The 110,695-nt window shown below is 64.7% G+C and carries 112 protein-coding genes, 2 tRNA genes and 1 pseudogene (2 of these 115 running past the window's edge); 61 read left to right on the top strand and 54 right to left on the bottom strand.

What is annotated here, in order from left to right; genetic code table 11:
- Positions 1 to 229 carry the 5' portion of a DUF1476 domain-containing protein gene (locus GGD65_RS07450; protein WP_018316600.1) on the bottom strand. It extends 95 nt beyond the left edge of the window, so the window shows 229 of its 324 coding nt (coding positions 1–229); the start codon lies at positions 227 to 229; the stop codon falls past the left edge of the window.
- A 320-nt stretch (positions 230 to 549) separates the two neighbouring features.
- Between GGD65_RS07450 and purC the strand changes: the two genes are divergently transcribed.
- Together purC and purS are read left to right on the top strand one after the other, a co-directional pair.
- On the top strand, positions 550 to 1,317 hold the full coding sequence (gene purC / locus GGD65_RS07445; RefSeq protein WP_173015815.1) for a phosphoribosylaminoimidazolesuccinocarboxamide synthase: 768 nt from the start codon (positions 550 to 552) through the stop codon (positions 1,315 to 1,317).
- Between the two features lie 13 nt (positions 1,318 to 1,330).
- Positions 1,331 to 1,573 (top strand): phosphoribosylformylglycinamidine synthase subunit PurS, encoded by a 243-nt coding sequence (purS, locus tag GGD65_RS07440; RefSeq protein WP_179734149.1) that lies wholly within the window; start codon positions 1,331 to 1,333, stop codon positions 1,571 to 1,573.
- 104 nt (positions 1,574 to 1,677) lie between these two features.
- Here the strand turns inward: purS and GGD65_RS07435 are convergent, their stop codons facing one another.
- Positions 1,678 to 2,694 (bottom strand): magnesium and cobalt transport protein CorA, encoded by a 1,017-nt coding sequence (locus GGD65_RS07435; RefSeq protein ID WP_018316597.1) that lies wholly within the window; start codon positions 2,692 to 2,694, stop codon positions 1,678 to 1,680.
- 165 nt (positions 2,695 to 2,859) lie between these two features.
- On the opposite strand from GGD65_RS07435, the gene purQ reads away from it, so the two are divergent.
- A complete protein-coding gene (purQ, locus tag GGD65_RS07430; RefSeq protein ID WP_183234773.1) occupies positions 2,860 to 3,561 on the top strand; it encodes a phosphoribosylformylglycinamidine synthase subunit PurQ in 702 nt (233 codons plus the stop codon).
- A complete protein-coding gene (locus GGD65_RS07425) occupies positions 3,558 to 4,544 on the top strand; it encodes a tripartite tricarboxylate transporter substrate binding protein BugD (RefSeq protein ID WP_183234772.1) in 987 nt (328 codons plus the stop codon). The genes purQ and GGD65_RS07425 overlap by 4 nt, the downstream gene beginning before the upstream one ends.
- Before the next feature lie 50 nt (positions 4,545 to 4,594).
- On the opposite strand, the gene GGD65_RS07420 is transcribed toward GGD65_RS07425, so the two are convergent.
- On the bottom strand, positions 4,595 to 4,984 hold the full coding sequence (locus GGD65_RS07420) for a RidA family protein (RefSeq protein WP_018316594.1): 390 nt from the start codon (positions 4,982 to 4,984) through the stop codon (positions 4,595 to 4,597).
- 127 nt (positions 4,985 to 5,111) lie between these two features.
- On the opposite strand from GGD65_RS07420, the gene GGD65_RS07415 reads away from it, so the two are divergent.
- On the top strand, positions 5,112 to 5,708 hold the full coding sequence (locus tag GGD65_RS07415) for a TetR/AcrR family transcriptional regulator (protein WP_049814785.1): 597 nt from the start codon (positions 5,112 to 5,114) through the stop codon (positions 5,706 to 5,708).
- A gap of 237 nt (positions 5,709 to 5,945) precedes the next feature.
- Positions 5,946 to 6,683: a tetratricopeptide repeat protein gene (locus tag GGD65_RS07410; RefSeq protein ID WP_183234771.1), complete on the top strand. Its 738-nt coding sequence runs from the start codon at positions 5,946 to 5,948 to the stop codon at positions 6,681 to 6,683.
- Between the two features lie 195 nt (positions 6,684 to 6,878).
- Here the strand turns inward: GGD65_RS07410 and GGD65_RS07405 are convergent.
- Positions 6,879 to 7,838, bottom strand: a pseudogene (locus GGD65_RS07405) (DMT family transporter).
- Between the two features lie 76 nt (positions 7,839 to 7,914).
- Complete coding sequence (locus GGD65_RS07400) at positions 7,915 to 8,394, bottom strand: PaaI family thioesterase (RefSeq protein ID WP_165637740.1); 480 nt, start codon at positions 8,392 to 8,394, stop codon at positions 7,915 to 7,917.
- A gap of 184 nt (positions 8,395 to 8,578) precedes the next feature.
- On the opposite strand from GGD65_RS07400, the gene purL reads away from it, so the two are divergent.
- A complete protein-coding gene (gene purL / locus GGD65_RS07395) occupies positions 8,579 to 10,789 on the top strand; it encodes a phosphoribosylformylglycinamidine synthase subunit PurL (protein ID WP_018316589.1) in 2,211 nt (736 codons plus the stop codon).
- Positions 10,790 to 10,941: 152 nt separating this feature from the next.
- On the opposite strand, the gene GGD65_RS07390 is transcribed toward purL, so the two are convergent.
- Positions 10,942 to 12,129 carry an acyltransferase gene (locus GGD65_RS07390; RefSeq protein ID WP_183234770.1) on the bottom strand — a complete coding sequence of 396 codons (1,188 nt, stop codon included), beginning with the start codon at positions 12,127 to 12,129 and terminating at the stop codon, positions 10,942 to 10,944.
- Between the two features lie 206 nt (positions 12,130 to 12,335).
- Here GGD65_RS07390 and GGD65_RS07385 point away from each other — a divergent pair, with 206 nt between their 5' ends.
- Entirely contained in the window at positions 12,336 to 12,509 is a 174-nt protein-coding gene (locus GGD65_RS07385; RefSeq protein WP_018316587.1) for a DUF1328 domain-containing protein, read from the top strand.
- Between the two features lie 49 nt (positions 12,510 to 12,558).
- On the opposite strand, the gene GGD65_RS07380 is transcribed toward GGD65_RS07385, so the two are convergent.
- Entirely contained in the window at positions 12,559 to 13,653 is a 1,095-nt protein-coding gene (locus GGD65_RS07380; RefSeq protein ID WP_183234769.1) for an alpha/beta fold hydrolase, read from the bottom strand.
- A 64-nt stretch (positions 13,654 to 13,717) separates the two neighbouring features.
- Positions 13,718 to 14,077, bottom strand: coding sequence for a DUF427 domain-containing protein (locus GGD65_RS07375; RefSeq protein WP_018316585.1), 360 nt, complete (start codon positions 14,075 to 14,077; stop codon positions 13,718 to 13,720).
- A gap of 176 nt (positions 14,078 to 14,253) precedes the next feature.
- Between GGD65_RS07375 and GGD65_RS07370 the strand changes: the two genes are divergently transcribed.
- Together GGD65_RS07370 and GGD65_RS07365 are read left to right on the top strand one after the other, a co-directional pair.
- Positions 14,254 to 14,490 (top strand): BolA family protein, encoded by a 237-nt coding sequence (locus tag GGD65_RS07370; RefSeq protein ID WP_018316584.1) that lies wholly within the window; start codon positions 14,254 to 14,256, stop codon positions 14,488 to 14,490.
- 25 nt (positions 14,491 to 14,515) lie between these two features.
- Positions 14,516 to 15,709 carry a low temperature requirement protein A gene (locus GGD65_RS07365; RefSeq protein WP_183234768.1) on the top strand — a complete coding sequence of 398 codons (1,194 nt, stop codon included), beginning with the start codon at positions 14,516 to 14,518 and terminating at the stop codon, positions 15,707 to 15,709.
- A gap of 76 nt (positions 15,710 to 15,785) precedes the next feature.
- Here GGD65_RS07365 and egtD read toward each other — a convergent pair whose 3' ends face one another.
- Both egtD and egtB read right to left on the bottom strand, forming a co-directional pair.
- The gene (gene egtD / locus GGD65_RS07360; RefSeq protein WP_026201693.1) at positions 15,786 to 16,757 is read right to left on the bottom strand and encodes an L-histidine N(alpha)-methyltransferase; all 972 of its coding nucleotides are present in this window, start codon (positions 16,755 to 16,757) and stop codon (positions 15,786 to 15,788) included.
- A 50-nt stretch (positions 16,758 to 16,807) separates the two neighbouring features.
- The gene (gene egtB, locus GGD65_RS07355) at positions 16,808 to 18,103 is read right to left on the bottom strand and encodes an ergothioneine biosynthesis protein EgtB (protein WP_183234767.1); all 1,296 of its coding nucleotides are present in this window, start codon (positions 18,101 to 18,103) and stop codon (positions 16,808 to 16,810) included.
- Positions 18,104 to 18,343: 240 nt separating this feature from the next.
- Between egtB and grxD the strand changes: the two genes are divergently transcribed.
- The 4 genes from grxD to GGD65_RS07335 are packed head-to-tail and all read left to right on the top strand — an operon-like array spanning position 18,344 to position 21,822.
- The gene (gene grxD / locus GGD65_RS07350) at positions 18,344 to 18,670 is read left to right on the top strand and encodes a Grx4 family monothiol glutaredoxin (protein ID WP_018316580.1); all 327 of its coding nucleotides are present in this window, start codon (positions 18,344 to 18,346) and stop codon (positions 18,668 to 18,670) included.
- A gap of 3 nt (positions 18,671 to 18,673) precedes the next feature.
- The gene (locus tag GGD65_RS07345) at positions 18,674 to 19,225 is read left to right on the top strand and encodes an O-acetyl-ADP-ribose deacetylase (protein ID WP_183234766.1); all 552 of its coding nucleotides are present in this window, start codon (positions 18,674 to 18,676) and stop codon (positions 19,223 to 19,225) included.
- A 46-nt stretch (positions 19,226 to 19,271) separates the two neighbouring features.
- A complete protein-coding gene (locus GGD65_RS07340; protein WP_183234765.1) occupies positions 19,272 to 20,558 on the top strand; it encodes a serine hydrolase in 1,287 nt (428 codons plus the stop codon).
- A 1-nt stretch (position 20,559) separates the two neighbouring features.
- Positions 20,560 to 21,822 (top strand): serine hydrolase, encoded by a 1,263-nt coding sequence (locus GGD65_RS07335; protein ID WP_183234764.1) that lies wholly within the window; start codon positions 20,560 to 20,562, stop codon positions 21,820 to 21,822.
- 63 nt (positions 21,823 to 21,885) lie between these two features.
- On the opposite strand, the gene GGD65_RS07330 is transcribed toward GGD65_RS07335, so the two are convergent.
- The 6 genes from GGD65_RS07330 to murI all read right to left on the bottom strand — a co-directional run bounded on the left by GGD65_RS07330 (position 21,886) and on the right by murI (position 26,888).
- Positions 21,886 to 22,953, bottom strand: coding sequence for a low specificity L-threonine aldolase (locus GGD65_RS07330; protein WP_183234763.1), 1,068 nt, complete (start codon positions 22,951 to 22,953; stop codon positions 21,886 to 21,888).
- Between the two features lie 89 nt (positions 22,954 to 23,042).
- Positions 23,043 to 23,660, bottom strand: coding sequence for a 30S ribosomal protein S4 (gene rpsD, locus GGD65_RS07325; protein ID WP_018316575.1), 618 nt, complete (start codon positions 23,658 to 23,660; stop codon positions 23,043 to 23,045).
- Between the two features lie 278 nt (positions 23,661 to 23,938).
- A complete protein-coding gene (locus GGD65_RS07320; RefSeq protein ID WP_092259068.1) occupies positions 23,939 to 24,706 on the bottom strand; it encodes an acyltransferase in 768 nt (255 codons plus the stop codon).
- A gap of 103 nt (positions 24,707 to 24,809) precedes the next feature.
- Positions 24,810 to 25,193 carry a cupin domain-containing protein gene (locus GGD65_RS07315; protein WP_018316573.1) on the bottom strand — a complete coding sequence of 128 codons (384 nt, stop codon included), beginning with the start codon at positions 25,191 to 25,193 and terminating at the stop codon, positions 24,810 to 24,812.
- A 68-nt stretch (positions 25,194 to 25,261) separates the two neighbouring features.
- Entirely contained in the window at positions 25,262 to 26,035 is a 774-nt protein-coding gene (locus GGD65_RS07310) for an HpcH/HpaI aldolase/citrate lyase family protein (RefSeq protein ID WP_183234762.1), read from the bottom strand.
- 61 nt (positions 26,036 to 26,096) lie between these two features.
- Positions 26,097 to 26,888: a glutamate racemase gene (murI, locus tag GGD65_RS07305; protein ID WP_183234761.1), complete on the bottom strand. Its 792-nt coding sequence runs from the start codon at positions 26,886 to 26,888 to the stop codon at positions 26,097 to 26,099.
- Between the two features lie 243 nt (positions 26,889 to 27,131).
- Here murI and GGD65_RS07300 point away from each other — a divergent pair, with 243 nt between their 5' ends.
- The gene (locus GGD65_RS07300) at positions 27,132 to 27,773 is read left to right on the top strand and encodes a glutathione S-transferase family protein (RefSeq protein ID WP_183234760.1); all 642 of its coding nucleotides are present in this window, start codon (positions 27,132 to 27,134) and stop codon (positions 27,771 to 27,773) included.
- A 10-nt stretch (positions 27,774 to 27,783) separates the two neighbouring features.
- Here GGD65_RS07300 and GGD65_RS07295 read toward each other — a convergent pair whose 3' ends face one another.
- Together GGD65_RS07295 and GGD65_RS07290 are read right to left on the bottom strand one after the other, a co-directional pair.
- Entirely contained in the window at positions 27,784 to 28,590 is an 807-nt protein-coding gene (locus tag GGD65_RS07295) for a Crp/Fnr family transcriptional regulator (RefSeq protein WP_018316569.1), read from the bottom strand.
- Positions 28,591 to 28,842: 252 nt separating this feature from the next.
- Positions 28,843 to 29,922: a SecDF P1 head subdomain-containing protein gene (locus tag GGD65_RS07290; protein WP_183234759.1), complete on the bottom strand. Its 1,080-nt coding sequence runs from the start codon at positions 29,920 to 29,922 to the stop codon at positions 28,843 to 28,845.
- A 249-nt stretch (positions 29,923 to 30,171) separates the two neighbouring features.
- Here GGD65_RS07290 and GGD65_RS07285 point away from each other — a divergent pair, with 249 nt between their 5' ends.
- The 5 genes from GGD65_RS07285 (at position 30,172) to GGD65_RS07265 (ending at position 38,030) form a co-directional block, all read left to right on the top strand.
- Positions 30,172 to 32,079 (top strand): acyl-CoA synthetase, encoded by a 1,908-nt coding sequence (locus tag GGD65_RS07285; protein ID WP_183234758.1) that lies wholly within the window; start codon positions 30,172 to 30,174, stop codon positions 32,077 to 32,079.
- Between the two features lie 196 nt (positions 32,080 to 32,275).
- The gene (locus GGD65_RS07280; RefSeq protein ID WP_183234757.1) at positions 32,276 to 34,093 is read left to right on the top strand and encodes a caspase domain-containing protein; all 1,818 of its coding nucleotides are present in this window, start codon (positions 32,276 to 32,278) and stop codon (positions 34,091 to 34,093) included.
- A complete protein-coding gene (locus tag GGD65_RS07275; protein ID WP_210316856.1) occupies positions 34,090 to 35,925 on the top strand; it encodes a caspase family protein in 1,836 nt (611 codons plus the stop codon). The genes GGD65_RS07280 and GGD65_RS07275 overlap by 4 nt, the downstream gene beginning before the upstream one ends.
- Positions 35,922 to 37,778: a caspase family protein gene (locus tag GGD65_RS07270; RefSeq protein WP_183234756.1), complete on the top strand. Its 1,857-nt coding sequence runs from the start codon at positions 35,922 to 35,924 to the stop codon at positions 37,776 to 37,778. The genes GGD65_RS07275 and GGD65_RS07270 overlap by 4 nt, the downstream gene beginning before the upstream one ends.
- 105 nt (positions 37,779 to 37,883) lie before the next feature.
- Complete coding sequence (locus tag GGD65_RS07265) at positions 37,884 to 38,030, top strand: hypothetical protein (RefSeq protein WP_018316563.1); 147 nt, start codon at positions 37,884 to 37,886, stop codon at positions 38,028 to 38,030.
- A 128-nt stretch (positions 38,031 to 38,158) separates the two neighbouring features.
- Here the strand turns inward: GGD65_RS07265 and GGD65_RS07260 are convergent, their stop codons facing one another.
- On the bottom strand, positions 38,159 to 39,331 hold the full coding sequence (locus tag GGD65_RS07260) for a M20 aminoacylase family protein (protein WP_183234755.1): 1,173 nt from the start codon (positions 39,329 to 39,331) through the stop codon (positions 38,159 to 38,161).
- Between the two features lie 106 nt (positions 39,332 to 39,437).
- Positions 39,438 to 40,745, bottom strand: coding sequence for an adenylosuccinate lyase (gene purB, locus GGD65_RS07255; RefSeq protein ID WP_018316561.1), 1,308 nt, complete (start codon positions 40,743 to 40,745; stop codon positions 39,438 to 39,440).
- A 558-nt stretch (positions 40,746 to 41,303) separates the two neighbouring features.
- On the opposite strand from purB, the gene GGD65_RS07250 reads away from it, so the two are divergent.
- Positions 41,304 to 41,891: a TetR family transcriptional regulator gene (locus tag GGD65_RS07250; protein ID WP_018316559.1), complete on the top strand. Its 588-nt coding sequence runs from the start codon at positions 41,304 to 41,306 to the stop codon at positions 41,889 to 41,891.
- Positions 41,892 to 42,322: 431 nt separating this feature from the next.
- Here the strand turns inward: GGD65_RS07250 and GGD65_RS07245 are convergent, their stop codons facing one another.
- Entirely contained in the window at positions 42,323 to 42,973 is a 651-nt protein-coding gene (locus GGD65_RS07245; protein ID WP_183234754.1) for a response regulator transcription factor, read from the bottom strand.
- 7 nt (positions 42,974 to 42,980) lie between these two features.
- Positions 42,981 to 44,351: a sensor histidine kinase gene (locus tag GGD65_RS07240; RefSeq protein WP_183234753.1), complete on the bottom strand. Its 1,371-nt coding sequence runs from the start codon at positions 44,349 to 44,351 to the stop codon at positions 42,981 to 42,983.
- Between the two features lie 199 nt (positions 44,352 to 44,550).
- On the opposite strand from GGD65_RS07240, the gene GGD65_RS07235 reads away from it, so the two are divergent.
- The 5 genes from GGD65_RS07235 (at position 44,551) to GGD65_RS07215 (ending at position 48,947) form a co-directional block, all read left to right on the top strand.
- Entirely contained in the window at positions 44,551 to 45,348 is a 798-nt protein-coding gene (locus GGD65_RS07235; RefSeq protein WP_179734190.1) for a MotA/TolQ/ExbB proton channel family protein, read from the top strand.
- Complete coding sequence (locus GGD65_RS07230) at positions 45,345 to 46,031, top strand: hypothetical protein (protein ID WP_183234752.1); 687 nt, start codon at positions 45,345 to 45,347, stop codon at positions 46,029 to 46,031. Before GGD65_RS07235 ends, GGD65_RS07230 begins: the two co-directional genes overlap by 4 nt.
- Positions 46,024 to 46,629 carry a hypothetical protein gene (locus tag GGD65_RS07225; RefSeq protein ID WP_018316553.1) on the top strand — a complete coding sequence of 202 codons (606 nt, stop codon included), beginning with the start codon at positions 46,024 to 46,026 and terminating at the stop codon, positions 46,627 to 46,629. Before GGD65_RS07230 ends, GGD65_RS07225 begins: the two co-directional genes overlap by 8 nt.
- A 131-nt stretch (positions 46,630 to 46,760) precedes the next feature.
- On the top strand, positions 46,761 to 47,501 hold the full coding sequence (locus GGD65_RS07220) for a metallophosphoesterase (protein WP_183234751.1): 741 nt from the start codon (positions 46,761 to 46,763) through the stop codon (positions 47,499 to 47,501).
- 6 nt (positions 47,502 to 47,507) lie between these two features.
- On the top strand, positions 47,508 to 48,947 hold the full coding sequence (locus GGD65_RS07215) for a bifunctional serine/threonine-protein kinase/universal stress protein (RefSeq protein WP_183234750.1): 1,440 nt from the start codon (positions 47,508 to 47,510) through the stop codon (positions 48,945 to 48,947).
- A gap of 24 nt (positions 48,948 to 48,971) precedes the next feature.
- On the opposite strand, the gene GGD65_RS07210 is transcribed toward GGD65_RS07215, so the two are convergent.
- The 4 genes from GGD65_RS07210 to rpe form a co-directional block, all read right to left on the bottom strand.
- Positions 48,972 to 49,163: a hypothetical protein gene (locus tag GGD65_RS07210; RefSeq protein ID WP_018316550.1), complete on the bottom strand. Its 192-nt coding sequence runs from the start codon at positions 49,161 to 49,163 to the stop codon at positions 48,972 to 48,974.
- Positions 49,164 to 49,373: 210 nt separating this feature from the next.
- Complete coding sequence (locus GGD65_RS07205) at positions 49,374 to 49,514, bottom strand: hypothetical protein (protein WP_177237224.1); 141 nt, start codon at positions 49,512 to 49,514, stop codon at positions 49,374 to 49,376.
- Between the two features lie 90 nt (positions 49,515 to 49,604).
- On the bottom strand, positions 49,605 to 50,192 hold the full coding sequence (locus GGD65_RS07200) for a hypothetical protein (protein ID WP_183234749.1): 588 nt from the start codon (positions 50,190 to 50,192) through the stop codon (positions 49,605 to 49,607).
- Positions 50,193 to 50,239: 47 nt separating this feature from the next.
- The gene (gene rpe, locus GGD65_RS07195; protein ID WP_018316546.1) at positions 50,240 to 50,941 is read right to left on the bottom strand and encodes a ribulose-phosphate 3-epimerase; all 702 of its coding nucleotides are present in this window, start codon (positions 50,939 to 50,941) and stop codon (positions 50,240 to 50,242) included.
- A gap of 254 nt (positions 50,942 to 51,195) precedes the next feature.
- On the opposite strand from rpe, the gene GGD65_RS07190 reads away from it, so the two are divergent.
- Positions 51,196 to 51,960: an EF-hand domain-containing protein gene (locus tag GGD65_RS07190; protein WP_183234748.1), complete on the top strand. Its 765-nt coding sequence runs from the start codon at positions 51,196 to 51,198 to the stop codon at positions 51,958 to 51,960.
- Positions 51,961 to 51,972: 12 nt separating this feature from the next.
- Here the strand turns inward: GGD65_RS07190 and GGD65_RS07185 are convergent, their stop codons facing one another.
- The 3 genes from GGD65_RS07185 to GGD65_RS07175 are packed head-to-tail and all read right to left on the bottom strand — an operon-like array spanning position 51,973 to position 56,098.
- Complete coding sequence (locus GGD65_RS07185) at positions 51,973 to 52,185, bottom strand: KTSC domain-containing protein (protein WP_092259112.1); 213 nt, start codon at positions 52,183 to 52,185, stop codon at positions 51,973 to 51,975.
- Positions 52,186 to 52,236: 51 nt separating this feature from the next.
- Positions 52,237 to 53,232: a P1 family peptidase gene (locus tag GGD65_RS07180; protein WP_179734198.1), complete on the bottom strand. Its 996-nt coding sequence runs from the start codon at positions 53,230 to 53,232 to the stop codon at positions 52,237 to 52,239.
- A gap of 58 nt (positions 53,233 to 53,290) precedes the next feature.
- Positions 53,291 to 56,098 carry a PAS domain S-box protein gene (locus tag GGD65_RS07175; RefSeq protein WP_183234747.1) on the bottom strand — a complete coding sequence of 936 codons (2,808 nt, stop codon included), beginning with the start codon at positions 56,096 to 56,098 and terminating at the stop codon, positions 53,291 to 53,293.
- A gap of 245 nt (positions 56,099 to 56,343) precedes the next feature.
- Here GGD65_RS07175 and GGD65_RS07170 point away from each other — a divergent pair, with 245 nt between their 5' ends.
- Positions 56,344 to 56,730, top strand: coding sequence for a response regulator (locus GGD65_RS07170; protein ID WP_179734200.1), 387 nt, complete (start codon positions 56,344 to 56,346; stop codon positions 56,728 to 56,730).
- A gap of 81 nt (positions 56,731 to 56,811) precedes the next feature.
- Here the strand turns inward: GGD65_RS07170 and GGD65_RS07165 are convergent, their stop codons facing one another.
- The 5 genes from GGD65_RS07165 to GGD65_RS07145 form a co-directional block, all read right to left on the bottom strand.
- Positions 56,812 to 57,930, bottom strand: a complete 1,119-nt coding sequence (locus GGD65_RS07165) for a branched-chain amino acid ABC transporter substrate-binding protein (RefSeq protein ID WP_018316540.1) — start codon at positions 57,928 to 57,930, stop codon at positions 56,812 to 56,814.
- A 161-nt stretch (positions 57,931 to 58,091) separates the two neighbouring features.
- On the bottom strand, positions 58,092 to 58,835 hold the full coding sequence (locus tag GGD65_RS07160; RefSeq protein WP_183234746.1) for an ABC transporter ATP-binding protein: 744 nt from the start codon (positions 58,833 to 58,835) through the stop codon (positions 58,092 to 58,094).
- A complete protein-coding gene (locus GGD65_RS07155) occupies positions 58,832 to 59,665 on the bottom strand; it encodes an ABC transporter ATP-binding protein (protein ID WP_183234745.1) in 834 nt (277 codons plus the stop codon). Before GGD65_RS07155 ends, GGD65_RS07160 begins: the two co-directional genes overlap by 4 nt.
- Positions 59,662 to 60,981 (bottom strand): high-affinity branched-chain amino acid ABC transporter permease LivM, encoded by a 1,320-nt coding sequence (gene livM, locus GGD65_RS07150; RefSeq protein ID WP_179734204.1) that lies wholly within the window; start codon positions 60,979 to 60,981, stop codon positions 59,662 to 59,664. Before livM ends, GGD65_RS07155 begins: the two co-directional genes overlap by 4 nt.
- Positions 60,982 to 60,990: 9 nt before the next feature.
- On the bottom strand, positions 60,991 to 61,908 hold the full coding sequence (locus GGD65_RS07145; protein WP_018316536.1) for an ABC transporter permease subunit: 918 nt from the start codon (positions 61,906 to 61,908) through the stop codon (positions 60,991 to 60,993).
- A gap of 275 nt (positions 61,909 to 62,183) precedes the next feature.
- Between GGD65_RS07145 and GGD65_RS07140 the strand changes: the two genes are divergently transcribed.
- Both GGD65_RS07140 and GGD65_RS07135 read left to right on the top strand, forming a co-directional pair.
- On the top strand, positions 62,184 to 62,366 hold the full coding sequence (locus GGD65_RS07140) for a hypothetical protein (RefSeq protein ID WP_018316535.1): 183 nt from the start codon (positions 62,184 to 62,186) through the stop codon (positions 62,364 to 62,366).
- Between the two features lie 303 nt (positions 62,367 to 62,669).
- Positions 62,670 to 63,206, top strand: coding sequence for a hypothetical protein (locus tag GGD65_RS07135; protein ID WP_026201688.1), 537 nt, complete (start codon positions 62,670 to 62,672; stop codon positions 63,204 to 63,206).
- Here the strand turns inward: GGD65_RS07135 and GGD65_RS07130 are convergent.
- From GGD65_RS07130 to GGD65_RS07120, 3 genes are read right to left on the bottom strand one after another with little or no spacing between them, the layout of a single operon-like run.
- Positions 63,168 to 63,560, bottom strand: a complete 393-nt coding sequence (locus GGD65_RS07130; RefSeq protein ID WP_018316533.1) for a carboxymuconolactone decarboxylase family protein — start codon at positions 63,558 to 63,560, stop codon at positions 63,168 to 63,170. The genes GGD65_RS07135 and GGD65_RS07130 overlap by 39 nt on opposite strands.
- Before the next feature lie 20 nt (positions 63,561 to 63,580).
- A complete protein-coding gene (pcaD, locus tag GGD65_RS07125; protein WP_018316532.1) occupies positions 63,581 to 64,363 on the bottom strand; it encodes a 3-oxoadipate enol-lactonase in 783 nt (260 codons plus the stop codon).
- 28 nt (positions 64,364 to 64,391) lie between these two features.
- The gene (locus GGD65_RS07120) at positions 64,392 to 65,747 is read right to left on the bottom strand and encodes a 3-carboxy-cis,cis-muconate cycloisomerase (RefSeq protein ID WP_183234744.1); all 1,356 of its coding nucleotides are present in this window, start codon (positions 65,745 to 65,747) and stop codon (positions 64,392 to 64,394) included.
- Between the two features lie 172 nt (positions 65,748 to 65,919).
- Between GGD65_RS07120 and GGD65_RS07115 the strand changes: the two genes are divergently transcribed.
- The 11 genes from GGD65_RS07115 (at position 65,920) to adhP (ending at position 75,088) form a co-directional block, all read left to right on the top strand.
- Positions 65,920 to 66,366 (top strand): carbon monoxide dehydrogenase subunit G, encoded by a 447-nt coding sequence (locus GGD65_RS07115; protein ID WP_092259130.1) that lies wholly within the window; start codon positions 65,920 to 65,922, stop codon positions 66,364 to 66,366.
- 134 nt (positions 66,367 to 66,500) lie between these two features.
- Positions 66,501 to 66,986, top strand: a complete 486-nt coding sequence (locus GGD65_RS07110) for a (2Fe-2S)-binding protein (RefSeq protein ID WP_183234743.1) — start codon at positions 66,501 to 66,503, stop codon at positions 66,984 to 66,986.
- Between the two features lie 27 nt (positions 66,987 to 67,013).
- On the top strand, positions 67,014 to 67,820 hold the full coding sequence (locus GGD65_RS07105) for a xanthine dehydrogenase family protein subunit M (protein WP_018316528.1): 807 nt from the start codon (positions 67,014 to 67,016) through the stop codon (positions 67,818 to 67,820).
- Positions 67,821 to 67,880: 60 nt separating this feature from the next.
- Positions 67,881 to 68,804, top strand: coding sequence for a MoxR family ATPase (locus GGD65_RS07100; protein ID WP_183234742.1), 924 nt, complete (start codon positions 67,881 to 67,883; stop codon positions 68,802 to 68,804).
- 147 nt (positions 68,805 to 68,951) lie between these two features.
- On the top strand, positions 68,952 to 70,154 hold the full coding sequence (locus GGD65_RS07095) for a VWA domain-containing protein (protein WP_183234741.1): 1,203 nt from the start codon (positions 68,952 to 68,954) through the stop codon (positions 70,152 to 70,154).
- A gap of 10 nt (positions 70,155 to 70,164) precedes the next feature.
- Positions 70,165 to 70,488: an XdhC family protein gene (locus tag GGD65_RS07090; RefSeq protein WP_007602422.1), complete on the top strand. Its 324-nt coding sequence runs from the start codon at positions 70,165 to 70,167 to the stop codon at positions 70,486 to 70,488.
- Positions 70,489 to 70,490: 2 nt separating this feature from the next.
- A complete protein-coding gene (locus tag GGD65_RS07085; RefSeq protein WP_028142905.1) occupies positions 70,491 to 71,192 on the top strand; it encodes an XdhC family protein in 702 nt (233 codons plus the stop codon).
- On the top strand, positions 71,189 to 72,793 hold the full coding sequence (locus GGD65_RS07080) for an NTP transferase domain-containing protein (protein ID WP_183234740.1): 1,605 nt from the start codon (positions 71,189 to 71,191) through the stop codon (positions 72,791 to 72,793). The genes GGD65_RS07085 and GGD65_RS07080 overlap by 4 nt, the downstream gene beginning before the upstream one ends.
- Positions 72,794 to 73,041: 248 nt before the next feature.
- Positions 73,042 to 73,431 carry a DUF4189 domain-containing protein gene (locus tag GGD65_RS07075; protein ID WP_018316523.1) on the top strand — a complete coding sequence of 130 codons (390 nt, stop codon included), beginning with the start codon at positions 73,042 to 73,044 and terminating at the stop codon, positions 73,429 to 73,431.
- Between the two features lie 82 nt (positions 73,432 to 73,513).
- Positions 73,514 to 73,924 carry a DUF2000 family protein gene (locus GGD65_RS07070; RefSeq protein WP_092259142.1) on the top strand — a complete coding sequence of 137 codons (411 nt, stop codon included), beginning with the start codon at positions 73,514 to 73,516 and terminating at the stop codon, positions 73,922 to 73,924.
- A 138-nt stretch (positions 73,925 to 74,062) separates the two neighbouring features.
- Complete coding sequence (adhP, locus tag GGD65_RS07065) at positions 74,063 to 75,088, top strand: alcohol dehydrogenase AdhP (protein WP_183234739.1); 1,026 nt, start codon at positions 74,063 to 74,065, stop codon at positions 75,086 to 75,088.
- Between the two features lie 4 nt (positions 75,089 to 75,092).
- Here adhP and GGD65_RS07060 read toward each other — a convergent pair whose 3' ends face one another.
- From GGD65_RS07060 to GGD65_RS07050, 3 genes are read right to left on the bottom strand one after another with little or no spacing between them, the layout of a single operon-like run.
- A complete protein-coding gene (locus GGD65_RS07060) occupies positions 75,093 to 75,506 on the bottom strand; it encodes a GFA family protein (RefSeq protein WP_018316520.1) in 414 nt (137 codons plus the stop codon).
- A gap of 12 nt (positions 75,507 to 75,518) precedes the next feature.
- Complete coding sequence (locus tag GGD65_RS07055; RefSeq protein ID WP_183234738.1) at positions 75,519 to 75,992, bottom strand: SRPBCC domain-containing protein; 474 nt, start codon at positions 75,990 to 75,992, stop codon at positions 75,519 to 75,521.
- Positions 75,989 to 76,324: a helix-turn-helix transcriptional regulator gene (locus tag GGD65_RS07050; protein WP_092259151.1), complete on the bottom strand. Its 336-nt coding sequence runs from the start codon at positions 76,322 to 76,324 to the stop codon at positions 75,989 to 75,991. The genes GGD65_RS07055 and GGD65_RS07050 overlap by 4 nt, the downstream gene beginning before the upstream one ends.
- Before the next feature lie 96 nt (positions 76,325 to 76,420).
- Here GGD65_RS07050 and GGD65_RS07045 point away from each other — a divergent pair, with 96 nt between their 5' ends.
- From GGD65_RS07045 to GGD65_RS07020, 6 genes are all read left to right on the top strand, one after another.
- Entirely contained in the window at positions 76,421 to 77,104 is a 684-nt protein-coding gene (locus tag GGD65_RS07045; protein ID WP_246783204.1) for a TetR/AcrR family transcriptional regulator, read from the top strand.
- Positions 77,101 to 77,889, top strand: a complete 789-nt coding sequence (locus tag GGD65_RS07040; protein WP_183234737.1) for an HlyD family secretion protein — start codon at positions 77,101 to 77,103, stop codon at positions 77,887 to 77,889. The genes GGD65_RS07045 and GGD65_RS07040 overlap by 4 nt, the downstream gene beginning before the upstream one ends.
- Positions 77,886 to 78,818, top strand: a complete 933-nt coding sequence (locus GGD65_RS07035) for an ABC transporter ATP-binding protein (protein ID WP_018316515.1) — start codon at positions 77,886 to 77,888, stop codon at positions 78,816 to 78,818. The genes GGD65_RS07040 and GGD65_RS07035 overlap by 4 nt, the downstream gene beginning before the upstream one ends.
- A complete protein-coding gene (locus GGD65_RS07030; RefSeq protein ID WP_018316514.1) occupies positions 78,815 to 79,978 on the top strand; it encodes an ABC transporter permease in 1,164 nt (387 codons plus the stop codon). Before GGD65_RS07035 ends, GGD65_RS07030 begins: the two co-directional genes overlap by 4 nt.
- 30 nt (positions 79,979 to 80,008) lie before the next feature.
- Positions 80,009 to 81,316 (top strand): adenylate/guanylate cyclase domain-containing protein, encoded by a 1,308-nt coding sequence (locus tag GGD65_RS07025; RefSeq protein WP_183234736.1) that lies wholly within the window; start codon positions 80,009 to 80,011, stop codon positions 81,314 to 81,316.
- A gap of 556 nt (positions 81,317 to 81,872) precedes the next feature.
- A complete protein-coding gene (locus tag GGD65_RS07020; protein WP_018316511.1) occupies positions 81,873 to 82,787 on the top strand; it encodes a PhzF family phenazine biosynthesis protein in 915 nt (304 codons plus the stop codon).
- A 208-nt stretch (positions 82,788 to 82,995) separates the two neighbouring features.
- Here the strand turns inward: GGD65_RS07020 and GGD65_RS07015 are convergent, their stop codons facing one another.
- Genes GGD65_RS07015 through GGD65_RS40720 form a run of 3 tightly spaced genes read right to left on the bottom strand, consistent with a single transcriptional unit; the run spans position 82,996 to position 84,458 of the window.
- Complete coding sequence (locus tag GGD65_RS07015; protein WP_183234735.1) at positions 82,996 to 83,457, bottom strand: DUF488 family protein; 462 nt, start codon at positions 83,455 to 83,457, stop codon at positions 82,996 to 82,998.
- An 8-nt stretch (positions 83,458 to 83,465) separates the two neighbouring features.
- On the bottom strand, positions 83,466 to 84,302 hold the full coding sequence (locus GGD65_RS07010; RefSeq protein ID WP_183234734.1) for a DUF72 domain-containing protein: 837 nt from the start codon (positions 84,300 to 84,302) through the stop codon (positions 83,466 to 83,468).
- Between the two features lie 24 nt (positions 84,303 to 84,326).
- Positions 84,327 to 84,458, bottom strand: coding sequence for a hypothetical protein (locus tag GGD65_RS40720; RefSeq protein WP_256375077.1), 132 nt, complete (start codon positions 84,456 to 84,458; stop codon positions 84,327 to 84,329).
- On the opposite strand from GGD65_RS40720, the gene GGD65_RS07005 reads away from it, so the two are divergent.
- From GGD65_RS07005 to GGD65_RS06990, 4 genes are all read left to right on the top strand, one after another.
- The gene (locus tag GGD65_RS07005) at positions 84,406 to 84,786 is read left to right on the top strand and encodes a hypothetical protein (RefSeq protein ID WP_018316508.1); all 381 of its coding nucleotides are present in this window, start codon (positions 84,406 to 84,408) and stop codon (positions 84,784 to 84,786) included. The two genes, GGD65_RS40720 and GGD65_RS07005, sit on opposite strands and share 53 nt — an antisense overlap.
- 138 nt (positions 84,787 to 84,924) lie before the next feature.
- Positions 84,925 to 85,128 (top strand): hypothetical protein, encoded by a 204-nt coding sequence (locus tag GGD65_RS07000; RefSeq protein WP_092259169.1) that lies wholly within the window; start codon positions 84,925 to 84,927, stop codon positions 85,126 to 85,128.
- A 269-nt stretch (positions 85,129 to 85,397) separates the two neighbouring features.
- On the top strand, positions 85,398 to 86,531 hold the full coding sequence (locus GGD65_RS06995) for a glycosyltransferase family 2 protein (protein ID WP_018316506.1): 1,134 nt from the start codon (positions 85,398 to 85,400) through the stop codon (positions 86,529 to 86,531).
- Positions 86,532 to 86,537: 6 nt separating this feature from the next.
- Complete coding sequence (locus GGD65_RS06990; RefSeq protein ID WP_018316505.1) at positions 86,538 to 88,040, top strand: glycosyltransferase family 39 protein; 1,503 nt, start codon at positions 86,538 to 86,540, stop codon at positions 88,038 to 88,040.
- Between the two features lie 174 nt (positions 88,041 to 88,214).
- Here GGD65_RS06990 and GGD65_RS06985 read toward each other — a convergent pair whose 3' ends face one another.
- Positions 88,215 to 90,101, bottom strand: a complete 1,887-nt coding sequence (locus tag GGD65_RS06985; protein ID WP_183234733.1) for a CHASE2 domain-containing protein — start codon at positions 90,099 to 90,101, stop codon at positions 88,215 to 88,217.
- Positions 90,102 to 90,177: 76 nt separating this feature from the next.
- Complete coding sequence (locus GGD65_RS06980) at positions 90,178 to 90,696, bottom strand: FecR domain-containing protein (protein WP_183234732.1); 519 nt, start codon at positions 90,694 to 90,696, stop codon at positions 90,178 to 90,180.
- A gap of 663 nt (positions 90,697 to 91,359) precedes the next feature.
- Here GGD65_RS06980 and GGD65_RS06975 point away from each other — a divergent pair.
- A complete protein-coding gene (locus GGD65_RS06975; protein ID WP_183234731.1) occupies positions 91,360 to 92,451 on the top strand; it encodes a DUF2778 domain-containing protein in 1,092 nt (363 codons plus the stop codon).
- 30 nt (positions 92,452 to 92,481) lie between these two features.
- Here the strand turns inward: GGD65_RS06975 and GGD65_RS06970 are convergent, their stop codons facing one another.
- The 3 genes from GGD65_RS06970 to GGD65_RS06960 form a co-directional block, all read right to left on the bottom strand.
- Positions 92,482 to 93,831 carry a caspase family protein gene (locus tag GGD65_RS06970; protein ID WP_179734234.1) on the bottom strand — a complete coding sequence of 450 codons (1,350 nt, stop codon included), beginning with the start codon at positions 93,829 to 93,831 and terminating at the stop codon, positions 92,482 to 92,484.
- Positions 93,832 to 93,941: 110 nt separating this feature from the next.
- A complete protein-coding gene (locus GGD65_RS06965) occupies positions 93,942 to 94,571 on the bottom strand; it encodes a glutathione S-transferase N-terminal domain-containing protein (RefSeq protein WP_183234730.1) in 630 nt (209 codons plus the stop codon).
- An 11-nt stretch (positions 94,572 to 94,582) separates the two neighbouring features.
- A complete protein-coding gene (locus GGD65_RS06960) occupies positions 94,583 to 95,176 on the bottom strand; it encodes a cysteine hydrolase family protein (RefSeq protein ID WP_018316499.1) in 594 nt (197 codons plus the stop codon).
- A 130-nt stretch (positions 95,177 to 95,306) separates the two neighbouring features.
- On the opposite strand from GGD65_RS06960, the gene GGD65_RS06955 reads away from it, so the two are divergent.
- The 5 genes from GGD65_RS06955 (at position 95,307) to lepB (ending at position 98,887) form a co-directional block, all read left to right on the top strand.
- On the top strand, positions 95,307 to 96,146 hold the full coding sequence (locus GGD65_RS06955; RefSeq protein WP_183234729.1) for a LysR family transcriptional regulator: 840 nt from the start codon (positions 95,307 to 95,309) through the stop codon (positions 96,144 to 96,146).
- 188 nt (positions 96,147 to 96,334) lie between these two features.
- Positions 96,335 to 96,406, top strand: a tRNA-OTHER gene (locus GGD65_RS06950).
- A 7-nt stretch (positions 96,407 to 96,413) separates the two neighbouring features.
- A tRNA-Lys gene (locus GGD65_RS06945) sits at positions 96,414 to 96,479 on the top strand.
- A gap of 333 nt (positions 96,480 to 96,812) precedes the next feature.
- The gene (locus GGD65_RS06940; RefSeq protein ID WP_183234728.1) at positions 96,813 to 97,976 is read left to right on the top strand and encodes a slipin family protein; all 1,164 of its coding nucleotides are present in this window, start codon (positions 96,813 to 96,815) and stop codon (positions 97,974 to 97,976) included.
- Positions 97,977 to 98,137: 161 nt separating this feature from the next.
- The gene (gene lepB / locus GGD65_RS06935) at positions 98,138 to 98,887 is read left to right on the top strand and encodes a signal peptidase I (RefSeq protein ID WP_183234727.1); all 750 of its coding nucleotides are present in this window, start codon (positions 98,138 to 98,140) and stop codon (positions 98,885 to 98,887) included.
- 196 nt (positions 98,888 to 99,083) lie between these two features.
- On the opposite strand, the gene groL is transcribed toward lepB, so the two are convergent.
- Together groL and GGD65_RS06925 are read right to left on the bottom strand one after the other, a co-directional pair.
- Complete coding sequence (gene groL, locus GGD65_RS06930; protein ID WP_092259181.1) at positions 99,084 to 100,724, bottom strand: chaperonin GroEL; 1,641 nt, start codon at positions 100,722 to 100,724, stop codon at positions 99,084 to 99,086.
- Positions 100,725 to 100,771: 47 nt separating this feature from the next.
- Positions 100,772 to 101,086, bottom strand: a complete 315-nt coding sequence (locus GGD65_RS06925) for a co-chaperone GroES (RefSeq protein ID WP_018322058.1) — start codon at positions 101,084 to 101,086, stop codon at positions 100,772 to 100,774.
- Positions 101,087 to 101,464: 378 nt separating this feature from the next.
- Here GGD65_RS06925 and GGD65_RS06920 point away from each other — a divergent pair, with 378 nt between their 5' ends.
- Positions 101,465 to 101,752 (top strand): usg protein, encoded by a 288-nt coding sequence (locus GGD65_RS06920; RefSeq protein ID WP_028141201.1) that lies wholly within the window; start codon positions 101,465 to 101,467, stop codon positions 101,750 to 101,752.
- A gap of 201 nt (positions 101,753 to 101,953) precedes the next feature.
- Here the strand turns inward: GGD65_RS06920 and GGD65_RS06915 are convergent, their stop codons facing one another.
- Positions 101,954 to 104,083, bottom strand: a complete 2,130-nt coding sequence (locus tag GGD65_RS06915) for a tetratricopeptide repeat protein (RefSeq protein ID WP_183234726.1) — start codon at positions 104,081 to 104,083, stop codon at positions 101,954 to 101,956.
- A 219-nt stretch (positions 104,084 to 104,302) separates the two neighbouring features.
- Here GGD65_RS06915 and GGD65_RS06910 point away from each other — a divergent pair, with 219 nt between their 5' ends.
- Positions 104,303 to 104,818 (top strand): cupin domain-containing protein, encoded by a 516-nt coding sequence (locus tag GGD65_RS06910; RefSeq protein WP_183234725.1) that lies wholly within the window; start codon positions 104,303 to 104,305, stop codon positions 104,816 to 104,818.
- A gap of 420 nt (positions 104,819 to 105,238) precedes the next feature.
- Positions 105,239 to 106,363 carry a rhomboid family intramembrane serine protease gene (locus tag GGD65_RS06905; protein WP_312017687.1) on the top strand — a complete coding sequence of 375 codons (1,125 nt, stop codon included), beginning with the start codon at positions 105,239 to 105,241 and terminating at the stop codon, positions 106,361 to 106,363.
- Positions 106,364 to 106,470: 107 nt separating this feature from the next.
- Here GGD65_RS06905 and GGD65_RS06900 read toward each other — a convergent pair whose 3' ends face one another.
- Positions 106,471 to 107,721, bottom strand: a complete 1,251-nt coding sequence (locus tag GGD65_RS06900; RefSeq protein WP_018322063.1) for a NupC/NupG family nucleoside CNT transporter — start codon at positions 107,719 to 107,721, stop codon at positions 106,471 to 106,473.
- A 160-nt stretch (positions 107,722 to 107,881) separates the two neighbouring features.
- Between GGD65_RS06900 and GGD65_RS06895 the strand changes: the two genes are divergently transcribed.
- Positions 107,882 to 109,120, top strand: coding sequence for an MFS transporter (locus GGD65_RS06895; RefSeq protein WP_183234724.1), 1,239 nt, complete (start codon positions 107,882 to 107,884; stop codon positions 109,118 to 109,120).
- A 209-nt stretch (positions 109,121 to 109,329) separates the two neighbouring features.
- Here the strand turns inward: GGD65_RS06895 and GGD65_RS06890 are convergent, their stop codons facing one another.
- Entirely contained in the window at positions 109,330 to 110,088 is a 759-nt protein-coding gene (locus GGD65_RS06890; RefSeq protein WP_018322065.1) for an SDR family oxidoreductase, read from the bottom strand.
- A gap of 24 nt (positions 110,089 to 110,112) precedes the next feature.
- Positions 110,113 to 110,695, bottom strand: partial view of a proteasome-type protease gene (locus GGD65_RS06885; protein ID WP_092259186.1) — the 3' portion only. Its footprint extends 176 nt past the window's final position; only the last 583 of its 759 coding nucleotides appear in the window; its start codon lies off the right edge, out of view — the gene reads right to left on this strand; it ends in the stop codon at positions 110,113 to 110,115.

Here is a 110,695-nt window from a genome sequence, read left to right as displayed (position 1 = left end):
CGAAATCGGTTGTCAGCTTGCGCAGGACGTCGGCATCGCCGGCCTCCTCGAAGTCGGCCGCGACCACTTCCTTGGCATAGGCTGTGGCGGCATCGCCGGACATGCCGAGCTTTTCGGCCGCCCACAGCCCGAGCAACCGGTTGCGGCGGGCCTCCGCCTTGAATTTCTGCTCCTCGTCGAGGGCGTATTTCTTCTCGAAACCTTCCTGGCGCTTGTCGAACTCGCTCATACCTGTTCCAAATCCCCTGCTGAATGGAGCGGGAGCCTTCCGTTGCGGCGACCCGACTGCATGCCTACATAGATAGCACGAATCGGCAAAACAACGGGCCGTTAAGCCGCAGGCAAGACGGTATAAGTTGGCGCCGGACGGCCGGATCGATTGTGCTCGGTCAGCCAATCGGATAGGTTGCCTGAAGGCATGGTTCCCGTTCTGTTTCCAAGGGTTATGGACGGGTTCCGAGCTGTTCACGGCAGCTCCGCTGTGGGTCGTAATCCTAGTAACCGGAGCACACCAAATACATGGATTTCAACAAAACACGGTACATCCCCATGAGCCGTCGGCGTCGCATTTATGAAGGCAAGGCAAAGGTTCTGTATGAAGGCCCGGAGCCCGGTACCCTGATCCAGCACTTCAAGGACGACGCGACCGCGTTCAATGCGAAAAAGCATCAGGTGATCGAGGGCAAGGGCGTCCTCAACAACCGGATCTCGGAGTACCTGTTTCAGCACCTCAACGACATCGGGGTGCCGACCCACTTCATCCGCCGTCTCAACATGCGCGAGCAGCTGATTCGCGAGGTCGAGATCGTGCCGCTCGAGGTAGTGGTGCGGAACGTCGCTGCCGGCTCGCTGTCACAGCGCCTCGGCATCGAGGAGGGCACCCAGCTGCCCCGTTCGATCATCGAATTTTACTACAAGAACGACCAGCTCAACGACCCCATGGTGTCCGAAGAGCACATCACGGCCTTCGGCTGGGCGACGCCGCAGGAGATCGACGACATCATGGCGCTTGCCATCCGTGTCAACGACTTCCTCACCGGCCTCTTCCTCGGCATCGGCATCCGCCTCGTCGACTTCAAGATGGAATGCGGACGCCTGTTCGAGAACGAGATGATGCGCATCATCGTCGCCGACGAGATCTCGCCGGACAGCTGCCGTCTGTGGGACATCAAGTCGAACGAGAAGCTCGACAAGGATCGTTTCCGCAGGGATCTCGGCGGCTTGCTCGAGGCCTATACTGAAGTTGCAAAACGCCTCGGCATCCTCATGGAGAACGAGCGTCCGCAGGGCTCCGGCCCGGTGCTGGTGAAGAGCTGAGGGGATTTTTGACGTGAAGGCACGTGTCACCGTTACCTTGAAGACGGGCATCCTCGATCCGCAAGGCAAGGCCATCGAAGGCGCGCTGAAGTCGCTCGGCGTCGACGGCGTCGCCAGCGTCCGCCAGGGCAAGGTGTTCGACATCGAGCTCGCCGGCGCCGACAAGACCAAGGCGGAAGCCGCGCTGAAGGAAGCCGCCGACAAGCTGCTGGCGAATACCGTGATCGAGAATTATCGGGTGGAGCTGCTTAGCTAGGCCCGCCTTTGTAGCCCGGATGGAGCGAAGCGAAATCCGGGGCTATCCGCTATGGCACTTTCCCGGATTGCGCTTCGCTCCATCCGGGCTACGGGGTGGTTCGCTCACAACCACCCGGCGCGGCGAAACCGCCAATACAGCGAGCCGCATGCCGTCAGCATCACGCCGAGCAGCATGAAATAACCGTACTCCCATTCCAGCTCCGGCATGTGCTTGAAGTTCATGCCGTAGATGCCGGCCAGCGCGGTCGGGATCGCGATGATCGCAAGCCACGAGGCGAGCTTCTTCGACACCGCCGTCTCCTGCGCCTGGCCGACCAGCAGGCTGGCCTCGAAGGCGAAGGCCAGCACCTCACGCATGGAATCGATGCGCTCCTGGATGTTGCGGACGTGGTCGGTGACGTCGCGGAACAGCGGCTGCATGGCCTGCCGCACCATCGACAGCTCGTCATGCTCCAGCCGGCGGCAGACCTCCACCAGTGGCCCGATCGCGTTGCGCAGCCGCAACAGGTCGCGGCGCAGCATATAGAGCCGCTCGATCTGGGCCTTGCTGATCGGCTTGGACAGCACGTCGTCCTCGATGCCCTCGACCTCGTCGTGAATGCTCTCGAGCACGGGCGAGTAATTGTCGACGATGAAATCGAGGATCGCATAGAGGATGTAATCCTCGCCGCGCGCGAGTGCCCGCGGGCAGCTTTCGCAGCGTTCGCGCACCGGCGTGTAGGACGTCGAGGCGCCGTGGCGCACCGAGACCAGATAACCTTCGCCGACGAAGATGTGGGTCTCGCCGAAGGCGATGCGGCCCTCGACCAGCTGCGCCGTCCGCGCCACGATGAACAGGGCCTCGCCATATTGCTCGATCTTGGGTCGCTGATGGGCGTGGTTGGCGTCCTCGATCGCCAGTTCGTGCAGGTCGAATTGCTTCTGCACCGCGCCGAGCAGCGCCATGTCGGGCTCGTGCAGGCCGATCCAGACCACGTGGCCGGGCTTGGCCCGCCAACTCGAGGCCTCGCTGATGGCGATATTGGCGATACGGCGTCCATCGACATAGGCGCCGGCGGCGACGACGCCCTCGGTGGACACGGGCTCGGAGTGGGATGTGGGCAGCGACGGGACGTTCATGGCTTCAATCCCGGGCAAGATCGCGGGCAAAAGTGCCTCGGCTATGGCCTGTGCACAAGGCCGTCCGGCAAGGCTAGCACTGGTAAAATCCCCGTCAAATGGCTATGTCTCTTCACGAATTGGCCCTTTGGCCAGCCCGATTCCCATCACCGTCGGAACCCGAACATGAAAGCCGCCATCCTCGTCTTTCCCGGAATCAACCGCGAACGCGACATGGCGCGTGCACTGAGGATGATCTCGGGCAGCGAGCCGGCGATGGTCTGGCACGCCGAGACGGCGTTGCCTGCGGGCACGGATCTCGTGGTGGTGCCGGGTGGCTTCTCCTACGGCGACTATTTGCGCTGCGGCGCCATTGCCGCGCGCGCGCCGGTGATGGACGCGGTGCGCGACTATGCGGCCAAGGGCGGCCTCGTGCTCGGCGTCTGCAACGGGTTTCAGATCCTGTGCGAGTCCGGCCTGTTGCCGGGCGTCTTGATGCGCAACGAGCGGCTGAAATTCATCTGTCACGACGTGCATCTGCGCGTCGAGCGGTCCGACACGCCGTTCACCCGCGGCTATAATGCCGGACAGGTGATCCGCGTGCCGGTCGCCCATGGCGAAGGCAATTACGAGGCGGACGAAGAGACCATCAAGCGGCTCGAAGGCGAGGGGCGGGTGCTCTATCGCTACTGCTCCGCCGCCGGCGTGGTCGACGATGACAGCAACATCAACGGCGCGGCGCATTCGATCGCCGGCATCGTCAGCGACAAGGGCAACGTGCTCGGCATGATGCCGCATCCGGAAAACCATGTCGAAGACATCATGGGCTGCACCGACGGCCGCGGCCTGTTCGCCGGCCTGACCGCGCATCTGGAAAAGGCCGCGTGATTTCGTTCGGGCTGAAGCGGTCACTCGCCGCGATCGCGGCGCTGTCGCTCGCGTCATTTTCGTTCGCAACTGGCGCGTTCGCGCAGGATTATCCCAAGCGTCCTGTTACCATGATCGTGCCGTTCGCGGCCGGCGGCACCTCGGACGTGATCGCACGCGCCGTGGCCGAGCAGATGGGCATCGCGCTCGGCCAGACCATCGTGATCGAGAACGTTGCGGGGGCCGGCGGCTCGACCGCGCTGGCGCGCGCCTCCCGCGCCGAGCCCGACGGCTACACCATCGCGATCGGCAATGCCGGCACCAACGCCGCGACCTACACGATCTATCCAAAACTGCCGTTCACGCCTGACTCTTTCGTGCCGATCGCCATGGTCGCGAAGACGTTTGGCATCATCGCGCTGCGCAAGGACTTTCCGGCGAAGGACCTCAAGGAGTTCATCGCCTACGCCAAGGCCAATCCCGGCAAGATCAATCTCGGCCATGCCGGCGTCGGCTCCTCGAACTATCTGATCTGCAAGAGCTTCGTCACCGCCGCGGGCATCGACGCGACGCTGGTCGGCTATCGCGGCGCCGCGCCCGCGCTCACCGACGCCGTCGGCAGCCAGATCGATGGCGTCTGCGATGCCGCCGCCTCGGTCTCGCAATCGATCAACGAGAAGCTGGTGAAGGGGCTCGTGGTCGGCTCGACCGTGCGGCTCGCCACGCTGCCCGACCTGCCGACGTCGGTGGAGGCGGGCCTGCCCGAATTCGAGGCACAGGGCTGGAACGGCCTGTTCGCGCCGAAGGGCACGCCAGCGGCCGTGATTGCCAAGCTGAACGCCGCAGCGCGCACGGCCGTGGAGACCGACGCGGTGAAGAAGCGCTTTGCCGACCTTTCGACCGTTGCGCCCGATGCAGGCGAACATACGCCGGAGCTGCTGCAGCAGCTCGTGACGCGAGACGTCGAGAAATACCGGAAGATGCTGGCGGACGACGCCAAGTAGCAGGCGGCTTCTGCCGGCTCCCCCGTTGGCGGGAGACGGCTTTGCACGACTCAAGGAATCCGCGCGACGACCTTGATCTCGAAGTCGAACCCGGCAAGCCAATTCACGCCAACAGCCGTCCAATTCGGATAGGGCGCGTCGCCGATCTCAGTGCTGCGGACAGCCATCACGGTATCGATCTGTTGGGCAGGATCGGTGTGAAACGTGGTGACATCCACTACATCGTCCAGCGTGCATCCGGCAGCTGCGAGCACCGCGCGCAAATTGGCAAACGCACGCCGGACCTGGTCCTCGAACACGGGCTCGGGTGAGCCGTCCTCGCGGCTGCCGACCTGTCCCGATACGAACAGCAAGTCGCCGGACCGGATCGCGGCAGAATACCGATGGGCTTCATAAAGTGCGTGACGGTGAGCGGGGAAGATGGCCTCGCGCTGGAGCATGTGGCTGTACCTTTCAAAGGGATCGCGAATTGCCTCGCGGCGCCGGTCGTGACATTGTTCATATACGGTTCGTATGTGAGTGTATCGCTCACATACGGGGCGTATGTCAACAGGAAATGGGTCGCGCATGATCGAGGGAAAACGTGCCGCAGCCATGGCGGAAAATCGGGCCAAGCTCATCCGCGCTGCGCGCAAAGCCTTCGCCACGCAGGGTTATGCAGAAGCGTCGATGGATGAGCTGACAGCCTCGGTTGGGCTGACGCGGGGCGCGCTCTATCACAATTTCGAAGACAAGAAGGGACTGCTCTGGGCCGTCGTCGCGCAGATCGATGGCGAAATGGCGGAACGGCTGCGCGCGATCCGGGAGCAGGCGCCAACCTTGTGGCAGGGCCTGCTCGCAGAGGGCAGTGCCTATATCGAAATGGCGCTCGATCCCGAAATTCAGCGCATCATGCTTCTGGATGGACCTGCCGTACTCGGTGATCCATCCAAATGGCCCGGCGAGAACGCCTGCCTGGATATCACCATGCGAACGATCCGGTCACTGATCGACGAGAAGGTGGTGAAGCCTTTGGATGTTGAAGCAGCCGGGCGACTGCTGAACGGCGCCGCGCTCGGTGCCGCATTATGGGTCGCCGCAGCCGAGGATCCGGAAGTCGTGCTGAACAAGGCCGTGGACGCGTTTCGAGCGCTGGCAAGCGGATTGTTGCTCAAGCCGGCTTGACTGCGCATGATGCAAATGTTCGTGCCCCGCCCTGCGCAGCTCGCGGCCCGACATTAGGCGCGCTGCCGCTGATTCATGAACCTCCATCGCGTTCAAGACGACTGACTCCTCGTCGCCATCAAGGCGCATGCGTTCGATATCGTGGATTTTCGCGAGAAGCAGCAACTCAAAGTTGTTTCATCGTATGAGTTGCGATATCAGGAGGCTTGCGCTGCCGTTGTGCTGTCCGGATGTCACATGCCCGTCGCTTTGGTCGTTCTGCTGCTCGATATCACCCTGATCTATCACGCCTCGCGAACCGGACGGTTGCGGCCCTGGGCCTTCATCATCCTGATGGTGCCGCTGATGGGCGCGATCGCCTATATCGCGGTCGAGCTCATTCCCGAATGGTTTTCCAGCCCCGGCGCGCGGCAGGCGCGCCAGCGTGTTGCCAACCGGCTCGATCCCGAGAAGCGCTATCGCGAGCTGTCCGACCGGCTGGCCGGCACCGACACCATCTCCAACCGTGCGGCGCTGGCGGAAGAGTGCGCAAATATCGGCCGGTTCGCCGAAGCGGAATCGCATTACGATCACATCCTGAAGCTGTCGATGGGCCACGATCCCGCCTATGCGCTGCGCAAGGCGCAGGCGCAGTTTGCCGCCAGCCGCCCGGCCGATGCGCTCGCCACGCTGGACAATCTGCAGAAGCAATGGCCGGACTTCGATTCCGCCGACGCGCATCTGCTCTATGCCCGCGCGCTCGCCGAGGTCGGCCGGCTCGACGAGGCGCTCGAGGAATATCACGCGCTCGCCGGCTACTTCCCCGGCGCCGAGGCGCGGGTGCGCTACGGCATGCTGCTGCAAACGGTCGGCCGCAGCGCCGAGGCACGCATGGTCTTCAACGAGCTCCTGATCCAGATGCGGCGCGCGCCGAAATATCTGCGCAAGGCGCAGGCCGAATGGCTGTCGATCGCGGAGAAGCAGATTTCGGCTTGAGCGGTGGCGGTGGGACTCGGCTCCCTCTCCCGCTTGCGGGAGAGGGGTGGGGAGAGGGTATCTCCGCGGTGGGACTCCCCAAGAGGATAGAGCCCTCACCCGTATCGCATCTTCGATGCGATACGACCTCTCCCGCAAGCGGGAGAGGTGATCCCGTGCTGGCCCAGCATCGATTCAAGCCAAGCTCATTGTGCTTCAGCGCAGCTTCAGACGCTCCGCCGGCACCGTCATGGCCGCAACACCCGCCATCACCAGCAGCAGGCCGAGCGCGAGGTTGGACGGCACGCTCTCGCCGAGCAGCAGCACGGAGAGGCCGACGCCGATCGGGATGCGCAAATAGCCTTGCGCGTTCGTGGTCAGCGTGCCGAGCCGGCCGAGGCAGACGTAGAACAGCATCAAGCCCAGCGCGCTCGAGACGATTCCCATGACGATGGTGGCGACGATTGCGGTCGAGGTCGGCTGCAGCGTCCAGGGCTGATCGATGATCAGCGAGGGCGGCAGCAGGATGAGGCCGCCGAACAACAGCGAGCCGGCCGCCACCACCATCGGGTCGTATTCGGACAGGCGAAGGCCGAAGATCGTGGCGCAGGCAAAGGAGATGGTCGCGAGCAAAATCGCGATTTCCGCCACGATCTCGCTCCCGAAGCCGCGCAGCGCGTCGAGGCCGACGATGAGAACCGTGCCGGCGAGTCCCAAAATCGCGCCGGCGAGCTTGAGCAGCGTTGCCGGCTCATGCCGGGTGATCAGCGAGGTGATCAGGAACGCGAAGATCGGTGTCGTCGAGGCCAGCACCACCGTGTTCGACGCCGGCACATATTGCTGCGATCAGGTGATGATCAGGAACGGAAAGGTCGAGTTGATCAATTGCTGGGTCGCGAACAGCTTCCACGCCTTCGCGTCGGTCGGGACCCTGATGCCGCGCATCCACAGGATCGCGAACAGGAAGGCAGCCGCGATCAGCGAGCGTGCCGAGATGAAGGTGATGGGCGGGATGGTGGGAAGCGCCAGCTTGGCCAGCGGGTAGGTCGAACTCCAGCAGCAGGCGAGCGCGAGCAGCAGCGCATAGTCGCGCCAGTTGCGTGCGCCGGTTGCGGCGATGGGCGACAGTGGTGCGGCGGCCGTCGCGCGACTCGCCTCCGATGTGCTCTGCGGCACCTTGTTCCTGCTCCCCGGCGCGATAGCGCTTGCCGGGAAGTCTGGGCGAGGGGACCTGAAAAGGGAAGCCGGCGAGCTATGCGTTTGGCTGAGGTAGCGCCTTCCGCTTCATCCGCTTGATCGTGCCCGAAAAGGTCAGCAGCACCCGTGTCCCGGACATCATCTTGCCGCGCAGGAAGATCAGCGAGCCGCCGGCGCGGGTGACCTCGCCGGTGCATTCGATCAGCTCGCCCTCGCGTGCCGCGTCGAGGAATTCGCAGGCGAAGTTGGTCGTCACCGCCCGGCTGTCCAGGACATGGGTGGCGATCGCAAACAGGGAATAGTCGGCAAAGGCCATGTAGCAGCCGCCATGGACGTTCCCGGAGCCGTTGAGGTGCTTTTTCTCGACCCGGAAGGCGCTGCGGACGCTGCCGTCCGCCTCGATCCGGTGCCAGAAGGGGCCGACATGGGACTCAAAACTGTCGCGAATCCAGGTCCGCCAGCCCACAAATTCGCCCTCGGTGGCGACGTGGAGGTCGGGGCGGCGGGGCGGGGGCGCTTTGGTCAATTCGTGCAAGGAAATGGGCCTTCAATTGCGGGTCTTTAGCCCTTAAATCCGATCCGTCCGCGCCGTGCAATTCCTGTTCCCGCCGTCCCCGCCTGCAAAACGTGGGACAGCGGGAAAATGCGCCAGAAAGGGCTTTCCGGAAGCCCCCGATGTTCCTAAGAACGGCCAAACCGCCGCCGAAAGCCTCGAATCCATGAAGAACGAACCCAAGATCACCCCCGAACTGGTTGCCGCCCACGGGCTCAAGCCCGACGAATACGAGCGCATCCTGAAGCTGATCGGGCGGGAACCGACCTTCACCGAGCTCGGCATCTTCTCGGCGATGTGGAACGAGCACTGCTCGTACAAGTCGTCCCGCATCCATCTCAAGGGCCTGCCGACCAAGGCGCCCTGGGTGATCCAGGGCCCCGGCGAGAATGCCGGCGTGATCGACATCGGCGACGGCCAGGCCGTGGTCTTCAAGATGGAGAGCCACAACCACCCGAGCTACATCGAGCCCTATCAGGGTGCGACCACCGGCGTCGGCGGCATCTTGCGCGACGTGTTCACGATGGGGGCGCGGCCGATTGCCTGCCTGAATGCGCTCAGCTTCGGCGCGCCCGAGCATGCCAGGACCCGGCATCTCGTCTCCGGCGTCGTTGCCGGCGTCGGCGGCTACGGCAATTCCTTCGGCGTGCCGACGGTCGGCGGCCAGGTGCGCTTCCACACCCGCTATGACGGCAACATCCTCGTCAACGCGATGGCGGTAGGCCTCGCCGATGCCGACAAGATCTTCTATGCGGCGGCCTCCGGCGTGAACATGCCGATCGTCTATCTCGGCTCCAAGACGGGGCGCGACGGCATTCACGGCGCCTCGATGGCGTCGGCCGAGTTCGACGACAAGTCCGAGGAGAAGCGCCCGACGGTGCAGGTCGGCGATCCCTTCGCCGAGAAGCTGCTGCTCGAAGCCTGCCTCGAGATCATGGAGAAGGGCTGCGTCATCGCGATCCAGGACATGGGCGCGGCGGGCCTGACCTGCTCGGCCGTCGAGATGGGCGCCAAGGGCGACCTCGGCGTCGACCTCGATCTCGATGCGGTGCCGACCCGCGAGACCGGCATGAGCGCCTACGAGATGATGCTCTCGGAAAGCCAGGAGCGCATGCTCATGGTGCTCAAGCCCGAGAAGGAAAAGGAAGCCGAGGCGATCTTCAAGAAGTGGGGCCTCGACTTTGCCGTGGTCGGCTACACCACGCCGAGCAAGCGCTTCGTCGTCAAGCATGGCGGTGACGTCATGGCCGATCTGCCGATCAAGGAACTCGGCGACGAGGCGCCGCTCTACGACCGTCCGCATGTCCCCTCCGCCGCGTTGCCGGTCGTGCATGCGCGCGACGTGCCGGCGCCGATGGGCCTCGGGCCTGCGCTGGAGAAGCTGATCGGCTCGCCTGACATGTGCTCTAAGCGCTGGGTCTGGGAGCAGTACGACCACGTCATTCTCGGCAACACCATGCAGCGTCCCGGCGGCGATGCAGCGGTCGTGCGCGTCGAGGACGGGCCGAAGGGCCTCGCGCTCACCGTCGACGTCACGCCGCGCTATTGCGAGGCGGATCCGTTTGAGGGTGGCAAGCAGGCGGTGGCGGAAGCCTGGCGCAACATCACCGCGGTCGGTGGCAAGCCGCTCGCGATCACCGACAATCTCAATTTCGGCAATCCTGAGCGGCCCGAGATCATGGGCCAGTTCGTCGGCTGCCTGAAGGGCATCTCGGAAGCCTGCCGCACGCTGGACTTTCCGGTCGTCTCGGGCAACGTCTCGCTCTACAACGAGACCAACGGCCGCGCGATCCTGCCGACGCCCTCGATCGGCGGCGTCGGCCTGCTCGACGATTTCACCAAATCTGCCTCGCTCGCCTTCAAGGCCGAGGGCGAAGCGATCCTCCTGGTGGGCGAGACCCATGGCTGGCTCGGCCAGTCCGTTTACCTGCGCGATATCTGCGGTCGCGAGGAGGGCGCGCCGCCGCCGGTCGATCTCGCCGCCGAGAAGCGCAACGGCGATTGCGTGCGCGGCATGATCCATGGCGGTACCGCAACCGCCGTGCACGACCTCTCCGACGGCGGTCTGTTGATCGCGCTGGCCGAGATGGCGATGGCGGGCGGCATCGGGGCCAAGCTGCTGGCGGCGCCGACCTCGCTGATCTCGCAGGCCTATTGGTTCGGTGAGGACCAGGCGCGCTATCTCGTCACCGTGCCGGAAACCGAAGCCGGCCGCGTGCTCGCCAAGATGCGCGGCTGCGAAGTGCCCTGCGTGCGGATCGGCACCACCGGCGGCGATGCGATCGCGATCGCGGGCGAAGCGCCCGTGGCGATCGATGCGCTCCGTAAGTCGTTCGAGCGCTGGCTGCCGGAATATATGGGTGGGAAGGCGGCGTAGCGACGCCATCCGTCATTGCGAGGAGCCACCGGGTCCCGCCTTTGGCGGGCCCGATGACAGGCTCCGCGACGACGCAATCCACACTGCTGCCTGCGGTGAGATGGATTGCTTCGCTGCGCTCGCAACGACGATAGGAGGCCGGTGCCGCTTCCTCAAAGCACCTTCGTCGCGCCCGGCATCTGCCGCAACGCTCGCGTCAGCGCCCAGCTCGCCATGACTGTCAGTACAAATCCGATCGTGGCCTTGACGATCGCCGGCAGGCCATAGTCGAACAGCCAATATTGCAGCCACAGTGCGATCGGATAGTGCACCAGGAACATGCCGAACGCGTCGCTCTGCATTGGATCGAGCAGCTTGGCTGAGCCTGATTGCCTGAACCTCTGGAAAAAGGCCAGGATCAGAAACATGATGGCCACGCTGAAGACAGTGAAGCAGATGGCATAGAGCGCTTCATACCAGTCCGGCAACGGCGACGGGTTGCCCAGTATTTCGCGCTTGATAAAGATCAGCACCCACAAGAGGCAATACGGAACGATCGCCAGCACCATCCAGTCCCAGCTGACCTTTGCCATCCGGCCGTCGACAGCGAGCAGCCCGCGATCCATTTGCGCAACGCCGATGCCTGCACCGAAAAAGAAGTAGGTCGCGTAGAGCATCACGCGCCCGTGCTGGACCGAGAACGGCCCGAACTCGAACCAACTGCTTGGTCCGAAGTGAACCCTCCCGGGAATGTAGAACGCCGCGGTGACGGCAAGCATGACCGCGAAGAACACGGCGGGCCGACGGCGACCGTATAGCGAGAGGCGATTGATCGGATCGAGCAGATTGGGCGACAGCCGGTGCAGCAGGCAGGCAACCAGGTCGAAAGCGAACAAGACCCAAAGGAACCAAATCGGCCCGCTCGGCCACGGGCCCTTCGTGACCATATTCCACCAGAATTCCGAAAAGCCGATCTCGGGATGCTGCCGCAGGGAGATCGCGTAGTAGGCGAGCGGAATGACCGTAAGGGCGCAGATCGCGAAGGGTAAGCCAAGCCGAAGCAGGCGATCTGCCAAATAGCTCCGTGCTCCCTTCCGGGCGATGCCAGACCAGGCGAACAGCCCCGACAGGAAGAAGAACATCGCCATGAAGAAACTGTCGGTGGCGAGCACGATCATGTCGAAGCCGAAGAAGTACTTCGGATCGGTATGACCGAAATAGGTATAGGGGATCACCGCGTGATGCAGCAGCACCACCAGAGTCAGGAAGGTGCGGGCGCGATCAATCGCCAAATTGCGCGCCTTGCTCTTCGGCGCGGCATGCACCTCCGCGCCGATCGTCGCTGAATCTGCCATCGTCATCTTGGTCGCCCCCGCACTCCTGCCCCGGGCTGGACTGTGCCGCCGCGAGCCGGATTCAGCAAGGCTCGTTTGCGCGGTAGTTGAGCCCCACTTGAGCCCGACTTGGGTCCTGACACCCGTAGGAACCAGTTCCGCGCAGCGAAGTTAGCGTCCGCCGAAGGGAAGGGGCTGACGTCCGCGACAAGCGGCACAATTCGGAGCTGGCAATGACGATCCTGAAATGGGCGCTGATCTTCCTACTCGTCTCGATCGTAGCCGGCGTGCTCGGTTTCACCGGCATCTCGACCGTCTCCGCCGATATCGCCCGCTTCCTGTTCTACGTCTTCGTCGTGATCTTCCTGGTGCTGCTGATATTGGGGCTCACGATCTTCAGGGCGTAGCGGGCAGTAGGTCGGACCGGAACGGGCGCCGGCCCCCAGGCGCAGGCCGTCAATGGCTTGCGAACGGTCTTATGCGAGCCACCAGCTCCGCCAAGAACTCATCGGGGCGATCGAACGGAATGAAATGGTCTCCGCCGCGAATCCAGACGAATTCCTTATGCGGGGCCGTGATCAGGTTGAAAAATTGCTCGGCGGGTCCTCCCGGCGTCACGGCGTCTGCATCGCCCTCGATGAAGAACATGGGTATTGAAAACTCGAACCCCATTGAGGCCATGTCGCTCTGAAACATCGGCCCGTTCCGTCCCGTCAGGTACTTTGCCGAGAAGGCGGCGCCCTTCCGCCAATTGTACAGGTCAAGCAGCGACACGTCCGGCATGAAGAGCGGGGGGATGGGACCGGCCAGCTGGAAGCCGTCGGCGAGCGGCAGACCCAGCACATTGCTCCATTTGTCCGCAATCAGGCGATTCTCCGGGGTGAGGACCGGCTGCGAAGCGATCGGCGCCAACTCGGCCAGAGCCTCCTTGTTGTTGGCCGCTGCCGCAAGCCGCTGCAGGCGCGCGATCGTGAGCTCGAAGGCCTTCTCAAAGGTTGCCCTGCCGACCACCTGGCCCGTGCCGACATAGGCCGAGAACAGATCCGGACGTTGCTTCGCCATCCGAATTCCCAGGAATGAGCCCCAGGAATGCCCGACCAGGACGATCTTGTCCTTGTGCAAATGCGTGCGCAGGTACTTGGCCAATTCGATGCCGTCTTGCGTCATCCGCTCCAGTGTCATCGTGGGGCCGAGCGCGTCTCCAGCCGCGCCAAAGGTGCGTCCAGTGCCGCGCTGGTCCCACTGCACGACGGTGAAATGCTTCTCCCAGGCGCGCCAACCCGAGGAGATCGGCAGGGTGGAGCCGCCGGGGACGAACAGGAGAACCGGGTTATCCCGATCCTCGCCGCGGATTTGAATCCATTGCTTGATGCCGCCGATCTCGATGAACTCTCCCTCCTGCACGCCGGCAGGAGAGCGGATCGCGAGAGTTTGGGCAGCAAGGTGCTGACGATAGGCACGAAAACCCAGCCCGGCAGCAGCGAGCACAACAAGGATGCCGGACAATCCCAGCAACGAGACCCCAATCAGTCTTGCGGCCCGGCGCGGCATCTCGTGCCTTGTGTCGACTGGAAGGAGGCGATCCAGGATCGCCCCGGCGTCACAGCGCGTGCGCCTACCCCACTTCCTCGATCTTCACCTTATCCGGATAGAAGGCGAGATGGCCGGAAATCTCGCTCATCGCGGGAAAGGGCGTCTCGTAGGTCCAGATCGCATTATCGAGCACCTTGCCGTCGGCCTTGACGCTGTAATAGCTCGCATCCCCCTTGTAGGGGCAGTGGGTGACGCGGTCGGTACGCGCCAGCAGGGCCATGTTGGTGTCCTCCCGCGGCACATATTGCACCGCCGGATATCTGGCCTCCTTCAGCGTCAGCGCCTTGCTGGTTTCGGCGATCACGATGTCGCCCGCGGTGACACGGACGCGGCGGGGATTTGGGGTGATGGTGATGGGATGGTCGGGCCCTGGAAGCTTCATGATTTCACACCTTTTCGATCAATCTGCCGCGCGCGGCACTTTGTCGTGCCTTTATCCTGATGGGATCATGGATATAGTGCCGGAAAGCGTGACGCAGAAGTCCGTTCACGCTAAGTTTGGCCCTGCCGGAGAGGGGACCCCGGCAGCGATTCGAGACCAGAAGGAGCAAGACCCGAATGCCCATGGACGCCCACGATATCGAGGCGATGATCAAGGCAGCGATCCCCGATGCCGAGGTGACCATCCGTGACCTCGCCGGCGACGGCGACCACTATGCCGCGACCGTGATCTCGGAATCTTTCCGCGGCAAATCCCGCGTCCAGCAGCACCAGATCGTCTATCAGTCCCTGCGCGGCCAGATGGGCGGCGTGCTGCACGCGCTGGCGCTGCAAACTGGCGTGCCGGGCGCTTGATCTGATCGCGCGACGGGGGACGACGATGGCTGCGGACAATTCTCGCGGCGCGATGTTTCGCGTCATCGTGCCGAACCAGCACAGCCGCGTCACCAATGTCGAGCTGTTCTTCGACCTCGTCTTCGTCTTCGCCGTCACGCAGGTGTCGCATACGCTGCTGCACCATTTCACGCCGCTCGGCGCAGTGCACGTCACGGTGCTGTTTCTCGCGGTGTGGTGGGTGTGGGTCTATACCGCCTGGGTCACCAACTGGCTCAATCCGGAGCTGACGCCGGTCCGCGTCATGCTCTTTTTGATGATGCTGGGCGGGCTGGTGCTGTCGACGACGATCCCGACCGCCTTCGACGGGCGGGGTCTGTGGTTTGCGATCGCCTACGCGGCGATGCAAATCGGGCGCACGGCCTTCTGGCTGTTCGCAACGCCGCGGCATCGGACCGCGGTCCGCCACAACGCGATCCGCATTCTGACCTGGCTCGCGATCTCCGCGGTGTTGTGGATCGCAGGCGGCCTGTCCGAAGGCGAGACGCGGCTATGGCTGTGGATTGCGGCAGTCGCCTGGGAGTACGTCTCGCCGGCGGTGCGCTTCTGGGTTCCGAAACTGGGCTTCTCGTCGGTCGAGGCCTGGGCCGTCGAGGGCGGCCACATGGCCGAGCGTTGCTCGCTCTTCGTCATCATCGCGCTCGGCGAAGCCGTCGTCGTCAACGGCGCGACCTTCGCCGAGCTGGACTGGACCGCGGACAACATCATGGCCTTCGTCTCCGCACTGGTCGGCGCCATCGCGATGTGGTGGGTCTATTTCCACAAGGGCGCCGAGGCCGGCTCGGAGCGGATCTCGAAGTCCACCGAATCCGGCCGGCTGGCGCGGCTCGCCTATACCTATCTGCACACGCCGATCATCGCCGGCATCATCCTGACCGCGGTCTCGGACGAGCTGGTGCTGAAGCACCCGACCGGCCATTCCGACGTGCGCACCATCGTGAGCACGATCGGCGGGCCGCTGGTGTTCCTGATCGGCACCATCCTGTTCAAGCATGCGATCCGCGGCTTCCTCCAGCTCTCGCACGGCATCGGCATCATGCTGCTGCTGTTGCTGTGGTGGTTCGCCGCCGGCCTCCCGCCGCTCTGGCTCTCGGTCGCGACGACGGTGATCATGATCGTCGTCGCGGTGTGGGAATCGGTGTCCCTGGGATCTGCTCCGGAAGAGGCCGAGGAGCACTGACCCTGGAGCGGTCTGAGCAAGCGTCTCGAAGGATGCGCTGCGGGGAAAGCGCTCTCGCGGAGAGCGGCCGCAGCGTTTACTCCGCCACTTCCAGCGCATGCACCGAGAACATCTTCGCCGCATCCGTCCAGCTCTCGCGGACGCGCCAACCCGCGCCCTGTGCCAGCGCGGCAAAACGCTCGATGCTGTATTTGTAGCTGTTCTCGGTGTGAATGCTTTCGCCCGGGCGGAACGAAAAGCTGGTGCCGAGCAGGCGCACGGTCTGGCTCTTCTTGCTGAACAGGTGCATCTCGATGCGGTGCCGCTCGCGATTGTAGATCGCGCGATGGGTGAAGGCGGAGAGGTCGAAATTGCCGCCAAGCTCGCGGTTGATCCGCACGAGAACATTGAGGTTGAAGCGCGCGGTGACGCCGGCGGCGTCGTTATAGGCATCGAACAGCACGCGCTCATCCTTCTCGAGGTCGGCGCCAATGATCATCTGCGCGCCCCGGCCCAGGATCGCGCGTGCGCTCTTCAGGAAGGCCTGGGCTTCATGCGGCTCGAAATTGCCGATGGTCGAGCCCGGAAAGAAGCCGACCTTGGGCATCGAGGCGACCGCCCTCGGCAGCTCGAACGGCGTGGTGAAATCGGCGGTCACAGGATAGATGCCGAGCGACGGGAAGTCGCGCTTCAGGCCGTTCGCCTGCGCTTTGAGGAAGTCACCGGAGATGTCGACGGGGACATAGGCCGCGAACCTGCACTGGTTGAGCAGCAGGCGGACCTTCGTGGTCGCGCCGGCGCCGAACTCGACCAGCGCGGCGTGCTCCGGAATGATCTTCGCGATCTCGCTGCCACGATCCTTCAGGATCGAGAGCTCGGTCCGCGTCGGATAATATTCCGGCAGGCGCGTGATCGCCTCGAACAGCTCCGATCCCGTCGCGTCGTAGAAATATTTCGGCGACAGTGTTTTGGGCTGCTGCGAGAGGTCCTTGATGGCCTCGCGGGCGAAGGCGGTGGTCTGTTCGTCGGGAAGATGGGCTTCGGCCAAAGCGCTGGCGTGCACATTCATGATACTCTCCTGAACGCGCTGTCCGGCGCGCATCTGTCGTCGGATGAGAACTAGTCGTAATCGGCGAGCCGCAGTCCCGTGAACTGCCAGCGGTGGTGCGGATAAAAGAAGTTCCGATAGGTGATACGGCTGTGGCCTTCCGGAGTTGCAAGCGAGGAGCCTCGCAACACCAGCTGGTTGACCATGAACTTGCCGTTGTACTCGCCGAGCGCGCCTTCGATGGCGCGGTAGCCGGGATAGGGCGCGTACGAGCTGCGGGTCCACTGCCAGACGATGCCGAAGGCGTCGTTGAGTTGGCCGGCGCGGGCCGCGACCTCCCACTCCATCTCGGTCGGCAGATGTTTGCCAGCCCAGCGCGCGAAGGCGTCGGCTTCGTAGTAGCTGATATGGCAGACCGGCGCGGTGGGATCGACCGGCTTCACACCGGCCAGCGTCATCACGTTCCACTGGCCATCGATCTCGCGCCAGTAACCCGGGGCCTGCCAGTCTTCCTTGCTGGCTGCGGCAAAGCCGTCCATCAGCCACAGCGTCGCACGCCGGTATCCGCCGTCCCGCATGAAGGCCAGCCACTCGGCATTGGTGACCAGATTGCGCGCGACGCTGACCGGGCCGACGAGGGCGCGATGCGCCGGCTTCTCGTTGTCGAAATGAAAGCTGTCGTCGACATGGCCGACGGTGTGGATGCCCTCGTTCAGCGTCAGCCAGTCGTCGCCAGCGCGCGTCGCGGCCGGGAAGCGCCAGTCGGGGTCATAGGCCGGATAGACCGGGTTCTGCGCGAAGGCGTGCAGGATGTCGGTGAACATCAATTCCTGGTGTTGCTGCTCGTGGTTGAGCCCGACCTCGACCAGCGGTGCAATCGCGCGAAGCTTGTCCTCCCCCGCCTCGCGGAAGAATTTCACGACGGCCGCATCGACATAGTTGCGATAGGCGCCGACCTCGTTTGCGCTGGGACGGGTGATGTCGCCGCGATGATTGCGGGCATGACGCGGGCCGGCGCTGACGTAATAGGAATTGAACAGGAACGCGAAATCGGGGTGGAAGGGCCGGTAGCCAGCCGCATGCTCGCCGAGCAAAAATTGCTCCCAGAACCAGGTGGTATGGGCGCGGTGCCATTTCGTCGGGCTCGCATCCGGCATGGACTGGATCTGCTGGTCCTCCGGCGAGAGCGGCGCGGCCCGGCGCTCGGTCTCGTTGCGGACGGCGAGAAAGGCGTCTTCCAGCCGCTGGGCGAGGTTACCGGCAGAGGACAGTGACGAAAGCGAGGGGGCGGCCGTAGCGGAGGCTTGTTTCGTCACGTTTTTCTCCAGACAGGACAAGAGAACGTCGTTGGCGTTGCCCGGTTCCAAAACCGAGGTTTGTCCTAGATAGGGGCTCCGTTACGGTATGAAAGTCCTCCCCGGCGATGATATTGATGTCATCAGCCTATGGATCCGGCTTGGGGGGCAAGCCGGCCAGCGGGGCATGTCGCCGCCATTTTACTTTGGATGCACAACGGTTTGGGCTACATATATAGGCAGGTATCGGGTTAGATCGGCGGAGCCAGCCCGAATTGATTGGTGGGGGCTCCGCCCCAGAAGGATACGGAAATGAGCATCGAGGAATTCATCGCCAACGAAGTGAAGTCGAACGACGTGGTTCTGTTCATGAAGGGCACGCCGCAATTTCCGCAGTGCGGTTTCTCCGGCCAGGTCGTCCAGATCCTCGACCATATCGGCGTCGGCTATAAGGGCCTCAACGTTCTCGAATCCGCCGAACTGCGCAACGGCATCAAGACCTTCTCCAACTGGCCGACCATCCCGCAGCTCTATGTGAAGGGCGAGTTCGTCGGCGGCTGCGACATCGTCCGCGAGATGTTCCAGGCCGGTGAATTGCAGCAGCTTTTCACCGAGAAGGGCGTCGTCGTCGCGGCCTGATAGGTGACCCAGCTGACGCGCCGGATTGGCGGCGCCGAGCTCGAGGTCATTGTCGCAGACATCACCACACTGAGCGTTGATGCCATCGTCAACGCGGCCAACACGTCGCTCCTTGGTGGGGGCGGCGTGGATGGTGCGATCCATCGGGCGGCGGGGCCCGATCTGGTCGCCGAATGCCGCATGCTCCACGGCTGCAAGACGGGTGATGCCAAGGTCACCAAAGGCTACCGGCTCAAGGCTGCCCATGTGATCCACACCGTCGGACCGGTCTGGAATGGCGGCACGCTCGGAGAGGACGATCTGCTCGCGTCCTGTTATCGCCGCTCGATGGAGCTGTGCGGGAAGCACAAGCTGACCTCGGTGGCATTTCCCGCGATTTCGACCGGCATTTTCCGCTTTCCAGCCGACCGGGCCGCCGATATCGCCGTTCGTACCACAATCGAAGGGCTCGCTTTGGCGCCGTCCGTGGCCCGCGTGGTGTTCTGCTGCTTCGCCGAGCCGAGCGCCAAGCTCCACGCCGAGGCGCTTGCGCGACACGCCGGCCCTTGTGCCTGATGGCGCGCTCAGTACACTCCGCGGGGCCATGTTCCGGGGAGGGGATATGATTTCACAGTCTGGACTGCGTGCGCTGGTCTGCGGCGCGCTGGTGTCGCTCGGCGCGATGTCGCTGGCGCGAGCGGAGGGCACCTACGAGATTCCGGCCGGCGCGCATTTCAATCAGGACAAGCTCGGCAAGATCAGCGAATTCTTCAAGAACGAGGTTGCGACCGGCAAGATCGCCGGCGCGACCGTACTGATCCGGCAGCACGGCAAACCGGTCTATCACGAAGCCTTCGGCGTGCAGGACGTGGTCAGCAAGGCGCCGATCACGGACAAGACGATCTTCCGCCTGTTCTCGATGTCCAAGGCGATCACTTCGGTGGTCGCGATGCAATTGGTCGAGGACGGCAAGATCAAGTTGGATGATCCCGTCTCGAAGTACATTCCGTCCTTCGCCAATGTGAAAGTCGGCGTCGAGAAGAAGGCGGAGGACGGCACCAAGTCGCTCGAGCTGGTGTCGCCGAACCGGCCGATGACGGTGCATGATTTGATGACGCACACATCGGGCATCACCTATGGCTTCTATGGCGACAGCCTGGTCCGCAAGGCCTATCGCGATGCCAACCTCTACGCAGGCGATTTCGACCTCGCCGAGTTCGCCGAGCGCATCGCCAAGCTGCCGCTGCACAACCAGCCGGGCGCGCTCTGGCAATACGGCCATTCCACCGACGTGCTGGCACGCGTGATGGAGATCGCGGCCGGCAAGCCGCTGATCGACATCATGCGCGAGAAGCTGCTCGATCCGCTCGGCATGGTCGACACCGGCTTTTTCGTCACCGCTCCCGAGAAGCAGAAGCTGCTGGCGCAGCCGGTACCGAACGACAGCGACTTCCGCGTTGGCCGGATCAATGATCCGACCGTGGTCAAGAAGATGCAGTTCGCCAGCGGTGGCATGGTGACGACCATGGCCGATTATGAGCGCTTCGCGCAGATGCTGCTCAACGGCGGCAGCCTCGACGGCAAGACCATTCTCAAGCCTGAGACGTTCAAGCTGATGACGACCGATCAGCTCGGCCCCAAATCAGGCGTCGATCGCGATTATTTCTACTTCCCCGGCGACGGTTTCGGCTTCGGCCTCGGGCTCGCGGTGCGCACCGATCCCGGCAACGCAAAACCGCCGCCGCCCGGCAATCTCGGCGAGTTGAAATGGGACGGCGCCTCCGGCTGCTATTTCGTCATCGATCCCAAGCAGAACATGTTCTTCGTGCTGCTGGAGCAGACCCCGACCGAGCGCCAGCGCGTGCAGCGGACATTGAAGCTGTTGGTCTATGAAGCCATGGAAAAGTGACATGTTCGGGCGCCGCGCTTTCATCGCGGCGCTCGTGCTTCTGGTCGGAGCGGTCGGTGCGAAGGCCGGCTCCGAAGCACGCAGCGCTCGCACGCTCTCGGCCCAAGGGCTGGCGAAGGTCTCCGACTACATCCGCAACGAGATCGTGACCGGCAAGATTCCCGGCGCCATTCTGCTGCTCCAGCAGCATGGCAAGCCGGTCTATTACGAGAATTTCGGCGTTCGCGATGTCGCGACCGAGAGTTCGATGAGCGCGGACACGATCTTCCGTCTCTATTCGATGTCGAAGCCGATCACCTCGGTCCTGGCGATGATGCTGGTCGAGGAAGGCAAGCTCGCGCTCGAGGATGCCGTCGCAAAGTATATTCCGGCCCTTGCCGATATGAAGGTCGGCGTCGAGAAGAAGGCGGAGGACGGCAAGGTCTCGCTGGCACTGGAGCCGCTGCAGCGTCCCGTCACGATCAAGGATCTGCTGCGCCACACCGCGGGGCTGCCTTACGGTTCTTCTGGCGGCGGCGCGGTGCGCGAGCTCTATGCGGCCGCCAACCTCTTCAATGGCGATGTTTCCAACGCCGATTTCGTCGCGAAGCTCGCGGCGCTGCCGCTCGCCGAGCAGCCGGGCACGCTGTGGGACTACGGCTTTGCCACCGACGTGCTCGGCCGGGTTGTCGAGGTCATCTCGGGCAAGACGCTGCTGCAGTTCGAGAAGGAGCGGCTGCTCGACCCGCTCGGCATGACGGAGACGGCGTTCTACGTCACCGACCCCGCCAAATTCCTACGCATCGCCGAACCGATGCCGGATGATCGCAACATCAATGCAACGACACCGGTTCGCGACATCAGGCGCCCGGCGATCTGGCAATCGGGCGGTGCCGGCCTCGTCGGCACAGTCGGCGACTACGCCCGCTTCGCGCAGATGCTGCTGAATGGCGGCAGCTATGAAGGCCGGCGCTATCTCAAGCCCGAGACCATCGCGCTGATGGCGTCGGATCACATCGGGCCGGAAACGAAGATCGCGCGCGATCAGAACTATTATCCGGGCGGCAGCTCCGGGTTCGGCCTCGGCTTCGCGGTGCGCACCTCGGTGCCGCCGGGGACGTCATGGCCGCTCGGCGAATATCGCTGGGACGGCGTCGGCGGCACCTTCTTCTTCATCGATCCCGAAGACGATCTGTTCGGGATCTTCATGGTGCAGACCCCGTCGCAACGCGGCCGGATTCAGCTGGCCTTGAAGACGCTGATCTATCAGGCGATGGGGCGGTAGACTCTCGTTTTGACGCGTTTTCTTTACGCGAACCGGTATCCACCTCGCGCGAAAACGCTCTGACTACGCCCCGCGCACGATCTCGCGCACGTACCCGATGGTCTCCTCGATCTGGCTCGCATCGACGTCGAGATGGGTGCAGGCGCGGATGCGGCCGTCCATCATCGCAAGTGTCACGCCGCGCTGGCGCAGTGCCGCGACCATCTTGTCGCCGGCAATGCCGGCGCCGTCGGGCTTGAAGAACACGAGATTGGTCTCGGGCTCCTGCACCTCGATGCCGGGGATCTGCGACAGCCCGCGGGCGAGCGCGCGCGCATTGGCGTGGTCGTCGGCGAGGCGATCGACATGGTGGTCGAGCGCGTAGATGCAGGCGGCGGCGCAAATGCCAGCCTGCCGCATCGAGCCGCCGAGGCGCTGCTTCCACTGCCAGACCGCATCGATGAAGGCGCGCGAGCCCGCGAGCACGCCGCCGATCGGCGCGCCCAGGCCTTTGGAGAAATCGATCCAGGCCGAATCCCAGCCCGCCGTCATGTCACGCGGGGAGATGCCGCTGGCGACGGTGGCGTTGAGCAGGCGCGCGCCGTCCATGTGGGTGACGAGGCCGTGCTGTTTCGCGATCGCGACGATCTCGTCGAGCGCGGCCTTCTTCCAGATCGTGCCGCCGCCGATATTGGCGGTCTGCTCGACGCTGACGACGGTCTGCGGCGGCTGGTAGCGCGTGCGTGGATGCAGTGCTTTCCGGAACGTCTCCGGCGTGAACTGGCCGTCGGGACCCCTAAGCTGGGTGACCTGGAAGCCGCCGATCGCGGCATGCGCGCCGCCTTCGCGGGCGATGATGTGCGCGGTCTCATGCGCCAGGATCTCGTCGCCGGGGCGGCAATGCACCAGCGTCGCGGTGACGTTGCACATGGTGCCCGAGGGCATGTAGACCGCGGCTTCCTTGCCGAGCAGATCAGCCACGCGCTCGCACAGCGCGTTCACGGTCGGATCGTCACCGACCTGCTCGTCGCCGACCTCGGCGCGCGCCATCGCTTCGCGCATCGCCGCCGTCGGCTTGGTCTGCGTGTCCGAGAGCAGATTGATGCGCACCGGCGGCGCCTTGGGATCGATCGGGGGAGGGGTGTAGAGCATGCGACGGCTCCTAACGCATTCGCGGCCACTGAATTGTGGCTCTTAAGCAAAAAGGCCCCGGCGAACCGGGGCCTTTCGATATTCAGATCTTAGCGCGAATAGAATTCGACGACCAGATGCGGCTCCATCTGCACCGGGAACGGCACGTCGGAGAGGCCGGGGATGCGCACGTATTTCGCGGTCATCTTGCCGTGGTCGACTTCGAGATAGTCGGGAGTGTCGCGCTCGGGGAGCTGGCTGGCTTCCAGCACGTGGGCGAGCTGCTTGGAGGCTTCCTTGACCTCGATCACGTCGCCGACCTTGAGCTGATAGCTCGAGATGTTGACCTTGCGGCCGTTCACCTTGATGTGGCCGTGGTTGATGAACTGGCGAGCGGCGAAGATCGTGGAAACGAACTTGGCGCGGTACACGACCGCGTCGAGACGACGCTCCAGCAGGCCGATCAGGTTCTCGCCGGTGTCACCCTTGAGGCGGCTCGCCTCGACATAGATGCCGTGGAACTGACGCTCGGAGATGTTGGCGTAGTAGCCCTTCAGCTTCTGCTTGGCGCGCAGCTGCACGCCGAAGTCCGAGAGCTTGCCCTTGCGGCGCTGGCCATGCTGGCCGGGGCCGTATTCGCGGCGATTCACGGGGCTCTTCGGGCGACCCCAGATGTTCTGGCCCATACGGCGATCGAGTTTGTACTTCGCCTCACTGCGCTTAGTCATCGCGTCCTCTTCAGGTACATGGTTTGAGGAAACGCGCCCTCCTGTGTGACGGGCTAGCCCGGCACTGACAGGTCCGATCCCCAAAGCTTCAAGGGAGAGGACCACGGGTCGCGAAACGCTTCGCGGGCCGAAATCGGCCCGCGAGCAGGCGGCTTTTAGGGGAGTTTGGGGTTCGCTGTCAATTGTTTAGCCCGTCATTCCGGGCGATGCGCCAGCATCGACCCGGAAATCTCGAGGTTCCGGGTTCGGCTCTGCGAGCTGCCCCGGAACGACGGTGCTTATGTCCCGACCACTCTTATCGGCTTTGACCCCGCCGCCCGCAATTCGGCAGCGATTTCAGTGTTCAGGACCTGTTCCAGCCGGGTCAGGACGCGGGCGATCGGGGCGGCGTCGGTGACCCGGTGATCCCAGCGGATCACGACATGAATGGTCTGGTCGGGCTCGACCAGGCCGTAGCTGACGATGAAGGGGCCCGGCGTGATCGGATGGAGCTCTCCGCCGCCATAGGCGGCCACCGAGCTCACCGCAAAGCTGCCGAACCAGTTGCCGCGCTGGCGGCCGAAATTGAGGCCGATCGCCCAGGACAGGCGCCGCAGCGGCAGCGGCAGGCGGGTTGCCCGCATGATCTTGCGGAACATCGGAACGTCTGCGATCGGCGCCGTCTTGCCGCGCCGGATCTCGGCATCGACCGCGGCCAGCGCCATGGCCTCGGGAGCCGCGATTCGCTGCGGCATCACGCATTCCTCGCCGTCCTCGACCCGGGCGATCGCCACCGACGCCACGCTGTTCGGCAATTCGTAGAACGTCGGCCAGGGCCATTTGGCGTAGACGGTGCGCAGGATCGGCTCGTCCCTGGCGACCAGGGCGAACGCCTTGACGAAGGTCGCAGCCCAGCCGGCCGGCGCGGCGGCTCCGGCGCGTGCCTCGATCAGGGGGCGGATATTGAGCGAACGGGAGAGCGAAACGAACGGCACGTCCATCGACGCGCGCATGAGGTCGCAAATCAGACGGCGCGGCAGCGAAATGGGCTTTGGCGTCCCCCGCATCGGTCTTCGGTTCCTACAGATGAAAAAATGTGCAGCGAGCGGGTCCCGCCCGCCGTTTCCTTTAGCACGAACCAACCCGCCAGGGGTTGAACGGTTCGACCAATCAGGGAGCCGGCGAAGCCAGCGGCTTGGTCTTGTCGACGACGTAAACTCCAAGCACTTTCATGGCTTTATCGCCATGAGCCTTGGCGTCATGCACGACGCCTGCCGGGATCTGGTAGGAATCGCCGGCTTTCAAGGTCTTCTCCGGCTGCCCGTCGACGAGGAGATTGAGCTCGCCTTCCAGCACATAACCGGTCTCAATTCCGGGATGGGTATGGCGTCCGGCCGCGCCGCCCGCCGGGACCTCCGCAATGGCGGTGACGGTATTATAGCCCTCCGGAAATTCGACTTTCTGGAGCGGGGTGCGCTTGATGCCAGGCTGCTGGGCGAAGGCGGCGACGGCGAGGCCGGTAAAGGTCAGAGCGAGCAAAGTCTTCTTGAGCATGGTTTTTCCTCCCTATTCGGCCGACCCTAGCAGGGCCGCAGTTCCCAGCAAGCTGGCAGTCGGCCTGCTCAGCGCCTGATGCCCTCGAACGCCGCCATGATGCCGCGCTGGAGCAGCGACCAGTCGAAGCCCAGCGCGATCGCGCGGTAGCCGCGGTCGACCAGGGCGTTGGCCTGGTCGGCGGAGCGGGCCACGCCGCCGATCGGCACGCCGCTTCTAAGGATGCCGGCCTCGGCGCGCGCGACCAGCTCCAGCAGTTCCGGATCGTCCATCTGGCCGCGCTTGTTGATGGATGTCGCGAGATCGCCGGGCCCGATCACCGCGACGTCGATGCCCGGCGTCGCCATGATCTCGTCGATGCGGTTGACGGCATCGACATGCTCGATGGTGATCATGCAGATCATCTCGTCGTCGGCGCTCGCCATGTAGTCCGGCATCGACTGGCCCCAGCGGAACGGCGCGTGGAAGGGCCCCCACAGACGGTCGCCGCGCGGCGGGTAGCGCACGCTGCGGACCGCCTTCTCAGCATCGTTGCGGTTCGTGATCATCGGAAAGTTGATGCCGAAGGCGCCGATGTCCATCGGGGCTTTCGCAAGCCACGGCTCATTCGCCGCGATCCGCACCAGGGGAGTGCACGGCGTGCCTGTGGTCGCGGCGATCATCGCATGCGCTTCGGTCAGCCCGATGGGACCATGCTCGAGATCGACGATGATCCAGTCGAGCGAGCGCGCCATGATCTGCACCATCTGCACGCTCGGGATGGTCGCGATCGCGCCGAAAGCGGGGCGGCCATCGCGCCACAATTGGCGAAGGCGGTTGAGCGGCGGAGTCTGGACCGACATGGAAAGGCCTGCAGTGAGGTGACGACGGCAAAACCTAGCAGCGCGGCGCCGATGCGCAAAGTCAGGCCAGCGCGCGGCCGCCGAAGAACGGCGTCAGCGTAGCCGAAAGGCCGTGCACGCGGTTCGAGGTGAAGATCATTTCGGCGCCGGCCTGTGCGATGCCGCCGATGCGCGGGCCGAGCAGATCCGAGACGCGGCGGGCGATCGCCGGCGCGGGATCGATCCAGTCGACCGGCCAGGGTGCCAGCCGCTTCAGCCGGTCGAGCAGCAGCGGATAATGTGTGCAGGCGAGCACGACGGTGTCGGTGCGCGAGGTCGCGTCTTCGCCGACGAAGCAGGGGGCGAGTTCGGCCAGGATGTCGCCGTCGCTGACGGAAGCGCCGCTGAGTTCAGCTTCAGCCAGCGAGGCAAGCTCGGGCGAGCCGACCAGCGTCACCTCGCAGCCCTGCGCGAAATCGCGGATCAGGGCCTTGGTGTATTCGCGCTTCACCGTGCCCTTGGTGCCGAGCACCGAGACGCGGCGGGTCCTCGATTGCGCGCAGGCCGGCTTGATCGCCGGCACCGTACCGACGAAGGGCACCGAATAAGCGGCGCGCAAGTGGGACAGGACCAGGGTGGACGCCGTGTTGCAGGCGATGACGACGATATCAGGGTCATGCGCGCCGATCAGCTCACCCATCAGCGGCACGACGCGGGCGATGATCTCGTCCTCGCTGTGGTGGCCGTAGGGAAAGAAGGCGTCGTCGGCGACGTAGGCGAAATGGGCGTCCGGACGCGCGGCCACGACCTCGCGGAGCACCGTGAGCCCGCCAAGGCCGGAATCGAACACCAGGATCGTCGGAGGATTGGTCACGTCATTACCCTAGCCCGTCATGGTTACCATTCGGTTTTTAGGGCGATTTTGCGGCGGGGCCGTTTTGGAGGGAGGCTGGAGGCGCCGCGGACAGGACATACCCGGTGGGCTGGGCCCCGGCTCTGCAGCGCCGTCGAAGCCGCACCGCGCTGCATCCGGGACACAAGACCGAGATGCGTCCCCGGCAATGGCAGGCTATACGCGTCTTCACGACGTGCCCAACTTACCGCTGCAGGAGGCCGCATGCTCACCGTCCATCATCTCGGCAAGTCTCAGTCCGAGCGCATCGTCTGGCTGTGCGAGGAGCTGGGGCTTGACTACGAGCTGAAGCGCTACGCCCGCGATCCCGTCACCATGCTGGCGCCCCCGGAGTACAAGGCGCTGCACCCGAGCGGGGCGGCGCCCGTCGTGACCGACGGCGATCTCGTGCTCGCGGAGTCCGGCGCCATCGTCGACTACATCGTCGCAAAGTACGGCAACGGCCGTCTGGTGCTCGGCCCCAATGATCCCGCCTTCCCGCAGTTCCTGTACTGGCTTCACTTCGCCAATGGCACGTTGCAACCCGGCATGGGGCGGATGATGATTCTGAATCGACTCGATCTTGCAAAGGATAACCCGACCCTGCTTGCCATGAGGGGACGGCTCGATCGCTCCTACGATCTCCTCGACGCCCGCCTTCGCGATGCCGAATATCTGGCGGGCAATGCCTTCACCACCGCCGACATCATGATGGGCTTTTCGCTGACGACGATGCGCTACTTCCAGCCCTACGATGTCCAACGCTGCCCGAACGTGGTCAAATATCTCGGCCGTGTCAGTGCACGTCCGGCCTATCGGCGCGCGATGGAGAAGGGCGACCCCGGCATGGCGCTGCTGCTAGGCTGAGCAGCGGCGATCACGCGATCCTGTTCGTCGTGGCCGCCCGCTCCGTGGCGAGCTGCTTCTGCAAACGATCGATGTTCTGCAGCAGGCGCTGGCTGGTCAGCACCAGGAAGTAATAGCCGAACTGCGGGTCCTGGAAGTAGATCTCGAGCAGCCGGTCGTAGGTGATCGTCAGCACCTGGCCGTCCTCGATGCATTCGATCGTTCCAGTGCGCCGGTTGTCGGGCGTCAGGAAGCCGAGCTCTCCCATCAGCGCTCCGGGCCCGATCTCGACATTGATCTCCTTGACCAGGAACTTGCCGGTGACCGTGAGGAGCATCTCCTTGGCAGGATCGCCCAGTTTGAACAGCGTGTCGCCGCTTCGATATTTGCGCTCGGTCATGAATGGCTTGAGCCATTCGATCGACATGTCGCCTTCGGCGGCATGGCGCGCCTTCTTGACCAGCTTGAGCATCTGCCGCAGGCGCAGGGCGTTGATCGGAAGCAGCAGCAGATAGAGCAGGAACGTCGCGACGTTGGCGGAGAGCGCGCCGAAAACGGCGAAGAACGCGCAGCCGATCATGTTGGCGACGCGCAGCGGCACCATGGTCCGCATCAAGAGGGTGGCGACGAAGAAACCGGCGCCGACCGCGGCGAACAGATTGGCAAACGTGATGTTGTGGACGAAGATCTCAAGGAGCCTATTGAAGATCGCGTCATAGGTGACGTTGTTCGGATCCAGGCCCATCTGGACCAGGATCTTCGCGATCCTGAGGTTGTCCGTTGCCGCATCGAGAATGCGGTCGAGGATCGAGGAAATGTCTGCGCTGCCGGACGGCATGGTACTAACCCCGCGTAAGGCTTTCAGTCCTGGTCGGTATGCTCGACACGTATAGCCGAAATCGAATGACGGCCGCCTGAAATGAAGCCTTTGGCCGTCACGCCGCAAGAGGCAAATTTTAGCCTGATCGGGCGTTTCGGCAATTGCCCGTTGGTTGTGCGTCCGGCCGCAACGCGGCCGTGATTCGGGGCGGGCTTCGGCGTCGCGGAACGGCCGAATGCCCCTGGTGGGGCGCGTCTGACGATCTTCGCCTTATGGCTTGGCGGCGGGTTGGATGACCTGCTGCTCGACGAGGCCAAGACGTCCGGGCAGCGAGCCGGCGCGCAGCAGCATGGCGACGCTGTTCGCCTCTTCCAGGGTGAAGTTGCCGGAAATCTGGACGGAGCCGCCGGTGATGGGCTCGCGGATCACCGGGGAGGAGATCACCTTGTCGTCGAGCGCGATGGCGAAGGGCATTCCAACGTTCTCTGCGGTGATGTGAGCGAAGCGCCGCGTACCGCGGCCGTTGAAGCGGAACGAGGCGATCGGCTCCTTAGTGCCGCTCGAGAATCCCGGCCCCGCGTAGCTGATGTCGTCGCCGTCGAGCGCGCTGGCCTTGACGAGATAGGGAAGCTTGTCCTTGAAGCCGAACATGACTTCCGTGCCCGCCGGAGGCGTGCCGGATTGCGCCTGCTCCGCCGACATCGTGACATCGATCAGGCGGAAGCTGACCTTGACCTTCCTGGCGAAGATCGCGGTGATGCGCTCGGGCTCCATCGTGCCCGGCAGGAAGATGCGGATGCGGTCTGTTCCCTCAGGCTGGACGCTGGCCAGTGTGACGCCGGCGTCCTTAAGGCGCTGCTCGATCATGGCGATGGAATCCTCGACGAGATCGCGCAGCCGTGCGGCGGATGCGGCATCGGTCGGCGCGAGCCTGATCAGCCCGTCTCCGGCGTCGGTCACGGCGAGCGCGTGCGTGGGCAATCCCTCTGCCGCCGAGGCGAGCTTGCGCGTCAGCAGCTCGCGGCCCTTGGCGTCCGCGATCTTGACCTCAACGCCACCGTCACGAATCGCAAGGCCGGAGAAGGCGATCCGGCCCTCGCGCAGGGTCTTGTAGACGTCGTCGCGCAGATCCGTGGTGACCGCCTCCCGCAAGGCGTCACTGTCCACCTTGTAGATGATGCGCGATCCGCCCAGCTTCTCCATCTTGTCGGTGATGAATGCCGCGATCTTGGCCCGCATCTTGTCAAGCTGGCCGTCCGCGGCGAATGTTGCGGAGGGCAGCGCGATGGCTGTTGAGATAGCGCACGCGGCGATCAGCCGTGTGATGCGGTTCCGCAGGGACGTCGTCATGGTGACCTCAAGTCTTGCGGCAGGGCGCTGGCGAGCGAATTCAGTGCCAGTTCTTGGTCCCCGGATCGGCCGCAGAGGTTCAAGCGCCTTAGGTTCGCGTTCGAGCGCCGCAGCCCGTTGGCAATGGACGAACGCCAAATCATCCATCATTCTGTCGGCGCCCGGCCGGCCATCGGTCGGGGCCTCGCCGACCCAAAAATGTCAAAAGACAGGGGGCGTGGACATACATCTGAGGGAGGACGGAATTCCATGGCGGGCATCCACGCGCTCGATCGGCTCATTGGCAATGACTATCCGGATCTTTTGACCGACGAGGAGGTCCGGGCGTTCGAGCGGGTCCCCTATGCGGACCGCATCGCTGCCGAGAGCACGCTTGACGCCATCAAATTGGGTGCGGCGCGCAATCCCGACGGCGCGGCGATCCAGTTTCTGCAAAATGCTGATCCCGCCGACACGCCAGTGGTGGTCACCTACCGCGATTTCATTGCGCGCGTCACGCAGGCTGCCAACATGTTTCACGCGCTCGGCGCGGAGAAAGACGACGTCATCAGCTTCATGCTGCCGCTGGTGCCGGATGCCTTCGTGACGCTGTTCGGCGCGGAGGCCGCCGGCATCGCCAATCCCGTCAATCCGCTGCTCGAGCCGCACCAGATCGCGGAGATCCTGGAAGCTGCGAACACCAAAATCCTGGTGGCGCTCGGGCCGATGCCGGGCACCGATATCTGGCAGAAGGTCGAGCAGATCCGCCCGCAACTCAAGCACCTCAAGGCGATCGTGCAGGTGTTCGGCGGCGGCGATCCGGCGAATGGCATCTTTGCTTTCAGCGACCTGATCAAGCAGCAGCCGTCGGATCAGCTTGTCAGCGGGCGCAAGATTTCGGGTGCCGACATCGCGGCCTATTTCCACACCGGCGGCACCACCGGCACGCCCAAGCTGGTGCGGCACACGCATACCAACCAGGTCTACCAGGCCTGGGCGCTCAACCTGCTGCTAAGGGCGAAGCCCGGTGCCAATTTGCTGTTCGGCATGCCGCTGTTTCACGTCGGGGGATCGCTGACCCAGGTGCTGACGATGCTGTCGGGCGGCGGCTCGCTGGTCGTGCTGTCGCCGAGCGGCTGGCGCAATCCGAATGCGGTGAAGAATATCTGGAAATTGGTCGAGCGCTTCAAGCCGGAAGCGCTGTCGAGCGTGCCGACGGTGCTCGCCGCAACGCTCGCGGTGCCACCTGATCAAGCCGACATCTCAAGCCTCAAATATGCCGCCGGAGGCGGCTCGGCGATCCCCGTCGCGGTCGGCTCGGCGATCCAGGACAAGCTGAGGCTGCCCGTGGTCGAGGTCTACGGCATGACCGAGACCTCGAGCGTGCACACGCTGGCCTATCCATCACGGCCGATCCGGCTCGGCTCGGTCGGCTTGCCCATGCCTTATGCGCGCGTGCGCATCGTGCAACTCGATGCCGATGGTCGCCTGATCCGCGACTGCGCTCCGGATGAGATCGGGGTCGTCATCATGGCAGGGCCCGGCGTGTTCGGCGGCTATCTCAACGACGAGCACAACAAGGGCGCGTTCGTCGACGAGGTCTGGGTCAATTCCGGCGATCTCGGCCGGCTCGACGCCGACGGCTATCTCTGGATCACCGGTCGCGCCAAGGACCTCGTGATCCGTGGTGGCCATAACATCGATCCCGCGCCGGTCGAGGAGATCATGTTCCGGCATCCCGCGGTCGGCTTCGCCGCCGTCGTCGGCCAGCCCGACGCCTATGCCGGCGAACTGCCGGTGGGCTACGTGCAGTTGAAGCCCGGCGCGACCGTGGAGCCCGGCGAACTGGAATCCTGGGTTCGCGAGCGCACGCCGGAGCGGGCCGCCGTCCCGGTGCAGGTCATTCCGATCGACCCGATGCCCGTGACCGGTGTCGGCAAGGTATTCAAGCCTCAATTGCGCTGGGACGCGGCTGAGCGCGTGTTCACCAAGGTGCTCACGCCGCTGGTCGAGCGCGGCATCGATTGCAGGGTCAAAGTCGGTGCCCATGGCAGTCACGGATCGATCACCACCGTGACCCTTGCCGGCCTGCCATCGGACCAGCGCGAGGCGGTTGCGAGCGAGGTACACGCGCTGCTTGCACCCTTCGTCATGCGCCACGAGGTGGTGCAAATGTAAGCGGCCGGGACAGACGGCGGCGTCACCTGGAAAAACCAGGGTGACGCTTCGCCGCATTATCCTTACCCCCGTTAGACCGGCTTGTGTGACAAGAATCACATAGGAAGAATTAGCAATCGGCGACGCTAGCGAATAGTCTCAGGGAATTGCATCCGGGGGGACGCAAGTGATTCCGTTTCGGCTATTTGCTTTGTTGATGTTTGCGATTGGCCTTGCCTGCGGACCGGCGCATGCCGACCGGCGGGTCGCGCTCGTGATCGGCAATTCCGCTTACAAGAGCGCGCCCAAGCTCGGCAATCCCGTGAACGATGCCACGCTGGTCGGCGGCATGTTCAAGAAGGCGGGCTTTGATTCCGTCGACGTCCGGCTGGATCTCAGTGCCAGCGAGATGCGGCGCATGCTGCGCGAGTTCGCCGGCAGGTCGCGCGACGCTGACATGGCGGTGATCTATTACGCCGGCCACGGCATCGAGCTCGATGGAGCCAACTATCTCATTCCGACCGACGCGACACTGGAGACGGATGGCGACGTTCTCGACGAGACCATTCCGGTCGAACGCGCACTTTTCGCGGTCGAGCCGGCCAAGCAGCTGCGCCTGATCATCCTGGATGCCTGCCGCGACAATCCCTTCGCCAAGTCGATGAAGCGCACGCTGGCTTCACGCGCCGTCGGGCGCGGGCTCGCCAAGGTCGAGCCGACCAGCCCGAACACGATGATTGCGTTCGCGGCCAAGGCGGGATCGACGGCGTCCGATGGCGATGCGCGAAACAGTCCGTTCGCCGCTGCGCTGGTCGAGCATCTGCCAAAGCCGGGCCTTGATCTGCGCAAGGCCTTCGGCTTCGTGCGCGACGACGTGCTCAAGAGCACGAACTACAAGCAGGAGCCCTATGTCTACGGCTCGCTCGGGGGCGACGACGTGCCCCTCGTCGTGCGGCCGGCCGCGACCGGTCCGCAGGCCAACCCGCAGGATGCCATTCGCAGGGATTACGAGCTCGCGCTTCAGCTTGCGACGCGCGACGGCTGGGAAGCGTTTCTGGCGGCGTATCCGGACGGTTTCTACGCCAACCTGGCCAAGGGCCAGTTGAACAAGATCGCCGCCGAAGAGACGCGCGCTTCGGCTGAACAAAAGGCGAAGGCCGCCGAGCAGGAAAAGACCAGGCTTATTGCCGAGCGCGCCCAGAAGGCCGAGCAGGAGAAGGCAGCAGCTGCTGCCAAGGCGGCGGAAGAGGCGCGGATCGCCGCAGAGAAGCAAAAGCAGATCGAGCAAGCGAAAGCGGAAGCGGCCGAGCACCAGCGCAAGGTGGCTGAGGCGGCGGCTGCGAAGGCGCTTGCCGAGAAGCAGGCCGTGGAGAAGGCCAAGGCCGAGCTTGCCGCGAAGCAGGCGGCGGAGAGGGCTGAGCAGGCAGCGAAGCCGGCTGCCGACCGGCAGCTGCCCGAAGTCGAGAACCAGAAAGTGGCCGCGCTCTCGCCGGGGCCGACACCCACATTGTCAGCGGCTGACCTCGCCAAATCCGTACAGAGCGAATTGCGCCGCGTCGGGTGCCTGACGTCGGCCGCTGAGGGCGAGTGGAGTTCGGCTGCGCAGCGCTCACTGACGCTGTTCAACAAATATGCCGGCACCCAGCTCGACGTGAAGATCGCGAGCGTGGACGCGCTCGATGCGCTGAAGGCGAAACCGGGGCGGGTCTGCCCGCTGGTGTGCAATTTCGGCTTCAAGGCCGACGGCGATCAATGCGTCAAGATCACCTGCCGCGCCGGCTATCGCGTCGGCGACGATAACGAGTGCGAGAAGGTGCCGGAGAAGAAGCCGGTCGCGACGCGCGAGGACACGCGGAAGCGCGACGCAGACCGCAGGGCAAGCGAAACCGCGCCGTCGGCACCGCAGGCATCCGGCCAGATATTCTGCAATGCTGCCGGCTGCCGCCCCGTCGGCAAGGGATGCAGAATAGAGCGCGCCAGCACCGCTGATGCGAGCGCAGTGATGGCCGGCCGAACGAGAGAGGTCTGCAATTGAGAGCGTATCGCTTCATTGCTGCCATCATCTTCGGGACCTGGCTCGTTTGCGGGCCAGCGCAGGCCCAGAAGCGCGTCGCGCTCGTCATCGGGAATTCCGCCTACAAGAGCGCTCCGAAGCTGGGCAATCCGGTGAACGATGCCGGCTTGATCGGAGGTATGCTCAAGAAAGCCGGATTCGACACGGTCGACGTCAGGCAGGACCTGAGCGCACCTGAAATGCGCAAGGCGCTGCGGGAGTTCGGTACCCGGACACGGGATGCCGACATCGCGGTCATTTACTACGCTGGCCACGGCATGGAGGTGGATGGCACCAACTATCTGATCCCGACCGATGCCGCGCTCGAGGCCGACACCGACGTCTACGACGAGGCGTTGCCGATCGATCGCGTGTTGGTGAGCATCGAGCCTGCCAAGCAGCTTCGGCTCGTCATTCTCGACGCCTGCCGCGACAATCCCTTTGCCAAGACGATGAAGCGCACGGTGGCCTCGCGCGCGATCGGGCGGGGCCTCGCCAAGATCGAGCCGACCACCCCGAATACGATGATTGCGTTCGCGGCCAAGGCCGGTTCGACGGCGTCCGATGGAGACTCCCGGAACAGCCCGTTCGCTACGGCTCTCGCAGAGCACCTGCCAAAACCGGGCCTCGATCTGCGCAAGGCATTCGGCTTCGTGCGCGATGACGTGCTGAAGAGCACCGCGAACAAGCAAGAGCCTTTCGTTTATGGCTCGCTCGGCGGCGATGACGTGCCGCTCGTTCCTGCCAAGCCCGTTGCGACCGGCCCGCAAGCCAATCCGCAGTCTGAGCTCAGGCGAGACTATGAACTTGCGCTCCAACTCGGCACTCGTGACGGCTGGGAAGCGTTCCTGGCGCAATATCCTGAGGGATTCTATGCGAATCTCGCCAAAGGCCAGTTGAACAAGATCGGCGCCGAAGAGACGCGTGCCTCAGCCGAGCAAAAGGCGAAGGCCGCCGAGCAGGAAAAGACCAGGCTTATTGCCGAGCGCGCCCAGAAGGCCGAGCAGGACAAGGCGGCCGCTGCGGCCAAGGTTGCCGAAGATGCCCGCATTGCCGCAGAGAAGCAGAAGCAGATCGAGCAGGCGAGGGCCGAGGCGGCCGAGCAGCAGCGCAAGATAGCGGAGGCGGCGGCAGCGAAGGCCTTGGCCGAGAAGCAGGCCGTGGAGAAGGCCAAGGCCGAGCTTGCTGCCAAGCAGGCGGCAGAAAAAGCTGAGCAGGCAGCGAAGCCGGCCGCCGACCGGCAGCTGCCCGAGCCTGAGCAGAAAGTTGCTGCTCTCTCACCCGGGGCTGCCTCGACACTATCCGCAGCCGACCTCGCCAAGGCGGTACAGAGCGAATTGCGCCGCGTCGGGTGCCTGACGTCGGCCGCTGAGGGCGAGTGGAGTTCGGCCGCGCAGCGCTCACTGACGCTGTTCAACAAATATGCCGGCACCCAGCTCGACGTGAAGATCGCGAGCGTGGACGCGCTCGATGCCCTGAAGGCGAAACCGGGGCGGGTCTGCCCGCTGGTTTGCAATTTCGGCTTCAAGGCCGACGGCGACCAATGCGTCAAGATCACCTGCCGCGCCGGCTATCGCGTCGGCGAGGACAATGAATGCGAAAAGGTCCAGGAAAAGAAGCCGGTCGCGACACGCGAGGAGTCGCGGAGGCGGGATACGGATCGAAAGCAAACGGAAGCCGCACCGTCGGCGCCCCAGGCGTCCGGACAGATGGTCTGCGGCAACGCGGGCTGTCGGCCGGTCGCAAAGGGGTGTCGTCTCGGAACGGCGAAGCAAAATCACGGAGTCACTGTCACCACCGAGATCTGCAATTGAGCGTGTATCGGCTCATTGGCGTGATAGCCCTTGCGACCTTGTTCGCTTGTGGGCCGGTCTGGGCCGAAAAGCGCGTCGCGCTCGTGATCGGCAACTCCGCCTACAAGAATACGCTGCGGCTCACCAATCCCGTGAACGATGCCGCCCTTGTCGGCGACATGTTCAAGAAGGCCGGCTTCGATGCGGTCGACGTCAAAACAGATCTCAATGCCTCCGAGATGCGGCGGACGCTGCGTGACTTTGCCGGCAGGGTCCGCGACGCCGACATGGCTGTGATCTACTATGCTGGCCACGGCATCGAGCTCGACGGCAACAACTATCTCATCCCGACCGACGCCATGCTGGAGACCGACGGCGACGTTCTCGACGAGACGGTTGCGCTTGATCGTGCGCTGTTCGCCGTCGAGCCGGCCAAGCGGCTGCGCCTCGTCATCCTCGACGCCTGCCGCGACAATCCCTTTTCCAAGACCATGAAGCGCATGGTGGCCGCGCGCGCGATCGGGCGAGGTCTTGCCAAGGTCGAGCCGACCAGCCCGAACACGATGATTGCGTTCGCGGCCAAGGCGGGATCGACGGCATCCGACGGCGATTCCCGCAACAGTCCCTTCGCCACGGCGCTGGTCGAGCACCTGCCGAAGCCGGGGCTGGATCTGCGCAAGGCGTTCGGTTTCGTGCGGGACGACGTTCTGAAGAACACCGGCAACAGGCAGGAGCCCTATGTCTACGGCTCGCTCGGCGGCGACGACGTGCCGCTGGTGCCGGCGAAGCCAGTCACTGTGGCGGGGCCGCAGGCCAATCCACAGGACAGCGTGCGCAGGGACTATGAGCTTGCGCTTCAGGCGGGCCTGCGTGAGGCCTGGGAAGCCTTCCTGCAGACCTATCCGGATGGCTTCTACGCCAATCTCGCCCGCGTGCAGCTGAAGAAGATTGCCGCCGAAGAGGAGCGCACGGCGGCGACCGAGAAAGCCCGGCAGGCCGAGCAGGAGAAGGTGAAGCTCGCCGCCGAACGGGCCCACAAGGCGGAGCTGGAAAAGGCCGCCGCAGCCGCCAAAGCCGCCGAGGACGCGCGGATCGCCGCGGAGAAGCAGAAGCAGGTCGAGCAGGCGAGGGCTGAAGCAGCCGAGCGCGAGCGCAAGATCGCCGAGGCTGCGGCCGCGAAAGCGCTGGCCGAGAAGCAGGCGGCAGAGAAGGTCAAGGCCGAACTCGCTGCGAGGCAAGCCGCCGAGAAAACCGAGCAGGCCGCAAAGTCGGGGGCCGATCGACAGTTGCCCGAGGCCGAGCAGAAAGTTGCTGCCCTCTCGCCTGTACCAGCATCCACCTTATCGGCGGCTGATCTTACAAAATCCGTCCAGAGCGAGTTGCGCCGTGTCGGCTGCCTCACCTCGGCTGTGGAGGGCGAGTGGACGTCGGCCGCGCAGCGCTCACTGACGCTCTTCAACAAATATGCCGGAACCCAGTTCGACGTGAAGCTCGCCAGCGTCGACGCACTCGATGCCCTCAAGGCGAAGCCGGGGCGCGTCTGCCCGCTCGTGTGCAATTTCGGCTTCAAGGCCGACGGCGATCAATGCGTGAAGATCACCTGCCGCGCCGGCTATCGCGTCGGTGACGACAACGAGTGCGAGAAGGTCCAGGAGAAGAAGCCGGTCGCGACGCGCGAGGATTCAAGGAGACGGGATACGGAGCGAAAGCAATCCGAATCTTCGCCGTCCAAACCCGAGGCCAGCGGGCAGATCTTTTGCAATTCGGCGGGCTGTCGCCCGGTTCAAAAAGGATGCCGGCTTGTAAGCGGGGTTATCCAGGGAAGGGTCAGTCCGAATGCCGCGGCCGGCGGCAATTATGAGGTCTGTAATTGAGCGCCGCTCGCAGCGGACGTGGTGGGAGAACGTAGTCCGCGGCCGACGGACGCCGTGCTACGTCGCCGTCGTCTATTCCTTCGCACCGAGGGAGATCGCGTACTGGTGCCGCCGACACCGAAAAAGCTGATCGACCCTCGCCCGAACGTCGCGCTCGCGGCCAAGACCTGTGACGCTTATGTCAGGCCCGACGGGCTGATGTTCGTCTCCGACTGGAACGCCGGCATGCATGTGCTGCAATATCAGGGATGAGAGTGGGCAGGGTGGGTTAGCCGAAGGCGTAACCCACCCTGGCCATATCCGCGGAAACAGAAGTGGTGGGTTACGCCTAGTCGATGCGCTTGCGCATCCACGGGGCTAAAACCCACCCTACAGACCTTCTACCCCGCCGGCATCCGTGTCTCGACCAGGCGCGCCCAGAACGAGGCGCCGTGGCCCAAAATGTTGTCGTTGAAGACATAGGCCGGGTGATGGCACTCGTTGCCGTCGCCCATGCCGACCAGCACCATCGCGCCGGGACGCGCCTCCAGCATGAACGAGAAATCCTCGGCGCCCATCATCGGGATGAACTTGTCGTTGACGCGATCGGCGCCGACGATGTCGCGGGCAACGTCCGCGGCAAGGCCGGCCTCGCGCGCATGGTTCATCGTCACCGGATACATCCGGCTGTATTTGGTCTCGGCCGAACCGCCATAGGCGCGGGCGACGCTATCGGCGACTTCGCCGATGCGGCGCTCGACGAGATCACGCACCTCGGGATCGAGCGTGCGCACGGTACCGCCGAGCTCGGCGACCTCCGGGATGATGTTGAAGGCGGTGCCGGAGTGGAACTGCGTGATCGAGATGACGGCCGACTTCAGCGGATCGACGTTGCGAGCCACGATCGATTGCAGCGCGTTGACGATCTGCGAGCCGATCAGCACGCTGTCGACGGATTTGTGCGGGCCCGCGCCGGCGTGGCCGCCCTTGCCGTGAACGGTGATCTGGATGTTGTCGGAGGAGGCCAGCATCGCGCCGGGGGTGGTCGCGAAATGGCCTTCGGGCAGGCCCGGCATGTTGTGCATGCCGTAGACCTCCTGGATGTTCCAGCGCGTCATCAGCCCGTCCTCGACCATGGCCTTGCCGCCCCCGCCGCCTTCCTCGGCGGGCTGGAAGATCATGATCGCCGTGCCGTCGAAATTGCGCGTCTCGGCGAGATATTTGGCGGCGCCCAGCAGCATCGCGGTGTGGCCGTCATGGCCACAAGCGTGCATCTTGCCGGGGACCTTCGACGCATAAGGCACGCCCGACGTCTCCATGATCGGCAGCGCATCCATGTCGGCGCGGAGCCCAATGGTCTTGCCGGAGGCGGATTTGCAGCCGCGGATCACCCCGACAACGCCGGTGCGCCCGATACCCGTCACCACTTCGTCGCAGCCGAATTCGCGCAACTTCTCGGCGACGATGCCGGCGGTGCGGTGGACCTCGTAGAGCAATTCGGGGTTCTCGTGGAAGTCATGGCGCCAGGCGGCCATTTCGTCGGAGAGGGCGGCAACGCGGTTGACGATGGGCATGGGGTGGGATCCGTTTTTTCTTCGTAGGGCGGGTTAGCGTAGCGTAACCCGCCGCGATGCCGGGACGGAAGGCGGATTACGCTACGCTAATCCGCCCTACAAGGTGTCAGCTTTCGCCGAACACGCGCTTGAAGATCGTGTCGACGTGCTTGAGGTGATAGCCGAGGTCGAACTGCTCCTCGATCTCGGCGTCCGAGAGATACTTCTTCACCTCGGTGTCCTTCTTCAGCAGCTGAAGGAAATCGCCTTCACCGCGCCAGACCGGCATCGCGTTGCGCTGCACGAGCTTGTAGGCGTCCTCGCGGCTCGCGCCCTTCTGCGTGAGCGCCAGGAGCACGCGCTGCGAATGCACGAGGCCGCCGAGGCGGTCGAGGTTCTTCTGCATGTTGGCGGGATAGACCAGGAGCTTGTCGATCAGGCCGGCGAGGCGCACCAGTGCGAAGTCGAGCGTCACGGTGGCATCCGGGCCCATCATGCGCTCGGCCGAGGAGTGCGAGATGTCGCGCTCGTGCCAGAGCACGACGTTCTCCAGCGCAGGCGTCACATAGGCGCGCACCATACGGGAGAGGCCGGTGAGGTTTTCCGACAGCACCGGGTTGCGCTTGTGCGGCATCGCGGAGGAGCCCTTTTGTCCTTCCGAGAAGAACTCTTCGGCCTCCAGCACTTCGGTGCGCTGCATGTGGCGGATCTCTACCGCGATGCGCTCGACCGAGGAGGCGATCACGCCGAGCGTCGAGAAATACATCGCATGGCGGTCGCGCGGGATCACCTGGGTCGAGATCGGCTCGGGGACGAGGCCCATGGCTTTCGCAACGTGCTCTTCGACGCGCGGATCGATCTGCGCGAAGGTGCCGACGGCGCCTGATATGGCGCAGGTCGCGACCTCCTTGCGCGCCGCGATCAGGCGCTCCTTGGCGCGCGAGAATTCGGCATAGGCATAAGCGAGCTTGAGGCCGAAGGTGACGGGCTCGGCATGGATGCCGTGGCTGCGGCCGATGGTCGGCGTCATCTTGTGCTCGAAGGCGCGCTTCTTGAGCGCGGCCAGCACCTTGTCGAGGTCGGCGAGCAGCAGGTCGGCGGCGCGGGTGAGCTGGACGTTGAGGCAGGTATCGAGCACGTCGGACGAGGTCATGCCCTGGTGAACGAAGCGCGCCTCGGGGCCGACGATCTCGGCGAGGTGAGTGAGGAAGGCGATGACATCGTGCTTGGTCTCGCGCTCGATCTCGTCGATGCGGGCGACGTCGAAGGTGGCGTCCTTGGCCTTGGCCCAGACGGTTTTGGCGGCCTCCTTCGGGATGGTGCCGAGCTCGGCGAGGGCGTCCGCCGCATGCGCCTCGATCTCGAACCAGATCTTGAACCGGGTCTGCGGCTCCCAGATCGAGGCCATTTCCGGGCGGGTATAGCGGGGGATCATCTGACGGCTCCAGGAAGGTGGGCGGGCGATCCCGAGGGGCGGCGCCGGCCAAAATGCTTTTTACGCCGTGATTTAACAGAGCAGGCAGGGCGAAACAAACGGTCTGGGCCCCGGGAGAGGGGGATCGCCGAGCTATCCACCGGACCGGAGGCAGGGGGTTGGCGACCCCAGCCGCAAATATTAACTGTCAATCACGGATCATTGACTGACAGATATTGAAATCTGTCATCGGGACGTGTATATCCGTTCTCGGACGCTCCGATTGGGCGTCCCGCGACAAGCCCCGGGGAGCCCGACATCCGAGCCAAGCTCGGATCGGAGGGCGGATTGAAGAGCGGGGACCGCGGACGAATGGAGACTTAAGAGAATGACAACCGAAATCATCAACCTCACCGGCGCGATTGGGCATTGGCTCAATTTGCTGGTGGCGCGCCAGATCGCGGCGCAGGCTGCAAAACTGCCTCATTAAGGCGAGAGCTTTCCGAAACGGCCGGCATGGGCGCTTCGGAAGCAGCTCCATCGCCGGATAACTGAGCCCAACGGGAACATGGTGCTGGCATGAATGAAGCCGTTGTCTTGACGCCGGAGCGGATCCTCGAAGTGACCGAGGACGTCTTGCGGCGTTACGGACTTGCCAAGGCCACCGTGGTCGACGTTGCCCGTGCGCTCGATGTGAGCCACGGCAGCGTCTATCGCCATTTCCCGAGCAAGGCCTCGCTGCGCGAGGCCGTCGCCAAACGCTGGCTGGACCGCATCGACGCGCCGCTCCGCCAGATCGCCGCGGAGCAGGGCCCGGCGCCGGCGCGGCTCGAGCGCTGGCTGCGCACGCTGTTCGCCGCCAAGCGTTCGCGTGTGCTCGACGACCCCGAGATGTTCGAGACCTATCTGACGCTGGCGCGCGAGGCCTGCGCGGCCGTCAAATGTCACAAGGACACCATGATCGACCAGATCTCGGCGATCCTGACGGACGGCGTGAAGCAGGGCGCATTCGCCATCGGCGACGTCAAGACCACCGCGCGCGCGATCTTCGATGCCACCGTCCGCTTCCACCATCCGGCGCATGCCGACGAATGGAAGGACGCTGATCTGCCGGCGCGTGTCGACGCGACGCTCGCGCTGGTGCTGCGCGGCCTGAAGGCGGCCTAGACCCGGAAGCCTATCTCACCCTCTTGCCTTGTGAAGAAGCGCACTCTCCCGAACGGGGGGCGCGGCCGTTGCGTGCCTGCGCGGCTGAAACGCACCGCCGTTGGTCGCCGGTACGACTGGCGGGCTCTCCGGATATGCATTGACCGCGATTTCGACGGCATCCTTTGACCGCTTTCGAAGGCGGTAGAATGTCAGCTCCTGCTCGAGCATGGGGCAGCGGAAGTGGACGACGGCCGTATCGGGCAGGCGGCAAAGTTCATCGATGAGCTCGCCTACGGTGATGATCGGGGGATGGTCGACTGCCTTGTGATGAGCCTTACTCATGGCGATTCCTCCACTCTACTCCTAACCGGAGCCGGATGGCCTCCGTTCCATCGGGCCCGGCAGATTCGAAGTCTTCAAGTGACGTGGGGAAAGCGGCAGCCCCGCTGCTAGATCTTCGTCAGCCCGCAGGTCGCGGCGAGCCGCACCAGCTGCGCGTCGGTGCGCGCGCCGGTCTTGGTCTTGATCAAATAGTGGTAGTTCTGCACTGTCTTCACACTGAGATTGAGATGCGTCGCGATCTGCTCGGTGGTGGCGCCGCCGGCAAATTGACGCAGGATCTCGATCTCGCGTTCGCCCAGCTGATCCAGCGCTGAGCCCGCCGACAGGCTGTCCTCGGCGAGGATGTGCGCGATATCGTCGCTCATGGCCCGCTCGCCGCGCGCGACAGCGCGGATCGCGGTGACGACGGCGGACGGCTCGCTGCTCTTGGTAACGAAGCCGCTGGCTCCCGCGCTGAAGGCGGCTTTTACCAGCACGGCCTCGTTGTGCATGGTGAAGACGAGGATCCGCGCCCGCGGACTGCGCGCGCGGATGTTGCGGATCGCCTCCAGCCCGCTCGCGCCGGGCATCGAGATGTCGAGCAAGACGACCTCGGGATCATGCGCCTTGAATGCGCCGTAGGCGTCCGCGGCGTTGTCGGCCTCCGCCACGACATGCAGGTCGCCCTGGCTTTCCAGCACGCGCCGATAGCCTTGGCGGACGATCGGGTGGTCGTCTACGAGCAGCACGGAGATGCCTGTTGCTGCAACCTCGCTCATTCCGCCCTCACGCGGCCAGCGGGATAGTGGCGGCGACACTGAGGCCGCCGCGGGCAGGCAGGATCGAGAGCGATCCGCCGGCCGCCGTGACGCGCTCGCGGATGCCGGTCAGGCCGAAGCCGGCCGATTGCGAGACGCGCTCCGCATCACCGCCGCCGTCGTCCTCGACGCGGATCAGCAGCGCGTCGTCCTCGCCGGCCCGGCGTTCGATGCGCAAAGAGATCTCGTGCGCCGCACCGTGACGCAGCGCGTTGGTCAGGCATTCCTGTGCCACGCGATAGGCCGTGGTGGCGGCCGGGCCGCTGATGTCAGTGAGGTCACCCCTGAGATCGAGCTGGATCGTCGGCCGCGCCGCGCTCTGCGAGCGCCAGCTGTCGACGAGGTTGACGAGGCTTGCCTCGAGCCCGAGCTCCTCGGGCAGGGGATTGCGCAGACGCTTCAGCGCATCGCGGAGCGATGCCATCAGATGATGGGTCGCCTGCGAGATCATGCGCGCATCCTGCGCGATGCCATTATCCCGGTTGTCTTTCGTGCTCGCCGTTTCGATCGTGTTGGCGAAGGCGAGAATGGCGGAAAGATTCTGTCCGAACTCGTCGTGCAGCTCGCGGGCGAGGGCGCGGCGCTCGTCGTCCCGGATCTCGATCAGGCGCCGCGTCAGCGCGGCGCGCTGCTCGGTAGCTTCCTCCAGCCGGCCGCCGAGCTCGTCGACGGCGCTGCCGATCATCGCCAGCTCCATGGAGCGGAAGCGCGGCAGTTTGGTGCGATACTGCCCGCGCGCCATGCGCTGCAGGGCGGTCACGATCGTGCGCGCCGGTGCTAGCGCATGCGCGATCGCCAGCGAAGCCAGCAGCGCGATCGCCGCCGCCATCAGTAGCGCGACGTCGATCACGTTGAGGACGTATTCCCAGGCGAGCGAGATGGCGGCCGCGGCATCCGGCGTCGCGACCACGGTGCCGGCGGTCGCGGCGCGTGGACTGACGGGCCGAACCACCTCGGCGTGGCTGCCGAGGAAGGTCGGCACGATCGCGGCGAACCAGCGCGGCGGGATCTTGCCCAGCCCTTCGCTCTGGCCGCAGAGCGGCTTCTCGAATGCCGCGGCTGGCTGGAACTCGACGCAGACTCCGGGCGAGATCAGCTTCATGGTCTCCAGGGTGCGCCAGTCCGGAACGGGCAGGAGATGCTCGCGCGCTCTGCTGCTGCGCAACAAAAGCTCGCGCCAATACAGCGCCTGAAGCGCCTGCGCGACCCGCTGCGCCGAGGCCGCAGTGGACCGGTCGACGCTGCGATAGGCGTCGAATGTGGCCCATATGGTTGCCGCGCCAAGGCACAGGGCCACGATAAGCAGCAGACGGGCGACAAGCTGAAGCACGAGGCGCATGCGATCATCCCCGACGTTTGATAAGCTCAGCCTAACAACGCCGCCGCGCCTTGCCAATTGCGGGGTGTGGCGGGACTGCTGCTCGGGCAAATTTCCCAAGCCGGATTGGGCATGGGTCTTTGGACCTGATACGGCGGCTTTGATCTAATCGACCGGAAATCTTTGCAGGCCAATCGTTGCGGGCCGGGAGCAGTGCAGCATGAGTTCGATCACGATTGGACCGATCGCGGGAACCGGGACCGACCCATCCGAGCGCAGCGCGCTCCTGTTCTGGATGATCTTCACGGGGCTCTCGATCTTCGCCGTCGTGCTGCTGTGGCGGTTCGGCCTGATCCATCTGATGCTGACCTCGGACCGGACCTACATTTCGAGCGTCATCGCGGTGCTCTATGTCCTGACCTGCGGCCACTGCTTCCTGCGCACGCGGGCGATCGCGCGTGAAGGCGCAGCGGCGCGGCGCTGCCGCGAGGCGCTCGCCGCGCCTGACGGTGGCAAGGTGCTCGATGCGAGCGCGGCGGCGCTGCCGCGCGGCCTGGTGCGCGACCACATCCAGAGCCTGGTGACGAAAGCGGCCGCGCAGGGCTACCGCCCGGTCGACCAGACGCTGCTGCTGCGGACGCTCGCGGACCGGCTGCGCGGCTCCAATGGGTTCGGCGCCTTCGTCTCGGATACGCTGATGAAGCTCGGCCTGCTCGGCACCATCGTCGGCTTCATCATCATGCTGGCGCCGATCGCGGGGCTGGATGCCGCCGACAAGGTCGCGATGCGCTCCTCGATGGGGCTGATGAGCGACGGCATGGCGGTCGCGATGTACACGACGCTCGCCGGCCTCGTCGGCTCGATCCTGGTCCGTATCCAATACTACATGCTGGATGCCGCGACCCAGCGGGTGTTCTCGGATGCGGTGGTGCTGACCGAGACCTATGTGACGCCGGTGCTGGAGCGCAAGGGGTCTGAAAAGGGGTCTGGGATCAAGGGTGCCGGGATCCCGTCATGATGGATGATTTCGGTCTCTATCCGCGCGAGGAGCCGTTCGATCCGCTGGGCGTGATGCTGTTCAAGGCGCTCCAGGTGATCGCGTTCCTGTTCTTTCTTGCGCTGCTCGCGGTCTCCCCGGATGCCAAGGAGGGCAAGATCGATTCCAAGGCGGAGTTCATGATCACGCTGGACTGGCCGGACAGCCACCCCGACGATCTCGACCTGTTCGTGCAGGATCCCGCCGGCAATATCGCCTGGTACCGCCATCGTGAGGCCGGCTTCCTGACGCTCGATCGCGACGACCGCGGCGGGGCCAACGACTTCATCATCGTCGCTGGCAAGAAGATCGCCTCGCCCATCCGCGAGGAGATCGTCACCGTGCGCGGCATCCTCGCCGGCGAATACACCGTCAACGTCTCGCATTTCGTGGCGACGACAGGTGAGCCCGTTACGGCCAATGTGAAGGTGCAGAAGCTCAATCCGACCGCGCAGGTGGTCTTCGACAACAAGTTCACGCTCGATCACACCGGCGACGAAAAGACCGCGGTGCGGTTCCGGATCGACGCCGAAGGCAAGGTCGTCAATGTGGACCAGCGGCCGAAATCGCTGCTGGAGACGTTCCGCAGCAGCTGGCGCAACGGGGCCGATCTCGACCCGGGGACCGGGGTGAGCAGTAACGCCAAGAGGATACGCCGTGACTAATCTGCAAACGGTCATCCTCACGCTGTCGGTTGCCTATGCCGTGATCGGTGCGCTGCTGCTGATCGTGCTGGTCTATGGGCGGCTGCACTGGTCGTTCAAGGCGGTCGCGGTGGTGGTCACCAGCGCGTTCTACATCGTCAGCTTCAGCGAGATGCGCGGCCTGCTCGGTTGGGCCAGCACCGACCGGCTGCCGACGACGTTCAAGCTGCTGAAGTCCCGCATCGTCGAGCCGCATTCGCTTCAGGGTGACCCCGGCTCGATCTATCTGTGGGTCGAGCAGCTGGACGAGGACAATCGCCCGAGCGGCATTCCGCGCGCCTTCCGCGTCCCCTACGACGACAGGCTCGCCGACAAGACCCATGCCGCGGAGAACGAGATCGCTCTGGGACATCCGCAAGGCGGCCGCGCCGCCGATTTCGGCGGCGGCGATGGCAGCCTCATCGATATGGTCCGGGAATATGTGACGCCGAAGACCATTTTGGAGACCACCGGCGGCGATTCCTCGACCGGCGAATTCCTTGCCCCGCCGGCCGGCGCGCAAGGCGCCGTGTTCACGCCGATACCGCCGCCCCGGATGCCGCCAAAGGACGAGCAATAGGCCCTTCGTCATCGCCGCAGGATCATCACCGCAAGGCTGCGCTGGTAAACGGCGCGGCGCTGGCGCATGGTTTTGACCTCCCTCAATTTGGCCTTACCGGCCTTCAATAAGAATTGGAGGGTGGAGGGTGCGTGCTCCTAGCGGTCTTTTCGGATATCCATGGCAACAGACAGGCCTTCGAGGCCTGCCTGAAGGCTGCCCGCGCGAGGGGCGCGGAGCGGTTCGTCCTGCTTGGCGATTTCGTCGGCTATGGCGCCGATCCGGAATGGGTGGTGGATACCGCGAAGGAGCTCGTTGCCCAGGGTGCGATCGCCGTCCGCGGCAATCACGACCAGGCGGTCAATTCCTCGACGGAGACCATGAACGCCGAGGCGCAAATCGCGATCGAATGGACCCGCGGCCGGCTTGATACCGCGCAGCGGCGGTTCCTGACCGAACTGCCGATGCTGGTGGAGGATAGCGATCGTCTCTTCGTGCATTCGGAAGCCTCCAACCCCCAGCGCTGGCACTATGTCCGCTCGACGGTGGACGCCGCCAAGAGCCTGATTGCAACGCCCGCTCATGTCACGTTCTGCGGCCACATCCATCGTCCCGCGCTCTATTCGATGTCGGTGACGGCCAAGATGACGAGCTTCGTGCCGAAGACCGACGTTCCGGTGCAGCTTCTGCGCGGCCGGCAATGGCTCGCCGTGCTCGGCTCGGTCGGCCAGCCCCGCGACGGCGATCCGTCGGCAGCCTTCGTCTTGTTCGACACCGAGACGTGCCAGATCACCTACTGCCGCGCGCCCTATGACATCGGGACCGCGGCGGACAGGATTCGCGACAACGGCCTGCCGCACTGGCTCGCCGATCGGCTCTCGCAGGGGCGCTAGAGGCCGATGCCGAAGCCCCTGGTCAAATCCGGTGCGTTGATCGATGGTTACACCATCGGTGAATGCGTTCATGCCGGCGGCATGGCGACGTTGTGGACGGTCACCCATCCCGGCATCGATGTACCCTTGCTGATGAAGATCCCGCGGGTGTCGGAGGGCGAGGATCCTGCCGCGATCGTCTCCTTCGAGATGGAGATGATGATCCTGCCGCGGCTGGCGGGTCCGCACGTCCCGGCCTGTTTCGGCACCGGCGATTTCGCGCACCAGGCCTATGTCGTGATCGAGCGCATCGACGGCACCACGCTCTACAAGCGGCTGCCTGACCTGCCGTTGCCCTACGACGAAGCGCGGCAGCTCGTCGCCAAGATCGCAACCGCGCTTGCCGATCTCCACCGCCAGAACGTGATCCATCACGACATCAAGCCGAGCAGCATCATGTTCCGCGAAACCGGCGAGGCGGTGCTGATCGACTACGGCCTGTCGCATCACAACCACCTGCCGGATCTTCTGCAGGAGGAATTCCGCCTGCCTTACGGCACCGCGCCCTACATGGCGCCCGAGCGGCTGTCAGGGGTGCGCGACGATCCGCGCAGTGATCTGTTTTCGCTTGGCGCGCTGCTCTATTTCTTCACGACTGGCGAGCGGCCGTTCGGCGAGGGCGAGACGATGGGCGCGATGCGGCGCCGGCTGTGGCGCGATCCGTATCCGCCGCGAAGCTTGCGCACCGACTACCCGCTCTGGCTTCAGGAAATAGTGTTGCGGTGTCTCGAGATCGAGCCGGTATGGCGCTATCCGACGGCATCCCAACTCGCCTTCGATCTCGTCCATCCGGACCAGGTCAAGCTCACCGCGCGCTCGGAGCGGGTGAAACGCGACCCAATCGGCGTCGCATGGCGTCGCCGCTTCAACCAGGGTGTCATGGCGCCGCGCGCGAAATCGGATGTCGCCGCCCAGATCGCATCGAGCCCCATCCTCGCCGTCGCGCTCGACACCGTGGAAGGCGCACCGGAGCTGAACGAGGCGCTGCGCGTGACTACCGAGCGCATCCTTGCCACCTTGCCGTCAGCACGGCTTGCCTGCGTCAACGTGCTCAAGCTGAACCGGATCGCGATCGACCGTACCCTGGACGAGCAGGGGTCCAACAAGCATATCGACCGCCTGGTCGCGCTCAGGCATTGGGCGACGCCGCTCAAGCTGGATGAGAGCCGGCTGTCGGCTCATGTGCTGGAGGCGGTCGATCCCGCCGCCGCGATCCTGGAGTTCGCCGAGGTCAACCAGGTCGACCACGTCATCATCGGCGCGCGGCAGAGCTCGTTCAGGCGCACGCTGCTCGGCAGCGTCTCGGCCAAGGTGGCTTCGGAAGCGGCCTGCACCGTCACCGTGGTGCGGCCGCCGCGGATGGCTGGGGACGCCGGCGAGCCCAATGCCGGCGAAGTGCCGGGATAGGCCGCCTGTCGACTTGAGGCTGGATCAGGCCGCGTGGACGGAGTGAACGGTGCGCTTGCGGCGGATCGGCCAACAGAATTGCGGGCCGGGCTCGCCGTGATCCGGACTGCCGCCGAAATATTGGATGATCTCGCGGCAGGGCTCGCAATTGAACAGGTTACGCGACGCGGATGCCTTGGTCATTTCCTTGAGGCAGTTCGGGCAGTGCGGTTTCATGGGAGGTGGTCCGGAAAAGAGTGTCTCAGTGTCGGCGCCGCGAAGGAAACGAATGATCGAGGTCCGAACAGTCGAACCCGGCATCGTCGTCTAGCCCGCCATCGGCTCGCTCGAGGCGGCCGAAGAAATAGTCGAGGCCCGGATGCGGGCGGCACGGGATCCGGCACCTGCGCTTCGGCTGGCGCTTCACGAGTGCGATCTGCATGGACGTCAGCCCCTGTCGCGGGCGCGACGGATGTTGCGGGCCGAACGGGCCGGAGCCTCGACCGGGCCGGCCGACGGACCGAGCACGACAAACGCACTGAAACCAATCCACAACGCCACGCCAGTCCAAACCAGGGTCGTCGTCATGATGTGCTCCCGCGAAAACAGGCAGGAATCACTTGCAGTGATTTGCACGAATCAGTGAAGTCCGGATGAGTACGGACGAAGGCTACAATTTTAAGCTTTACCCGTAGAAGCCGCAATTCTTTCCAGGTGCGACCGGCTTACTTTGCCGGTGCGCGCATGATCGAGGATATCCCGGATGCGCCGTGCGTCTCGAACGCAGCGAAACCCATAGCGCCCGGTGTAGTCGGTATCGGGCGAACGGGTCGAGCGCCCTGACGCAAAGTTGAGGTGGCCGACGCCGCCGCCGATGTCGAGGATTTCGAACACTGCATCCATGGCGTCGAACGAAGTAGCCGTCACGCTGCGTCTGCTCCAGGCCGTGCGCACGATCAGCGCGCGGTGGTCGGTGATCACATAAAGCGTCTGCAGTTCTTGCAGCAGCATCACGAACGGAGCTGCAACAATCCCAACTCCAAGCATCGCGAGAGGTTGGGTCGCTTGGTCGATCCAATCGTTCCTGACGGCGATGACGGTCAGCAACAACCAGGGAAATCCGATACACCAGAGAAATCGCCACATTGCCGCGCGGGCGATGCCGTCGGGCTGCCCCTGCCAGACCACTTGCTCTCCATCCTGAAGGGACTCGGCGAGAAGACGAAGCAGGCCGGCAGAAAACGGAGTGGCGCGGAGTTCATCCATCCCCGTTGGTCGCAGCGGCAGCAGCTCCGGTTCGGACAGCGATGGTCTCAGACCGCCTCGCCGCGTGCCCCCAGTGCTGCGTTGCGGATCGCGGCGATGTTGGCTTTGTACGAGTCCAGCGTGCCGCCCTTGAACACGGATGTACCGGCGACGAAGGCGTTGGCGCCGGCCGCGGCGAGCGCGCCCGCAACTTCGGGGCCGACGCCGCCATCAACCTCGATGTCGATCGGGCGTCCGGCCGTCATCGCGCGGATGTCGCGGATTTTGCCGATCGCGGAAGGGATGAAGGCCTGGCCGCCGAAGCCGGGATTCACCGACATCACCAGTACGAGGTCGACGAGGTCGAGGACATATTCGAGCGTGCTGATCGGCGTGCCGGGATTGAGCGAGACGCCGGCCTTCTTGCCGAGCGCGCGGATCGCCTGGAGCGAGCGGTGCAAATGCGGACCGGCCTCCGCATGCACCGTGATGTGGTCGCAGCCGGCTTTCGCAAAGGCCTCGAGATAGGGGTCACAGGGCGAGATCATCAGGTGCGCGTCGAACACCTTCTTCGTGTGCGGGCGCATCGCCTTGATGACATCGGGGCCGTAGGAGATGTTCGGGACGAAGTGACCGTCCATCACGTCGAGATGGATCCAGTCCGCGCCGGCGGCGTCGACGCTGCGCACCTCCTCGCCGAGCCTGGAGAAGTCCGAGGCCAGGATCGAGGGCGCGATTGCCAGGGGGCGGGGGGCGAAGGCTTGGGTCATGGCGCGGTTTCCCGTGGCGGCCGAAAGAAGATTGGGCCTCGCTAACATGGGCCTCCGTGGTCGGCAATGCAGGGCAGGCGTGCTTCCTGTGGGCGGAAATTTCTGCCGCGACCGGCATGATTTGCCGGTGTTCCCGGGCCGTCGAAGGTGCGGTGGCGGCGGATTTCATTGAACTTTTTGCGCTGGCACGACGCTTGCTGACGTTACCCGACAGAACATTGGCCGCGGCATGCCGCGTCGGTTGGAGTTGTGCAATGCTGTTAGCCCTTGGCGCCGTGTCCAGCGCGCTCGACGCGATCCAGTCGCTGACGAATTCGAAGTCGTCCTCGTCGACGCAGAAGGCCGGGTCGGCGCAGGGCGCGACCAATCCGTTCGCGATCGATAGCGGCAGCAGCAGCACGACCAGCGGCGCGACCTCGTCGGGCAATGCGGGGAGGTATCCGCAGATTTCGGCGGAGACGATGAACGCGCTGTTCGCGGCGCAGAGCCAATCGGCCGACGGCTCGGCTTCGTCGAACTCGACGTCCTCGACGTCGAAAGGTCGGGAAGCTGCACTGAAAGATCTGTTTTCGCGGATCGACGCGGATGGCGATGGCAAGATCACAAAATCAGAATTTGAGGACGCGCTCGGCGCCGGTGGCACCAATCTGGCGAAGGCCGACGAGGTGTTCTCGAAGATGGATGCGAACGCCGACGACAGCATCAACCTCGGCGAAATGACCAAGGCGCTGACGAGCGGCCGTCACGGCCACCATGCGCATGGCGCGGACGGCGCGGGCGATGGCTCGGATTCCTCGTCGAAGCCCAGCGGCGGATCGACCACGACCACGACGACCGCTGCCGACGGCTCGACCACGACGACCGTCACCTATGCCGACGGCTTCAAGATGTCGACGACGGTGCCGGGCGCCTCCAGCCCCCGCAATTCGGCTTACGATCTGTTCGCGCAGTTGATGCAGCAGCAAGGCGGGCAAGGCTCTTCGGCGGCTGCCGGTTCGTCGATGTCGATGAGCGTGTGAGCGGCATCCGAGTCAGCCGGCATATTCGTGCGTGATGTCACGATAGGCGTACCGGTCGCGGATCTCGTGGTTGAAGAACGCCCCCTTTAAGCGCGTTTCCCTGAACGCCGCGGCGACCTCGGGCGGAACATCCTCGTAGACATAAAGGCGTCCGCTAACGAAAGTCACCTTCAGCTCGCGCGTGTCCGGCGCATAGCGGAAGAAGCGGATCACGGACGACGGCATGGCGGTACACCTTGGCCCCGCCAGGACAACGCCGTATCCGCCGTTTCGTTTCTAGCCGAACCGGTCCATCCAGGCCGGCAGCGCTCCCGGGAACGGTAGCGCGGCTGCGCTATAGACGCCGCGGGCGATTGCGCGCGCGACCACGTTGGCCGCGACGGTGCCGAGTTCGGTGAGCCCGACCAGCGGATCGATCGGCTTCTCACCGGTGGCGGCCGCAAACAGCACGTCGCCATCCGTCGGTGCATGCACCGGGTAGATCGCGCGGGCAAAGCCGGTGTGTGCGATCATCGCGAGCCGCTTGGCCTGGGGCTTGGTCAGCACCGCGTCGGTGACGACCGCGCCAATGGTAGTGTTCTCGCGCGCGTTCGCGGCAGGGCCGCCCTTGATGCGCATGCGGAGCATGTCGTCTGTGAATTTGTCCGGCAGGCCGCGTCCGCCGAACTCGCCGTTCACCTCGAACGGCGCCGCCCAGAACCAAGGTCCGTTGCCGACGGTGACGCTTCCCACCGCGTTGACGGCGACGATCGCGGCGACCTTGACGCCATCGGGCGTCACCGCCGAGGCCGAGCCGAGCCCGCCCTTGAGCGTTGCGGTGGTGGCACCGAGGCCGGCGCCGACGCTGCCGATCGCGAAGTCGGTGCCGGCGGCGGCCGCCGCGGCGTAGCCGAGGTCGCGATAGGGCGAGAACCGTCCCCAGGCCTTGTCGCCCCCATTGAGCAGATCGAACAGGATCGCGCCCGGCACGATCGGGATCAGTGCTTCCCGAACCCGGTGGCCGCGGCCCTGCTCGGCGAGCCAGGCCTGCACCCCGCCCCCGGTATCGAGGCCAAACGCGGAACCGCCGGACAGTGCGATCGCGTCGACGCGCTCGACGGTGTTGGCGAGATCGAGCAGTGCATCTTCGCGCGTGCCGGGTCCGCCGCCGCGGACGTCGATCGCCGCGACCGCCGGCTGGTCGAAGATGATCGCGGTCGTGCCGGAGGCCACTTTCGTATCTTCGGCATGGCCAACGCGGACGCCGGCAATATCGGTGAGCAGATTTTTCAAGGCGGCCTCATCGTTGAGTGCAATTCGCGATCTGCGATAGCGCAGAGAGGACGCAGGCTCAACTGGCGAGTGCCGTCCTGAGCATCTTGGCAAGCTCGGACTTGCGGTAGGGCTTTGCCAGCAGCAGCACGCCGGAATCGAGCCGGCCGTGGTGGACGATGGCGTTCTCGGTGTAGCCCGAGGTGAACAATGTCTTCAGGTCCGGACGGCGGCGGGCGGCTTCATCGGCAAGCTGGCGACCGTTCATGTTGCCCGGCATGATGATGTCGGTGAAGAGCAGGTCGATGGTCTTGTCGTTGTCGATGATGGTCAGGGCCTCCGCGCCGTTGGCGGCCTCGAGCGCGGTGTAGCCGAGGCTCTTGACCTGGGTCACCACATATTGCCGCACCAGCGCATCGTCCTCGACGATCAGGATCTTCTCGTCGCCGCCGGTGATGGGCGCGTTCTGGAGCACTTCGATCTCGGTCTCCTGCACGCCGCTCGAGCGCGGCAGGTAGATCTTGACGCTCGTGCCGTGGCCTTCCTCGCTGTAGATCTTGACGTGGCCGCCGGACTGCTTGACGAAGCCGAACACCATGCTGAGCCCGAGCCCGGTGCCCTTGCCAACCTCCTTGGTGGTGAAGAAGGGGTCGAACACCCGGTCGATCAACTCCGGCGGAATTCCCGAGCCGGTGTCGCTGACCGCGATCATCACGTAACTGCCGGCGACCATGTCGGCATTCATGCTGGCATAGCCGTCGTCGAGGAAGACGTTGCGGGTCTCCAGCACCAGGGTGCCGCCATCGGGCATCGCGTCACGCGCGTTCAGCGCGAGGTTGAGGATCGCCGTGGAAAGCTGGCCGGGGTCGACCAGAGCCGGCCATGCATCCTCGGTGAGCTGCGGCATGATGGTGATCTGCTCGCCGAGGGTGGGGTGCAACAGCTTGGCGGCTTCCAGCGCCAGCGCATTGACGTCGATCTCGCGTGGCTGGAGCGGCTGCTTGCGGGCGAAGGCTAGCAGATGCTTGGTCAGCTGCGCGCCGCGCTCGGCGGCGTCGTCGATCAGCTTGGTGATCGCAGCCAGCTCGGGCCGGTCGGCGACCGCGTCCGACAAGATGCCGATCGTGCCGGTGATCACGGTCAGCACGTTGTTGAAGTCGTGAGCGACGCCGCCGGTCAACTGACCGATGGAATCCATTTTCTGGACCTGCCGGAACTGGGCTTCGGCGGCCTGCTTCTCCGTGAGATCCCGGCCGATGAAGAAGTGACGCTTCACCGGCTCGGACCAGGTGCCCATCCAGTTCAGCGTGACCTCGTGACCGTCGTAGTGATAGTAGCGCGCCTCGAAGCTGCGCTTGACCGCGCCGCGCCGCGCCGCACGCATCTCCTCCCGGGTTCTATCGAGGTCGTCGGGGTGGATGAACTCGGTGGCGCTGTGCCCGATCAGATCTTCCGGGCTGAAGCCGAGGATGTCCTTCACGCTCGGGCTGACCTGGATGAAATTGCCGAAACCGTCGGTGACCAGGATCAGGTCCTGCGAGGTCTCGAAGATGCGCTGTCGCTCCTCGATCTCGCGGCGAAGCTTTTCCCTGGATTGCTTCTCCTCGGTGATGTCGTGAGCGATCTTGGAGGCGCCGATGATCTCGCCGCTCTCGGCCCGAAGTGGCGAGACGTTGAGGACGACGTCGAGCGCGCGACCATCCTTCCTGAGACGGACGGTCTCGTGCTGGGCAATCGACTCGTTGCTGCTGATGCGATTGAGAATGCTCCTGACTTCCGGCTTGCGGTCCTCAGGCACGATGATGTCGATCGGCTTGCCGACGGCCTCTGCTGCGGAATAGCCGAACAGGTGCTCGGCGGCACGGTTCCAGCCGGTGATGGCGCCGTTGAGCGACTGGGTGATGATGGCGTCGTTGGAGGATTCGACGACGGCGCCATACAGCGCGAGGCGCTTGCCATAGAAGTCGCGATCCGACGCCGATTGCTCGCGCAGCCTGCCGACGAGACCCACCGTCCGGGCCTGAAGGCGAACGTTCTCGATCAGCAACACCGCCAGCACGAAGCTCGACGCGCAGAGGCCATAGAGACGGCCGGCGTAGAAACCGAGATCGAAGCGCACGACGTTGACGATCGCAGACAGCGCGATGTCGAACAGCCATGCGCACATCACGACCATGAGCCATATGTCGATCACCGAATGCGGGCGCCTGAACCACAGTGAAACGAGCGCGGCGAAGCTCAGCGACCAAACAAAAGACACGACCCCGATCATGGTCGGTGTGTATCGGCTGTCGCGGAGCAGGACCGGCAACAGATCGTGCTGGGCGGTGACGATCCAGGTGAAGGCAGCCATGGCCGCGATGACGCCGAGCACGATGGCGTAGATCACGTTGCTTGTCGTGCCCCGGACCCTGGGGCCGCCGTCCTTTTCCTTCAGCCAGGCATAGCCCAGCACGAACAGCGGGAAGGCGCCGTGCCAGACCATGTAGAGCCAGACCGTGGTCTGACTGCCGGCGCCAAACAGCCCGGTCGGCGCAAACAGGCCCGGGAAGGTGAGGGCATGGACCAGCGCTGCCGCGGCGGTGAACAGGTAGCCGGTCGACAGCCACAACAGGGCGCGGGTTCGCAGCACCGAAAACTGCGACAGCAACAGCACTGCTGTGATGATGTCGCTCACCGCCAGGGCGGATTGATAGCTCGCAACGAAGGCCGGAACCGGCGACAGCTGGATACCTGCGAACGGAACGGCCAAGGCGAACAGGATCGAGGAGACGCCGACGATCCACAGTGCCGCGGTCCGGTCGGCCGGTGCGGCCGGCAGCGTTGAAAGAAATGTGCTTCGGTCGATCGCAGGCACGTTCATCTCATGCAGACCCGTTTTGAGCATCTCCGCAGTTCCAAGATACGGCAGTCTTGATCTCCACGGTCCCCACGGTAGCCCGTTCCGGGCGCGTGTCGTGAACTGTTGCAGTGACGACTCAACCGAAGGTTACAGCTTACTTAATTTTGGTGGGAGCGCGGAATAGGGATGGGTAAGATGCGCTTTACTGGGCGGTGTCATAATGCCCTGCCGCCGCGGCGGGTTCCAGGCTTGAATCATACGATTTGGATCAATCTGTGGGGGTTGTTCCCATGCCTCGTATTCTCATCATCGACGACCAGAAGGACGTGCGCGCGATGGTCGCGATCGTGCTTCGGGTCAACCGTTACGAGGTTGCCGAGGCCGACAGCGGTGCGGCGGGGCTGAAAACCTTCGCGGAAGGCTCCTTTGACGCGGCAATCGTCGATATCTTCCTTGGTGACACCAGCGGCGTCGACGTCATCGCGAGCCTGCGCGAGCATGCGCCGGGACTTCCCATCATTGCGGTGTCCGGGATGACGACGCTCGATTTCCTGGACCAAGCGCCTCACCTCGCCAACGTGGTCTGCCTGCAAAAGCCGTTTCGGCCGAACGACCTCCTGCAAGCACTGCGGAAGGCCCAGGCTGCGGCCAGCGGCGAACTGCCTGCGGCCGTCTGAACCGCCCGCGAAAAGAAACGCCCCGGGCGAGCCGGGGCGTGGTGACGATCGTATGGCGGCCCGAGGGCGCGTCAAGCGGGCTTAGGTGCCGTTGCCCTTGATCTCGGCATAGTTGCCCTTCGCGTCCCATTTGTAGACGACGTAGTCGATCTGCTTGATATCGCCCTTGGCGTCATACTCGATCGGACCGATCACGGTGTCCCACTTGCCGGCCTTCATCGCCTCCATGACCTTCTTGGCGTCGGTGGTGCCGGCCTTCTTGGCCGCCTGCGACCACACCTGCATCGCCGCGTAGGTGTAGAGGGTGTAGCCCTCGGGGTCGATATTCTTGGCCTTGAAAGCCTCCACGATCTTCTTCGCGGTCGGCTTGTTGCGCGGATCGGGGCCGAAGGTGAACAGCGTGCCTTCGCCGGCCGGGCCGGTGATGGAGGCGTACTCCTTGTCGGCGAGCGCGTCGCCGGCCATCAGCACGGTCTTGAGGCCCTGGTCGCGCATCTGACGCAGGATCAGGCCGCTCTCCTGATGGTACCCGCCGACATAGACGAGGTCGATGTTGTCACGCTTCAAGCGCGAGACGATCGCGTTGAAGTCCTTGTCGCCCTTGTTGTAGGACTCGTACATCTTCTCGGTGACGCCGGCCTTGTTGAGCGCCTTCTTGGTCTCGTCGGCAAGACCCTTGCCGTAGGTGGTCTTGTCGTTGAGGATCGCGATGTTCTTGCCCTTGTAGTTCTTGGCGATGTACTGCGCCGCGATCAGGCCCTGCTGATCGTCACGACCGCAGACGCGCGCCACGTTCCAGAGCTTGCGCTCGGTGAACAGCGGATTGGTCGAGGCCGGCGTGATCTGCAGCACGTTGCCGTCGGCATAGGCTTCGGAAGCCGGGATCGACGACGACGAGCAATAGTGCCCGGCCACGAACGGGATTTTCGCGCCGGCGATCTTTTCGGCGATCGAGCGCGCCTGCTTCGGGTCGCAGGCATCGTCCTCGACGGAAAGCGCGAGCTTCTTGCCGTTGACGCCGCCTGCGGCATTGATATCGGCCACGGCCATTTCGGCGCCGTTCTTCATCTGGCGGCCGAAGGCGGATTCGCCGCCGGTCATCGGGCCTGCGACTGCGACGGTGACATCCTGCGCGAACGCCGCGCTCGAAAGCGCGATCGACGCGCCGAATGCCAGACCGATGAGCTTCAGTGACTTCATGAGATACCTCGCGGGTGGTCGCCTGTGGAAGTTGCCGGGCGTGCCCGGTTCAAACCGGCGCCATTCTCGAATGAATTTACCGAGAAGTCACCGGCAAAATACGGGCATCGGCAGAGATATCTCGCCACACGGGGCCGCACGCGGGTCGGGCTGCCGGCCGGTCAGCCGTGCCGGCCGCCTTCCAGGTAGGCCGCGCGAATCTCGGGGCGCTGCAACAATTCGGCGCCGGTACCGGCCAGCGTGATCAGGCCATTGACCATGACATAGCCGCGATGGGCGAGCTTGAGGGCGTGGTTGGCGTTCTGCTCGACGATCAGGACGGTCAAGCCGTCCTGCCGGTTCAGGGTGCGGATCGCATCGAAGATCTGGCGCGCGATCAGCGGCGCAAGGCCAAGCGAGGGCTCGTCGAGCAGGAGCAGGCGGGGACGGCTCATCAAGGCGCGGCCGATCGCCAGCATCTGCTGCTCGCCGCCGGACAGCGTTCCGCCGCGCTGGGCGTAGCGTTCCTTCAGCCGCGGAAACAGCGTGAAGACGCGTTGCAGCGTCGCCTCGCGTTCGCCCTCGGTGCATTCGGTGGCATCCGCCCCCATCTGGAGGTTTTCCGCCACGCTCATGCGCGGGAAGACGCGGCGGCCCTCCGGCGATTGCGCAATGCGCAAATGCGCGATCTCGTGGGTGGGGACGTCGGTGATGTCGCGGCCTTCGTACAGGATCTGGCCGGCGCGGGCGCGCGGCTTGCCGAAGATCGTCATCATCAGCGTCGATTTGCCGGCGCCGTTGGCGCCGATCAGCGCCACGATCTCGCCGGCATTGATCTCGATGTCGACGCCCTTCAGCGCCTCGATCTTGCCGTAGGCGGCGCGCAAGCCCCGGATCGCGAGCAGGGGAGAGGGTGCCGCGGTCACGACCCGCCCTCCATCACGGCTGCCGCCTCTTCCTCGTCGGCGCCGAGATAGGCTGCGATCACCTTGGGATCGTCGCGGACCTCGCGCGGCGTGCCTTCGGCGATCTTGACGCCATGGTCCATCACCACGATGTGGTCGGAGATCTCCATCACCACCGACATGTCATGCTCGATCAGGAGGATCGAGGTCCCGAGCTCGTCGCGGATCGAGAGCAGGAGCTCGCTCAAGGCCGCGCTCTCGCGCGCATTGAGGCCGGCGGCGGGCTCGTCCAGGCACAGAAGCGCGGGTTCGGTGCACATCGCGCGCGCGATCTCGAGCCGGCGCTGGTCGCCATAGGCGAAATTGCCGGCGGCATCGTCGGCGCGGTCGAGCAGATTGACTCGCTTGAGCCAGTCCGTGGCGAGATCAATCGCGCGCTTTTCGGCGTCGCGATAGCCGGGGGCGCCGATCAGGCCGAGGAAGGTGAAGCCGGAGGCGCGCATCAGTGCGTTGTGCTGCGCCACCATCAGGTTTTCCAGCGCGGTCATGCCGGGAAACAGCCGGATGTTCTGGAAGGTGCGGGCCACCTTGGCTTGCTTGGCGATGCGGAAATCGTTCAGCCGCTCCAGCGCGATCGTCCTGCCGCCGTCATGGGTGAGGCGAACGGCGCCGCCGCTCGGCTTGTAGAATCCGGTGATGCAGTTGAAGACGGTGGTCTTGCCGGCGCCGTTCGGCCCGATCAGCGCGGTGATCTTCTTCCGCTCGGCGGCGAAAGAAAGGTCCTGCACGGCGACGATGCCGCCGAAACGCATGGCGAGCCGGTCGACGCTGAGAATCTTGTCGCCGCTCATCCGTGGCCTTCCTTGACGAGGTCGGAGGAGATCGCTTTCGCCTTGGTCAGATACACGGTGGGTGCGCGATGGCCGATCAGGCCGCGCGGCCGCCAGATCATGATCAGCACCATGGCCATGCCGAACACCAGCATGCGATAGCCCTCCAGGCCCCGGAACAGCTCGAAGCCGCCGATCATGGCGAGCGCGGAGAGCGCGACGCCGAGCTGCGAGCCCATGCCGCCGAGGACGACGATGGCGAGCACCAGCGCCGATTCCTGGAAGGTGAAGGATTCCGGGCTGATGAAGCCCTGCCGGGTGGCGAAGAACGCGCCGGCAAAGCCGCCGAACATCGCCCCCGTCGCGAACGCCGTGAGCTTGGTGGTCGTGGTGTTGATGCCGAGCGCGCGGCAGGCGACCTCGTCCTCGCGCAAGGCTTCCCACGCGCGTCCGATCGGCAGGCGGCGCAGGCGGATCGTCGCCCAGTTGGTGAGCAGCGCCAGCGCCAGGATCAGATAGAACAGGAAGACGATGCGGTGCGTCGGCGAATATTCGATCCCGAGCCTGGCGGCGAGCCCGTCGTCGCTGTTGTCGAGCGGGATGCCGAAGAAGGTGGGGCGGGGAATGCCGGAGACGCCGTTGGGGCCGCCGGTGAGATCCTGCCAGTTGATGATGACGAGGCGGATGATCTCGCCGAAGGCGAGCGTCACGATGGCGAGATAGTCGCCGCGCAGGCGCAGCACGGGGAAGCCGAGCAGGACGCCCCAGAAGGCGGCAAGGATGCCGGCGAGCGGCAGGCAGATCCAGAACGACCAGCCGAAATTGGTGGCGAGCAGTCCGTAGGAATAGGCGCCGACCGCATAGAAGGCGACGTAGCCGAGATCGAGCAGGCCGGCGAGGCCGACCACGACGTTCAATCCCCAGCCCAGCATGACATAGGTGAGCACAAGGATCGCGAGGTCGAGGATGTAGCGCTGATTATAGAAGATCACCGGCACCAGCAGCGTGAAGATCAGGAGCGCCGGCGCGAGGTAGCGGCCAATGAACGATATGCCGCTCTGCACCGCCGGCGGTACCAGCTTCTCGGCGCCGGTCGGGCCGATCCATTGCCGAAGCAGCTCGATCACGATCGAACCGCCGAATACGGCGGCGACGATGGAGGCGAGGTCGCCGAAGCGGGTCCAATAGGTGAGCTGGCCGGAGGCGCCCGCCTCGGTGCGGATGCCGATCATCAGCGAGAACAGCACCAGCGCGATCAGCGCGTTGATGAAGGCCGTCTTCAGGAGAGCGACGATGCCCGTTGCAGGTTTGGCCGTGTTGATCGAGGGAGCTGTCACGCGCGACCGTCAGACTTTTTCGACTTCGGGACGGCCGAGCAGGCCGGTCGGCATGAAGATCAGCACCACGATCAGGATCGAGAACGCGGCGACATCCTTGTACTCGACCGAGAAATAGGCCGACCAGAACGTCTCGATCAGGCCGATCGCGAGGCCGCCGAGCATGGCGCCGGGCAGCGAGCCGATGCCGCCGAGCACCGCAGCGGTGAACGCCTTGATGCCGGCAACAAAGCCCATGAAGAAATCGACGAGGCCGTAATAGAGCAGGTACATCAGGCCCGCGACCGCGGCGAGCGCGGCACCGATCACGAAGGTCATGGAGATGGTGCGGTCGACGTCGACGCCGAGCAGCGCCGCCATGGTCTGGTCCTGCTCGCAGGCGCGCATGTCGCGTCCGAGCCGGGTGCGCGACACCAGCCAGGTGAAGAGGGCCAGCAGCACGATGGTGGTGATCACCACCATGATCTGGATGTTGGAGAGCTGGATCACGAAGCCGTCCGTGCTCTCATGCAGGGTGTAGCCGCCGGTGATGAAGGGCGGGATCGGCTTGACGCGCGCGCCTTGCGCCACTTGCGAAAAATTGGTCAGCACGAAGGACATGCCGATCGCCGACAGCATCGGGGCGAGGCGGAAGGAGTGGCGAAGCGGTCGGTAGGCGATGCGCTCGATGGTCCAGCCATAGAGCGCGGTGATCGCCATCGAGACCAGCAGCACGACCAGCAGGATCAGCGGGATCGCGGTCAGTCCGAACGAGATCAGGATCAGGAAGGTGATCAGGGCGATGAAGCCGCCGATCATGAAGACGTCGCCATGGGCGAAGTTGATCATGCCGACGATGCCGTAGACCATCGTGTAGCCGATGGCGATCAGGCCGTAGATCGAGCCCAAAACGAGACCGTTGATGAGCTGCTGGGCGAAGTAATCCATGGGCTGCCGTACCAAACCTGACGCGGGCTCAAAGGGAGCTCTTAGGAGAGTGGGTTTCTTGGGCCGTTTCTTGGGCCCCGGCAGCCCCTAGCATTCTTCCGGATTTGTAACAGGAGGGAACTGGCGGCTGCAACAGCTCACGCTCCGGCAAAAGGTCTTGTACAGAGCTCATTTGGCCGGCGGTTCCGCAACTGCGAGGAACCCGGTTCCGCGGGCAACCAAAGCTGATGCCGGCCGTTATCTCGCCTCTGACGTCCAACAAGGGAGTTCCCCGAATGACGAAGCAGCAGAACCAGAATCCGGGTCAGCAGAGTCAGAACCCCGGCCAGCAGCGCCCAGGTCAACAGCCGGGCCAGCAGCAGGGCGGCGGCCAGAAACCCGGACAGCAGCAGCAGAACGATCCGATGCGCCAGGGCGATCGGCCCGGCCAGCAGCAGGGCGGCCAGCAGGACAAGTAATTTGGGAGCCCGAGAACGAAGGGTAGTGAGGAGGGCCCCGCCGCAAGGCGGGGTCTTTTTTTGGGGGGCAATTGTTTGCCGCGTTATTCCGGGATGGTGCGTTGGCACCAGACCCGGAATCTCGAGATTCTCAGGTGCGCAATTGCGCACCATAGCTCGATGCTGCGCATCGCCCCGAAATGACGAGGGGCAGGGCAGTTAAGGTAAACAAAGGGTTTAAATTGCCGCCACAGTCTGATGCGAGTTAGCTCCCGGCAAAGCCTTCCCAGCGGAAGGCGCGTGGTCGACGAAGCGGGAAGCGGCATGTTCAGGAATTGGCGGATCGGCTCGGTCAACGGCGCGCTGCTGGCGGCCTATTTCATTCCGGCCTGGACCATCGTCGCCTTCAACATCATCGTCGCGCCGGTGCATGGCCTCTACGAGCGGCCGAGCGTTGCCGTCGCACTGTTCCTCAGCGACCATCTCCAGATGGCAGGGATGAGCACGGTGCGCGCGGCCTGGCTGCTTGCGCTGGGCCGGCTCACAGTGGTGGCGTTCTTTGCGATCTATCTCGCTCTGCTCTGCGTGCCCCGAATCCGCAAGTCCGGCGGCAGCGATGAGGCGCTCGGGATCGCGCTGGCGATCGGCAGCCTGATCTCGTTTGCCAGCATGGTGATGGCTTCGAAGGTCGGCGAGATGGCCGCGCTCCGGCTGCATGCCACCGAGCTGCTGCTGCTGCTCGGCGCTGCCATCGTGATCCTGATCGAGCGGCCCGATGCTGCTCCGCAGATCGTCGAGACCCCTGCCGAGATCCCTGCCTCGCTAGGACTCGAGCAGGCCGAGCTCCTGCACAATCGCTGAGGCTTCCTTGACGGCGTGGTTCGCCGCCGGCACGCCGCAATAGATCGCCTGCTGCAGCAGGATTTCCTTGATGTCGTCGGGGGTGAAGCCCCCCTCCGCGAGCGCCGCACGCACATGCAGGCGAAACTCGTCCCATTGCCCGAGTGCGACCATGGTGCCGATCACCAGCACCCGGCGCGTGCGCTCGTCGAAATGCGGCCGCGTCCAGATTTCGCCCCAGGCGTAGCGGGTGATCATGTCCTGGAAGTCGGTGTTGAAGGCGTTGCGGTTCGCGATCGACTTGTCGACCCAGGCATTGCCCAGCACCTTTCGGCGCACGTTCATGCCGGCATCGCGGCGCTTCTGGTCGTCCATTGTGTTTCTCCGGATAACAACTAGCGCTGCGTCAAAAATCCCACCACCGCATCCGTGAACGCGTGCGGCTGCTCGACGTTGGAAATGTGGGCGGCGTCGATGATGGTCATGCTTGCGCCCGGAATATTCGAGCGGATCAGCTCACCCGCCGAGATCGGCGTCGCCATGTCGTGGCGGCCGGCGATCACCAGAGTCGGACTCTTGATCTTCGGCAGCAGCGCGCGCTGGTCGAGCGTCGACAGCGCCTCGCAGCAGGCGAGGTAGCCTTCGACGGGCGAGGCGAGCAGCATCGATTTCATCTTCGCGGTGATGTCAGGCTCGCGCTCGCGGAAGTCCTGCGTCAGCCATCCCGCGATCACGGCATCGGCGACCGCGGCGATGCCGCCCTTCTTCACGGCGTCGATGCGCTCCAGCCATTTGGTCGGCTCGGCATAGTAGCAAGAGGTATTGGCGAGGATGAGCTTGCCGAAGCGCTCCGGCGCGTTGGCGCCCAGCCATTGCCCGACCATGCCGCCCATCGACAAGCCACACCAATGCACCTTCTCGATGTTGAGGTCGTCGAGGATCGCGAGCACGTCGCGGCCGAAGCGCTCCATGGTGTAGGGGCCGGGCGGAACGTTCGACTTGCCGTGGCCGCGGCGGTCGTAGCGGATGACGCGAAATACCTGCGTCAGCGCCTTCATCTGGGGCTCCCACATCTGCAGCGTGCAGCCGAGCGAGTTGGAGAGCATCAGCGTCGGCCCGCCGTCGCGGCCCTCGACGGAGACGTTGAGCAGGCAACCGTCGGCATCGATCATGGGCATGCGGCGCCTCCGTCGTATTCTGCGGTCTTTATTTGCGGTCGAGGCTGTCGAGCAGCCGGTCGATCAAGGCTTGGGAAGCCCCTTGATAGGCCATCGGTTCGAACAATGCCGCAATTTTTTCCGGCGAAAGGTGCGCAGTGACCTGCGAATCGGCGGTCAGCACCTCGCGCAGATGTTTCTTCTCGGCAACCGCGCGCTTGCTGGCGGCCTCGATGAGATGATGCGCGTCGCTCTTGCCGATCTTGTCGGCCAGCGCAAAGGTGACCGCTTCCGCCATGATCAGCCCGTGGGTTGCATCGAGATTGCTGCGCATGCGCGCTGCGTCGACGTCGAGGCCCTCGGCGATGTCGACGATGGCGGCCAGCGCCCCCGAGGTGACCAGCATCAATTGCGGCAGCGTCGGCCATTCCGCGTGCCAGGGACCCGCGCTGCGCTCATGATCCTGCACTTGAGCCGCAAATATCGTCGCTGCAAGCTGCGGAGCCATTGTGGCGGCGCCCAGCGCGCTTGCGGCGGAGACCGGGTTGCGCTTGTGCGGCATGGTCGAGGAGCCTCCGCGGCCTTCGCCGGCGGGCTCGAAGGCTTCGCCGACATCGGTCTGCATCATCAGCGAAACGTCGCGCGCGATCTTGCCGCAGGTTCCTGCCAGAATAGCGAAAGCCGAAGCGGCCTCCGCGATGCGGTCGCGATGGGTGTGCCAGGGCGCTTCCGGTAGCGGCAGGTTCAACTCCTGCGCGAGACGCTCTGCCACGGCAAGCCCCTTGTCCCCGAGGGCCGCGAGCGTGCCGGCGGCGCCACCGAATTGCAGCGCGAGGCCCTCCCGGGACAGCCGCCGCAGGCGGCATCGGGCGCGGGCGAGGCTTGCGGCATATTCGGCGGCCTTGAGCCCGAACGGCATCGGCAGCGCGTGCTGCAGCCAGGTCCGTGCCACCATCGCGGTGTTGCGATGGCTGCGCGCCAGCGCGGCGAATCCCCTGATGGCGCGGCTGAGGTCGGCGTCCAGCGCATCGAGGCCGGCGCGAAGCGTGAGCATGGTCGCGGTGTCGATGACATCCTGGCTGGTGGCGCCCCAATGCACGTAGCGCGCGGCCTCCGTGTCTGCCTTGCCGACATTGGCGGTCAGCATCTTGACCAGGGGAATCGCCAGATTGCCCGATCGCGTCGCGGCCTCCGCCAGCGCCGTCATGTCAAAGGAATCGGCCTTGCATGCGGCCTCGATCGAGACCACCGCAGAGGCCGGAATCACATCCGTGGCGGCCTCCGCGCGTGCCAGGGCTGCCTCGAAATCGAGCATGTTCTGCAGGGTCGACCGGTCATCGCAGACCGCGCGCATGGCGGCGCTCGACAGCATCGGTGCGAGCAGGGGGGAGAGGGATGTGCTCATGTTGCGCGCGACCTAATCATCATGGCCCGGCTGTGCCAATCCCCAAGCGCCCGCACACGTCTTTTTGCAGTTGCGAATATGCATTGCACGTGACCGGGCGCCGCCCTTTCCTTTGCCGCGTCCCTGCGTTACTTGATCAGCACAATAGTTACGCGATCCGGGAGGCACCCTCATGGCCATGACGATGAACGGCGAAGTCCAGCTTGCGGCGTCCCGTGAGGCCGTGTGGGCCAAGCTCAACGATCCCGAGGTGCTGAAGGCCTGCATCCCGGGCTGCGAGGAGCTCGAGAGGACCGAGGACGGCGGCTTTCGCGCTACGGCGAAAATGAAGGTCGGCCCGGTGTCGGCACGCTTCAAGGGCAAGGTCACACTCTCCGATCTCGACCCGCCGAACGGCTACAAGATCTCGGGCGAGGGCGAGGGCGGGGTCGCCGGCTTCGCCAAGGGTGGCGCGGTGGTCAAGCTGGCGGAGAAGGACGGCGGCACGCTGCTGTCTTACGATGTCGAGGCGCAGATCGGCGGCAAGTTGGCGCAGCTCGGCCAGCGCCTCATCAACGGTGCCGCCAAGAAACTCGCCGACGAATTTTTCGCGAACTTCGCCAAGGCGGTACAGGGCTGAAGGTCATCGCCTTCGGCATGGCACCTTGCGTCCCGGGCGATGTTGCCCCGGGGCATAATGGCCCATATGATGGGTTGGAATAATTATAAGAACCGCTTCGACGGGACCCGTCGGGGCGCTGATAGAGAGTGCTTATGGCAAAAATCTCCCTCATCGTGAACGGCAATCCAGTCACCGCCAACGTCGATCCCCGCACCCTCCTGGTGCAGTTTCTGCGCGAGAATCTGCGCCTGACCGGCACCCATGTCGGCTGCGACACCTCGCAGTGCGGCGCCTGCGTCGTGCATGTCGACGGCAAGGCCGTGAAATCCTGCACCACGCTTGCGGTGATGGCCGACGGCCACGAGGTCAAGACGATCGAGGGGCTGGCCGCAGACGGCGCGCCGCTGCATCCGATGCAGGAGGCCTTCCGCGAGCACCATGGCCTGCAATGCGGCTTCTGCACGCCGGGCATGATCATGACCGCGATCGACATCGTGCACCGCAAGGGCAACGAGCTCGACGACCATACGATCCGGGAAGAACTAGAAGGCAATCTCTGCCGCTGCACCGGCTACGAGAACATCGTCGCCTCGATCTCCGCCGGCGCCAAGGCGATGGCGAAATCCGACCTCGCGTAACGCGCATCCCGCGATCAGGACATTCAGATGTACGAATTCAAATATCATCGCCCCGGGACCGTGCGGCAGGCCGCCAACCTCCTGGTGAAGAACGAAGACGCCAAGGTGATCGCCGGCGGCCACACGCTGATTCCCGTCATGAAGCAGCGCCTCGCCAGCCCCCCGCACCTGGTCGACCTCTCCCATATCGAGGGGCTCAATACGATCGAGATGAAGGGCCGCTCGCTGGTGATCGGCGCCACCGCCAAGCACGCCGAGGTCGCGACGTCCGCGGTCGTCGGCGAGGCGATCCCGGCGCTCGCCAATCTTGCCGGCGGAATCGGTGATCCCGCCGTACGTCACAAGGGTACGATCGGCGGCTCGCTCGCCAACAACGACCCGACCGCGGACTATCCGGCCGCCGTGCTCGCGCTGGGCGCGACCATCGTTACCAACAAGCGGCGCCTCAAGGCCGAAGAGTATTTCCAGGGCCTGTTCTCGACCGCGCTGGAAGCCGACGAGATCATCACCAAGGTGATGTTCCCGCTGCCGAAGAAGGCGGCCTACATCAAGTTCCGCAACCAGGCCTCGCGCTATGCGCTGGTCGGCGTGTTCGTGGCACGGCGTCCGTCCGACGTGCGGGTTGCCGTCACCGGCGCCGGCTCCGAAGGCGTGTTCCGCGTCACTGCGTTCGAGGAAGCCCTCAAGAAGCGCTTCGCCGCGAAGGCGCTTGACGGCATCGAGGTGCCGGCCGAGGGCCTCAACAGCGATATCCACGGCAGCGCCGAATACCGCGCGCACCTCATCGGCGTGCTGACGCGGCGTGCCCTCGATGCCGCCAATGCCAAGGAGTGAGTGAACCTCACGCCTCGGCCAAACTTGTCCCGGTGAGGGCGTAGCGAGACTGGCTTTTTCATGACTTCAGCGGCCAATACTTCCGGGGCCTTGCCGGCATCGGTCGATGCGATGCTCGAACTCCTGACGTCGCGCGGCTATCTCGCGGAGCGGTCGCTGGCGACGGTGACTTATCTCTCGCTGCGGATGGGCCGGCCGCTGTTCCTGGAAGGCGAGGCCGGCGTCGGCAAGACCGAGATCGCCAAGGTCTTGTCCGCAGCGCTCGGCCGGAAGCTGATCCGCCTGCAGTGCTACGAAGGCCTCGACGTCTCCTCCGCGGTCTACGAGTGGAACAGCGCCGCGCAAATGATCGCGATCCGGATGGCGGAAGCCGCTGGCGACACCGATCGCGACCAGCTCTCGAGCGACATCTTCGCCGACCGCTACATGATCAAGCGGCCGCTGCTCCAGGCGCTGGAGCCCGACGTTGCGGGACCACCGGTGCTGCTGATCGACGAGCTCGACCGGGCCGACGAGGCGTTCGAGGCGTACCTGCTCGAAATCCTCAGCGACTTCCAGGTGACGATCCCCGAGTTCGGCACCGTCAGGGCGCCGGCCCCGCCGATCGTCATCATCACCTCCAACCGCACCCGCGAGATCCACGACGCGCTGAAGCGGCGCTGTCTCTATCACTGGGTCGACTATCCCGCCGCCGAGCGCGAGCTCGCGATCGTCAAGTCGCGCGTGCCCGGCATCTCCGCAAAGCTGTCGCAGCAGGTCGTGCGTTTCGTGCAGGCTTTGCGCAACCAGGACTTCTACAAGTCGCCGGGCGTCGCCGAGACCATCGACTGGGCCACCGCGCTGTCGGAGTTAGATGCCCGCTCGCTGACCCCGCAAGTGGTCGGCGACACGCTGGGCGCGCTGCTCAAGTACCAGGACGACATTACCCGGATGCAGGGCGACACCCTGCAGAAGGTGCTGAAGGAAGCAACGAGCGAGAATTGACGCGCGTCATTTGAGTTCGTCATTCCGAGGCGCGCGTCAGCGCGAACTCCGGTGCGCAATTGCGCACCTGAGAATCTCGCGCTGCAATCTCTGGATTCCGGGTTCGTCGCTGCGCGACGCCCCGGAATGACGGAGCGAGGATAGACCATGGCCATCAACCACCTGGCGCCCGAGCAGACCGAGCAATTCGCCGACAACATCGTCGGCTTCGCCCGCGCGCTGCGCTCTGCGGGCATGCCAGTCGGGCCGGGCGCTGTCATCGACGCCATGAGCGCGCTCCAGGTGATCGATATCGGCAACCGCGCCGACGTCTTCACCACGCTGGAGGCGATCTTCGTCAAGCGCCATGAGCACGCGCTGATCTTCAAGCAGGCCTTCAACCTGTTCTTCCGCGCCTCGGAAGAGTGGAAGCACATGCTGGATTCGGTGCCGCTGCCGGACGAGGCCAAGAAGAAGCCGCAGGCGGGCTCCCGCCGCGTGCAGGAGGCGATGTCGCAGCCGCGCATGACCGAGACGCCGCAGCACCAGGAGCAGGATCTGCGCCTGTCGGTGTCCGACAGGGAGATCCTTCAGAAGAAGGATTTTGCGCAGATGAGCGCCGCCGAGATCAGCGAGGCGCTGCGTGCGGTCGAGCGGATGCATCTGCCGCAGGCCGAGCCTCTGACGCGCCGGCAGCGGCCTGATGCGCGCGGGCTTCGCCTTGACCTCCGCCGCACGCTGCGCGCCTCCTTGCGCACCGGCGGCGACATCATCGACATCCATCGCCTCGGGCGGATCGAGAAGCCGGCGCCGATCGTGGCGCTGCTCGATATCTCGGGCTCGATGAGCGAGTACACCCGCCTGTTCCTGCATTTCCTCCATGCCATCGGCGATGCGCGCAAGCGCGTCTCGGTGTTCCTGTTCGGTACCCGGCTGACCAACGTCACCCGCGCGCTGCGCCAGCGCGATCCCGACGAGGCGCTGGCGAGCTGCTCGGCCTCGGTCGAGGACTGGGCCGGCGGCACGCGGATCTCGGCCTCGCTGCACAACTTCAACAAATTGTGGGCGCGGCGCGTGCTGAGCCAGGGCGCCATCGTGCTGCTGATCTCCGACGGGCTGGAGCGGGAGGCGGATTCCAGGCTCGCCTTCGAGATGGACCGGCTGCACCGCTCGTGCCGGCGCCTGATCTGGCTCAACCCGCTGCTGCGGTTCGGCGGCTTCGAGGCCAAGGCCCAGGGCATCAAAATGATGCTCCCGCACGTTGACGAATTCCGCCCGGTACATAATTTGAGTTCGATCCAGGAGCTGATCACGACGCTCTCCCGGCCGCTGCCGCCGCATCACCGCAGCCTGATCCGCTCCGCAGCTTGAGAGGCACCCGATGCTCGATCGCGACGAGGATATTCTTAAGGCGGCGGAGGACTGGCAAAAGGCGGGCCGTGGCGTCGCGCTCGCCACCGTGGTGGAGACCTGGGGCTCGGCGCCGCGCCCGGCGGGCTCCAGCCTCGTCATCAACGACGAGGGTACATTCCTGGGCTCGGTCTCCGGCGGCTGCGTCGAGGGCGCCGTGGTCACCGAGGCCATGGACGTGATCCAGAGCGGCAAGCCGAGGATGCTGGAGTTCGGCGTCGCGGATGAGACCGCCTGGAACGTCGGGCTGTCGTGCGGCGGTACCATTCGCGTCTTCGTCGAGAAGGTCGGTTAGCCGTGAAGCTCGAGATCCTGCACGAACTCAATGCCGAGCGGGCCGCGCGCCGGCCGGTGATCCTGGTGACCGACACCGAGAGCGGCGAGCAGCGCCTGGTGAAGGCGAAGGATTTTGCAAAAGATCCGTTACGCGCCGAACTCGACAAGCAACTCCGCATGGGCAAGAGCGCCAATGTCGAGGCCGGCGGCAAGAAGCTGTTCCTCAACGTCTACGCGCCGACAGCAAAACTCGTCATCGTCGGCGCGGTCCATATCAGCCAGGCCTTGGCGCCGCTGGCGCGCTCGCTCGGCTACGACGTGACCGTCGTGGATCCGCGAACGGCGTTCGCCAGCCCCGAGCGCTTTCCCGACGTTCCGCTGGTGGCCGAATGGCCGGACACGGCGCTGCCGCCGCTCAATGTCGATGCCTACACCGCCTTCGTCGCGGTGACGCACGATCCCAAGATCGACGACCCGGCGCTGCTGCACGCCTTCGAGCGCGGCTGCTTCTATATCGGCGCGCTCGGTTCGCGGAAGACGCACGCCAAGCGCGGCGACCGGCTGCGGGCGCAGGGCGCCAAGGAAAGCGACATCGCGCGCATCCACGCGCCCATTGGCCTTGCGATCGGAGCGGTCTCCCCGTCCGAGATCGCGGTGTCGATCATGGCGGAGATCACGGCGGTGCTCCGCCTGCCTCCCAAGGAAAAAGAAGAAGCGGCATGAAGTTCGGCCCGGCGAGCCCTGAGGATGCCATCGGCGGGGTGACCGTCCACACCCTGCGCCAGGGACCGCTGGTGCTGAAGAAGGGCACGACGATCGGGCCTGCCGAGGTCGAGCAGCTCACGCGGGCCGGCATCAAGGACATCGTCGTGGTGCGCATGGAGGCGGGCGACGTCTCCGAGGACGTTGCGGCCGCCGGCATCGCGCTGGCCGTCGGCGGCGAGGGCATTCATGTCGAACGCGCCTTCACCGGCCGCGCCAATCTGTTCGCCGCACGTCCGGGCGTTCTGGTGATCGACCGCGCCGCGGTCGACCGCATCAACAACATCGACGAGGCCATCACCTTTGCGACCCTCTCGGCCTACAAGCCGGTGGTCGAGGGCGAGATGGTCGGCACCGTCAAGATCATCCCGTTCGGCGTCGAAGGAAGTTTGCGCGATGCCGCGGTGAAGGCCGCAGGCAAGGACGTGCTGAAGATCGCGCCCTACGTGATTCAGCGCGTCGGCGTGGTCTCGACGCTGCTGCCGGGCTTGTCATCCAAGGTGATCGACAAGACGCTGCGCGTCACGGCCGAGCGGCTCGCGCCCGCGGGAGCCAGCATCATCGCCGAGCGGCGGGTCCAGCACGACGAAGCTGCCCTGTCAGCCGCGATCAAGGAGTTGCTCGGCCTCGGTGCCGAGCTCGTCATCGTGTTCGGGGCCTCCGCGATCGCCGATCGCCGCGACGTGATTCCGGCGGCGGTCACCAGGATCGGCGGCGAGATCGAGCATTTCGGCATGCCGGTCGATCCCGGCAATCTCTTGCTGATCGCGCGGGCCGGCGACGTTCCGGTGCTGGGCGCACCGGGCTGTGCGCGCTCGCCGGTCGAGAACGGTTTTGATTGGGTCTTGATGCGGCTTCTCGCCGGCATCAAGGTGACGCGGTCCGAACTCATGGGCATGGGCGTCGGCGGCCTGCTGATGGAGATCGTGACGCGGCCGCAGCCACGCGCACAGCCCGAGACCGAGGGCAATAGCCAGGTCGCCGCCATCGTGCTCGCTGCGGGCCGTTCGACCCGGATGGGCGGGCCGAACAAGCTGCTCGCCGAACTCGACGGCAAGAAGCTGGTGCGGATCGCGACCGAGCAGGCGCTGGCGTCCAAGGCATCCGAGGTGATCGTGGTCACTGGCCACCAGACCGAGCTGGTCGAGCAGGCGTTGCAGGGCCTGAAGGTGCGGTTCGTCAAGAATCCGGATTTCGCTGGCGGGATCGCCAGTTCGGTCAAGGCTGGGATCGCTGCTGTCCCCGAAACGTGCGACGGCGCCGTGGTGTGTCTCGGCGACATGCCGCTGATCGATGCCGGCCTGATCGACCGTCTCATCGACGGCTTTGCGCCCGACCGTGGCAATCTCATCGTCGTGCCCGTCAGCGAGGGCCGCCGCGGCAATCCCGTGCTGTGGTCGCGCCGCTTCTTCAAGGAGCTGATGACGCTCGATGGCGACGTCGGCGCGCGCCACCTGATCGCCAAGCACACCGAGGCGGTTGCCGAGGTGCCGGTGGATGGCGAGAGCGCCTTCCTCGACATCGACACGCCGCAGGCGCTGGAAGCTGCGCGAGGCGGATAACGGTGCCGCAAACGACGGTGCCGTAGGGTGGGCAAAGGCGCGGAGCGCCGTGCCCACGGTCTCTTCGTTACGATCGACAATTGGTGGGCACGCTTCCGCCTTCGCTCTTCGAGCTACGGCGGACAAGTCGCTTTGCCCACCCTACGGCACCTCCCCAAGCCTCTTCCGATTTCAACCACCCGTTCACCATCTGGAAACGACCGGCGCTTAGAGTTGCCTCCACCTGCCTTGGGGGGAGGGGATTTTCCATGGCTTCGAACGTCGTCGCGCGCCGTTGCGCGATGTTTTGCTTTGTCTTGTCAGTTGCCGTCACGGGCGCCCGCTATGTCACCGAAGCGCATGCCGCCGGTGCGATTGCAGTCGGCAAATGCGGCGCTTATGGCCAGGCCTTTGATTACGGCCACGAGCACGAGGCGCGTGCCGCGGCGCAGAAGCAGTGCAAGGGCGATTGCACGACGGTGACGATGAAGCGCGCCTGCGCCGCGATGTCGGTCGATATGACCAACCCTTGCGGCGCTTATGGCTACGCCGTCAAGCCGAAGATTTCGGCCTCGCTCAACGCCGCCACGCGCGAATGCTACAAATACGGCGGCAAGGAATGCGTGATCCGCGCCTGGGCCTGCGATGCCAAGGGTTGATTTCGTCGAGCGCTGATTCCTCTTGCTGTCATTCCGGGGCGATGCGTAGCATCGAGCCCGGAATGACAATCGAAGGAACCACATGCAATTCGACACCAAGATCGCGGTCGTGATCCGCACCGATCTTCAGGCCTGGCAGAAGCTCAACGTTGCGTCCTTCCTCACCAGCGGCATCGCTGCGGCCTTTCCCGAATGCATCGGCGAAGCCTATGAGGACGCCTCGGGCACGAAATATCATGCGCTGATCGGTCAGCCGATCCTGATCTATGGCGCCGATGGTCCGGCGTTGTCGCGCGCGCTGGACCGTGCGCTCACGCGCAACGTCAAGCCGGCGGTCTATACCGAGGACATGTTCAGCACCACGCACGATGCCGCTAACCGTGAGGCGGTGAGGGTGGTCGCGCGCAACGATCTCAATCTCGTCGGCATCGCCATGCGCGCCGAGCGCAAGGTGATCGACAAGATCCTCGACGGCCTCAAGTTCCATAGCTGACACGTCGACATTCCCCGCGGCGTCTTGGTGGTGCCATGATGAGGGACGGCTTGCGCAAACTTTGTGCTGTTTGACCCCCGTCAAAGGAGCACCGGACGGCATCGCTATTCTGCTTCGCAAAGCGCAGAGGAGCAGCAGATGCCGACCATGAAAGCCGCAATCGTCAAGCAATTCGGCAAGCCGCTCGTGATCGAGGACGTGCCGGTGCCGCAGCCCGGTCCCGGCGAGATTCTGGTCAAGGTGAAGGCCTGCGGCGTCTGTCATACCGATCTGCATGCAGCCTCGGGTGACTGGCCGGTGAAGCCGGTTCCTCCGTTCATTCCCGGCCACGAGGCTGCCGGCACCGTCGCTGCACTCGGGCCCGGTGTGAAGAATTTGAAAGTGGGGGATGCCGTCGGCGTCGCCTGGCTGCACGATGCCTGCATGTCCTGCGAATATTGCGAGACCGGCTGGGAGACCCTGTGCGAGCACCAGCACAATACCGGCTACAGCGTCAACGGCGGCTTCGCCGAATATGTCATTGCCTCGGCCGCCTTCGCCGCAAAGCTGCCGGCGACGGTCGATTTCGCCGCCATCGCGCCGATCCTTTGCGCTGGCGTTACCACCTACAAGGGATTGAAGGAGACGGAGGCCAGGCCCGGCGAGTGGGTGGTAATCTCAGGTGTTGGCGGGCTTGGTCACGTCGCGATCCAGTACGCCAAGGCGATGGGGCTCAAGGTCGTCGCCGTCGACATCGCCGAGGACAAGCTGGAGCTGGCGCGCGAAACCGGTGCCGATCTCGCAGTCAACGCGCTCGCGAGCGGCGCCGTGGATCAGGTCTTGGCGTCAACCGGCGGCGGGGCTCACGGCGTGCTGGTGACGGCGGTCTCGACCGCCGCTTTCGCCCAGGCGCTGAAGATGGTGCGCCGGAAGGGCACCGTCAGCCTCGTCGGCCTGCCGCCGGGCGAATTCCCGACGCCGATCTTCGACGTCGTCCTCAAGCGCATCACGGTGCGCGGCTCCATCGTCGGCACGCGGCGCGATCTCGACGAAGCCGTCGCATTCGCTGCGGACGGCAAGGTGAAGGCCGAAGTGACGAAGGTGCCCCTGGCGCAAATCAACGACGTCTTCGAGCGGATGAAGGCCGGCAAGATCGACGGCCGCATGGTGCTGGATTTCGGCTAGCGTCTCATCCAGGCGGCATGCCTTCGAACTTGACCAGGCTGGGATCGAGGCGATCCCAGTCATGGCCGCGCGCGGCGAAAGTGACCGCCTGCGGCTTGTAGCGGGCTGGCTCGTCGAGGCTCGCTGCGCGAATTGTGAAGACGTCGGGCTGTGCCGCGAAGGTCATGTACACAGGCACGCCGCATTGCGTGCAGAAGCCGCGCGTCTTCACGTTGCCGCTGTCGGCGACCATGTCCCAATGCTTCGCCTCGCCGGTTAGCGTCACGCCGGCACGCGCGAACGTCGCGTATGAGCCATGTGCACTGCCGCTTTCGCGCTGGCAGTCGCGGCACTGGCAGTGATTGCTGAACAGGGGCTCGCCGACAATCGAATAGCGGATCGCGCCGCAGGCGCAGCCGCCGGTATAGGGCTTGTCCATCGCGATGCTTTCCTACTTGTCTTCGCCGGAGATGGCATCGAGCCGCTGCAGCACCTTGACCCAGCCGTCGCTCATGTTGCGATAAGCGGTGTCGTTCGTCGGCGTCACGAAGCCCGAATGCACCACGCGCACGCGCGTCCCGGCTTCGACCGGCGTGAGGGACCAGGTGACGACGGTGTCGAGCGCCGAGCCGTAACCGGTGTTACCCTCGTCGCCACCCTTCCAGGCAAAGGCGAAGCGTTGGTTCGGCACGACCTCCAGAATGCGGCAACGGATCGTGCCATCCCACGCGCCGGCCGGGTTGGTCTTGAACGTGAAGGTGTTGCCTTCGACGGCCTCGAAACCGGTCGGCGGCATCAGCCAGCGCGCAATCAACTGTGCGCTGGTCAGCGCCTTCCAGATCGTTGCGACGGCGTGAGGGAAGACCTCGTCGATGACGATGTCTTTGGTCTGGTGTTGGGCTTGAGCTTTGGAAGCAGCACTCACGGATCGATCTCCTTCAAGAGGTCACGCAGGTTCTGGAAGCGCTCGCGCCAGAACACGCCGTAATGGTCCATCCAGGTGACCAGCGGTTCGAGCCCTTGCGGTGCGGCGCGGTAATAGACGTTGCGGCCCTCGGCGCGCTCGGCGACGAGTCCCGCCTGCTTCAGGGACTTCAGGTGCTGCGAGATCGCGCCCTGGGTCACGCCGCTGCCGCGCGTCAGTTCGGCGACGCTGATCTCCTTGCTCTCGAACACGCGCTCGAACACCGCTCGGCGCGTCGGGTCGGCGAGGGCACGCATCACGGTGGTGACGGGGTTTGGAGCAGTTTCGATCATGACATTCAATTAGCCGAGGCTAATTCATTAGTCAATGCTAATTATTCTGCTTCTCGCGGTATTGACTATGACTGACTGGTCAGTCATATATATCTGATGATGAAGAAGTCGGCCAAGCTCGCCAACAAGTCGGCCCTGAGCGCAGAGCCTGCGTCAGCCCGCGGAGAGGTGCCTGCATCGAATCGCGCTGCGCGCGCGCAGGAGCGGCGCGCGGCGATCGTGGAGGCCGCGATGGAGGAGTTCATCGCCCGCGGTTTCGCCGCAACGCGACTCGACGACATTGCCAAACGCGCCGGCGTCGCCAAGGGCACGATCTACCTGCACTTCAAGGACAAGGAATCAATGTTCGAGGAGCTGGTGCGCATCGTGATCGTGCCTGTCGTGGCTCGGCTGACCGCGCTGCCGCCGCCGACTGGCTCGGTGCGCGACCTCATCGAGGCCTTTGCCAGCAATTTCCTGAAAGAGGTCATCGGCACCAGGCGCGGCGATCTGGTGCGGCTGATCGTGGCGGAGGGGCCGCGCTTTCCGGCCGTCGCCGATTTCTACTACCGTGAGGTTGTCTCGCGCGGGATCGCCGCCATGCGCGCCCTGATCGAGCTCGGCATCGCCCGGGGCGAGATCCGCGAGAAGGACCTCGCGCGCTATCCGCAGATCCTGGTCGCGCCCGCAATGATCGCGGTGATCTGGCAGAGCCTGTTTGCACGGCACGCGCCGCTCGATGCGCAGGACATGCTGCGCGTTCATCTCGATTTGATTTTTGGCGAACGGAGGACGACATGAGGTCGTCGCAAACAATTTTCAGCATTGCATTGGTGATGGCGTTCGCAGCCTCGCTCGCCGGCTGCCAGGAAAAGCGCGATCCCGGTTTCCAGGGCTGGGTCGAGGCCGACATGATCTTCGTCAGCCCCGACGAAGCCGGGCGGGTCACCAAGCTGAACGTCCGCGAAGGCGACGAGGTCAAGGTCGGCGATCACCTCTATTCCGTCGATGACGATCTCCAGCTTGCCGACCTCAACCAGCAGAAGGCGACGCTCGCGAACGCGCAGCAGACCTATGATCGTGCGGCCTCGTTGAACAAGACCGGTTCGGGCACGCAGGCCAATCTCGATTCCGCCGTGTCCGCCTTGCGCGTCGCGGAGGCGCGGGTGGCGACCTCGGAGACACGGATGGCGCGTCGCAAGGGCTTTGCGCCGGTTGCCGGCACCATCCAGCAGATCTATTTCCGCGAGGGGGAGATGGTGGCGGCGCAGCGCCCGGTGCTGTCGATCATGCCGCCTGGCAACATGAAGCTGCGCTTCTTCGTGCCGGAGACCGCGCTGCCGAAGCTCGCGATCGGCGATACGGTGCGCATCGCTTGCGACAATTGCGCGGCCGATCTCACCGCAAAGATCTACTTTATTGCGACCTCGGCCGAATACACCCCGCCTGTTATCTACAGCCTCGATGAGCGCAACAAGCTGGTCTATTTGATCCAGGCGCGGCCGTCGCGCCCCGACGCGCTGCGGGTCGGACAGCCGATCGACGTCTATCTCAATCCAAAGACCCCGGTGGCGGACAAGCGATGAACGGTGGCAACGGCATCGCGATCGACGTCAAGGGCCTGACCAAATCGTTTGGCGGCCGCGAGGTCGTGCACGATCTGTCGATGCAGGTGAAGCGCGGCTCGATCTACGGCTTCCTCGGGCCCAACGGCTCGGGCAAGACCACGACCATCCGTATCCTCTGCGGCCTCCTTACCCCCGATAGCGGCGAGGGCACCTGTCTCGGCTACGACATCCGCCGCGATGCCGAAAAGATCAAGCGCCAGGTCGGCTACATGACCCAGCGCTTCAGCCTTTATCAGGATCTCTCCGTGCGCGAGAATCTCGAATTCGTGGCGCGGCTCTATGGTCTGGCCGATGCGCGCGGCGCCGCGCGCGACATGATCAAGCGGCTCGGGCTCTCGGGACGCGAGGAGCAGCTTGCGGGCGAGCTTTCCGGCGGCTGGAAGCAGCGGCTGGCGCTGGGTGCCTGCACGCTGCCCAATCCGCAATTGCTGCTGCTGGACGAGCCCACCGCCGGCGTCGATCCCAAGGCGCGGCGCGACTTCTGGAACGAGATCCACGCGCTGGCCGCCGAGGGCCTCACCGTCCTGGTCTCGACCCACTACATGGACGAGGCCGAGCGCTGTCACGAGATCGCCTACATCGCATACGGCCATCTGCTGACCCACGGCACGGTGGAGGAGGTGATCGCGAAATCCGCGCTGACGACTTACACCGTAACGGGCGAGGACCTCAACGGGCTCGCGGCCGAGCTCACCGGCAAGGCCGGGATCGACATGGTGGCGCCGTTCGGCACCTCGCTGCACGTGTCGGGGCGCGACGTCGCCGCGCTCGAAGCCAGCGTCGCGCCATGGCGCGAAAGAGACGGCTTGCACTGGCACAAATCGTCGCCGTCGCTGGAAGACGTATTCATCGAGCTGATGGGGCGCTCCAAGGACAATTTCCAATGAGTGCTGTCGAACATCCCGCACCACGGCACGAGATCCGCGAGCGCTTCGGCTTCCTTCGGCGCTCCTATGCGATGCTGATCAAGGAGTTCATCCAGCTGAGGCGCGACCGCGTCTCGTTCGCGATGATCGTGATGCTGCCAGTGATGCAGCTGATGCTGTTCGGCTATGCCATCAACACCACGCCGCGCCATCTGCCGAGCGCGGTGCTGCTCCAGGAGGATTCCGATCTCGCCCGCTCGATCCTGAAGGCGCTGGAGAACACCGCCTATTTCCGCTTCCTCTATGAGGTGCACGACGTCGACGATTTCGACAACCTCCTGAAATCCGGCAAGGTGCTGTTCGGTGTCGAGATCCCGCGCGGCTTCGAGCGGGCGGTACGGCGTGGCGACAGGCCGGCGCTGCTGGTCGCGGCCGATGCGACCGATCCGGTGGCGGCGAGCTCGGCGATCGGCTCGCTCGGCATGATCGTGCAGACCGCGCTCAAGCACGATCTCTATATCGGCGATCCCCCGGAGATGCCGTTCGAGATCCGTGCGCATGCCCGCTATAATCCGGCCGCGGCCTCCAGCCTCAACATCGTGCCGGGCCTGGTCGGCACCATCCTCACCATGACCATGCTGATCTTCACCGCGCTGTCGGTCACGCGCGAGGTCGAGCGCGGCACCATGGAGAGCCTGCTGTCGATGCCGATCAAGCCGGTCGAGGTGATGTTCGGCAAGATCGTGCCTTACGTGCTGGTCGGCTTCGTGCAGGCGTTCCTCATCATCGGGATCGGCGTCGGTCTGTTCGGCGTCCCCGTGCTCGGCAATCTGTTCCTGCTGGCGCTGCTCTCGACGCTGTTCATCACCACCAACCTGTCGATCGGCTACACCATCTCGACGGTGGTGCAGAACCAGCTCCAGGCCATGCAGATGTCGATGATGTTCTTCCTGCCAAGCATTCTGCTGTCCGGATTCATGTTTCCCTTCGCGGGGATGCCGACCTGGGCGCAATATCTCGGCGAATGCCTGCCCCTGACGCACTACCTTCGCATCGTCCGCGCCATCATGCTGAAGGGCGCGACCATGCAGAATCTGCATTTCGATGCCCTGGCACTGGCGATCCTGATGGCGCTCGCCATGACCATCGCCGTGACGCGCTTCCGCCGCACGCTGGATTGAGGCACAATGCCCCGGAATCGAGGGGCGGGAATGGTCAGATTTGCCAGCAGGAGGACACGGCAGCACGCCGCGCTATCGGAGGATTTCGAGCGCGAGCTGACACGTGAAGTGCTTCGCACCGAGCTGCTCCGGGTGCGGGCGCTGATCATGACGGGCTGCGTCATGATGGTGCTGCTCACCGCGATCTATTTGATCGACCCCAGTGTGGTGAACCGGGTGTGGCGCGGAACTGAAGGGCTTGTCGAGGTCTACGGCCTGCTCGGCGGCTTCATCCTGTTCGAGGTTTGGGTCCACACCCAGATCAGGAAGAATCTCCGCCTCGATCGCGATTTGCCGGTGATCCGCCGCTATATCGGCACGCTGATCGAGACGTCGCTGCCCACGGTGATCCTGATTCTGCAAACCCGGACCATGGGCGCGAGCCAGGCTCTCGGTTTCGCCGTGCCGCTGATGTACTTCATTTTCGTCATCCTCTCGACCTTGCGGCTCGACTTCTGGCTCTCTGCCTTCACAGGCTTCGTCGCTGCAGCCGGGCTTCTGTCCGTCGCGCTGCTCTACAACGCGGCCGACGAGGCCGGCGAACCCCTGATCTATTTCCACGCTGTGCGCAGCATCGTCATCCTGATCTGTGGCGCGCTGGCGGGCGCGGTCGGCGCTCAGCTGCGCCGCCAGTTCGCCGCGAGCATCGCGGCTGCGACCGCGCGTGACCGGGTGACGAACCTGTTCGGCCAGCATGTCTCCCCGCAGGTGGTGGAGCGGCTGATGGCGGCGGGAACCAGCGGTGGCGGGGATCTCCGCCGCGTCGCGGTGATGTTCGTCGATTTCCGCGGCTTCACGGCGGGCGCGCAGTCGCGCACCCCACAGGAGGTGGTCGACCGGCTCGACGGCGCCTTTGCGGTGCTGGTCGACATCCTCGATCGCCACGGCGGCATCGTGAACAAGTTTCTCGGCGATGGCTTTCTCGCGCTGTTCGGCGCGCCGCTGGAAGCCTCCGACGCCGCGCATCGCGCGGTTGCCGCAGGCCGCGAGATGCTGAGTGCGATGGACCACATCAACGCACGGACGAGCTGGCCGCTGCGTATCGGCATCGGCATCCATTTCGGCGAGGTCGTCGCCGGCAATATCGGCTCGCCCCGGCGCAAGGAATACACCGTCATCGGCGACACCGTGAACTTCGCCTCGCGCCTGGAGGCTTTGAACAAGGAGTTCGGCTCGCAGCTCCTGATTTCGGAGACCGTGCGCGAGGCGCTCGGCAACGATGGTGACGATGCTGTTGCGCTCGGCGAGGTCGAAGTGCGCGGCTATGAGCGGAAGGTCGCGGTGTTTCAATTGGGGTAACGGCTCTTCAAGCGCGAGTCGCGTTTGGTTGAAGCGGAGTCGCGCTGCCTTGAACGCGCGTGATGAATATCTCTGCTAGTTCTCGGGTCTCGCACTTTGGAAGCCGAAACGCCTCGGCTTTCACTTCTCACCCGGAGAAAGCCAATGACCCGATTGACCGTTGTTGCCGCCGCCCTGATCGCCGCAGCCGCTACCCAGGCTCAGGCCGCGACGATGCGCCACGCTGCCCCGCCGCGCGCTGCTGTGACTCAGGCGGTGTCCGACTCCTGCGTCAGGGCGCCGGCAGAGGGCGCGTATGCCTCTGCGCCCTACACGCAGCCGCCCTGCCTGCCGAACACGGGCACCTCATACGCTTACTGACAATCGCGCAGACAACGCCGGGTTGGTGAAAGTTTGCCGGCCCGGCGTCGCAAATGCCTGCGGCTTCTTCTTCCAACGCGTCATCGCGATTGCTCCGATTGCTCCGAATTTTGGGGCATGACGAGCGATGTCGCCGGCCTATAGACTGCCGCGCGATGCGGCCCGTTGCGGTCGCGACTTGCATGAGGGATCGAAGATGCAGCGCCGCTACGTCACCGTCGACGTGTTCACCGACCGCGCCTTCGGCGGCAACCAGCTCGCCGTGGTGCTCGATGCCGGCGGGCTCACGACCGCTCAGATGCAGACGATCGCGACCGAGTTCAACTATTCCGAGACCACCTTCGTGCTGCCGCCGCGCGACAAGGCCAACGACGCGGAGGTGCGCATCTTCACGCCGGTGCAGGAGATTGCCTTCGCGGGCCATCCCAACGTCGGCACCGCCTTCGTGCTCGCCTCGATGGCGAAGGAGCCGAAGCCACGTCTGCTGTTCGAGGAGAAGGCCGGGCTCGTGCCGGTCGACATCGTGACAGAGCAGGGCCGGGTGATTCGAACCGAGCTCACCGCGCCGCAGCCGCTGGAGCGGCTCTCGCGGCTGCCAGCCGCCGAAGCCGCGAGCTGCATCTCGCTCGTTGCAGACGACATCAAGTCCGACAATCACGAGCCTGAGATCGTCACCGTCGGAAACGCGTTTCTGGTGATGGAGCTGCATTCGCGCGAGGCGCTGAAGCGCGCCCGGCCGGATGCGGCAGCCTACGGCAAGGTATTGCCACGCGATGGCGCCCGCTCGGTGTGGTTCTATACGCGCGACGTACCCGCGGCGGAGGCGCCTTGCGAGCGCCAGGCGCGAATGTTCATGCGCGGCGCCAGCGGTCTCGTCGAGGACCCCGCCACCGGCAGCGCCACGGTTGCCGCGGCCGCACTGTTCGCTGATCTCGATCCGATGCGCGATGGCGAGCTCAAGCTCACGGTCGGCCAGGGTTTTGACATGGGCCGGCCGAGCATCCTCTCGACTCGCGTGCGCAAGCAGGACGGCAAGATCGTCTCCGCCCATGTCGGCGGCAGCTGTGTGCAGATGATGGAGGGGACGTTCAAGCTGGCGGGGGAGGGCTAGGCGTCATTCCAAGCTCGTGCTGGGTCCCACCGTCGTCCCGAGAGCCTGACCGAAAAGTTTTGAGTCAGGCTCTGAGGTGCGAGCTTTTGCGAGCCTCGAAGGATGCACGGCCGAGGTGCAGCCTCGGGGCATGCCGTCGTCCTCGGAGAGCCGCTGGAGAAGCGGCCACCTCAGGATGAGCTACGGCTAACACCAGCGCCCACGACGATCAGACCGGCCGCCCCGCCAGATTCGTCACCGCAACCCCATCGCGTTCCTCGATGATCTCCGCGATCATCTGGCGGTGGCAGTGGGTGTGGTCGCGCTCGTAGCAGAGCAGGCACACCGGGCCGGCCTTCTTCACCAGCGCCGAGAGCTCGTCCATCGCCTCCCTGGCCTCGGGCGCCTTCAGGTGCTTTGAGAAAATCCTCTCGAGCACATCGTACTGACCGCTGCGTGCGGCGAGGCGGCCCTCCTTCGGCGTGCCGAGCGCGGCGAGGTGGACATAGGCGATGCCGCGCTCGTCGAGACCCGCGGCAAGCTGCTTCTTGGAAAAGCCAGGCCGGCGCGACGACGTCACCGCGCGCACGTCGACCACGAGCTTGACGCCGGCCTGTTCCAGCTCGTCCAGCACGGCCTTTGGCGGCGTCTGCTCATAGCCGATGGTGAACAGCCTTCTGGCCTTTGCCATGGCTCACCTCAACTCACCCTTGCGATCAGTTCCATGGCGCCGGCGGGTGCGCGTACCTTGCCCTCGTGGATGACGTAGGCGAACACGTCGCGCGGCGCCTTCTTCGGCTTGGCCTTGTCGACCTTCGGCAGGTCGTCCGGTTCACCGCCCGAAGCCCAGGCCTGAAGGCGCTCGGCCCAGGCATCGAGCTGCTTGGGCGGGTAACAGGTCTTGATCTCGTCATTGCCTTTCTGCAACCGGGCATAGACGAAATCGCCGGCGACATCGGCAATCGCTGGATATTTGCCGTGCTCGGCGAACACGACGGGCGTCTCGAACTCGCGGATCAGCGCCACGAAATCCGGCGCGCAGAAACTGTCGTGTCGGACCTCGACGACGTGGCGCAGCGCGCGTCCCTCGAGCTTGCGCGGCAACAGTTCGAGGAACTTGCCGAAATCGGCGCCGTCGAATTTCTTCGTCGGCGCGAACTGCCACAACACCGGCCCGAGACGGTCGCCGAGTTCCAGCACGCCGGAATCATAGAACCGCTTGATGGAATCGCCGGCTTCCGCCAGCACCCGGCGGTTGGTGGCGAATCGCGGTCCCTTTACTGAGAACACGAAACCGTCGGGCACCTCGCTCGCCCATTTGCGAAAGCTCTCCGGCTTCTGTGAGCCGTAATAAGTGCCGTTGATCTCGATCGAAGTCAGCTTCGAGGCGGCGTAGGACAGTTCCTTCGCCTGCGTCAGCTTCTCCGGATAGAACACGCCGCGCCACGGCTCGAAGGTCCAGCCGCCGATGCCGATGAAGATGTTGCCTGACTTTTTGGACGCAGTTTTTGCTTTGGCCACGGAAGGATCTCGCATCGACGTGGAGGGGATGCCGTCATCCTAGTCAAACCAGTTGTGATTGGCCAGTTGCTGCGTCCCGTCTAAGGTCGCGGCAGGATCTGCGAAAAAGGAGAAAAAGATGCGGATGCTGATGGTGGGAGCGGCGCTCGTCATGATGACATCTGCTGCCATGATATCTCCGGTCATGGCGGATGACGACGATGCGAAGGGCGCGCAGAAGCTCGCCATGCAGGGCCGCGACGATTACTGGCATTGCCTGGCGCGGGAATATTCGCGCGATAGCAATCGGGGAATGACGGAACAGGATTTTGGCCGCTCGGTCGCGGGTGCCTGCCCGTCGGAGCGGCAATATTACCGGGTGGCGCTGCTCGACTATCTCACCACGCAATATCCGAACATCGATGCCGGTGCCCATCTCGCGACCGCGAACAGGGCAGTGGAGGCCGCGCAGAAGGACATCGTGACGGCCTTCGTCAAGCAGAGGCCGCCGGTGAAATGAGGGAGTGGCGAATGGCCAATAGCGAATAGGGGAAGAGGCGGCCTTCTCCATTCGCTACTCGCCATTGGCTCCGGGCCCTTCCGGCTCCGCGCGCATCCGTGATATCACGGGGCGTATCTGGAACAGGGGTGGGTTTCCATGGCGTCTGAGTCGGTAGGGGGCATTTTGGGCGTGATCGTCGCCGCGATCGTGCTTGCAGTCGCCGTCGTGTTCGGGCCGATTGGCCAGTACGGCAAGCCGCCCAAACCGGCGAAAGTCGAGCCGGCCCCGGCTGCGGCACCCGCAGCCCCGGCCGCGCCGGCGCCGCGCGGGCCGATCATCCGGGAAGTGCCCAACCAATAAGGCACGAAAATCGTGGTTTTCGGCCCTTGCGAAGCCGTCTTGTCATTCCTATCTACCCCTTAACGGCGCCGTTGAGCGAAAACTCCGGCGTTGGAACGACCTTGGAATAGCTTGGGCTCGCGCCGGATGTACGCGCGGCCTGCCGTTCCGGGGTCGTTGGCATTTTGGGGCCCCTTTTGGGCCTTCCCCGGACACCCCCGGCTTCGCAGCATAAAACCTGGCAGCGCAGAACTTGGCAGCGCAGGACGCGGCGGATATACGCTGCCGTCATGAATGAAGCGATCAGACCGGGCTCCGACAATCCGCTGCAGGCTCTCGAAGGGCCGGAACTGTCGGTCATCGTCCCGACCTTCAACGAGCGCGACAATGTCACGGTGTTGTACCGGCGGCTGGAGGCGGTGCTCGCCAACGTCGCCTGGGAAGTCGTGTTCGTCGACGACAATTCGCCTGATGGCACCTGGGACGTCGTGCGCGCGCTGGCGCAGCAGGACAGCCGCGTGCGCTGTATCCGCCGCATCGGCCGCCGCGGCCTTTCGGGCGCCTGCATCGAGGGCATCCTGGCGTCCAGCGCCCCCTATGTGGCCGTGATCGACGCCGATCTCCAGCACGACGAGACGCAACTGCCGAAGATGCTTTTGCTGCTCGCAAGCGACGAGGCCGACCTCGTGGTCGGCAGCCGCTACATCGAGGGCTACAAGAGCGAGGGCTTCAACAAGCAGCGCGCCGGCGCCAGCGCGCTGGCGACCGAGTTCGCCAGGAAGATGCTGCGGGTCGAGATTGCCGATCCCATGAGCGGCTTCTTCATGATCCGCCGCGATCGTTTCGAGCAGCTCGCGCCGAAGCTCTCCGTGCACGGCTTCAAGATCCTGCTCGACGTCGTCGCGACCGCGCACGGCGGCTTGCGGGCGGTCGAGATTCCCTACACTTTCGGCGCCCGTCAGCACGGCGAGAGCAAGCTCGATTCCATGGTCGCGCTCGATTTCCTCGGCCTCGTGCTGGCCAAGCTGAGCAACGACATCGTCTCGCTGCGCTTCATCCTGTTCGCGATGGTCGGCGGCATCGGCCTCGTGGTGCATCTCACCACACTGTTCATCGGGCTTCAGCTGTTCAAGGCGCCGTTCGCGGAGGCGCAGGCCGCCGGCGCCATCGTCGCCATGACCAGCAATTTCATCCTCAACAACTTCCTCACTTATCGCGACCAGCGGCTGAGGGGCTTTGCGCTGCTGCGCGGTCTGATCGCCTTCTACATCGTGTGCAGCGTCGGCCTGCTCGCCAATGTCGGCGTCGCCTTCTCGGTCTACGACCAGGAGCCGATCTGGTGGCTGGCCGGCATGGCCGGCGCGCTGATGGGCGTGGTGTGGAACTACGCGATGTCAGGCCTGTTCGTCTGGCGCAAGAAATAACCCACGATGGACGGGGCTGACGCGCGGATCGTCCGCAATACCGTGCTGCTGATTCTCGCGCTGGTGGCCCTGCGGCTCGTCGCGGCAGCATTCACGCCGATCACCTTCGACGAAGCCTACTACTGGATGTGGTCGATCAACCTCGCCGGGGGCTATTACGACCATCCGCCGATGGTCGCCTATGTCATCCGCGCCGGCACCATGATCGCCGGCGATACCGAGCTCGGCGTCCGCCTCGTCTCGATCCTGCTCGCACTGCCGATGAGCTATGCGGTCTACCGCTCCGCTGCGATCCTGTTCGGCGGCGCGCGCGTGGCGGCGACCAGCGCGGTCCTGCTCAACGTAACCATGATGGCCTCCGTCGGCACGCTGATCGTGACGCCGGATGCGCCGCTTCTGGTCGCATCCAGCTTCGTGCTGTTCTTCCTCGCAAAAGTGCTGGAGACCGGCCGTGGCGTCTGGTGGCTCGCGGTCGGCGCCGCTGTCGGTGCGGCGCTGCTGTCGAAATACACGGCGATGTTCTTTGGCGCCGGGATCCTGATCTGGCTCGCTTGCGTGCCGAAGCTCAGGCGCTGGTTTCTCTCGCCCTGGCCCTATCTCGGCGGTCTCGTCGCGCTGGCGCTGTTCTCGCCGGTGATCCTCTGGAATGCGGACCATCAATGGGTCTCGTTCGCAAAGCAGCTCGGGCGCGCGAAGATCGAGGACTTCCGACCCGTCTTCATCGCCGAGCTGATCCCGACCCAGATCGCGTTCGCAACCCCGCTGGTCTTCATCCTCGGCGCGATGGGTCTGCATGCGCTGACCTGGCGCCGGGCGGGTGCGCTGGCCTCGCGCGTGCTGATCGAGGCGATGTTCTGGACCATCGTCGCCTATTTCGTCTGGCATTCGCTGCATGCCCGCGTCGAGGCCAACTGGTTCGCGCCGGTCTATCCGCCCTTCGTCGTCGCCGCGGCCGCTGCCGCCAACCTCGTGCAATGGAAGCCGCGACAGCGCCGCCTGGTGGATTTTTGCCTGCGCTGGGCCGCGCCTGTCGGCATCGTGATGTTTGCAGCGCTCATCGTGCAAGCCAACACCGGCTGGCTCTCGGGTTATCGCCGCGATGCCACCGTGCGCAGCGTCGGCGTCGGCTGGCGCGAGCTCGCTGCCGAAATCGAAGCCGTGCGCGCGCGCCATGGCGCGACCTGCGTGCTCGCGCAGGACTACGGCACCACGGGCTGGCTGGCCTTTTACTTGCCCCGCGGCACCTGCGTGGTGCAGCAGAACCAGCGCATCCGCTGGGTCAACATGGGCGAGCCAGATCCGAAGTTGCTGGCGGGCAAGCTGCTCTATGTCGACGAGCTGCGCCCGGACGGTCATCCCGTCCTCAACGACCTCTTTGCGAAGGTGACGCAGGTTGCGCAATTGCAGCGCAAGCGCGGCCCGCTCGTGGTCGAGACCTACAGCCTCGATCTGCTGGAGGGCGCCAAGGGCGACGTGCTGGACCGCTCGCCGCCGCCGGAAGCAAGGTAGCTGTCTGTCATCCCCGCGAACGCGGGGATCCATACCGCGTGATCTATCGATGAGCCCCGGTGCTTGTACCGCGCGAAGACCTGCTCACTACTAGTCTTCGCCAAACTTCTCCCTGAGGTTATGTGTCCCGGCGTTCGCCGGGACGACAGCAGAGTGTTCGGCGGGGCCGACGCCTCAGTCGATCGCCTCGGCCTTGGCCGCGGCCTGCTTGGGCCCGTCCCGGTCGCGCCAGAACCACACGGTCACGACCCCGGAGCGGCCACGGACCTGGGCGAGCAGGGGGCCCGACAGGACGCCGTCGGGAGCGCCTTGGAAGTCGGCCGTATCCAGCAGCGTATTGCTGAGGGCGAGTCGTGCATCGTTCCGGACGGCGACTTCCATCAGCCGGCTCGCGACGTTGACTGTGTCGCCTGTCGCCGTGATGTGTTGGTGGGTTTCGCCGAGGCGGGAGGCGACGATCTCGCCGAAATGCGCGCCGATCTTGAAGCCGAGCTGACCGCCGATCGCTGACGGCAGCGAGGCGATCCAGTGTTCGACACCGCGATGCAGGTCGATCGCGCATTTGAGCGCGCGCGCGGCGTCATCGGGCATCGCGGCCGGCAGACCGAACAGGATCATGGCGCCGTCGCCGAGAAAGCCGGTGATCATGCCGCCGCAATCGACCGCGGCCTTGTCGATCCGCGCGTGAAACGCCTGCAAGATCTCCTGAAGCGCGTCCGGATCGATCCGTTCGCTCAAGGACGTGAAACCGGAGAGATCGATGAAGACGATTGCGGCGTCTTGCCGGACCGGCTTGGACAGGAAATTCGGATCGCGCGACAGCCATTCCTGCACGGCCGGTGCCTGGAATTGTGCGAGAGACCTGCTCTTGGCGGCGAGATATTGCGTGCGGCGGCCTCCGGCCCACAGCTGCACACCGGCAAAGATCGCAACCGGCGGCACCGCGGCGGCGAGCGTGGTTGCCGCGTTCAGCCAGACACCATGCGTGAACGCGAACGTGTTGAGGCCGGCCCAGGCGATCATCACCGCGGCCGCCGCCATGATGCCGAGCGCGCTGCGCCGCCAGGCCAGCAGGCCGACCAACAGCATCGGCAGCAGGATCGCAGCGAGCGCGTCGGCGATATGGACCCTGTGGTCGCGCACGATGCCGTCGCCGGCAACGAGATGGGTGATCGCTGTCGAGACCACCTCGACGCCGGGCATCAGGGAATCGAACGGTGTCGGGTAGAAGTCGCCGCCGCCGGCGACCGAGGCGCCGATCACGACGATCCGGTTCTCGATCGCGGCGCGATTGAGCGTGCCGTCGAAAATGCTCTGCGCGCTCACGGTGCGGATGGTGCGGCGCGGACCGTAATAGGTGATCGGCAGCGCGAAGTCGGTATCGGTCGGCACCGCGCGGTCGCCGAGCATGAGATGATCAGGAGCGATCGTCAGCGGCTTGTCGAGCGCGCGCGTCGCGACGCGCAACGGGAACGACAGCTCGACCTTGTCGCGGGTCCGAAACAGCATCGGCACCGAGAGCGGCGAGCCCGATTGGCCCGTCGCGACATTGACGATGCCGACCTCGGCGTGGTCGGCGAACGCAGGCAGCGGCAGCAGGAAACGTTCGGCTTGCGGCAGCACGGCGAGGGGACCTGCGCTGCCGGGCGCCACGTTTTCGCTGGCGGAAGGGAAGATCGCAGCGGCGGCGAGCACCATGGGCCCGGTGGCGAGCGTGTTTGCCAGCGTGGCGTCGCCGATCGCAGCGCTGCGGTCGACCAGCAGGAGATCGATCGCGACGACCTTCGGCTTGAACTGCACAATGGTGTCGACGACGCGGGCGAGATCGGCGCGCGGCAGCGGATAGCTGCCGCCGCGCTTCACCACGGTGTCGTCGATCGCGACGATGGTGACGAGATCGGGCGGACGCTGCACCCCGCGGACCTGGGTTCGCCAATCGGTCAGCGTTGCTTCGAGGCGGTCGAGAAAGCGCAGATGGCCGCCGGCGTGCGCGGCAAAGATGCCCGCGCCCCACAGCGCGGTGAGGGCGAGTGCCACCAGGATTTGAACGCGTCTCGTCATTGCGTCGTACTGCAATCTTCTTTTTCTTCGGGGCCTGTGGGCCGAGGTCTATTGACCAGGTCTTATTGACCAAGTCTCATTGACCAAGCCTTGCCATGAGAGCGTCGATGCGCGGCTGGCCCCACTGCTTCACCGTCAAAGGTCCGGTCGCTTCCACGTCGACGCCTTGGCCGGGGCCAAGCACGACGCCGCGCCCACGAGCCCTGCGGCTGACGCCGACACGGCCGTCGGCGACGAAGACGGAGGTCTTGGCCTCAGCGACATCGACGGCCCATCTGGTGCCGCGCACCGCGGCAATCGCCTGAGGCGTCAGCACCTTGAAGGGATTACCGCCCGGCTTCCTGGGCACTTCGACCAGCAGGGCTTTGCTGCTCAACTCAACGGAGTCAATATGTCCGTCGCGGTTGGCGTCCTTTAGTTCAAATCTGGCGCCACTTTCCGCAACGATGGTGATGCCGTTGTCGCAGCGCCAGGTCTGCGTACCCGCGGCCGAGGCTGACGATGTGCAAGCTATGTTGGCAGGCTGCGCGGCAGCGTATCCCATCAACAACGACGACGCCAGAGCAAGATATCCGGCGCGCGCGAACCCTCTCATGCCAGCCTCCGTTTGCATGCCCGGCACAATTCAAGGCGATGTTGATACGGTACCGTATCACACGCAGAGGCTGCTGAAAAGTGCCGCTCTACCAGCTATTTTCTTGGCTCGGCCTTTTCCAGAGCGGTGCGATCAACTTTCGGTCAGGGCGCGGTCGCCGTGTGAGCGGTCCGAGCTCGCTGTGTGAGGTGCGTGATCTTGGCCGCCGTTCTCGTGTCACCCACGTGCCGGCGGGAAGGCCAGTGGGATCAGCCCCGCGCAACGTTTCCCCGCTATCTTCCGGGTATCGAAAGCCACGAAAACGACTTGGTTGGGTGGCCCTAGAGAGGCGGCCGGAGAGGTCCGCTGAATGCGCCGAACCGGCCGAGAATTATGGTTAACAGACGCGCCTAAGTCCGTAGTTCTGCGGGCTTTTTTCTCAGAATGAGACAGCCTTAACGAGTCGCCGCACATCTGCCCGAACTTAATCCGCATTTAACTAAAAGTCGCCTTAATGACGCTCCGACCCTCTGCGAGATGCTGGTCCCGGATCGTGACCAGCGGCACTTTGAAGGGGGACTGAGTGACACCGTCCTGGACGCAAGGCGAATGAGTACGAGTATCGCTGCGCATAGTAACGCGGCACGGAAGTCCAAGAATTCTCTTCGGAAGTCTTCCCGGAAAATGACCACGACCAATTGGCTTGGCGCCGCGGCTATCGGCTGCGTCGTGATGGCCGCCGGCTGGACCATCTACAGCAACGTCTTCGGCGCGAGCGTCTATCCGACCGTCGGCGGCATTGGCTACGACGAGCCGGTGATCAAGCGTGCGCCCAAGGTAGCGCTACGCGAGGCCGGCGACGCCATCAAGGAAGCTTTTGCGCTCCTGCCTGACCGGCTGCAGGTCGCCGCCCCGATCTCGCGCGAGATGTTCAACGAGCGCTTTGCTGCCGCTGCGACCCAAGGCGTGGCATCGAACGCGGCCAGCGCGGCGCCGGCGACCCAGGTTGCGGTGGCCAAGGACGCGCCGAAGCAGAGCGTGATCGCGAAGGTCGCGGAAGCACTGAAGCCGTCGGCCCCGACCAAAATTGCTGAGAAGACCGCTGACAAGACCGGGGACAAGGCCAAGCGCGCGCCGGATGCCCAGATGCAGCTCGCCTCGGCCGATCCGGCCCAGATCGTGCCGGCACCGGAAGCGAAGAAGTCGTTCGCCGATCGCGCCAAGGCCGCGGTGATGTCGATCACCGGTCCGCGGCAGTCGATGGTCGAAAAACTCTGGGGCAAGCGCGAGCCGTCCGGCGGGCTGCTGGCCTACGCCTCGGCCGATGCCAGCGTGACCGCCTCCATCGCGCCGAAGGAGCAGAACCCGATGTTCGGCGGCGCGCCGCCCTATGAGCGTGACACCGCGGTCTACGACATCACTGCCAAGACGGTGTATCTGCCCGACGGCACCAAGCTCGAGGCGCATTCCGGCCTCGGCTCCAGTCTCGACGATCCGCGCTCGCAGCGCACCCGCATGCGCGGCGTGACGCCGCCGCACATCTACACGCTGAAGCCGCGCGAGGCGCTGTTCCACGGCGTGCCCGCGCTGCGCCTGACCCCGATCGGCGGCGAGAGCGCGATCTACGGCCGCGACGGTTTGCTCGCGCACACCTACATGCTCGGACCGAACGGCGATTCCAACGGCTGCGTGTCGTTCAAGGACTATTACGCGTTCCTCGACGCCTACCGCAACAAGGGCATCCGCAAGCTCGCGGTGCTGGCGCGGGTGGAGTGAGGCGCAGCGCGCCTCACGCTTTCTGCACGATCAGCGTTTGACGAAAACCAGGTTGCAGGCGCGCGCCTCGTTGCGCTTGCCGCTGCCGCGGGTGCGATCGAACTGCGCGTCGACCGTAAAGGCGTAAGGCGAGCCGGGCGCAAGGTTGTTGAGGGTGTACGCGCTTGCCCCTGTTGTGCCGCGCGCGCTCAACGTCGTCTTGCCGTCGGCCGGGATCTGGCCGTCGATCTCCAGGCGGTTGACGCCGTCCTTGCTCTGGGCCTCGGCGTGAAACACACCGTTGGTCACGGTGCCGGCGAGGGGCCTGGTGAAGCCCTGCGCCTTGCCGGAAGCCGGGCAGTTCAGCGTCACGTCCCAGCTGCCGTCGAAGTCCTTGCTGCCGCCGGCGCGGGTGTTGGTCGCAGGCGCCAGCGCCACCTTTTGCTTCAGGCCCTCGATCCGCGCCTTGGCGAGACTGGCGAAGCTGCAACTGGAAAATCGCGTCAGATGGTCCTCGAAGGCGCTGGCGGTGCCGATGGTGTCGGCAGCCTTCCAGTGCGCCTCCGCGGATGCGCAAGGGTCGGCCCGCGGCGCGACTTGCGGAGCCCCTGGTGCGATCGTGACCGAGACCGGCCCGTTCAGGTAGAACTTGCCGATGATCGACAGCGACAGCTCCGGAAGCTGCGTCTTGCCGCTGGCATCATAGACGTCGCTGCTGATGTCGCGAAACACATCGCCGATCTCCTGCGGCTCTTCGATGTGCTTGAGGAACGCGGTCGTGTAGGGGCTGTTGCGGCCGACGCCGTCCGCCGCGGTCTGCCCCGATTGCGTCGAGAACGACACGATCGTGCCGCGCGGCGCTTCGACCTTCGACAGGCCGCGCCCGATCGAGGCGGCCCGCGTCGCTGAGCGTTTGAGAGTTTCCGCCAGCGGATTGTCGCGGCAGGAATCGAGCACCAGGATGCGCAGGTTCTTGGCTTGCTGCAGGTCGTTCACGATGTCGTCGACCCGCACGAAACGCTTGAGGTCGGCCTCATCGGTCAGCGTGGCGTCGACAGGCATCAGATAGTTCACGCCGTTGTACTGCATCGCATGGCCGCTGTAATAGAATATGGCGACGTCAGCTCTGCTCGCGGCGCGCGCGAAGCGGATGGTCAGATCCTGCATGTCGGCTTGGCGCAGGTCGATGCCCTGGATCACCTCGAAGCCGCTGCGTTTGAGCGAGGCCGCGACGTCCTCGGCATCGTGTGACGGGTTGGGCAGCTGCGCCGTCGATGTATAGGCGCCGTTGCCGATCACCAGTGCCACCCGCGTGTCCGCCGAGGCTGTATCGGGAGACAGCCAGCCGGCGAGGAGGCCCAGGCAAAATAAAGATGAGCACAATCTGGAAAGAGCACGCATAAATGCCTTCCAAGAAATATCGAAAAATATCCCTCCAGACTAGCGCATGCCGCGCCGACTTCAATGCCCTCGCCGGGAAAACGCTCGGATTTCGCGACCGTGACGTCCGGTCACGCTGCCATCGCCTTGCGCAGGGCCATCTCGGTCGCAATCGCTTCCCGCACGGCCGGCCGCGCCTGCATGCGCCCGAGATAGGCTGACAAGGGCGGCCATTGCGCGATGTCGACGCCGGCGGGACGGAGCAGCAGCAAGGCCCAGGTGAGGTGGGCATCCGCGACGGTGAAGCTGTCGCCGACGAGGAATTCGCGCTCCGCCAGATGCGCCGACGGCACCGACAATGTCTGCGTGATTCTGGTGCGTGGCTTGGCGAGCGAGCCGTCGTCCTTGTACCAGAAGGTCGGAAACAGGAACCCCTTGTGGATCTCGGCGCCGATGAAGCTCAGCCATTCCTGCAGGCGATAGCGATCAACGTCGCCGGGCCGCGGCGCAAGGCCGCGCTCGGGCTTCGCGTCGGCGATGTATTGCAGCACCGCCGCGCTCTCGGTCAGCCGTTCACCGTTCTCCAGCATCAGGACCGGCACCGCGCCCTTCGGCGACACGCCGAGGAAATCTCTGCCGTCGTCCACGACCTGCTTGGTCCAGATATGGGCAAGGTGATACTGCGCCTCGATACCGGCCTCCATCAGCGCGATGCGACTCGAGAGCGAGCAGGCCATCGGAAAGAAATAGAGTTGCAGCATCGGATGCTCCGTCAAATCAGCGCATCGCTGCGCGCGATGATCGCGAAGCGGTCCGAGAGCTCGGCCAGCGCGACCTCGTGAATCGTCCGGGCGTCCAGTGTGCCGCCCCGGCCGTCCGGCAGGTCGCGAGTGGCGCAGGCATCGGCCGCGATCGTCGTCCGCAGGCCGAGATCGAGCGCGGCGCGGGCGGTCGAGGAGATGCACATGTGGGTCATGAAGCCGGCCAGCACGATGTTCTTGCGTCCGGTCGCGGCAAGCCGGGCTTGCAGATCGGTGCCGGCGAATGAGTTCGGCAGCGCTTTCTCGACCACGGGCTCGCCTGCTTGCGGCGTCAGGCGATCGACGATCGCGCCGCGCGCCGCCTCGCGGTCGAACAGGCCGCCGGCGCGGCCCTTGTGCGCGACATGGATGATCGCAGCGCCGCTCTCCCGTGCCCGCGCCAGCAGGCGCGCCGCCGCGGCTATCGCCGGCTGTGCATCGGGAAGGGCCAACGGGCCGGCGCAATATTCGTTCTGGATGTCGATCAGCACGAGGCAGGCCTCGTTGAGCTTCGGCGGATTGAGATCGGCGCCGGCGAGTTCGAGCAGGGTCTTGGGGGCGGTCATGCTGGTCAGGCCTTCCAGGGAGATCGGATGGCGTCACATTAGCGCAGCATTGGCCTGCCATTGTGCAGGACTATTGCAGCTTACGGCTGCAGATTTGCAGGGCACGGCACCGCCTGCTAGGCTTGCCCGGATGAACTGGGACGATCTGCGCATCATTGCCGCGGTGAGGGACGAGGGCACCTATGCCGGCGCCAGCGCGCGGCTGCGCATCGACGAGACCACCGTCGGCCGCCGGCTCGCACGTATTCAGCGCGATCTCGGGGTGCTGCTGTTCGATGCCGTGGACGGCCAGCGCCGTCCGACGCGCCATTGCGAGGCGGTGCTCGAGCATGTCGGCGCGATGGCCGCCCATGTCGCGGCGATCGATCGCATCAAGGAGAGCCAGCCCGGCCCGGTCGGCCGTCTGCGCATCGCCTCGACCAACGCGGTCGCCGAAGAGTTGTTGGCGCCGCATGCGAGCGGCTTCCTGCGCGATCATCCCGGCCTGACCCTGCAATTCCTGACGTCCAGCGGCAACGTCAAATTCTCGCGCTGGCAGGCCGACCTCGCCATTCGCCTGCGCAAGCCGGAGAAGGGCGACTTCACCATCTCCAAGCTCGGCGGTGTCAGGCTGTATTTCTTCGAGCCCGCCGACCGTGCCGGCGGCGAGCCGGTCGCCTGCATCTATCCCGATGAGCTCGACACCATTCCCGAACAGCAGTTCTTGCGCGCGAAGCGGCTGACGAACGTTCGCTGCATCACCGACAACGTCCGCATCATCAGGACCATGATCCAGTCGCATCAGGCCGTCGGCGTGTTGCCCGAACACAGCTGCGAAGGCCTGCTCGCCGACCGCAGCCTGCGCGCGACGCTGCTGCCGAGGCGGCGCGACGTCTGGCTGCTGGTGCAGAACCACCTCAAGCGCGATCCGGCGACACGCGTGACGATCGACTGGGTGAGGGCGTGTTTCCAGGACATCGCGCGCCCCTGACGTCACGACGCGCTGTGATCATCGCGTCACAGTGCGCATGGTGCGACGAAAAATCCTGAACTGCCCCCTTGCAACCCGAACGTGCCTCGTCTATTAGCCCGCTCCTTCGCTAGGCCATGTGTCCGGGCTCTCTGAGATCCCGGCTGGCGCGATCCGGTCTCCGGTCTCGTGTTCCGCCGAATGAAGACGCAGGATGTAGCTCATGGAGAGCGCCGGAGTAAAACCCGGAGGCATCGGTTCGATTCCGATTTCTTGTACCAACCAAAGGATAGCTCAGTGGTAGAGCAGATGACGTTTAATCATCGTGACGCGGGTTCGAATCCCGCTCCAGCGCTACGGGTCAGCCTGAAAAACTGACACCTCTGACGAGGACCGGACGCGCGCTTCAGTCGCAGTCCGGCCGTTTTGCCGCAAGGCTTTCCGTCCGAACCTAGACACTGTGAGACCGGCTTTGCGCCGCGGGTAGATACCGCTTGCGTTGATGCCGGGTGGCTCCGCTCGGCCGCGCGACACCCGTCGCGCGATCGCGCGCGTGCGCCCGTCGTCATGCGAGCTCAAGCCTCGGCCCGTCGATCTCTCAGGAAGCGTCGTCCGCGTCCTCAAATCCTTTGCAAACGAAACCTGTTGTCCGGCATCCGGCCGGACGCAAAACGATGGAGGCGTGCCATGACTTCGAACAAGGGCTGGCATTTGCTGATGCTGAACGTGACGGTCAAGGATGGCGAGCGGGCGTTGCTGACGCGCAACGGGCAGCTCGTGCGCGTGCTCGCGCCCGGCAGGCACCGTCTGTTCGATCCCCTGCACGAGCTCAAGGCCGAGGTGCTCGATGTGGTCCGCAGCGAATTCTCTGCGGATCGCTACGCGGTGCTGAAGGCCGCACGGCCTGATCTGGCCGCCGAGCTGTTCGAGGCGGTCGAGACCAGGGCGGACGAGATCGCCATCGTCAGCCTCGACGGCCGGCCCGTGCATCTGATGACGCCCTGGCAGGTGCGCGTCTACTGGAAGGTCGCAACGAGCGTCGATGTCGAGCGCATCGATGTGTCCAGCGATGTCAGGGTTGGCGCGCGCCATCTGGCCATGATCGAGCGTAACCGCTCGGCCGTGACGTCGGAGACGGTGGTCGAGAACCACGAGGCGGGCCTGCTCTATGTCGAGGGCCGGCTCGTGGAGCGGCTCGTGCCCGGCCGGCACGCCTTCTGGACCGTCGGCCGCAAGATCGAGGTGAAGCGCCTCGACCTGCGGCCCCAGGCGGTCGAGATCACCGCGCAGGAGATGCTGACCAAGGATCGCATCGCGCTGCGGGTGACGCTGACGGCGTTCCGTAAGGTGGTCGATCCCGAGCGGACGGTTGCGACCGTGCCCGACGTGGATGCGTGGCTGTACCGCCTGGTGCAGTTCGCGATCCGGGAGGCGGTTGCGGGCCGGACGCTGGACGAGGTGCTGTCTGCGAAGGCGGCGCTGGATGCGGAGCTGCGCGACTATGTGCGCGCACGCGTCGCGGAGTCCGGTGTCGAGGTCACCGAGCTCGGCGTCAAGGACGTGATCCTGCCCGGCGAGATCCGGGAGCTGGTGAACAAGGTGGTGGAGGCGGAGCGGGTCGCCAAGGCGAACCTGATCCGCCGGCAGGAAGAGACCGCGGCGACGCGTTCGCTTCTGAACACCGCCCGCCTGATGGAGGAGAACCCCCTGCTGCTGCGGCTCAAGGAGCTGGAGTCGCTGGAGCGGCTGGTCGAGAAGGTCGGCCGTATCGATCTCCATGCCGGCAACGGCGAGGGCCTCGATGCTCTCCTGACCCGGCTCGTGCGCCTCAAGGCGCCCGAGAGTACGTAAAACCGAAGGGCCGCCCACGGGCGGCCCTTCACATATCCGTCGTCGTCGCTTGCAATGAACGCGGAGTCGCGCCTGTGCGACCAAAATCACGGAAGTGGGATTGCACGCGCGCGAAGGTTGCGTAATCTCGCGATGACTATGGGTTTGATCAGGGCAGGCGCATGACGATTCTTCAGGACACCATCCGGCCGCCGACGGCGCGATCGCGGGAGTGGAAGGTGATCGTCATCCTGATCCTGCTGGTCCCGGTGCTGTGGTCCCCGCTGATCCTGTTTCGCTTCGTCCTCTATCAGCCGTTCAGCATCCCCTCCAATTCGATGGCGCCGACGCTGATGGTCGGTGACCATGTCTTCGCCGCGAAATATGCCTATGGCTACGGCCGCTACTCCTTTCCCTTCGCGCCATCCTGGATATCGGGCCGCGTCTTCGCCGCCAACCCGGAATACGGCGACATCGTCGTGTTTCGTACGCCGAAGGATACCTCGGCCGACTACGTCAAACGCGTGGTCGGGCTGCCCGGCGACCGCATCCAGATGCGGCAGGGCCAGCTCATCCTCAACGACCGGCCAGTGACGCGCGTCGCGCTCGAGGACGGGCTCGCCGACAACGCCTGCGGTGGGGATGGCGGCGTCAGGGTCAAGCGTTGGCGCGAGACGCTGCCGAGCGGCGCGTCCTATGTCACCAACGACTGCCTCGACAACGCTTTCCTCGACAACACCAACGTCTTCACGGTGCCGCCGGGCCATTTCTTCGTGCTCGGCGACAACCGCGACAACTCCACCGACAGCCGCATGATGTCGGCGTTCGGTTTCGTGCCGATGGACAATCTCGTCGGCAAGGTGACGCGGATCTTCTGGTCGCTCGACGAAGATGGCGAGCCGCGCATGGAGCGGTTGGGGAAGGTGGAGTGAGGCTCGGAATGACGGAGGTTCGTAGCCCGGATGGAGCGCAAGCGTAATCCGGGAAGGCCGCCTGCGTCGCACGAGATGTCCCGGATTGCGCTTCGCTCCATCCGGGCTACGAGCCGCCGTTCCGCGAGAACGTCCGTCCCAAACAAAAACCCCGGCATCGCTGCCGGGGTTTCGTAGTTCTTGAGGTGGTTGGACCTTAGAAGTCCATGCCGCCCATGCCGCCGCCCGGGGGCATCGCGGGGCCGGCGCCGCCCTTCTTGGGCAGCTCGGCGACCATGGCTTCCGTGGTGATCAGCAGGGCCGCAACCGAGGCAGCGTTCTGGATCGCGGTACGGACCACCTTGGTCGGGTCGATGATGCCCTTCTTGACGAGGTCGGCATATTCGCCGGTCTGGGAGTCGAAGCCGTAATTGTAGGCCTTGTTCTCCAGGATCTTGCCGACGATCACCGAGCCGTCTTCACCGGCGTTGATCGCGATCTGGCGGGCGGGAGCCGACAGCGCCTTGCGCACGATCTCGACGCCGGTCTTCTGGTCGTCGTTCTTGGTGCGCAGGCCCTTGAGCTGCTCGGAGGCACGGAGCAGGGCGACGCCGCCGCCCGGAACGATGCCTTCTTCCACGGCCGCACGGGTCGCATGCATCGCGTCATCAACGCGATCCTTGCGCTCCTTCACCTCGACCTCGGTCGCGCCGCCGACGCGGATCACCGCGACGCCGCCCGCGAGCTTGGCAAGACGCTCCTGGAGCTTCTCACGGTCGTAGTCCGAGGTGGTCTCCTCGATCTGCGCCTTGATCTGGGCCACGCGCGCCTCGATGTCGGCCTTCTTGCCGGCGCCGTTGACGATCGTGGTGTTCTCCTTGTCGATCATCACCTTCTTGGCGCGACCGAGCATGTTGAGCGTGACGTTCTCGAGCTTGATGCCGAGATCTTCCGAGATCGCCTGGCCGCCGGTCAGGATCGCGATGTCCTGCAGCATGGCCTTGCGGCGATCGCCGAAGCCCGGAGCCTTGACGGCCGCGACCTTCAGGCCGCCGCGCAGGCGGTTCACGACCAGGGTCGCGAGGGCTTCGCCTTCGACGTCCTCGGCGACGATGACCAGCGGCTTGCCGGTCTGCACCACGGCCTCGAGCAGCGGCAGCAGCTCGTTCAGCGAGGAGAGCTTCTTCTCGTTGATGAGGATGTAGGCGTCGTCCATCTCAACGCGCATCTTGTCGGCGTTGGTGACGAAGTAGGGCGAGATGTAGCCGCGGTCGAACTGCATGCCCTCGACGACGTCGAGTTCGGTCTCGAGCGACTTGGCTTCCTCGACGGTGATGACACCCTCGTTGCCGACCTTCTTCATGGCGTCGGAGAGGAACTTGCCGATCTCCTGGTCGCCGTTCGCCGAGATGGTGCCGACCTGGGCGATCTCGTCGTTCGAGGTGACCTTCTTGGAGTTCTTCTGGAGGTCCGCAACCACGGCTTCGACCGCGAGGTCGATACCGCGCTTCAGGTCCATCGGGTTCATGCCGGCGGCGACCGACTTGGCGCCTTCCTTCACGATCGCCTGGGCCAGCACGGTGGCGGTGGTGGTGCCGTCGCCGGCCGCGTCAGCGGACTTGGAGGCGACTTCGCGCACCATCTGCGCGCCCATGTTCTCGAACTTGTCCTCGAGCTCGATCTCCTTGGCGACGGTGACGCCGTCCTTGGTGATGCGGGGTGCGCCGAACGACTTGTCGAGGACGACGTTGCGGCCCTTCGGGCCGAGCGTGACCTTCACCGCGTTGGCGAGAACGTCGACGCCGCGCAGCATCTTGTCGCGCGCTTCAACCGAGAATTTGACTTCCTTGGCTGCCATCTGGAATTTTCCTTGGATAATGTTTGACTGGAGGGAAAGAGAGGCTCTTAGGCCGCCTTCTTCTTGGAAGCGGGGACGTCGAGAACGCCCATGATGTCGCTTTCCTTCATGATCAGCAGGTCTTGGCTGTCGATCTTGACTTCAGTGCCGGACCACTTGCCGAACAGCACGCGGTCGCCGACCTTCAGGTCGATCGGGATCAGCTTGCCGGCTTCGTCGCGGCCACCGGGGCCGACGGCGACGACTTCGCCCTGCGAGGGCTTTTCCTTGGCCGTGTCGGGAATGATGATGCCGCCAGCGGTCTTCTCTTCTGCGTCGATGCGCTTGACCACGACGCGGTCGTGAAGCGGACGGAATTTCATGCAGTCCTCCTAAGCATTTGCTCAGATTGATGTTTCAAGGGATGTTAGCAGTCAATGCCCGCGAGTGCTAGCACGAGCGAAGCTGAAATAGGACAGGAATTTTGCGGGAGCAAGGGCTTCTAGCAGAAAAATCAGCACCCGGAAGCGCGGACTGCCAGAATCTCTTTTCCATCGTTAACCGAGGCCGAGCCCGTATTAGCACGGTGCCGCCTCTGCTGCTAACGCATTGAATTTCAACAGCTTGTTAAACTTTTGGGCTTGAGATGGGTTGTCAGTTTGCGTCACATTCTCTCATGTGAGCGCATCAGTACCGGGTGGCTCGTCAGGCGCACACCGACCAGGCCGCCCCTTGAATGCGCTCCTGCAAAGGAGGTTGGCATGGGCGTACGGAGTGGGGGCGTTTCCGAGGACTTCCGGAAACAGCTTTTAGGTTACGGGCTGACGACGGCGCAGATCCTCTACCGGATGCCGGATCATCCCTCGCTGCTCCAGACCTACGTCTGGCAGAACTACGACATGTTTCCGAAATTCCCGGCGCTGAAGGATTTCCTGGCCTTCTGGCAGGAAAAGCTCGACGGTCCCCTCCATTCGGTCACCGTCGCGCACTCCAAGCTGATCAAGCCGGCCGAGCTGCGCGCCGTGGATGGCGTGTTCCGGCTGCATTGAGGCGCACACCGGTCCCGTAGGGTGGGCAAAGGCGCTTAAGCGCCGTGCCCACCATCTCTCCATGATCGCGCACGGAAGGTGGGCGTGCTTCCGCCTTCGCTCTTCGAGCTACGGCGGACAAGTCGCTTTGCCTACCCTACGATATCTCCGTTGCAGCTGCGCCGGGCGAACGCGCTATTCCCGTGATCACCTGAGGGGCGATCAGGCGCCCTCGCTGCAATAGCGTCTCCACATCCAGCGATAGGCCTCGTCGACCGCTCGCCCGTATGAGACGGGGTTGCTGGCGGCTGCGGCCCGGATCTTGTCGGGCAGCTCGCGGCGCAACCTGTCGAGCTCGCTAATTTGCGAACCTCGGCTCGTTGCGATTTCGATATACGCCGCATGGCTGTCGGTGACCCAGTCCGGCAAGCCAAGTGCCGTGAGGATGGAGCCGGCAGCACGGCTGGGCAGGCTGTTGCCGAGCTTCGCCACCACCGGCACGCCCATCTGCAAGGCTTCCCATGTGCTGACGCCGCCATTCTGCGGGAACGGGTCGAGGCAGATATCGACGCGATTGAACGATGCCAGATGTTCGCTTCGCAAGGTGGCGCCGAGCAGATCGACGCGTTCGGCCGGCAATCCGCAAGCCTCGAACCGGGCCAGCAAATTTTCGCGCACCAGCTGGTCGTCCAAGGCAACATCCTTGATCAGCAGTCGCGAGCCCGGCACCCGCTCGAGAATCCTGGACCAGACCTGCGCTGCCTCGTCCGAAATCTTGCTGATGCGGTTGAAGACGCCGAAGGTGACGAAACCGTTCGAGATCGCCGGCGTTGGTGCCCGCGGAATCTCGGTCGGCAGCGACGCCAGTGTCACGAAGCACGGCAGGTCGACAATGGTCTCGGCAAACAGATGCCGAACCTCGTGAGGAATCGCGACCGGATCCGACATCAGATAATCGATCGTCGGCAGCCCGGTGCCGGTGCCGTGGCCCCAGCCGTGCACCTGGATCGGTGCCGGCTTGCGCGCGAACACGCCGAGGCGGTTACCTCTGGTATGGCCGGACAGATCGATCAGGATGTCGATGCCGTCGGCGCGGATCTCGGCAGTGAGGCGATCTTCGGTCCATTGCGAGGCGTCGCGCCATCGATCGGCGATCCCCTGAAATTCGCCGGTCGTCGCATCCACTTTCGACGAACAAGCGTAGCACACGACCTCGAACTGTGCCCGGTCATGGTGTTGGAGCACCGGCTTGAAAATCAACGCGGCCGAATGCGCGTTGAAATCCGACGAGACATAACCGAGCACCAGACGGCGATCCGGATCGCGGCTGTTGTCATGCGGTCTCGCCGCGCCTGAAGCGATTTTCGCGCCGACACGCTCCCACCACACCTGACGCGCCTGCTGATGCCGTTCAACGGTGGCGTCCCCCGCAAAATCGAGCGTGAATATCTTGTTGGAGATCGCGCTCTGCAGGTCAGGCTGGATGTCGAGGGCTCTGTCGAAACTGGCGAGGGCCTCATTGACCCGGCCAAGTCCGGCGAGGCAAAGACCCAGCACCAGGTGAGCTTGAATGGAATCTGGATCGATCGCGAGCGCCTGCTGGCAGTCGTGGGATGCGTGGGCAATTTGCTGGATCTGGAGCAGGACACTGGCCCGCGCGAGCCACCCATTCGCGTCGTCGGGTGCCAGCGCAATTGCCTGATTGCCGTCTGCCAGCGCTTCGTCAAACCGCTGAAGTTCCCGTAAAGCCGTGGCACGGTTCGCCAGCGCCGCGGCATAGTCGGGCTTGATCGACAGCGCGCGGTTCAAGCTTGCGACGGCCTCGTCATAATTGCGCTGACGGCACAGCGCCCAACCCCGGCCGTTGTGGGCTTCAGCAAGGCTTGCGTTGAGTGCGATCGCCTTGTCGTAGCTGTGGAGCGCCTCCTCGTGAAGGTCGAGGGCCACGTTCGCGTTACCGAGATTGGAGAGGGTTGCGGCGTGGTTGGGCCGCAAGGCGAGGGACTTTCGATAGCTCGCGCAGGCCTCGTCGTGACGCCGCAGCCCGTTGAGCGCGACGCCCAGCCTCATATGAGCATCGGCAGATTGCGGATCCACGGCGACCGCTCGGCCCAGCAGGATTTCGGCTTGCTGAAAGTTTTTGGCATCAGACTCCAAAGCGCCGAGCATGTGCAGCGCCATGAATTGGTTGGGCGCGAGCTGCAGGAGTTGCCGATAGGCAGCCTGGGCCTCGGCGAGAAGCCCCATCTTGTGGAGCTGGAGCGCATGCCCGAGCAACGGCAGCACTTCGGCTTTTTGCCGTTTCTGAAGCCGGGCATTTTGAAATGCACGCTGACCTACGCTGTTGCCCATGGCTTCAATCCCCCAGAATCTCTCTTCGAGATTAATTCAGCGGGAGAACGAATACGAGACGACGGCCGTTCGCCACGACAGCTTGGGACAAGCTACGACCGATCGGGTCATCGAGCCGCCAGCCTAGCGCCCGGCAATTGCCGCGTCATCCAAGACTGGATAATCTGTGCTCGGGTTGTACCCGTCCGGCGGGCGCGGCTCAGATCAGGGAGGCAGACAATGGCCAAGCAAAAGGCATCAAGACCCGCAACGAAGAAGCGGAGTGGCGCCAAAGCGGCGGCGCGATCCTCGGCACGCAAGGCGGTGAAGGCGAAGGCCCGCACCGCCGCGCCGAAGAAGCCGGCGCGGCCCAGGCAGCGCATCGCGATCAGCCATCACCGCGAGGAAGACTTCAAGGCCGATGGCCTGCGCGCTTACGCGAAATACCGCGACCTCGGCATCGCCGACGCAAGCCACGGCCTCGCGCAAGCGCACGTGATCCGACTGCAAGGTCCTTGCGATCCGGCCGAGGTGTCAAAACTGCATTTTCACGACGTCGACTTCCAGATGGTCTACGTGCTCAAGGGCTGGGTGAAGACCTATATGGACGGGCAGGGCGAGACCTTGATGAAGGAAGGCAGCGCCTGGACCCAGCCGCCGAAGATCAAGCACATGATCCTGGATTATTCGGATGACGTCGAATTGCTGGAGGTGATCCTGCCGGCGGAGTTCAAGACGGTGGAGTTGAAGGCGTAGGCCGATCTGTCTCCTTTGTCATTGCGATGAAGGTTCGTAGCCCGGATGGAGCGAAGCGCAATCCGGGGCCGCTGCCTGCGACGACGCAGACCTTCCCGGATTGCGCTGCGCTCCATCCGGGCTACAGGACCCTCGCTGCCTCCAGCCCCACCACCGCCCATCAAACACGTTCGTCAGCGTTCCCGTCACGATCGGTAAAAAGCACCAGATCTGCGAAACCGGGCACTTACCAGCTGGATGGTTTCAGCTGTCCCGCAGGGCGGGCGCTAACCAGTCGAAAATACCTCTCCCGTCAACTCAAAGCTGTGAAAACGCGGGAGTGCTTTCATGGCGACCAACACTTTTGGCCGACGCGGCGTTGCGGCGCCGCCCTCAAGAGCGTCATTTCAACCCGTCGCTGCGCCGATCGTTCGGGAGGTCGTGCGCGACCCCGCACAGGCCTTGCCTAGTGAGGGGACGCTTTTTGGCGACAACAAGCTTTTGGCCGATATCCCTTTCCTCACCATTGGCCTGATTTTTGGTCTGCTTCTGATCTTCGCTCTGCAACGCGGTCTGGCCATCGACGTTGCGCGGGACGGTGACCTCGATGTCCGCTCGCTGATCGCTCAGGGCGCCTCCGGTTACGATCTCGTTGTCGGACGAGGAGAGTGGTGGAGGATTGGCCTTGCGCCGCTGCTGCACGGCAGCGGGTGGCACCTCATCAGCAACTGCGTCGGGTTGTTCATCGTCGGCGTCAGGCTGGAGTCTCTGATCGGCCGTGGCTGGTTTGCGCTGATCTTCGTCGCCAGTGCAGTGGCGGGTGAGGCCGGCTCTCTCCTGGGCAATGGCCCCGGCACGGTGGGCGTCGGCGCGTCCGGCGCCATTACCGGGCTCATCGCCGCACTGTTCGTCGCGAGCTTCGATCCCGAAGCGGACGCCGATCAAACCATATCGCGATTGAAGACGTCGCTCTTCTTCGGCGTGCCCGCATTGCTGCCGCTGGCCTTCGGCGCCTCGGGCAATGTCAACTATTATGCCCATGCAGGCGGTGCGGTGGCCGGCGCCGCGCTTGCGATCACGCCGTGGCTCGCCTTCTGGTCCTATGACAGCCTGCCGCGGAGCGCCGGCATGACGTTGCTTGCAGCATCCCTCGGATCTCTGATCTGCGCCGGCTTCGCCGCCGTGCATTATTCGTCCTACATGGCCGATGCCGTGCACTATATCCGCGCATCGGAAGTGCCGACGAAGTCTGACGAGATGGTCAGCCGGTCGTTCGATCTCGTCACTCGCTATCCGAAAGACGCGCGGGCTCACGTGTTCCGCGCGGTCTTCTTCCTGGAACAAGCCAACCTGAGGTCGGCGGAGACGGAGGCGCGAACCGCCATGTCGCTCGCAGCTTCGGATGTGGCGGGTGGGCCGGTGCGCTCCGGCGCACAGGGCCTGATGGCGGTGTTGTTGTGGGCGCAGGGACGGGAAAGCGAGGCGAAAGCCATGGCGGCCGAGCCGTGCCGTGCCAAGCTGGCCGAGGTGCGCCGCATCTTGCAGAAGTCGAAATTGTGCAGTTGACCGGAATGACCGGTTCGTAGCCTGGATGAGAGCGTAGCGGCATCCGGGAAAGTCTCTCCGCGGCGAACCTGATCCGGATACTCGCTGCGCTCATCCGGCCTACGGCATCAAGCCAACACTCCCACCACCGCGCCCATCAAGCAAGTCGTCAGCGTCCCCGATACGATCGACTTCAATCCCAGCGCGTTGATCTCCTCGCGCCGCTCCGGCGCCATCACGCCGAGGCCGCCGATCATGATGCCGAGGCTGGCGAAATTGGCGAAGCCGCACATTGCGTACAGCATGATCAGGCGCGAGCGCGGGTCGAGCGCATCGCCCGGCAGCTTCGAGAAGTCGACATAGGCGATCAATTCGTTGAGTACGGTCTTGGTGCCCATCAGGCTACCGGCCGTCACCGCCTGATCCCATGGCAATCCCATCAGCCAGCACACCGGCGCCATAACCAGCCCCAGCAGGCGCTGTAACGAGATCGCGGCGCCGCCAACGTTCGGCAGCAGGCCGAGCATAGCGTTGACGAGATAGACCAACGCGACCAGCACCAGCAGCATGGCGACGATGTTGATCAGCAGCTCGATCCCCGCGGTGGTGCCTTTCACGATCGCGTCCATTGTGCTGGAGACCTCCATCTCCGGATCTTCGAGCGTGCCGCCGGTACGCGTGTCGGAGGTTTCAGGCACCATGATCAGGCTGACGAGGATCGCGGCCGGCGCGCCCAGCACGGAGGCGATGACGAAGTGCGCGGCCGCGTCGGGAATGAGAGGAGCAAGGAGCGTCGCATAGAGCACCAGCACCGTGCCGGCGATTCCCGCCATGCCGCCGGTCATCACCAGGAATAATTCGCTGCGGGTCATCTGCTTCAGATACGGCCGCACGAACAGCGGCGCCTCGACCATGCCGAGGAAAATGTTGGCGGCGGTCGAAAGGCCCACAGCGCCGCCGACGCCGAGCGTCCGCTCCAGCAGCCAGGCCATGCCGCGCACGATCGGCGGCAGCACGCGCCAGTAGAATAGCAGCGTCGTCAGCACGCTCATCACCAGCACGATCGGCAGCGCCTGGAACGCCAGGATGAAATCGGCGCCAGGCACCTTGACGTCGAAGGGCAGGGCGCCGCCGCCGACATAGCCGAACACGAAGGCGGAGCCGGCGCGCGAGGCTGCCGAGATCGCACCGACCGCGTCATTAATGGCGCCGAAGGCGTGCGCGACGACCGGCAGCTTCAGGAGCACGATCGCGGTGACGAAGGTGGCGACGAGGCCGATCGCCACCTGCCGCAGCGACACCGCGCGCCGATTCTCCGCCAACGCGAAGGCGATCAACAGCAATGCGAAAATGCCGAGTGCCGATTGCAAGCGCAGCATAATGTCCCCAAACCCTCAATGATTATGGCCGTGCCGGCGCTGCAAAGGCAATGCCGGGGGCCGCCAGAAGCGCCCCACTGTTGACAAGCGGGGCCACCTCGGCCACGCGGGGGCCTTCGACAGTGAGGGGGCGAGCGGTCTGAGGGTGGCCCAAAAGGCGATGTCAGAGCAACCAATATCCGGACACCCGCCGGTCAGCGCCCGCGCGCTTCTCGCCCATCGCGCGTTCCTGTTCTTCCTGCTCTCGCGCAGCCTGTCGCGCTTTTCCAGCCAGATCGCGGCGGTCGCGATCGGCTGGCAGATCTACGATCTCACCGGCTCGGCCTTCGACCTCGGCATGGTCGGCCTCGTGCAGTTCCTGCCTACCGCGCTCCTGGTGTTCGTCGCTGGCCACGCCGCCGACCGCTATGAGCGCAAGCGCGTGGTCCAGCTCTGCCAGCTCGTTGAAGCGGCGACCGCGCTCTATCTCGCAATCATCACCTATCTCGGCGCGGTCGGCGAAGTCCAGATCTTCATCGCGACCTTCGTGCTCGGCATTGCCGGCGCGTTCGAGAGCCCGACCACGGCGGCGCTGCTGCCGCTGATCGCGCCGCAGGGCTCGCTTCAGCGCGCCACCGCCGTCTCCAGCGGCGCGGCGCAGGTCGCGACCATCACCGGGCCGGCGCTCGGCGGCTTCGCCTATGCGGTTTCCCCGCATCTCGCCTACGCCGTGATGGTGCTGTTCTGGATCTTCGGCATGATCCTGACCGGCTTCATCCGGCCGCGTCCGCAGGCGATCGCGAAGGAGGGGATGGACTCGGACAACATCTTTGCCGGCGTTCGCTTCATTCGCAGCAATCCGGCCATCCTCGGCACCATTTCGCTCGACCTGTTCGCGGTGCTGTTCGGCGGCGTCACCGCGCTGTTGCCGATCTATGCCCGTGACATCCTCCAGACCGGTCCGGTCGGGCTCGGCGTGCTCCGTGCCGCGCCGGCGGTCGGTGCGCTCCTGATGACCATGGTGCTGGCACGCCACGCCATCTCCAGGCACGTGGGCCTGCGCATGTTCCAGGCCGTGATCGTGTTCGGCCTCGCCACCATCGTGTTCGCGCTGTCCTCCTGGATGTGGCTGTCGGTGCTCGCGCTCGCCGTGCTCGGTGCCGCCGACACGATCAGCGTCGTGATCCGCTTCTCGCTGGTGCAGCTCTCCACCCCCGACGAGATGCGCGGCCGGGTCGGCGCGGTGAACTTCCTGTTCATCAACGCCTCGAACCAGCTCGGCCAGTTCGAAAGCGGTGTGGCCGCCGCGCTGCTCGGCGCCATGCCCGCCGCCGTGCTCGGCGGCGTCGCCACGGTTGCGGTGGCGCTGCTCTGGATGAAGCTGTTTCCCAGCCTGCGGCAGGTGGAGAGCTTGGAGTAGGCCTCCGCTCTCTCCACGTCATTGCGAGGAGCGAAGCGACGAAGCAATCCAGAATCTTGCCTCGGAGGCATTCTGGATTGCTTTGCTGCGCTCGCAATGACGATTGTTGAGATAGCTCGTGGACTTAACTCGCGTCACCCCCGCAGCCAAGCAGCAGCAGGCGCCTCTTGACGCCTACTGTGCATGGGGTTGTTTTCGCAATTTTAGCTTCAACCCCGTCCGACGAACGGCATCTTGGTTGCCATGACCGTCATGGTCAGCACGTTGGCGTCGAGCGGCAGGCCGGCCATGTAGGCCACGGCATCGCCGACCGCTTTCGCATCCATGCGCGGTTCGTGCTTGGTGGTGCCGTCCGGCTGCAGCACGCCGGGGCCGTTGACCATGCGATCGGTCATCGGGGTCGCGGCATTGCCGATGTCGACCTGGCCGACCGCGATGTCGTACATGCGGCCGTCGAGGTTGCTGGCCTTGGTCAGACCGGTGATGGCGTGCTTGGTCGAGGTGTAGGCCGCCGAGAACGGGCGCGGCGCATGCGCCGAGATCGAGCCGTTGTTGATGATGCGGCCGCCGCGCGGGGTCTGGTCCTTCATGATGCGGAAGGCGTGCTGGGTGCACAGGAACGGGCCGGTGAGGTTGGTGTTCACCACCGCCTGCCACTGTTCGAGGCTGAGGTCCTCGAAGTTCACCGCGGGAGCGCCCATGCCGGCATTGTTGAAGAGCACGTCGAGCCGGCCATAGGTGGCCTTCACCTTGTCGAACAGTGCGGCGATGGAATCCGGCTTGGTCATGTCGGCGGTGACGCACAGGCTTTTCCCGGCGGGACCGAGCTTCGCCGTCTCCTCGAGCATGTCGAGCCGGCGACCCACCAGCACCACGGTGAAGCCGGTGTTCATCAATGCCAGCGACGCGGCGCGCCCGACACCGGTGCCGGCGCCCGTCACCACTGCGATCTTGTTTGCTTCACTCATTGTTTCCTGCCTTTTCTCATGCTGTCAGGTTTTGGGTTCTTTTTCGTTCTTGTAGGGCGGCCGTGGAATGTTCTGGTGCGCCGCGCGCAGCGCCGCCGACCAGCGCGAGCGCAGATCGTGGAAATAGGGCTCGCCGGCCTCGATGCGATGGTTGAGATCGGCATCGCAGGCATCGGCGCGCACCACCAGCACGTCGATCGGCAGGCCGACGCCGAGGTTCGAACGCATGGTCGAATCCATTGAGATCAGGCCGGTCTTCAGCGCCTCGTAGAGCTCGACGTCGTAATGCATGGCGCGGTCGAGCACCGGCTTGCCGTATTTGTGCTCACCGATCTGCAAATACGGGGTATCGGTCGTGCACTCGATGAAATTGCCGGCGGTGTAGATCATGAACAGGCGCATCCGGGAGCCCTTGATCTGGCCGCCGAACAGGAACGAGACGTCGAACGAGACGTCCTCGGATCTCAGCGCCGGGCCTTCTGTGGCGTGCACCGCGCGGATGGCCCGGCCGATGCGCTGGGCGGCCTGGAACATGGTCGGCGCGTTCATCAGCGTCTCGACCTCGCCCGTGTTGGGGTCCTCCAGGCCTTCGGTCAGCGTGGAGAGC

This window comes from Bradyrhizobium sp. CIR18 (assembly GCF_014198295.1).
GTDB lineage: Bacteria > Pseudomonadota > Alphaproteobacteria > Rhizobiales > Xanthobacteraceae > Bradyrhizobium.
Note: the sequence above shows the minus strand (reverse complement) of the source record. Positions and strands in the feature narration are given on the sequence as shown.

Bases quoted from the DNA above. Each gene is read 5' to 3' on its own strand.
- purC (WP_173015815.1), top strand. From the start codon at position 550: ATGAGCCGTCGGCGTCGCATTTATGAAGGCAAGGCAAAGGTTCTGTAT.
- GGD65_RS07435 (WP_018316597.1), bottom strand. From the start codon at position 2,694: ATGAACGTCCCGTCGCTGCCCACATCCCACTCCGAGCCCGTGTCCACC.
- purQ (WP_183234773.1), top strand. From the start codon at position 2,860: ATGAAAGCCGCCATCCTCGTCTTTCCCGGAATCAACCGCGAACGCGAC.
- GGD65_RS07420 (WP_018316594.1), bottom strand. From the start codon at position 4,984: ATGCTCCAGCGCGAGGCCATCTTCCCCGCTCACCGTCACGCACTTTAT.
- GGD65_RS07415 (WP_049814785.1), top strand. From the start codon at position 5,112: ATGATCGAGGGAAAACGTGCCGCAGCCATGGCGGAAAATCGGGCCAAG.
- GGD65_RS07410 (WP_183234771.1), top strand. From the start codon at position 5,946: ATGCCCGTCGCTTTGGTCGTTCTGCTGCTCGATATCACCCTGATCTAT.
- purL (WP_018316589.1), top strand. From the start codon at position 8,579: ATGAAGAACGAACCCAAGATCACCCCCGAACTGGTTGCCGCCCACGGG.
- GGD65_RS07390 (WP_183234770.1), bottom strand. From the start codon at position 12,129: ATGACGATGGCAGATTCAGCGACGATCGGCGCGGAGGTGCATGCCGCG.
- GGD65_RS07385 (WP_018316587.1), top strand. From the start codon at position 12,336: ATGACGATCCTGAAATGGGCGCTGATCTTCCTACTCGTCTCGATCGTA.
- GGD65_RS07380 (WP_183234769.1), bottom strand. From the start codon at position 13,653: ATGCCGCGCCGGGCCGCAAGACTGATTGGGGTCTCGTTGCTGGGATTG.
- GGD65_RS07375 (WP_018316585.1), bottom strand. From the start codon at position 14,077: ATGAAGCTTCCAGGGCCCGACCATCCCATCACCATCACCCCAAATCCC.
- GGD65_RS07370 (WP_018316584.1), top strand. From the start codon at position 14,254: ATGCCCATGGACGCCCACGATATCGAGGCGATGATCAAGGCAGCGATC.
- GGD65_RS07365 (WP_183234768.1), top strand. From the start codon at position 14,516: ATGGCTGCGGACAATTCTCGCGGCGCGATGTTTCGCGTCATCGTGCCG.
- egtD (WP_026201693.1), bottom strand. From the start codon at position 16,757: ATGAATGTGCACGCCAGCGCTTTGGCCGAAGCCCATCTTCCCGACGAA.
- grxD (WP_018316580.1), top strand. From the start codon at position 18,344: ATGAGCATCGAGGAATTCATCGCCAACGAAGTGAAGTCGAACGACGTG.
- GGD65_RS07340 (WP_183234765.1), top strand. From the start codon at position 19,272: ATGATTTCACAGTCTGGACTGCGTGCGCTGGTCTGCGGCGCGCTGGTG.
- GGD65_RS07335 (WP_183234764.1), top strand. From the start codon at position 20,560: ATGTTCGGGCGCCGCGCTTTCATCGCGGCGCTCGTGCTTCTGGTCGGA.
- GGD65_RS07330 (WP_183234763.1), bottom strand. From the start codon at position 22,953: ATGCTCTACACCCCTCCCCCGATCGATCCCAAGGCGCCGCCGGTGCGC.
- rpsD (WP_018316575.1), bottom strand. From the start codon at position 23,660: ATGACTAAGCGCAGTGAGGCGAAGTACAAACTCGATCGCCGTATGGGC.
- GGD65_RS07320 (WP_092259068.1), bottom strand. From the start codon at position 24,706: ATGCGGGGGACGCCAAAGCCCATTTCGCTGCCGCGCCGTCTGATTTGC.
- GGD65_RS07315 (WP_018316573.1), bottom strand. From the start codon at position 25,193: ATGCTCAAGAAGACTTTGCTCGCTCTGACCTTTACCGGCCTCGCCGTC.
- GGD65_RS07310 (WP_183234762.1), bottom strand. From the start codon at position 26,035: ATGTCGGTCCAGACTCCGCCGCTCAACCGCCTTCGCCAATTGTGGCGC.
- GGD65_RS07300 (WP_183234760.1), top strand. From the start codon at position 27,132: ATGCTCACCGTCCATCATCTCGGCAAGTCTCAGTCCGAGCGCATCGTC.
- GGD65_RS07295 (WP_018316569.1), bottom strand. From the start codon at position 28,590: ATGCCGTCCGGCAGCGCAGACATTTCCTCGATCCTCGACCGCATTCTC.
- GGD65_RS07290 (WP_183234759.1), bottom strand. From the start codon at position 29,922: ATGACGACGTCCCTGCGGAACCGCATCACACGGCTGATCGCCGCGTGC.
- GGD65_RS07285 (WP_183234758.1), top strand. From the start codon at position 30,172: ATGGCGGGCATCCACGCGCTCGATCGGCTCATTGGCAATGACTATCCG.
- GGD65_RS07280 (WP_183234757.1), top strand. From the start codon at position 32,276: ATGTTTGCGATTGGCCTTGCCTGCGGACCGGCGCATGCCGACCGGCGG.
- GGD65_RS07260 (WP_183234755.1), bottom strand. From the start codon at position 39,331: ATGCCCATCGTCAACCGCGTTGCCGCCCTCTCCGACGAAATGGCCGCC.
- purB (WP_018316561.1), bottom strand. From the start codon at position 40,745: ATGATCCCCCGCTATACCCGCCCGGAAATGGCCTCGATCTGGGAGCCG.
- GGD65_RS07250 (WP_018316559.1), top strand. From the start codon at position 41,304: ATGAATGAAGCCGTTGTCTTGACGCCGGAGCGGATCCTCGAAGTGACC.
- GGD65_RS07245 (WP_183234754.1), bottom strand. From the start codon at position 42,973: ATGAGCGAGGTTGCAGCAACAGGCATCTCCGTGCTGCTCGTAGACGAC.
- GGD65_RS07240 (WP_183234753.1), bottom strand. From the start codon at position 44,351: ATGCGCCTCGTGCTTCAGCTTGTCGCCCGTCTGCTGCTTATCGTGGCC.
- GGD65_RS07235 (WP_179734190.1), top strand. From the start codon at position 44,551: ATGAGTTCGATCACGATTGGACCGATCGCGGGAACCGGGACCGACCCA.
- GGD65_RS07230 (WP_183234752.1), top strand. From the start codon at position 45,345: ATGATGGATGATTTCGGTCTCTATCCGCGCGAGGAGCCGTTCGATCCG.
- GGD65_RS07215 (WP_183234750.1), top strand. From the start codon at position 47,508: ATGCCGAAGCCCCTGGTCAAATCCGGTGCGTTGATCGATGGTTACACC.
- GGD65_RS07210 (WP_018316550.1), bottom strand. From the start codon at position 49,163: ATGAAACCGCACTGCCCGAACTGCCTCAAGGAAATGACCAAGGCATCC.
- GGD65_RS07205 (WP_177237224.1), bottom strand. From the start codon at position 49,514: ATGACGACGACCCTGGTTTGGACTGGCGTGGCGTTGTGGATTGGTTTC.
- GGD65_RS07200 (WP_183234749.1), bottom strand. From the start codon at position 50,192: ATGGATGAACTCCGCGCCACTCCGTTTTCTGCCGGCCTGCTTCGTCTT.
- rpe (WP_018316546.1), bottom strand. From the start codon at position 50,941: ATGACCCAAGCCTTCGCCCCCCGCCCCCTGGCAATCGCGCCCTCGATC.
- GGD65_RS07190 (WP_183234748.1), top strand. From the start codon at position 51,196: ATGCTGTTAGCCCTTGGCGCCGTGTCCAGCGCGCTCGACGCGATCCAG.
- GGD65_RS07185 (WP_092259112.1), bottom strand. From the start codon at position 52,185: ATGCCGTCGTCCGTGATCCGCTTCTTCCGCTATGCGCCGGACACGCGC.
- GGD65_RS07175 (WP_183234747.1), bottom strand. From the start codon at position 56,098: ATGCTCAAAACGGGTCTGCATGAGATGAACGTGCCTGCGATCGACCGA.
- GGD65_RS07170 (WP_179734200.1), top strand. From the start codon at position 56,344: ATGCCTCGTATTCTCATCATCGACGACCAGAAGGACGTGCGCGCGATG.
- GGD65_RS07165 (WP_018316540.1), bottom strand. From the start codon at position 57,930: ATGAAGTCACTGAAGCTCATCGGTCTGGCATTCGGCGCGTCGATCGCG.
- GGD65_RS07155 (WP_183234745.1), bottom strand. From the start codon at position 59,665: ATGAGCGGCGACAAGATTCTCAGCGTCGACCGGCTCGCCATGCGTTTC.
- GGD65_RS07145 (WP_018316536.1), bottom strand. From the start codon at position 61,908: ATGGATTACTTCGCCCAGCAGCTCATCAACGGTCTCGTTTTGGGCTCG.
- GGD65_RS07140 (WP_018316535.1), top strand. From the start codon at position 62,184: ATGACGAAGCAGCAGAACCAGAATCCGGGTCAGCAGAGTCAGAACCCC.
- GGD65_RS07135 (WP_026201688.1), top strand. From the start codon at position 62,670: ATGTTCAGGAATTGGCGGATCGGCTCGGTCAACGGCGCGCTGCTGGCG.
- GGD65_RS07130 (WP_018316533.1), bottom strand. From the start codon at position 63,560: ATGGACGACCAGAAGCGCCGCGATGCCGGCATGAACGTGCGCCGAAAG.
- pcaD (WP_018316532.1), bottom strand. From the start codon at position 64,363: ATGCCCATGATCGATGCCGACGGTTGCCTGCTCAACGTCTCCGTCGAG.
- GGD65_RS07120 (WP_183234744.1), bottom strand. From the start codon at position 65,747: ATGAGCACATCCCTCTCCCCCCTGCTCGCACCGATGCTGTCGAGCGCC.
- GGD65_RS07115 (WP_092259130.1), top strand. From the start codon at position 65,920: ATGGCCATGACGATGAACGGCGAAGTCCAGCTTGCGGCGTCCCGTGAG.
- GGD65_RS07110 (WP_183234743.1), top strand. From the start codon at position 66,501: ATGGCAAAAATCTCCCTCATCGTGAACGGCAATCCAGTCACCGCCAAC.
- GGD65_RS07105 (WP_018316528.1), top strand. From the start codon at position 67,014: ATGTACGAATTCAAATATCATCGCCCCGGGACCGTGCGGCAGGCCGCC.
- GGD65_RS07100 (WP_183234742.1), top strand. From the start codon at position 67,881: ATGACTTCAGCGGCCAATACTTCCGGGGCCTTGCCGGCATCGGTCGAT.
- GGD65_RS07095 (WP_183234741.1), top strand. From the start codon at position 68,952: ATGGCCATCAACCACCTGGCGCCCGAGCAGACCGAGCAATTCGCCGAC.
- GGD65_RS07090 (WP_007602422.1), top strand. From the start codon at position 70,165: ATGCTCGATCGCGACGAGGATATTCTTAAGGCGGCGGAGGACTGGCAA.
- GGD65_RS07080 (WP_183234740.1), top strand. From the start codon at position 71,189: ATGAAGTTCGGCCCGGCGAGCCCTGAGGATGCCATCGGCGGGGTGACC.
- GGD65_RS07075 (WP_018316523.1), top strand. From the start codon at position 73,042: ATGGCTTCGAACGTCGTCGCGCGCCGTTGCGCGATGTTTTGCTTTGTC.
- GGD65_RS07070 (WP_092259142.1), top strand. From the start codon at position 73,514: ATGCAATTCGACACCAAGATCGCGGTCGTGATCCGCACCGATCTTCAG.
- adhP (WP_183234739.1), top strand. From the start codon at position 74,063: ATGCCGACCATGAAAGCCGCAATCGTCAAGCAATTCGGCAAGCCGCTC.
- GGD65_RS07060 (WP_018316520.1), bottom strand. From the start codon at position 75,506: ATGGACAAGCCCTATACCGGCGGCTGCGCCTGCGGCGCGATCCGCTAT.
- GGD65_RS07050 (WP_092259151.1), bottom strand. From the start codon at position 76,324: ATGATCGAAACTGCTCCAAACCCCGTCACCACCGTGATGCGTGCCCTC.
- GGD65_RS07045 (WP_246783204.1), top strand. From the start codon at position 76,421: ATGATGAAGAAGTCGGCCAAGCTCGCCAACAAGTCGGCCCTGAGCGCA.
- GGD65_RS07040 (WP_183234737.1), top strand. From the start codon at position 77,101: ATGAGGTCGTCGCAAACAATTTTCAGCATTGCATTGGTGATGGCGTTC.
- GGD65_RS07035 (WP_018316515.1), top strand. From the start codon at position 77,886: ATGAACGGTGGCAACGGCATCGCGATCGACGTCAAGGGCCTGACCAAA.
- GGD65_RS07030 (WP_018316514.1), top strand. From the start codon at position 78,815: ATGAGTGCTGTCGAACATCCCGCACCACGGCACGAGATCCGCGAGCGC.
- GGD65_RS07025 (WP_183234736.1), top strand. From the start codon at position 80,009: ATGGTCAGATTTGCCAGCAGGAGGACACGGCAGCACGCCGCGCTATCG.
- GGD65_RS07020 (WP_018316511.1), top strand. From the start codon at position 81,873: ATGCAGCGCCGCTACGTCACCGTCGACGTGTTCACCGACCGCGCCTTC.
- GGD65_RS07015 (WP_183234735.1), bottom strand. From the start codon at position 83,457: ATGGCAAAGGCCAGAAGGCTGTTCACCATCGGCTATGAGCAGACGCCG.
- GGD65_RS07010 (WP_183234734.1), bottom strand. From the start codon at position 84,302: ATGCGAGATCCTTCCGTGGCCAAAGCAAAAACTGCGTCCAAAAAGTCA.
- GGD65_RS07005 (WP_018316508.1), top strand. From the start codon at position 84,406: ATGCGGATGCTGATGGTGGGAGCGGCGCTCGTCATGATGACATCTGCT.
- GGD65_RS40720 (WP_256375077.1), bottom strand. From the start codon at position 84,458: ATGGCAGCAGATGTCATCATGACGAGCGCCGCTCCCACCATCAGCATC.
- GGD65_RS07000 (WP_092259169.1), top strand. From the start codon at position 84,925: ATGGCGTCTGAGTCGGTAGGGGGCATTTTGGGCGTGATCGTCGCCGCG.
- GGD65_RS06995 (WP_018316506.1), top strand. From the start codon at position 85,398: ATGAATGAAGCGATCAGACCGGGCTCCGACAATCCGCTGCAGGCTCTC.
- GGD65_RS06990 (WP_018316505.1), top strand. From the start codon at position 86,538: ATGGACGGGGCTGACGCGCGGATCGTCCGCAATACCGTGCTGCTGATT.
- GGD65_RS06985 (WP_183234733.1), bottom strand. From the start codon at position 90,101: ATGACGAGACGCGTTCAAATCCTGGTGGCACTCGCCCTCACCGCGCTG.
- GGD65_RS06980 (WP_183234732.1), bottom strand. From the start codon at position 90,696: ATGAGAGGGTTCGCGCGCGCCGGATATCTTGCTCTGGCGTCGTCGTTG.
- GGD65_RS06975 (WP_183234731.1), top strand. From the start codon at position 91,360: ATGACCACGACCAATTGGCTTGGCGCCGCGGCTATCGGCTGCGTCGTG.
- GGD65_RS06970 (WP_179734234.1), bottom strand. From the start codon at position 93,831: ATGCGTGCTCTTTCCAGATTGTGCTCATCTTTATTTTGCCTGGGCCTC.
- GGD65_RS06965 (WP_183234730.1), bottom strand. From the start codon at position 94,571: ATGCTGCAACTCTATTTCTTTCCGATGGCCTGCTCGCTCTCGAGTCGC.
- GGD65_RS06960 (WP_018316499.1), bottom strand. From the start codon at position 95,176: ATGACCGCCCCCAAGACCCTGCTCGAACTCGCCGGCGCCGATCTCAAT.
- GGD65_RS06955 (WP_183234729.1), top strand. From the start codon at position 95,307: ATGAACTGGGACGATCTGCGCATCATTGCCGCGGTGAGGGACGAGGGC.
- GGD65_RS06940 (WP_183234728.1), top strand. From the start codon at position 96,813: ATGACTTCGAACAAGGGCTGGCATTTGCTGATGCTGAACGTGACGGTC.
- lepB (WP_183234727.1), top strand. From the start codon at position 98,138: ATGACGATTCTTCAGGACACCATCCGGCCGCCGACGGCGCGATCGCGG.
- groL (WP_092259181.1), bottom strand. From the start codon at position 100,724: ATGGCAGCCAAGGAAGTCAAATTCTCGGTTGAAGCGCGCGACAAGATG.
- GGD65_RS06925 (WP_018322058.1), bottom strand. From the start codon at position 101,086: ATGAAATTCCGTCCGCTTCACGACCGCGTCGTGGTCAAGCGCATCGAC.
- GGD65_RS06920 (WP_028141201.1), top strand. From the start codon at position 101,465: ATGGGCGTACGGAGTGGGGGCGTTTCCGAGGACTTCCGGAAACAGCTT.
- GGD65_RS06915 (WP_183234726.1), bottom strand. From the start codon at position 104,083: ATGGGCAACAGCGTAGGTCAGCGTGCATTTCAAAATGCCCGGCTTCAG.
- GGD65_RS06910 (WP_183234725.1), top strand. From the start codon at position 104,303: ATGGCCAAGCAAAAGGCATCAAGACCCGCAACGAAGAAGCGGAGTGGC.
- GGD65_RS06900 (WP_018322063.1), bottom strand. From the start codon at position 107,721: ATGCTGCGCTTGCAATCGGCACTCGGCATTTTCGCATTGCTGTTGATC.
- GGD65_RS06895 (WP_183234724.1), top strand. From the start codon at position 107,882: ATGTCAGAGCAACCAATATCCGGACACCCGCCGGTCAGCGCCCGCGCG.
- GGD65_RS06890 (WP_018322065.1), bottom strand. From the start codon at position 110,088: ATGAGTGAAGCAAACAAGATCGCAGTGGTGACGGGCGCCGGCACCGGT.